Here is a 115,343-nt window from a genome sequence, read left to right as displayed (position 1 = left end):
CGCGTACGTCGTCGAGACCGAGCATGGCGAGGTCCGCGCGAAGCGCGCGACGAGCTGCCTGCTGGAGCCTGCCACCGGAGACCTGGTGCTCCTCACCGCCGTGAACGGCACGCATTACATCCTCGCCGTCCTCGAGCGGGAGGAGGGCGCGCCCTCACACCTCGTCTCCGAAGGCGATCTCCAGATTCGTTTGCGGCGCGGCTCGCTGGGCCTCTCGGCGCCCGACGGTGTACACGTGGCAGCCGGCAAGGACCTCTCGATGGCCGCGTCGACCTTCCGTGTCCAGGCCAAGGAGGGGCACGTCGCGCTGGAGCTGTTCTCGTTCCTCAGCAAGGTGGCTCGCGGCGAGGTCGACCGCGCCAAGCTGATCGGCCGGAGCCTCGACGCGACGCTCGAACGGCTGTCGCAGAGGGTGAAGCGCTCCTACCGCATCGTGGAAGAGGCGGACCATGTGCGCGCCGAGCGCATCGACTATGCGGCCAAGGGCAACCTCGCCATCCACAGCGAGAACGCCAAGATCACCGCGTGCCACGTCGTGAAAATCGATGCCGATCAGATCCAGGTAGGGTGACCGAACATGTTTGCAATCACGTCGAGCGGTGGAATGGACTTTGGCATGCCGGATGTCTGCCGTCTTCCGACGATGGTCCCCGTCCCATTTCCAAACTTTGCAGCGAAGCCCATGGGGACGTCCCCCGCGTACAAAGTGCGCATCGGGGTCGCTCCCGCCCATACCGTGACAACCACCATTCCGCTCACCTCCGGCGACAACCCTGGGCTCCTTGGTGGCGTGATCTCCGGTCGCAACATGGGCCCCGCGAGGCGTCTCCGATTCTCTCGCAACACGTTGTGGCAGGGAAAACCGGCGGTGGTGCTCTCCGCAAACGGCTTTGGGAACCAGATCAATACGAACTCGACGACCATTGTCCCGAGCCAGATCAAGGTCCTGGTTCTGAAGTGACGTCCACTCGGTCTTCCGCGAGAGCCGTCCGTGAGAGCCGTCCGCGAGAGCGCCCCGAGAGCCCGCCCTGTTCTGACCCCTGAGGGACACCCACGTGGCCATCGATGAAACTACCCGCATCCGCCTGGGGATCATTCAAAAGAAATACGGCGAGCGCCTGGCCCGGAGCACGAACGGCGCCAACACGCCGGATCGGCGCCAGGTTTTCATCGATGAATTCCGGCGGATCCTGGCCGACATCTTCATTCCCACGTTTGAATCCATCGGCGGGGAGCTCGCCTCGTCAGGCCACGCTTACCGGATCGAGCATGACGTGGGCGAGAAGACCCCCAGCATCGAGTTTCACCTCCTGCTCCGGGGCGTACCGGCGAACGCGAACAACCTGATCCGCCTCTTCTACAGCGCCGAGGCCGCTGGCGACGGAGAGGTGATCGCCGAGGTCAACGTGTACCAGACCCTGACCGAGCTCACGCGGTTCCGGGTGCTGTCTCGGGTCACCCGAGAGGTCGCGGAGCAGATGTGCGTGGACGCCATCGAGCACGTCTTCGCCTGCAACGCTCGCTGAGAGGCCCGCGCGATGCCTGCGGCGCGGCCGCAGGCTGCGAGCGTCGTCCTCCATCCTCCAGCAGGGCGACCCGGCGCTTCACGCTGCGCGCAGGATCCGGCGGTACGTCTCGAGGTACGCCGCCGTCGTGGTGGCCGCCGAGAAGCGCTCCTCAGCCGCGCGACAGCACGCCGCCGGATCGAGCCGGTCGACCCTCGCCATCGCGTCGGCCATCTCCACCGCGCCGTCCACGAGGAACCCCGTCCGGCCGTGCTCGACGATCTCCGGCAGCGCGCCGGCGCCCCGCAGCGCGATCACCGGCGTGCCCGAGGCCAGCGCCTCCAGGGCCACGAGCGAGCTGGTCTCCTGCACCAGGCTGGGGACGAGCAGGCACCGCGCCGCCGCGAGCAGGCGGCGCTTCCGGGCGAGGCCTACCGGGCCGATGAAGCGCCGCACGGGCCCGGGGCCGCGCAGCATCGGCAGCAGGACCTCCCGGAGATACCGCGTGTGCTCCTCGTACCCGAACGCCTGGCCGGCGATGACGAGCGGCACGGCGGCGCGGACCGAGGCCTCGACGGCGACGTGATAGCCCTTCTCCGGGCAGATCCGGCCCAGCGCCAGCGCGAAGCCGCGCTTGTACCGCCTCGGCCGGTAGTGCTCCAGCCGGACGCCGTTCGGGATGTCGGGCAGGAGCCGCGCCTCCGGCGGACAGGCGCGCCGCTGCGTCGCGGACACGCAGTGGAGGAATGTCCTCGGCCGCTCGAGACAGAACACCGCAGGCGAATAGAAGCTCGGCGGGAGATGGAGGGTCGCGAGCACCGACGCGCCCGGCTCGGGCAGATAGCGATCGAAATCGACGCCGTGCATGTGGACGAGGTCGATCGGATACCTGTCCAGGACCCGGGCGACGGCGCTCCGGTGATGGCTCCAGGCCCGCTCCCGCGCCGCCTCGTCGAGGGCCGCGCCAGGCGGGGGCGCCGGCGTGGCGACCAGCGTCCCGGCGCACGCGGAGCCCTCCGGGGCGACAACGATCGACCGGTGGCCGCCGCGCGAGAGCGCCTCGTCGAGCATCGAGAGCACCTGCTCGGCGCCGCCGACGGCGTCCGGACCCACGGGCGCGAGCGGATAACCGACGAGCAGGACCGTCAGAGGCACAGCTCACGCTCGAGGCCGAGCAGCGTGAGCGTCTTCGCCGCGAGCCGCCGCCAGCGCGCGCCGTCGATCGGGAAGCCGAGGCGCTCGTAATGGAGCGGGCCGTCGTGCGGGGGCCTGCGGAAATCGTACGCGGGCGCCGGCCGGAAGCGCTCGACCTCCGCGCCGAACGGGGCGAGCACCTCCCGCTGGCTGGCGAAGCAGGCCAGCATGGCGCGCTTCCGCGACGCCTCGATGTCCGAGAGCCGGAGGGCGATCTCGGGGACGCCGGCGTGCGCGATGAACTCGCCGGTGCGGAGGCGGCCGCGCGCGGCGTGGTACGACGCCGCCTCGAAGATCAGCGGCGAGGTGACGCCGTTCCAGAGGGCGAGCACCGCCGCCGCGTGGACGGCGAGCGCCGCCGCGTCGTGATCGGGGTGGCCGCCCTCGTAGGGGTGGGTGAACACCACCTCGGGCCGCGTCCGGGCGAACAGCTCGACGAGCCGCCGGGTGAGGCTCGGCGCCTCCTCGATCGCCTCCTGGTCGACAGCGCCGAGGCACCTGAGCCGCCCCGCAGGCACGTTGCCGGCCGACATGGCGCGGGTCACCTCCTCGCGCCGGAGCGCGGCGTAGCGCTCGCGCCCGATGCCGGCGAGGCCCGCCGGCACGAAGCGCTCGTCGCGGGGCGCGCCGTCGGTCACGTGGACCACCTCGATCGGGCTGAGCCGGCCGATCCGCGCGCCGAGCCCGATGGTCTCGTCGTCCGGATGGGCGAGCACGACGAGACAGCGCGGCGCCCGGCCCGACGAGAGCCACGAGAACGGCGGCCACGCGAGCTCCTGGGCGGAGGGGCCCTGACGGCGCAGCACGGCGAGGTTCACGACAGCACCTCCGCGCGCCTGCTGCGCAGCCCGGTGCGCGGCTCGGGTCGCCCCCCCGGGATGCCGCGGTGCTCCTCGGGTCTCCTCTTTCGCTTCGGCGTGCTCGCGACGTGGGACATGAGCCACCTGGAGTGCATGCGGTCAGGTCGTCCTGGCGAAAAACGCAGCGATCTCCACACTACCAAACGGCGACGCGGCGCGCCAGACGCGCGTAAAACGCGGACAGACGAGCAGGCGCCTACGCGCTCCTTTACGTACGCACGTACGGCGTTACGCATGGCGGCATCTCATGCGTAGCGCCGCGTCATCCGGGCGCAGAAGTCGGCGAACTCCTCGATCCGCTGCGGAGGGCTCGTGTGGTGGGGCCGGACGCCGGCGTGCTCGGGGGTGAAGCAGTAGGTCAGGGTCACCTCGAACGGCTCGAGCGCCTTCATCTGCCGGTCGAACCAGGCCTCCGCGCCGGGGCGGAAGCTGTCGGCCCAGCTGAGGCCCGTGCGGAGGTGACGCACCCCGAGATCCTTCAGCCACGCCACCGCGTCGTCGAGCCGGTGGTCCTCGAAGTGGAACCACTGGCACAGACCGAATTCAGGGGTGTACTCCGGGAAGAGCCGGAGCGCGCGCTTGGGCGTCCCGTCCTCGCGGAGCAGGCCCATGTAGAAATGCCTGTAATACGACGAGCCCTCGGCCTCCCGGTGCCGGGTCGTCGCCGGCCACGCGCGCGGCAGGTCATAGAGGCTGTACCAGTGGATCCGCTCGACCTTGCCGCGGAGCAGCTCGGCGCTCCGCCGGAGACCGAACTCCTGCACCTCCTCGGCGCCGAACGTGGAGACGCCGACCTCGGTGATCCAGAGAGGCCTGTCGGTCACCACGCGGATCTCCTCGAGCTTGGCGGGCCACTCGTGGATCTGCCAGTGATTCCAGTCGAGGGGGAAGCCGTGCACCGCGACCACGTCGACGTGCTCGAGCACGCCCTGCCGCCCCATGTTGGCGATGAACCCCGGATCGATCGGCGAGATGCCGCCCAGCACCCGCAGCAACCAGTGGCGCTCGCTCCGGATCGCGTCCGCTGCGAGCTTCACCATGGTTCCATACGTCGTCCACTCGGGATCGATCTCGAAATCCCAGTGCGACTTGTTGTTGGGCTCGTTCCAGAGCATCACCGCCTCGATCACGCCAGCTCTCCCTTCTCGAAGGCTCGCCTCGCCGGGTAGACGGCGCCGGGCGGACGACCACCGGCCCTCTCGCGCCGACGGCAGAGATAGACCTCGGGCTCGGGGTGGTTCACGATCTCGAAGCCGGCGCTCCGCAGCATCGCCTCGGCGCAAGCCCGGTTGGGCACCCACCAGTTGGTCGGGTCGTGCGCATAGCTGTGCTCCACGAAATGGAGCCGGGGATAACCCGCCTCGTCGAATATCTCCTCCTCGGAGAAGGGAAAATCTTCCTCCAGCGGCGCCACCTCCGCGCTGCCGCGCTGCATGCTCTGGAAAATGAGCGTGTGTCCGACCACGTGCTCGTGGAGCAGATCGAGCGCAAGGAGCGGGTGGCGGAGGTGGTACAGGACGCCCAGGAAGAGCACGAGATCGAAGCGCTCTCCGAGGCTGCCGACGTCGTACACGGAGAGGTTCCGGAACTCGATGTCCGCCCCGGAGACCTCCGCGGCGAAGCGCGCCTGCGCCAGGTAGTCCTCGTCGCTGTCGATCCCGAGGACGCGCGCCGCCCCGCGCCGCTTCATCTCGAGCGAGTAGAAGCCGGCGTTGCAGCCGATGTCGAGGACCGTCTTGCCCGTGAGATCCGCCGGGACGGCGTCGGCGAAGCCCCTCCATTTGAACGCGGGGTAATCGCCCAGGAAATGGTCGGGCGCCGTCTTCACCCCGCCGAGATCGAGGTTGTGGAACCACGGCCCGAGCCCCCGCACGCGCTCCTGGATCTGCTCCCGCGTCCACTTCGTCGCTCCCTCGACGCACCTCTCCATGGCCCCTCCCTTCACGCGGCAGCGCGGCTGAGGAGCTGGATGGCCTCGTGGTAGCCGTGCAGCGTCCCCACGTCGACATAGGCCTCTCCGGCCCGCACGGCGCGCGCGCTGCCGCCGCGGGCGAGGTACTCGTTCACCAGCGTCCCGATGTACGGGTCCTCCCGCCCGCGCTCGCACCAGAGGCCGTGGAGCTCTCGCATCACAGCCCCCGTGAGCCTGAAGGCGCCCCAGACCCACCGCGAGCGCGCGCTTCGCTGCTTGACCTGGATCTCGAGCACCCGGCCCTCCTCGTCGGTGACGACCGCGTCGAAGAGCTCCGGATGCTCGACAGGAAAGAGCAGGAACGAGAGCCCCCCGCCGCCGAGCGAGCAGAGCCCGTGCTCCGGGAACCACACCGTGTCGGGGAGCCCCACGAGCACGTCCTCCTCCGGCCGGATCCAGGGGAGCGACCGGAAGATGGCGTCGCAGAGCCCGGCGGCGGCCGGCTGCACCACATAACAGATGTGCGCCGGGCCGACGCTCGCGCCGTAGTACTCGACGATATCCGACTTGCCCGGCGAGATCACCATGCAGAGCCGGGTCGCCCCGGCGAGCACCATGCGATCGATGAGGTACTCGCTGACCGCGCGCGGCCGCTCCACGTCCCCGTCCCTGCGCGTCCCCACAGGGAGCAGCTCCTTCGAGAACGCGAGCGGCTGTATCCTGCTGCCCAGGCCCGCCGCCGGAATCACTCCCCACATCGCGTCGTCCCTCCGTTCCATGAGCCGACCTCGACTGCGTTCAATGAGCCGAGACCGACTCGAGAATGGTCACGAGCTCCGCCGCGCGGCGCGCCGCGCTGTGCTCCGCGAGCACCCGCTCCTGCGCCGCGCGGGCGATGGCCGCGATCTCGCCCGCCGGGAGCGAGAGCGCCGCGACCGCGTCGTCCGTCGTCGCCGCCACGAGGATCTCCCTCCCCGGCGTGAAGAACCGGTCGAGCCCCTCCCACCCGTCGCTCAGGATCGGCGTCCCGCAGGCGGCGGCCTCGAAGAGCCTGCCGGAAGGGCAGTACCCCATCGCCGCCATCGCCCCCCGCGTCACGTTGAGCGTCAGCCGCGACGAGCAATAGAACGCCGGGTGATCCGGCGGCGCCACGTGGCGCATGTAATAGACGTTCTGCGCCCACGGGAAGTCCCCCGGATAGAGCGAGCCCCCGATGACGAACCGCCTCTCGGGCAGCCTCCTCGCCGCCTCGAGGAAGAGGCGGGAGAGCGCCGCCTGCCGGTCGGCGGCGTACGTGCCGAGGTACGAGAGATCCCCGCGGAAGGCGTCCCGCGGCGGGACCGGGCGGTACACCGCCGGGTCCGCGCTGCCATAGAGCGGGAACACCCGCCGGGCGCCGAGCTTCGCCTGGAGCTGATCGAGCGCCGCGCCGCCGGTGTAGCTGAGCACGCAGTCGAAATCGACGAGGCCTCGAGGGCCGATGTAGCCGACCGGCTGTCCGGCCTGGATGCGATCCAGCGTCACAGGCGTGTCGAGATCGTAGAAGACCTTGAGCGCGCCGGACTCGAGGACCACGTCGGTCGCGGGGCCGCCGTCGGGGCAGTACGACGTGACCATCGCCGCGTCGGCCTCGCGGACGGCGCGCCTGGCCTCGGGGAGGACGTCCTCGAACGAGGTGTAGAGCCGGAGCGTGTTGCCGTGCGAGAGCGCGCTCAGATCCCGGTGCGCGGCGTAATACGGGACGTCGCGCTCGAAGAAGGTGACGCGGTGCCCGGCCCGCCCGAGGGCGGAGACGACGCCGCGCCACAGCGTGGCGTGGCCATTGCCCCAGGAAGAGCTGATCGTCAGACCGAAGATGACGAGCCTCATGGCGGCGCGGACCTCCTCTATGCCTGCATCTCCGGCGCCGACGCCGCCGGCCTGCCCGGCTCGCCGGGGATCATCGCTTCCACCTCGGGGCGGCAGCGGATCCGCGGCAGAAGCGCCCTTGCCTCGGGCCGGAGGCGGCGGAGCGTGTACGCCACCTTGGCGCGGGTGTGCTCGGGCCCGTAGCAGTCGAGGAACCCGGCGCTGTTCAGCGAGAAGAACGAGAGCGCGTCGGCGTCGTTGAGCAAGGCGAGCTCGGCGTCGCCTCCCGGCCGCTCGTGCGATGCCACCAGGGCGCCGATCCGGTCGAGGATCTCCGGCGCGAGCCCGACGCCGGCGAGCGCGGCGCGCGTCAGGGCCGCCCCGCGCCGCGCGTGCTCGTCCTTGAACGCCTGGTAGTCCGGGGCGCGGTGCTCACTCCGGACGTCCGCCTCGGAGACGAGCCGCTCCACGTCATGGAAGAGCGCCGCCGCCTGGACCGCGACGCCGGCCCGCGGTTCGAGGCGGAGCATCCATTGCCAGACGTCGACCGCATGATCGTGATCGGCGCGGACGAGCGGCCTGTCGAGATCGTGGAGCTCCCGGTGCCGCCCGAGGATCCGGGCGAAGACAGCGGTCGCGGAGGCAAGGTTCCTCCTGCGGATGAAGCGCTGGCACCGTGTGAGGACCTCGTAGGCGGCGCGCGCGGCGCCCGCTCGATCGAGCCCCTCGATCCGGAGGTCGAAGAGGCCGCCGGCGTCGAGCGCGTGCAGGCGGGTGTCGAGCGCCCACAGGTCGAGCGCCGACGAGCGCCACGCGCGGCCGTCGACGACGGCGTGGAGCGCACCCCCGGATGGGCCGGGCGCGCCGCTCTCCACCGCCACGCCAGGGAACTCCCTGGAGAGCGCCGCCGTGTCGGACGGGGAGAGGAGCGGCGTCCCGCAGATCGAGGGTCCATCGCTGCTCGAAGGGGGGCCGTCGATGAGGATCAGGCGCTTGAGCATGAGCGTGCGCTCTCCGGTCAGCCCGGCATGGAGCTCGACACAGCTGCCGCGCGCGGCTGCCGCGGACGAACAGGGATCGCAGGTGGGAACCTATCGCCGTGGTCCTCACCGCACCATCGCGGAAATTCCGTAGAGCACCGTCGGGAAAGAAATGAGCGCGAGACGTGGGATCGCCGTAGCCAAGCCCGTCGCGGCGATCTCCTCTCGGCGCTCCGCGCCCGGCGCTCCACCCCGAGCCCCGGCATCCGCTCCGCGGCCGCCCTGGCACAACAGCCGACCGGCTCCCATTGCGCGCCGCGGCCCGGTAAGCGAGGGTGACGCCGATGCAGCTTGCGCAGCGCTTGGCCGGGCTTGAGATGTCGGCCGTCCCCGTGTGGGTCCTCGACATGGACCGCTCTCGGGTCTGCTGGGTGAACGAGGCCGGCCTGGAGCTGTGGCGAGCGCAGGATCGCGACGAGCTGTTCGCGCGCGATTTCTCGAAGGTGCCTGCGCCGGTCCGGACGCGCATCCAGGCCCTCGCCGCGCAGGTACGCGAGCGGGGCGTCGTGCGCGAGAGCTGGACCTTCTACCCGCGCGGGGTGCCCGTGACGGTGACGCTCCACTCCTCGGGCGTCGAGCTCGATGATGGGCGATTCGCGATCTTGAGCCAGGCGCTTCCCCCGGATGGAGCCCCTGAGCCGGAGCTCCTCCGAGGCATCGAGGCGCTGCGCCACACCTCCGTGATGATCGCGTTCGTCGACCCGACCGGAGACCTCCTGATGCAGAACCCGGCGGCTCTGCGGGCGTTCGGCCGCACCAGGACGTGGAGCGCCTGGCTGGGCGAGCCCGGCGAGGCGGACGCGATGCTCAAGGCGGCGCTGGACGGCGACACCGTGGCGCGAGAGATGATCGTCCGCACCGTGGATGGAGAGCGCCTGCACGCGATCGAGGGGCGAGCGGTGCGTGATCCCGTGACGGGCGCCATGGGGATTCTGCTCCACCACACCGACGAAACGGCGCGGATAGGCGCGGAGCGCTCCGCCGAGGAGCGCGGCCGCCTTCTGGAGGAGCTGAACGCGACGCTGGCGCTCGTCGAGCAGCAGCGCGGTGAGATCCTCGCCCTCTCCGCGCCCATCCTGGACGTGGGCGAGCGCGCGCTGGCGCTGCCGATCATCGGGGCGCTGAGCCGAGAGCGGAGCACGGAGATAGCGGCGCGGCTCCTGCCTGCGATCGCCGGCTCCGGGGTCGACCGGGTGATCCTCGATATGACCGGCGCCGCGGCGCTCGACGAGGCCGGCGCCAGGCACCTGATCGAGATGGTACGAGCCATCCGGCTGCTCGGCGCGTCCGCCATGATCACGGGCATCCAGCCCGCGCTGGCCCGCACCCTGGTGGCATCGGGCTTTGACGGGACCGGCATCACCATCGTCGGCTCCATCGCCCAGGGACTCTCACGCTCCAGGAAGCGCTGAGTCGAAGCCGCCGTCGTGCTCCGGCCGGGCATCCGGCCTCGTCGTGCCACAGGCCTTCGACCACCTGGCACAGACCTGTCAAGGCCTAGCACAAAGCGGCACCACGATTCGTAACCTCTCAAGATTTCATCGCATTCAGGACGGCACAAAGCATGCTCCTCCGGGCCATCATGAACATCGAGATGGCAAGGCGAGCGGTTGGGGCCGGGGTGTTGCCCGACATCGCCGCGGCCCACCAGAGCTCTGCCAACGTGACCGTGCTGCTGGGCAACGGCGACGGCACCTTCCAGGCCCCCGTCGTTCATCCCGTCGGCGGCGGTTTTCTCCTCGACGTAGCGATCGCGGATCTCAGCGGCGATCTCAGGCCCGATATCGCCACGACGAGCTTTAACAACCGCGCGGTGGGCGTGCTGCTGGGCGACGGAGCCGGCGCCTTCCAGCCCGTCACCTTCGTCTCCACCGGCAACAACAGGCCTTACGGCCTGGCGGAGGTGGACCTCAACGGCGACGGCAAGCTCGACATCGCCACGACCAACTACTTCGAAAACAACGTGAGCGTGCTGATCAACCAGTCGTTCTAGCTGGGACGGCGTCGCCAATTGGACGCCGCGCAGCGCTTCACGAGCCTGCGCGGCGCTCCGTGCAGCGACCGTGCGTCGAGGCACGGTCGCCGTTCTACTCGGCACGACGTCCGTACCTGCCAATGGAGGAGCTTCCCAGAGTGCGCGAACGACGCGCGCCAGCGTATCCTCATCGAAATCCGAGGCGGCCCGCCAGCCCGAGCTGCGCGCGCTCTCGGCCATGGCGCACGGCGAGGGCTTCAGGGAACGACCATCGCGGCGGCGGTGCTGCCCGCGGTCGCCAGGCTCAGGGACGATCGAGCCAGGGTGTACGGCGATCTCGTCCTGAATTCGCTGAACGATGCGGCCCGGCGGGCGCTGGAGACGATGATAAAGGACAAGTGAGCGACGACAAGACGAAGCCGGCGGCTTCGCGATTGAACCACATCTCGCCGGGGCCTACAAGCCGTACCAAGGTACGGATGGTCGTCCCCACTTCGTAGCGCTAGCTTGCGCGCGGCACCTTCCACCGGAAAAGGAGTATCGCCGATGACGCGCGAGACACCGCTCGTCCGCATGTCCCTCTTCACGCTCCTGGGCGCGAAGTCCGTCACAATGCTCAGCGGGTGCACCTCCACGCCGGCAGAGGACGACCACCTCGGGAGCGCTGAGCAGGCGCTCACCGCCTCCGAGTGCAACTACTTCGCGGTGAACGGCAAGGTCCAGACCTGTGTGGACGGCGTGAACAGCTATACGTGTCAGTGCCCGGCTGGCTACAGCGGGACCAACTGCGAGACGCAGGCAACGGCCTGCCCGTGCTCGAGCCTGCCCGAGTGGCAGGCGGCGCTGGCCACCTCGCCTCTGCCTGCCGGTTCGTGCAGCGCCAGTTCTTGGCCGGGCCCCTGTGGTAGCGTCGCCAGCGTCGAGCCGGGGTCGAGCTTGGCCTACCTGAACGCCGGGGACGGGTCGGCGGCCTGGACACTCTACAGTGGGTCTCCTGGCGGCGGCAGCTCCTCCTTCTGCTGCATCTACGACATTCTGACCAACACCTACTGCTCCTTTTACGGTTACGGGCATCTTGAAATATCCCTCCCGGTGACCCCGGCGGAAAACTCGGCCTGCCAGGCGGAGATCCTGAGCTGGGCACAGCAGAAGGGGGCGACCTGCCACTGAGGACAGGCAACTGGATCTGGCCCGCCGCCATCGAGGGCGGCATCGCGCTCCCGGGCGCGGCGCCGTCTCCGGCGAGGCGCGCGAGGCGCTCGGCGAGCTGCGCGCGGCGGCCGTCGAGACGCTGAACGGGCTCGGTGGCGACCTCAGCCTCTGGGCAGCGTCACGGGTCGTCGCGACGAGGAGACGTAGGAGTGAAGCTATTCACGTGCCTTTTGCAGCAGGATCCCCAGCTCCACCGCGGACCTCGCCCCCAGCTTGGCCATCACGCGCGCACGGTGCTCCTTGACCGTCCGCTCGGTGATCCCGAGCGCCTCCGCGATCTGCTTGTTGAGCAGCCCCCGCGCGACGGCCTCGCAGACCTCGCGCTCTCGCGCGGAGAGGAGCGCCATCCGCGCCGCGAGGGTGGCAGGCTCGATGGCGGCCGAAGGCGCCGCGCACCGGCTCGTCTCGGCCTCGCCGGGCGCCGTTCCGGCGGCGAGGAGACCGCGCCGGCGAGTCTCTTCGGGGCGCTCTCCGAACGCGCGCACGTACGCCGACTCGAAGACCTCGCGCCGGGCGAAGCCGGCGGCGCGCGCGACGTGCAGCACGGCGAGGTGCGGCTCGGCGAGCAGCGCCCGCTGCGCGCGGACGAGGCGCCGATCGCGAAGGAACGTTCCGAGCGAGGTCCCGCGGTGCGCGCGGAACGCCGCCTCGACCGAGCGGGCGCTCGTCCCGGCAACGGCGGCGAGATCGACCGCGCTGATCGGCCCGGCGGCGTGCGCGTCCACGTACTCTTCGACCCGCCGGAGCACCGTCCGGCTCGACGGCGGCGTGGGCCGCTCCAGCAGGTGAGCGAGGTTGTGAGGCTGCCCCAGCAGCAGGGCGCGCGAGAGCGACTCGGTCAGCCCGGCGAACACCTGGGGGTGATCGATGTCCGTGCCCGCGTTGATCTCGGCGGCCATGAAGCGGCAGAGTCGCTCAACGTAGGATCCGCTTCCGGGGCGGGAGTCCAGCGAGAGCTGGAACTGGAAGTCCTCGCGGACGACCTCGCCGGTGATCGACTCGAGCTGGGAGCAGAGATAGCCTCGGTCGAAGCGCACCGTGATGACATCCATCGCGCCGTCGTAGTTCACCTTCGAGCGGCCGTGAGGCGAGAAGATGGCTGGGCCGCCGCCGTGTCCCAGGGTCGCGCGGTCGCGTCCCAGCGCCGCGCGTCCGCTGCCGCGGACGGGAATGACGAGCATCGGCGCGTCCACCTGGGCGTCCAGGTAGATCGCGTCGCTGGTATGGTCCTGGACGAAGAGGATGGGGCCGAAGTCCACGGCGTGGGCGCGCCACTCGAAACCGCGCGGGAGCGCGGGGTCGACTTCCCCGTAAAGCCCCTCCCATATGGATACGGCGGTGTGGTGGTCGCGGGTGTGGATCTCGAACCGGCGGGGCACGTCCTCGTGAGTCGCGCGGGGCATGGGGGGTTCGCCTCCAGGATCGATCGCGGATGGGACGGCATGAAACGTCAGCGCTGTCAGGAAAGCAAGCGCGCCCTAACGACGCAATCGTGGGATGACCTGCGGCGGGTACTCGGACTGGGGGCCGGTCTGTCATTGTCAGGGCGGCGCGTGGTCCTGCACGACGCCGGCCGCGTGTCAGCCCCTCGTGTGCCCCACGGACAGCGAGGCGCCGCCCATGCTGGACGGCACGGCGTGTCCGGAGCAGGTCGGCCTCGAGCGCCCCAAGGCGCCCGGCTGCACCTCCGCGCGCTGCACATGCGCGCTGAATCCGGATACGGGGACCGCCTTGTGGCAACGCATCAGGCCAGAGGGTGGATCAGAGGGGAGTACGCCGCTGAAGCTCCTGATGCGCCGCCTTTGGCGGACGTCTCGGACGTATCGTGCTCCTGAAATCAGCGAGCTATTTTTCCTTAGCATTATAAAACTATTATCCAGTACTATTTTCCATACCTACCAATGATTATGTATATTCGTTGGTAACTTTCCATCGAAAGGTGTCACCCATGCCGTTGGATCGAGACCTTCTCAAGCGCACTATCCTGCCGATTCCGGACCGGCCCTATGTCGGCCCGGTGATGTACAATGCCCAGGACCCAGCTTCCCACTTCCCTCCCATCAAGCCGATCGAACCGCTCAAGAACGCCCCCAACGTGCTCCTCATCCTGCTCGACGATGTCGGCTTCGGCGCCGCGGAGCCCTTCGGGGGGGTCATTCGTACCCCGACAGCCAAAAAGCTCGCCGAAAACGGACTCAGATTCACCCGTTTCCACACGACAGCCCTGTGCAGCCCGACGCGCGCCGCCTTGATGACTGGCCGCAACCCCCACTCCGTCGGCATGGGTTGCATCACCGAGTTGTATACCGACGCGCCTGGCTACACCTCGATGATCCCCAACACCGCCGCCTCGATCGCCAAGATCCTCAGGTACAACGGCTACTCGACGGCTCACTTCGGCAAGTGCCACGAGGTGCCCGTCTGGGAGACCGGCCCATCGGGGCCCTTCGACCACTGGCCCACCTACATGGGCTTCGAGAAGTTCTATGGCTTCGTGGCCGGCGAAACCAACCAGTTCTACCCTACCCTCTACGATGGAACGACCTACATCGAAACGCCTCACCACGGGGACTACCACCTGACCACAGATCTGGCAAACCAGACCATCAAGTGGATCGAGCAGCAGCATGCGATGGCGCCGGATAAGCCATTCTTCATCTATTTCGCTCCCGGCGCGACCCATGCGCCCCACCAGATCCCGGACGACTGCCTTGATTGGTATGAGAACAACGAGGATATCGCAGGTGGCTGGGACAAACTGCGCGAAACGATTTGCAAAAATCAAAAATCGCTTGGCGTCATTCCAGAGGACGCGGAGGCGGCGGTCAACGAAGACGTTCCAAAGTGGGACGATGAAATGTTCGACGACATGAGGGATTCCCTGCGCCGCGAGATGGAACTCTACGCCTCTTTCCTCCAACAGACGGACGAAGAGGTCGGCAGGGTGATCAAAACGCTCGAGGACCTCCACCTCATGGATAACACGCTGATCATCTACATCTTCGGCGACAACGGCGCTTCCGCCGAAGGCACCTTCATGGGCACCTTCAACGAGATGATCGGCTTCAATAACATCCAGAAACCGCTCGATGAGCAGAAGACGATCATCAAGGACAACATAGACAAGTTCGGTACCAAGGAAGCGTACAATCACTATGCCATCGGCTGGGCCCAGGCCATGTGCACGCCGTACAAGTGGACCAAGCAAGTTGCCAGCTACTTCGGCGGCACGCGCAACGGCATGATCGTCCATTGGCCAGGGAAAGACGGCGACGGGAACGACCACATCGTCCGGGGCGACAGGGGGCTGCGACACCAATTCACTTACGTGATCGATGTGCTTCCGACGATCCTCGAAGCGGCCGGATTGCCGGAGCCGTTGAGCGTCGACGGAGTGCTGCAGACGCCCATCGAGGGTACGAGCTTCCTCCAGACGTTCAAAAACCAGAAGGCGCCCGAGTTCCGCACGACCCAGTACTTCGAGATGTTTGGCAACCGTGGCATCTACCATGAAGGCTGGACCGCCGTCACCCTTCACTCGAAGCCCTGGGACTGGGAATCCAATCCGAACTACGAAAAGGATGTGTGGAAGCTCTACTACACGTACGACTATAAGCTTCCGGACGGGACGAAGCCGCCGTATGAGGGTGTGGACTATGATCAGGTGCACGTGGACTGGACCCAGCGAACCAACCTCGCCCCAAAGTACCCCAAAGTACTAGCGCAGCTGAAGAACCTTTTTGAGATCACTGCGGCCCGATATAACGTCTTTCCCCTCAACGACGAAAAGACAGAGCGCCTGGAACAGTCGCCCCCCCCGGTCGGCGCGACGCAGAGGTACGTCGACGGCAGTTTCGTCTCCGACCCGTGCGTGATCAACAACTTCAACCGCTCATTCATGATCACGGCAAAGATCGAGGGCCCCCTCGGGGAAGCGCCGAACGGCGTGATACTCGCCCGGGGCAACGATTTCGGCGGCTTTGGCCTCTATGTCAAAAACGGAAGGCTTACTTACGTATACAACTACCTTGGGCTCGAACGGTACTACGTCCAAGCCGAACCTCGGCTGCTGAATCTGGCCGAAGCGTACGAGGTCCGCATGAAGTTTACCTACACAGGCACGGATACGGGCCAGGGCGGCACGGTGGAGCTCCTCACGAAGGGGCCCAGGGAGAGCGACTTCAAGCCTCTCCCGCTCGCCGAGTCCCCGGACATCGGTGAGGACCCGCTCGACGAGACACCGGACAATGCGCCGGGCCATATCGTTAGGACCAATCCGATTATCTTCAACGTGGACGCCTTCCTGATGGTCGGCAAGAAGACTGGCGGCCCGTTGTGCCCCGACTTCGCAGGTAGCGGGGACAACCGCTTCCCCGGCAAGGTGCACTGGGCGGAGATCGAGCTGACGGGCAAACCCGCCGAGGTGAGCCCCGAACACAGATTGCACGCACTGGAGGCGATCCAGTGACACCTTGACCCGGCCAAAGGTTACGCGGTTCTCCAGCTTGCGCCCGCGATCGTGCAGGCAGCTGGCTGGCGTCAGGCGAGCAAGCTGACGGCCACGTTCAAGTGTCGGCTTCCACGTTCAGGTTGTGCCCCCTCGTACGCTGACGTGGAGAGCGGCGTGCGACAATGAAGCGAGCTCGTCGCGATCAACCCCCAATCGCCGCCGCCGAACCCCGGCAGCTCGACGAGGTGCGCGTCGAGGGCGAGGAGCTCCTCACCGATCCGCTGCTCGTCCTCGCGGGGTTTGCCGCGACGCACGGCGCGCGGCCCCCGCCGCTCGGGTCGGCCTCGTCGAAATCTTCCCCGAGGTCGGCGGGCCCAGACCGCGCTCGCGGCCGCGCCGGGCCGTAAGTCGAGTGCTAGCCACCCCGCCCCCGCCCGCCCCAGGGCCCCTCGCCGGGGCGCCCAGCAGCCCCGGCGGCGCCGAGGAGCGCCGCCGCGAGCTCGCGGCCCTCCTCGGCGGCTCCGCCCCCCTATTACCGCGCGCTCTCACTGATGCGGCAGCCCACCGCACCGAGCACGATGCTTGATGGTGAGGGGTTCCGCCCAACGAGGCTGGCCATCAAGGAGAATGCTCGCTCCGCGTACGCGACCCGAGAGGACGACTCCAGAGCGCCGCGGCGCACGACGCATTACATCCGGCCCCTCAAGATTCTCATCGCAGCCCCCCTCTGAGCACGGTTGCGTCGGCTCGGAGAAGCCCTTCCCGCGCGGGCGCTCCACTTCCGTCCATCGGTCGAAAATTACCACCCCTCGTCGCTCCCACGCCTGCCTCACGACGGGGTAGGTCCACCGCAGGAGCGGAGCAGCGGCGCGGTGCCGGCCACAAAATAGGTGACGAGGAGACCTGATCTTGGCGGACAGTCTCCTCGTCGTGCTCCGGTTCTTGTGCCCAGGAATCGAAGCGGTCGCAGTGTTATCCAGAGCGCCATCGACATCAAGCGCTGGCAGCAGCAGCCGCCCACGGTCGTCGAAGCGCGGCCTGCGCGCTGCCCCGTCTGCGGCGCTGCGAGCTGTCCGCTGGGCGGCGCCATCCGGCTCCAAGGCCACGGCAGGCGCGAGCGGCAGGTCTGGGGCCCCGCTACCCCAGACCATCCCCCCGAGGTGCTCTCGGTGACGGCCCGCCGCTACCGCTGCCTCGGTTGCCGCGCTGTGCTGCTCGTCGTTCCTCGCGGCGTGCTCGGCCTCCGCGTGTACAGCGCCGCCGCGATCGGCTTCGCCCTCGCGCTCTGGGGTCTGGCGCTCGCGACGGCGGCCGAGGTCCGTCGGCGCGTGGGCCCGGCGAAGATCCTCGGCGACAGCGCCGCCGCCGGCTGGGCCACGCTGCGCCGGTGGGCGCGCGACGTCGCGCAGCGACGTCTGTTTTCGGACGCCCCCGACCCAGGCCCGTCCGCCTCGCTCCGAAAGAGGGCAGCCGCCGTCGCGACATCGCTCGCGGCAAGCGCGGATCCGACGACCCGAGCGCTGCCGATCGAGCAGCGCGCCTTCTTCGGCGCCGCGCATGCGGCATGAGGGCCCCTGCCCCCGAGGAGCCCCGATCAACCAGCCCACCTGAGAGGATTCCTGCCGAAAACGCCGCCGATCCCGGACAAGGACCGCGCGCCAGCAAGGCGCAGAAAGGACCTGTCCGAATGGCCCTCGGCCCCGCCGACCACGCCGAGACCGTCGCGATCTATCGCGCCACGGTCATCGGCCCTCTCATGCACCGCGTGCTCACCCACGGCCAGCTCGCCGCCGCGCTGCGTGTGCTGAGCGAGCAGCGGTTTCGACCGCCGGGCGCACACAGCACGCGCACCTACTCGGTGCCCACGCTCGAGCGCTGGCTATATGCGTATCGCTCCGCTGGCCTCGACGGCCTGCGCCCACAGCCACGCAGCGATCGCGGCTTCGCGCAGGGCCTGTCGGAGGAGCTGCGCACGCTGCTGCTCGACATTCGGCGCGAGCATCCCGACGCCTCGGTGCCGCTCATCCTCAAGACGCTTGTCGACGAGGGGCGACTCGAGGCGACCCAGGTCTCCGAGCCCACCGTACGGCGACTGTACGCGGCGCACGGCCTTCGCCGCCGCGCCGCGCGTGCCGAGCAAGAGCCGAAGACGCGGCTGCGCTGGCAAGCCGAGCGCCCCGGCGCGCTCTGGCACGGCGACGTCTGCCACGTGACCGGTTGCACCGTCGGCGGCAAAGCGATGCCGCTCCGCATCCACGGGCTGCTTGACGACGCCTCTCGCTACGTCGTGGCGCTCGAGGCGCACACGACCGAGAAGGAGGTCGACATGCTCGCCATGACCGTCGACGCTCTGCGCCGCCACGGCAAACCCGACGCGCTCTATCTCGACAACGGCTCCACCTACCGCGGCGACGTCCTCAAAACCGCGTGCGCGCGGCTCGGCATCACGCTCCTGCACGCCAAGCCGTACGACCCAGAGGCGCGCGGGAAGATGGAGCGTTTCTGGCGCACGCTGCGCGAAGGGTGCCTTACCTACCTTGGCGCTGTGGCGTCGCTCGCCGACATCAACACGACGCTCCGCGCCTTCCTCGACAGGCGTTACCACACGGCGCCGCACGCGGGCCTGCTCGGCCAGACCCCGGCGAAGGTCTATGCGGCCCGCCCCGCCGCCGAAGGCGTCGTCGACGAAAAAGCGCTGCGCGTCGCGCTCACCGAGCGCACCCGACGCCGCGTCTCGGGCGACAACATCGTCTCTGTCGACGGTGTCGCCTGGCAGCTCGATCAGGGCTACCTCGCCGGCCAGATCGTCTCCGTCGCCCGGTGCTTCGTCGCGCCCGACGAGCCGCCGTGGGTCGAGCACGAGGGCAAGCGCCTGGTGCTGCATCCGGTCGACCCGCAGCGCAACGCGCGGCGCAAGCGGCTGCCGTGCGGCGGGCCTGTGGTGGACAAGCCGACACGACCCGTGGACTTCAACCCCGCGCGAACGCTCGGCCGCTCGCTGGGCACTGGCGCCGACACGAGCGAGCGCGGAGGTGAGACGTGAGCGAGTCCTACGTCCGCTTCTTCACCCTGTCCGCCGCCCCCTTCTCCAAGGAGATCCAGGACGGCGACCTGTGGCTGCCGCCCTCCAAAGAGCAGCTCGTCGAGGAGGTGTGCGAGGCCGTGCACGAGCACGCCCAAGTGCTGCTGGTCGGCGAGCCCGGCGCCGGCAAGACGTGTGTGCTGCGGGCAGTGCGTCATCGGTTGCCGCAGGCAGGCTTCCGGCTGACCTACTGCCACAACGCCACGCTGGGCCGCCGCGACTTCTATCGCCAGCTCTGCCATGCACTCGGCCTCAACCCCGCTGCGACCGCGGCGGCCGTCTTCTACGCTGTCAGCGCGCATATCGAGACCCTCGGCCGCGAGCGGATTCACCCGGTTTTCCTGCTGGACGAAGCGCACCTGCTCCACCAAGACACGCTTGATCATCTCCACATCTTGTTGAACTACGAATGGGATAGCCGCGCCCTGTTGTCGCTGATTCTGGTAGGGCTCTCCGACCTCCAAGACCGGCTTGAGCTGCGCAAAAATCGCTCGCTGTATTCGCGCATCGAGCGGCGTCTGTCGATCGGTGCGATGGTCCCCGACGATACTGGAGAGTACGTGCGGCTCCGGATGAGCCGCGCCGGCGCCGACCGCGACGTCTTCACCGCGGACGCTCTGATGCTGCTCCACGAGGCGGCTGGATCGAGCCTGCGCGAGATCGACCGCATGGCCACCGCCGCGCTGCGCGAGGCGGCGCGACGGAAAAAGAAACTCGTCGAGCGTGACGTGATGGCGCGCATTGTCGGCGACCTGGCAACGGACGGCAGCTGACGCTGACCGACACGACGGGCCCCCCTCGGCGCTGGCGAACGAACACCTCGCCGGCGCCGACGGCCACGAACCATGATGGCCATTGCGAGCCGCCCTGAGGCGCGCGTCCGAGCGATGGCCATCGCCCTCCTTCACCGCAACCGTGCACGCCCGCGATGGCCATCAAGCGGCTTGCTCGGCGGACCATCAGCCAGCCTGAGCGTCAACACCCCCCATTACCGACCGCCGCGGGGCCGCCGCGCCGTTCCCGCTCGAGCCGCTCCTCGGCGTCCGCTGCCCTGACCAGCCGCACCTGATACCGGAATGCCGCAGGGAGCGATGCAGGGAGAGGGGGTGCGGTGGCGCTCCCCGGGACCCGCCCCGACCCCTTGCGGCCCCCCCCGGAGCTGCGCCGGTCACGGTCACGGCACGGGAGGCGACGCTGTGCGCAAGCTCAGGCGTCAACGTGTCCCAGCTTACGCCTGCTGAGCATTGGCGCTGAGCTTTCGTTTTTCGTGAGAAAGCACGGCGCGAAAACGCAATGTCAGGTCACCGAAGCCCTTGCTTTCTGACCAGCTATTCCTGACTGCACGGATCGTATACAAAAGCAACGCCGTGCTGAATTGGGTCAGCACGGCGTAGGGTCCCCCTCGTTCGCGCCGAGTTGAACCGTGACCGGTTCTACACGAGTAATTTTCGCATCGCAAGTAGCAGCTTTATTAAGCCTCTCCCTCGCATCGCAAGTCCAGGCGGCGGCCCCTCCGCCGCGCTCGCCCGAATTGCAGGAGCTGTTCAGGCAGGCCGACGCAGCCATGAAGCGGATGGACGTGGCCCGCGCTCGCGAGATATGGGCTCGGATCAACTACCTTGAGCCAACGACAGCGGCTCTCTGCCAGCTTGGGCAATTGGATCTCCGTATCGGTCGCTGGGATGCTGCCGCAAACGAGCTATCCCTTTGTGTCGAGCAGATGCCCGCTCCGAAGGACGAGACGGAGCGCCGCTTCTTCGAGGTGAGGCACGCCGACTTTGCGGCCGCGCGGCGTCAGGTAGGCGAAATTCGTGTCCTGCCGCCGCCGCGGTCGACACGAAGCCTAGTGGACGGCAAGGAAGTAGACGCAACCAGGGGCGTCTATGTCGCTCCTGGTCAGCATGAGATCACCGCCACGGGTCCACAGGGAGAGGTCGCACGCGCGCTCGTGAATTACCAGCGAGTACGCGCCGGATGACTTCGGCATGATATATCTCATGGAATCCGATGGGGTCGTCCAGGATCCGCCTCAGAAGCCCAATGTCGTCGCTTTGCTCGGCGGATATTACTATGAGGGGATTTGCGAGGTCATATTCACCAAGACCAAGGAGCGGCCTTACGAGGCCGACGTTTTTTCGTCGGTATGCCGCGATCTGAGGGACAGAACCGACATTCCGGCCCGCCTCGAGTCCGGGGCTTTTCACATAACGTGCTGCCAGGATGATTGTTAGCGGGGCGACGCCCCCGAGCTCCGCCGCCGCGGAGCGGCCGCGCGGCCCCGTCAGGCCGCCCCTCGGCGTCCTGGTCGAGGTCGAGGGCGCCCCGGGCGAGCTCCTCGGCGTCCTGGTCGAGGTCGAGGGGCTCGCCGGGACCCCTAGCAGCCCCGCTGTCGCGCCGAGGAGCGCCGCCGCGAGCTTCGCGGCCGTCCTCGCCCCCGCGCCGTCGCCAGCGGCCGCCGGGGTGCCCTCGCCGGCGAGCTCCTCGGCGCCGGGTAGCTCCTCGCCGGGCAGCTCCTCGGCGTCCCGGTCGAGGTCGAGGGCGCCCACCCCGCCCCCACGGCGGCCGAGGTGCGGGCGCACCGTCCAGACCGCCGCGGAGGCTCCCATCCTGGCGCGTAGCCGCTCCGCGGAGCGCGTTCCGAAGCGTCCTTGTCGAGGACGGCCGAGTGCGTAGAGTCGCCTTGCGATGGCGAAGCGACGGAGCGCGGAGGCGGGCGCTTACGTCCCCAGCACGACGACGGGGGTGCTGGAGTTGTCAGCGCCGCACGTCGCATGGCCAGGAAGCGAGGGCGGCCCCGCCGGCGCGAAGGGACGCCCTCGTCGCGCGGTCGGGCAGCACGAGAGCGGGGGGCCGGACGAGGCCGCAGGCTTTCGGCGCCGCCGGCGCGTTGCCCAGCCGGCCATGGAGGCGGTGAGCGGACGCCTGTCGATCCCACGTGCCGACGCGCCGCGCGGAGGCGAAGCGAAACGAGGGCGACCCAAGCCGAGCCCGAAGCTGGCGGAGCGGCTACACCTCCACAGCGTCGAGCAGAGCAGCTGATTCTTGGAAGGCGCTCGCCGCCGAGGCGGGAGGAACCATGACCTCAGGTCGCGAGCCGTTCACGGCGACGCTTCCGCGGGCTCCTCGTCGGCCTCCTCCTCGTCGACTTCCTCCTCGTCGACTTCCTCCTCGTCGACCTCTTCCGTCGCCGCGGCCTTGACGACCCGCGACTGGAGCTTCGGAGTGACGTCCTCGAAGGCATCGCCGTGGAGGTAATAGCCAATCTTCCGCAGGTCCGCGTGCCGCCGGACCAGCAGCGTCCAGAGCCGGTCGCGCATCGCCTCGGCCTCGCCGCGCTGCTTCGCGGCGGGCCGGCGGGCGCCGTCGGGGGTGAGGTTGTCGAGCAGCCACTCGCTCGCTTCGCGCAGCAGCTCGAACTCCTCCCGCGTGAAGGGGTGTTTGCCGCGGAGCGCGTCCGCGTGCTCGTCGTACAGGTGAGCCAGCGCCATGCCGTCGCTGGCCATGTCGTATTTGCCGCTGCCGGCGCGGATCTCCGCCACGACGTCCCTCGGCAGGAGGCCTCGCCTGGCGAGGGTCTCGGCGAGCGAGAGCATCGGCTCCCGCAGCTCGGCCACGACCTTGAGCTTCGCCTCGACCTCGCGGCTGCTGGCCGGCCTGGCGGTGACGCGGGTCGAGGCGAACACGAGCGCCCGGCCGAGGTCCGGCAGCGCGAGCACGTCATCGAGCGGCAGCTCGGGCAGCGCCCTGCGGACCCGCGCCGGATCGGCGCAGGCCGCCGCGACGCCCTGCTTCACGTTGGCGAAGGCGATCCGGACGTCGGCGCGACAGAGCTCGACGTCCCGGTCCGGAAGCGCGAGGGCCTCCGGGGCGAAGCGCTTGTAGCAAGCGCGGTAGGAGTGCTTCCCCGCGGGAGGCAACGCAGGCGCCTTCCCCGTGTCTTTGTTGTTGGTCTTGGCTTTGGCCATTCTCACGTTGTACGCGCCGCCGAGCTCGGCCGTGAACCTCGGCGTGGACCGGCCGTCGCCGAAAGCAAGAAAGCAACGCAGGCGTGCTCGGCAGGAAGGCTCCGCACCTCCCAGATCAGGCGCGCAGGTTCACCAGGACCCCGCGCTGTGAACGCGTAGGGTCACGTAGTGTCATTTCGGATGCTCTCCTGTAAACGTCCGGGCACACGTAGTGTCATTTCGGATGCTCTCCTGTAAACGTCCGGGCACACGTAGTGTCATTTCGGATGCTCTCCTGTAAACGTCCGGGCACACGTAGTGTCACTCCGTCCGGTGCCGGGACGCCGCGGCCATGACAGGCGTTCCGGGCTTCGCGCCCGCCCTGGTTCGGCGCGTCCAGCGTCCCAAAGCCTTGGCGGGACTGTTCCGCGGCGCCAGGGTGCGATAGACGCGGAGTTCTACCTGGCTGGCACGTAAAATTTCGCATTCACTAAAATCTGTGCTCCCTTCTCCTCCAATGTCGGGTCGTGCGCCTCGCTCTGTCCAGACAAGCCATAAGGGTAAAGGGCCCTCGCGCGCCGCGCAGGCGCCGTGGGCGGGGATTGCGCGGGCTCAGCTTGTGTGCACCGGCGACGTCGGCGAGGCTCGGGAGGCCTTCCGCCGCGTTTACGTGGGCGCGACCCTCGAGCCCAAGCGCGGCACATCGTTCGGCTGTGCGATGGAGGTCGCCTCCTTCGGCACACTCCGTGTCGTGGCGGGCGACTGGCCCGGCGGAGGGCGGGCCTTCGTGCCGGCGGTCGGGGACCAGTACATCCTGTCTCTCTCGGCCGGCGGCGAGAGCGCCGGCGACCACGCGGGCGAGCCCTTCCGCGTCGTGCCGGGCCGGCGCGCCGCGCTGTTTTCACCAGGGCGATCCTGCTCGCTCGATGTCAGCGGGGCGTTTCACGGGCGAACCCTCGTGATCGACCGCGGTGCGCTCGACGCCCACTTCACCACGCTCACGGGCGCTGCGCTGCGCGGCCCGATCCGGTTCGGCACGGCGCTCGACATCGAGGACGGGCCGGGCCGCACGGTCCACGAGGTCGCGCAGCTCTTCCGCCGCCAGATCGAGCAGTCTTGGGCCTCGCCGATGCTGCTCGCCGAGCTGCGTGGAGCTCTCTTCACGAGCCTCCTGGTACACACCCGTCACAGCCTGTCGGAGATCCTCGATGCGCCGCAGCCGCGCGTGGCCCCGGCGTGCGTCCGCAAGGCTGAAGAGTATATGGCCGCGCACGCTGCGGAGCCCATCACGCTGGCCGACATCGTCGCCGCGGCGGGCGTGCCGGAGCGGTCTCTGCGAGCAGCCTTCGTGGCGAGCCGGGGATTGCCACCGATGGACTTCCTGCGGCAGCGCCGGTTCGAGCTCGCGCGCCGCCAGCTGGCCGAGCCCTCGGCCAGCACGTCGGTCGCGGGCGTCGTGGCCGCGCTCGGGCTCGGCAACCCGGGGCGGTTCAGCGTCGAATACAAGCGCCGGTTCGGCGAGAGCCCCTCCGAGACGCTGTCCGCGGGGCGCGCGGCCGCGGGCCTGCCACGCCTCCGGCCGCGGCGCCGGCCCTGAACGTCACGAGCGCTGGCACCCACGAGCAACGACTCCGGCGACAACGCCACCCCGAGCCAACCGCCCGCAGCTCACCACGGCGTACCGGTCGTCGGCTTCTACCTCGACGTATCGCGCAGATCACCATCGTTCGCGCGCGAACGATGTCGCCTGTCCAGAAACGGCAGCAAGCTGTCCACGAACGGCAAGACAAGCGCACGGACGAGCTCGTCGCTGTTGCATCCTCGCCTGGACCTATGGTGGAAGATCGCTCCGTCATCGAACTCGGCAGGGTCGCCGCGGTCGGTCACGGCGGTGCGTCGTGATCTCCGCAGGCGAGGCATTCAGGCAGCAGCAGGCGGCGACGCGACTGGACCTGGGCGACGGGAACCGGCGGCGCGCACACACCGAATGCCATGCAGGGGCCTGCGTCAACATCACCCCGAAAGCGCCGATTCGACACTGGCCTCAAGCTTGCACAGGCCGACCCGACCCTTCTCCAGCCAGCGCAAGTACAACATTGAAAGGATGACCACCCATGCGGTCTCTTGCAGGTTCACTTCTCCACCCTCTGGCGATCCCGGCTCTCTCCACCCTGCTGCTCGTGGGCTGTACCAGCGCCGGCCCCTCCGCGGCCGACGGCGATGAAAGCGGGGATGCCGTGGGCGAGGCGCATGACGCGCTCACCCCCGAGCAGTGCACCTATTTCGATCCCAGCGGGAAGGTCCAGATCTGCCACCACACCGGCTCCGCGAGGAACCCGTACACGATCCTTCGCATCAGCGACCAGGCATGTATCAACGCGCACAGCGCCCACGACGGTGACTACATCACCAGCACCGAGCCGAGCTCGCCGCTCTACGACCCGACCTGCAACGGCCAGGGATGCCTCCCCGTGAACGCGCCGTGCGACGCCACCGTCCCGTGCTGCGACGGCCTGCTGTGCCAGAACGGCACCTGCACCGACCCCTGCCCCTCGGCCCCCTGCCAGAACGGCGGCGCCTGCGCCGCGACCGAGGGCGGTTACACCTGCTCGTGCGCGCCCGGCTTCTCGGGGACGAACTGCGAGACCAACATCGACGAATGCGCGGCGAGCCCCTGCGTCCACGGCACGTGCAACGATCAGGTCAACGGGTACACCTGCTCGTGCGCGCCCGGCTTCTCGGGGACGAACTGCGAGACGCCCGTCTGCGTCCCCACCACCTGCGCCGCTCAGGGAGCGACCTGCGGCTCGATCGCCGATGGCTGCGGCGGGACGCTCGACTGCGGCTCGTGCGGGTCGGGCTCCACCTGCGAGAGCGGCACCTGCCAGCCCACGGCGCCGGCGTGCCCGTGTGATGGCATGCCCGGGTGGGGTCCCCCTCCCCCCCCCGTCCGGTGCATCAACTACTCGGGTACCATGGGCCCCGGCAGCATCTACTACTATCTGAAGAGTTTCAGCGGCCCCGAGGGCTCCTTCGTCGAGTTCGCTGCCACCGGCCAGTTCGGCCCGGAGCCCGACCAGTGCGGATACGTGTCGGCGGCCAACAGCCTCACCTCCATGCCGCTCACCAGCCAAGCTCAGGCGGACGCCTGCGTACAGAGCTTGCTGAGCTTCACCAGCAGCTGCCCCTGAGCTGGGCGACGGCCCAGGGCGGCGTCTGCTGAGGCTCGCCGTTGCCCCATGACGGCTCCGGCAAGACGGTGAATCAAGGAGAAACCAGGGGCTAGTACTACAGTTGCAGTTTGCTGCCTGGCGAACTGGCGCAACCATCTAAGCCTCGGGATGCTCGACGTCGGGCTCGGCGGGACGGTGGGCACCCGGGCTCTGCAGCTCGCACCAGGTTTGCGCGGAACCGCATTGGAACCGCATTGACGAGTCGTCCGGCCCGGAGCATGTGCAACTGTAGTACTAACCAGCGCGTGCAGCATGGATGTATGGTGGGACGGCCACTACCCGGGCTTGACTTTCGAATCGCGTTCGGATACCCCAGCCCCCCACCGTCGACGGCCGATGGGCCGACCTCCACGGTGCTGCAGGCTGTCTTCACTTCACAGCCTGCGGGGCACCGCAATGCGCCAATTTACATTAATTCAGTGCTTGCCATTCAGAGCGTGCCTCTTCGTCACAGGCGCGTTGCGCGCTCCATGCAATTCATAGCAAATCGAGTTGTGCGCTCCACGGTAGAGCGCACACAGTAGCCCTAACCTGGGAGGAATCGCAATGAACGCAAGACGCGCTGGCGCTTGCAAGTGGATCAGTCTGATGTTTGCCGTGGTGATTCTGGCATTGTCACCGAGCGCAAGGGCAGACATCTGCTGGAACTGGGCCTTCGATACCGAAGCGGGGACGTTTCTCACGACGGGAACCCTGAACGGAAGCGGCGGGGCAGATCCGGCCAACTACACGATCCTTGACATGACGGTGACGAATTCCACTGTTTCGGACAACATCGGCAGATCCCTTGCTGCGGGAACCCTCAACGAGCAGAATCAGCCGATCCAGGCGTTCCAGTGGAACGGAACGGCACCCACACAATGGTCGCGTGGTAACGGTGCCTACACCAATGGCTCGAACATCTTTGTGACCGGCACCGAGAGGCGCTACTTGTTCTATCCCGGACTCTATCGGGTTTCGTCGTCGGGGTCCGTGAGCGTCGTGGAGGCCACGTCCATAACGCTCGCGCCCAGCGGTTCGACCTGCACGACCGCCGCGTCCGGCGCGGGCGGCGGGGGTGGCATGGGCGTCGGCGGCGCCGGCGGCGATGGCGCCGGCGGCGATGGCGCCGGCGGCGATGGCACCGGCGGCATGGGCGTCAGCGGCGCCGGCGGCAATGGCACCGGCGGCATGGGCGCCGGCGGCACCGGTGGCAATGGCACCGGCGGCGATGGCACCGGCGGTATGGGCACCGGCGGCACCGGTGGCAATGGCACCGGCGGCACCGGCGGCGATGGCACCGGCGGTATGGGCACCGGCGGCGCCGGCGGCAATGGCAGCGGCGGTATGGGCACTGGCGGCGACACGACATCCGCGACTACGGCCGCCACGACCGGTACCGGCGGCGCGGCCGGCAGCGAGGATGACGGCGGTTGCGGCTGCCGCATGACCGGCGACGAGTCGCCGCGGAGCGCGTCCTACGCTTCACTCTTCACGATCGCGGCGGCCGCGCTCGGGGTGCGGCGCCGACGCTCGCGATCCCGCTAGACGGACACCAGCGGGGGAGACCTTTCAGAAAATCTCCCCGCCGACAGAGCTCGACGTCCCGGTCCGGAAGCGCGAGGGCCTCCGCGGCGAAGCGCTGTAGGCCGCCTGGGTCGTTCACGAGGCGATCGGTCGGCTGCTCGGGCTGGAGGAAGACGCCGCGCGCCGGAGCGAGCACGACCGGCTCGTACGGGGGGCGCCGGTGCGGACGTACCGGATGGGCTGAAACGGCGCGCTCGAGGTGGCGGGGGCATAGGCGGCCCCTCGCCTCGCATTCGCGAGCCCGTCGGCATCTCACGAAACTGACCGCGGCAGTGCTAGGGTGCGCCGCGTGCCGACGATCTTCACCAAGGGCGATCTCCTCAACACCCCGGATCTCCACGCGTACGCGCACGGCGTGAGCTGCGTGGGCAAGATGGACACGGGGATCTCCGTGGCCTTCAAGAAGCGCTGGCCGGGCCTGCTCCCGGCGTTCGAGCAGCGGAGCGCCGAGCGGAAGCTCCAGCTCGGGGAGGCCTTCGTCTGGAGCGAGGGCGGCGACACTGTGTACAGCCTCACGATCCAGGAGAACGCGACGAAGCGGCCCTCGCTCGCCGCGCTCGAGCGCTCGCTCGTTGCGATGGTGGCGCACGCCGCCGGGGCGGGGATCGCGCGGATCGGCGTACCGCGCGTGGGCGCCGGCAAGACCGGCCTCGAATGGCTGCGCGTCAAGAGCATCCTCGTCAAGGTCGCCAACGACAAGCCGGTCACGCTCGTGGTCTACGAGCAGTTCGTGCGCGCCCCGGGCGCCTGACTCCAGCGTTGGAGGAAGTGATGCGCACCCGCGGCATCAAGACCGGGGCCTGATCGTCCCGGGACGATGCTTGACCGAGCGGGGTGGCCGTCGGATACGGCAGCCAGGACATCATGATTCGTTCTGCGCGCTTATCGCGGTGATCACGACACCGCGTCGCTCCCGGATCCCGGTGCTCGGCGTGCGATCGAGCGGGCCGATCACGGGCTGGGCTTGGCTTTGTCCCGCAGGTAGAGAGCCTCCACCTGCTGCCGGGCCCACGGGGTCCGTCGCAGGAATTGCAGGCTCGATTTGATGCTGGGATCGTACTTGAAGCAGCGAATGTTGATCATGCGTCCGAGCTGCTCCCAGCCATGCTGCGCGACCAGGTGCTCGAGGATCATCTGGAGCGTGACACCGTGAAGAGGATTGTGGGGCTGGGGCTGAGTCAACTCGGTGCTCGGGGGGCGATCGCCCCGTAGGGCCAGCGTGAGCCCGCTGTGTAGCACGTCGCGCGGGGGCCGCCGCACCCACGCCGCCCGTTCGCGCCGAGGAGCGCTCGGTTTCATCGGCCCCGCCCCGTCGTCGCAGCGACCCTGGCGGGAAGATGCGGTATGCGCCTTCGCTGCGGCCAGGTGAGCTGGGAGCTGCTGCGCCGCCGCCGTGCTCGACCGCTTGCCGTCGTTCTGCGTCGGGTACACTGCCGGCGCACCAGCACCTCCACCTACTTCCACTTCTCCACGGAAAGCTCGCCCCCATGAAGCACGCGTTCCTCGCGGCGCTCTCGCTGGCCCTCAGCGCGTGCGCCGGACCGCTGGCGAAAGGGCCGTCGGTCGATCTCCGCCTGCGGCACGTCGTCCTGTACCAGAACGGCCTCGGTTACTTCGAGCGCACCGGCGTCATGTCGGGCGAGCGGCTCACGCTCCGGTTCCGGGAGCGCGAGGTCGACGACGTGCTGAAGAGCATGGTGGTCGTCGAGCAAAACCTCGGGCCGAACGAGACCCCCTCCACCGTGAGCGCGCTCTTGCCGCGCTCCGGGCAGGCGAGCGGGCCCGAGGAGCCCACCGAGCTCGAGCTCGTCTTCTCGCCGGCCGCGAGGAGGCCCGTGTCGATCGCGTACGCGGTGCCGACCGCCGCCTGGAAGGCGACCTACCGCGTGATCCTGCCGGCCAAGGGGCAGAAGGAGAAGCGGGCGCTCCTCCAGGCCTGGGCGCTCATCAGCAACATCGGCGACGAGGACTGGAGCGAGGTCGACGTGACGCTCGCGACGGGCGCGCCGCTCTCCTACGCCTCGAACCTGCGCGCGCCGGCGATGCTCGACAGGCCGGAGCTGAAGGGCGTCTACGACGGCGAGGGCGGCGCGCTCGCCCCCGTGCTCGCGGAGCGCTCGCCCGGGCCCGACATCGACCGCGACGGCGTGCTCGACCACGAGGACGCCTGCCCGCGCGAGCCCGGCTCGACGAGCCCGCAACCCGACCGGCACGGCTGCCCGCACGTGGTCCGCGTCGCCAGCAGCGAGGTCCAGATCCTGACCGCCGTGCCCTTCGACAAGGGCTCGGACGTCATCCCGCCGCGCGCGAGGCCGCTCATCGAGGAGCTCGCGCGCACGCTCAAGAGCGTCCCGCACCTCCGCGCGTTCGAGGTCGAGGGGCACGCGTCGTCCGACGAGGCCGGCGCGGCGGATCTCGCGGCCCGGCGCGCCGCGGCCGTGCGCGCGGCGCTCCTCCAGCTCGGGGTCACGGCCGAGCTCGTGACGCGCTCGCGCGGCGCCGAGGTGCCCCTCGTCGCCGGCGACACCGAGGAAGCCCGGCAGCGCAACCGCCGCGTCGCCCTGCGCGCCCTGGACGTCGGGCAGGCGCAGGCCCCCAGCCGGGGGCGCGAGGCGCCGGCCGTCACGCCCGAGGCGATGGAGAAGGTGCCGGAGGGCGCGGCGAGCGTGGACGCCGTGGCCGGGGCCTTCCGGTACGCGATCGCGAACCCGGTGACGCTCCCGAAGAAGTCGTCGGCGCTGATCACGCTCATCAACCGCCCGGTCGCGGGCGCGGACGTCCTCCTGTTCCGCCCCGATCCCGCGGCACCCGCGAGCGCGACCCACCCCTTCCGCGCCGCGCAGATCGAGAACCGGAGCGCGCTCGGTCTCCAGCCCGGATCCGTGTCGATCTTCTCCGGCGGGACCTTCGTGGGCGAGGGTGTGCTCACGCGCCTTTTGCCCGGGGAGAGCGCGACGATCCCGTACGCCATCGACAGCTCGACCGAGGTGCGCGCGACGAGCATGACCACGGATGTGCCGGTGCGGTTCGTGTCGCTGTCCCGCGGCGCGCTGCGCGTGGAGGACCGGTACCGGCGCGTGACGGTCTACGATGTGAGGCCCGGCCGGGACGTGCCGGAGACGTTGCTCATCCGCCACGAGAGGGCGACAGGGTTCGAGCCGCAGGGCCTCCCAGGGTGCACGGACGCGACGCCGGACGCCTGCCTCGTCGAGAAGAAGCTCGCGCCCGGCGCGCCCCAGAAGGTCGTGGTCGAGGAGACACGGCTGTCGCAGCGCGAAATCCCGCTCGTCCAGGCCGACAGCGAGCGGCTCTCGCTCTACCTGAAGGGCTCGAGCCTCCCGGCCGAGCTCCGCGCGAGGCTGGACCGCGCGCTCGCGCTCCGGCGCGCGCTCGACGCGGCGAACGACGAGCTCGACCCGCTGCGGCGGAGGCGCGCGGAGCTGATCGACCGGGCCGCCGAGCTGCGCGAGAGCCTGAGGACCATCGAGCGCACGCCCCAGGCCGGCAAGCTCCGCCAGACCATGCTCGACCGGCTCGCCGAGGTGGCCCGACAATCGGAGGAGATCGGCGCGAAGATCACCCAGCGCATCGAGGACGTGGCCATGGCGCGCGCCGAGCTCGACGACACGCTCCGCGATCTGGTCATCGAAGGTCGGTGAGCGCCGGCGACTCGCCCTCTCGACCCGGCGCGCCTCGCTGACGAAGCGCGCCAGAACGCCTCCGCCTCATTCGGTGGTGCAGTCGGGCGCCGAGCTCGGGTCGGCCACCCACGCCGCGAGGCGCGCGGTCCCGGCGTCGCCCCACGCGTCGTGAGCGAGCTGGTTGAGCCGGCACCACTCATGACGCGTCTGCTGGATCGCGAGCGATTTCGCCGCGAGATGCTGCTCGACGCGATCGGTCAAGGAGGTCTTGTCCTTGCTGAGCTCGTCGTGGGTCATCGCTACCGGGGGCGGACAGTGGTCGCCTGGCTCGTAGTCGACCGTGCCCGAGACAAGGCCGTAAGCGTTCGTCCGCCGCTGGCGGAAGGTCACGATCGCGTACTCCGGGTACGGCGCATCGTCGTCGCGGGTCACCGCCGTCCCGCTCGGCTTTTTGCCCTGCACGACGATGAAGCCCGTCGAAGGCACGGCGGAGTACGGCGTGAGCGCGGGAAACGCCGTGAGCGACTGGTCCACGGGGACGTCGCCGCCGAGCTCGACCCAGTTCGTGTGTGCGTAGAAGTCCTGCACCGCGTGAAGCGAACGGGAAAACGCCAGCAATGCCAGCGCATCGCCATCCAGCTGCGCGATGCCCGAGCCCAGCGCCGCCACCGCCTCGGCTTGCTTCTCGGCGATGAACGCGGCTCCTCCGCTGAAGTTGCAGTCGTCGAAGTGGGCAGCATTGCTGAAGTGGAACTCGGCGTCCGTCGACACATTGCCGATCTTCAGAGCGCTGATCACCGCAGGCTTCAGGAACGACAGCGCGGCGCTGGTGATCTCCTCGTGGTTCGGCTCACCCGGCGCCGTTGAAAACGCATCGGCGCTCTCCTCGATCGCCTCGGCTGTTCCAGGCTCGCCGGCGCAGCCGAGCGTCAGCGAGAACCCCATGACCCCCACGATGAACGCGGCGTGTCGATGTACGTCTTGCAGCATGTCTTGCGGCATGTCTTCCGTAATTGCAAAGCGCGATCCAGGCGTGCGGGCTGAGCGTTCGTCGAGAGAAACGCGCGGAAGGAGCTTGCGTGAACGCGCCTGCGCCCGATGAGCGCACCTCATCGCCTGTCATTCCCTTCCACGCCCGAACCGCGCGCGTGCCTCACTGCGGCGTTCCGCCACGCTTCTCCCGTACCGTCGCGTCGAGCTCTGCCAGGCTGACGAGGAGCAACATCGGGCGGAACCGCGGCCCCGCGTGTCGCCGCGTCACGCGCCGAGCGTGGATGGCTCGTAGCGCGTCACCCAGGTCTTGATTTCCAGCTCGCAGAAGATCAGGCGAGGCGCAATGAAGCCTGCCTGGGCCAGGAGCGCGAAGACCTCGGCGTCCGAGGCCGGCATCTTCAACGACGCCATGGCCTTCCGTCGTTGCTCCGCCGCCTCGGGCGGCCGCCCCTCCGCGAGGGCCCGCCGGTCCTCGACGGCCCTCAGCAGCGGATCGTCTCCGGTCCGACAGCCGATCACGAAGGGCGCCCCCGGCTTCAGGCGCCCTGCGACCTCCCGCAAGAGCTCGATGCGCGCCTCATCGCCCGGGACGTGGTGCAGGACGCCGATCATCTGGGCGCCGTCGAACAAGGGCCCGCGCGCGAGATCGCGCAGCTCGCAGGCATGCAGGCTCGTCCGCTCGAGGAGGCCTTCCGCCGCGAGCTTCTCTCTCGCGACGGCGAGCATTTCCGGCGAGGGATCGACGCCCGTGAAACGAACGCCGGCCCCCGCGTAGCGCGCGAAAGGCTTCAGCTCGCTCCCGGTCCCGATGCCGACGATCAGCAGCGACGCGGCCTCCTCGTCGGGGAGCGCAGCGACGATCACCTCGGCGATGACCTGCTGCATGACGCCATAACCCGCCCAGAAGCGGCGAACCTGGTCGTCGTAGCTCAATGCTCGCTCGCGCCCGAAGCTCACTGCGTGTTTCTCGTGCTCGTCCGTCTTCATCACGCCTTCTCCTCGGCGGACGGTCGCCCGGACCGCCTTCAGAAGAGGCGTATCACCCGTCGTGCAGCCTCGACATGGCGGGGATTTCGGTCCGACCGGCGGGGCTTTCTGTCGCGACCGCCGCGGGTGCAGGCGCAGTACGGCGATGGATGCGTCAGGTTCCACCTGGCACGAACCAGACGTAGCATGGACGGATGACGGACTCAGACGACCGCCGATCGCCCGCGACGCGCGACGGGACACGCGATGAAATCCCTGCGCCGCTGGCGTCCCGGCAAGAGCCGGCGAGCGACGGGGCGCGTGAGGTCGGCGGGACGCCGGCGTCGCTCGATCTCGTGCCCGCCATGATCGCGGCGACCCGCGCGATCACGTGCGCGACCGACGAGGCGTCCCTGTTCGCGGCGGCCGTCGAGAGCCTGTCCTGCCTGGGCCACGACGCCTTCTACCTCAGCAGGTTCTGCGACGACGCGAACAGCGTCCTGGAGATCGTGGGCGTCTGGAAGCGCGGCGGCGCGCCGCCCGTCCCGGCCGGCACGCGCCTGCAGCGCTCGGCCTACCCCGGCCTGGAGAAGATCGCCGCGGGCGACCCGATCCTGTACGAGGACTGCGCCACCGACCCGCGTCTCCACGAGACGACGCGGCGCCTCATGGTCGATAAGATGGGCATTCGCTCGATGGCGCTGTTCCCGCTCATGCACGGCGACCGGCTCCTCGGCTCCCTGTCGGCCAACTACGGCGCGCCTCACGTGTACTCGCCGGAGGAGCGGCAGCTCTTGACGCTCGTCGCCCAGCTCTCGGCCGTGACGCTGCTCGGCATCCGGAGCCGCAAGCAGATCGACGAGAAGGTCCGGCTGGTGGAGGCGCTCTACCGCGCCGGCGACGCCGTCGCCGTGATCTCCGAGGAGGCGCCGCTGCTCGACAGGACGGCAGAGCTCCTGGTGAACGAGGTCGGCTACGTGATCGGCTGGATCGGGCTCGTCGACAACGAGCGCGGCGTGCTCGCCTCCCGCGCCGGGCTCGGCAGGAACTTCGGAGTTGATCTCTCCATCGTGCACCCGCTGGACACCCCTCGGAGCGCGGCGGTCGCGGCGTTTCATCAGGGCCATCCGGTGGTGCGCCACGATCTCCACGAGCGCCGCGAGGCCGAAGCCTGGGGTGAGGCCGCCACGAGCGCCGGCCTGCGGACCGGGGTCTACGTGCCCCTCCGCGCGGGCGGAGAGGCGCTCGGGGTGCTGGGCGTCGGCAGCTCGGACGAGCGCATCACCGAGGACGAGGTCGCGCTCATCGCCGCGTTCGGGAACCAGCTCGCCGCCGCGATCCTCCGGGCGCGGAGGGACCGGGAGCGGACCGAGCAGCTCGCGCAGATCGAGCAAGCCTACGACCGCCAGGCGCGGCTGCTCGAGGTCGTGCGCGAGCTCTCGACGCCCGTCATCCCGGTCCACGACGGGATCCTTGTGCTGCCGCTCGTGGGCACGGTCGACTCGAACCGGAGCGCGCAGATCATGGGCTCGCTGCTCTCCGCGATCGAGCGCGAGCAGGCCTCGGTCGTCCTCATCGACGTCACCGGCGTCCCGATGGTGGACACGGGCGTCGCCGACCATCTGCTCCGGGCCGTCCGCGCGGCGGCGCTGCTCGGCGCCGAGGTCGTGCTCGTCGGCATCGCGCCCACCGTCGCGCAGACCATCGTGCAGCTCGGCGTGGACCTGAGCGGCGTCACCACCCGCGGTGATCTCCAGGCGGGCATCGCCCACGCCCTGCGGCGGCGGGGCCTGGAGATCCGCCCGCTCCAGACCGCCGCCGCGGCGCCGCCCGGCGCCGGCGGAGCCAGGCTCCGCAAGGTCCGGTGAAGCGCTCGCGAGAGGAGGAGGCCTCCACAACGCGGATCACGTGGACGCTGAGCGTGTTTCGTTGCCAGGGATCGAGCGCGGATACCGTGATCTCGACCTGGGTCGCCCGCGAGGCGCTTCGCCGCGACTTGCCCGCCTTTGCTAGACCTCAGGCAATCGGACCGCGCGCCTGGCGGATGCTCTCCGCCATCATCGCCGCGATGCGGCGAGCGAGCGCGTCCACGGCGTCGGCGCGCCCTTCCACCATGGTGTCGAGCGCGCGCTGGTGGTCGTGGAACAAGCGCACCGTCACGCGGATCGAGCCGTCAGCCGCACGGCGGTAACGCCCCGCCGGACGGAGCGAATCCGGCACCCCGGTGGCATCGACGAACACGAACGGCGGGGGCTGCCCCTCCGCCAGACCGCGTAGCGCCTCATCGACGTTCATGCCGAGCGCGAGCCCGTCGTCCATTTCCTCTTCATCCTGGAACGAGCTGCGCTCGACGAGCGGCAGAGGCACGGCGAGACGGAAGCTCCCGGGCCGCGCCGCGTCGACCGCTCCGATGACGAAGCTGGACCCTCCCGCGGGCACCGCCAGCAACGGGCGCTGTACGCCGCCGATCCCCTTGGCCAAGAGCGGCACCTGATCCACGACGTAGTTGTAGAGCTCGCCGACGCCGATGAGGTTGCCCCCGTGCAGCGCCGCTCCGCGCATGCCGGACAGCAGCGCGTAGGTGAGCAACCCCTGCGCATAACGGCTCGCCTCGTAGCTCACCGCGTCGGCCGCCGCCCCCGCGAGCAACCACAGCCCGGTTCGGTCTCTCATCCGCTCGAGCACGCGCTGGTAGCTCGACGGCACCTCGCGCTCCTCCGTCAGATCCTTGAGGAACCGCCCGGCGTGGCAGGTGTCGAGCAGCACCACCTGCTTGAGCGCCGGCACGCGCTTGATCCACTTTGTCAATTCCAGGCTAGAGAGCGCGCTGGCGCGCCAGACCACGGGATCGGCGTACGCTCGCTCCACCGCGTCCTGGGTCAGATAATGGAACTCGTCGTCCTTCCCCTCATTGACCTGCACGCCATGGCCCGACAGATAGACCACCAGGACGTCCTCCGACTTCGCACCTTCGGCCCACCTGAAGGCGGCCTCTATGTTCGCGCGCGTCGGCCACTCCGCGGTGTCGCCGGAATCCGTGCTCAGCACTTTGACCTTCACGCGGTCCTCGAACAACGGCTCGGCGACGAACCGCAGCGCCTTGCCGAAGTCCGCGGCGTCCTTACCAGCGTAGGTCAAGCGGAGACTGGGGCCTTGGTACCGCGAGATGCCGACGATGATGCCCCACAGCATGGGCGGCACGCGCCCCGGCGTACCGGCCGCCGCGAAGCGCGATTCGCTGCCGCGGCTCGCCAGCACGTCGTCAGCGTCCATCGCCACGACCGTGACTCGATTGCTGGCGTCGCCTTGGTGCAGGTAGGGGTGGCCGGCGAGCGAGAACTCGAACGACATCTCGCGAATGGCACCCGTCGCCTCGTCACGGAGCGCGTCGACCCGGATATCCTGACGGCGCCCTTCCGCCACCAGAAACGGCCGACCAGACTCGTCCTGTGCGAGGCGGCCGACGAGCGCCTCTTTGCCGTTGATGACGATCTGTATCGTTCCGAATCCGCCACCCTGGTCGCGCAGCTCCACGTACAGCGTCGGCCCCTTCTCTTCGTGCTCCAGGATCGTTCGGGCTCCGCTGCCCTGACCGCTCAGCTCCACGTGCACCGCCGGCCTCTTCGGCCCCCTCTCCAGGATGGTCGTCCTCACCAACGGAAACAGCTTTGGCGCGAGCTGCGTCACAGCGCGCACCGGCTCCGCGCGAAGCTGCATTTTCTTGGCGAGCAGCGCCGGATCGTAATAACGCAGCTTGAGCTGCGAGAGCGCGAGCGGCTCCAGATCGAGCAGCCAGTGGAGCCCCGCCGCCTCACCATCTTGCGACGTGTCGTAGCGACCCTCGTCGTCAGCGACCGCCCATCTCCTGTCGGCCAGCGAAAGCAGCGTGCACAGCCGCGCTGCGACGCCGATCCTCCACAGCTCCACGGTGCCGCTCGCCGTACCGCCGAGCACGAAGCGCCCGTCCGGTGAGAGCGCCGTCGTGGTCGCGTGCGCGATCATCGCGCCCCACTGGCACTCGGCGGTGAGCAGCCATTGTCCGGGGAGCCGCTTCTCGTCGAGCACGTTCACTTGGCCGTCCCGGTGCGTGAGCAGCCAGCGCCCCACCGAGCCCAATCGCTCCGCGCGGACCAGAGGATTATTCGGCATGCTCTCGCGCTCGTAATAGCCAATCTCCTCGCCGCTCTGCGCACTGCGAATCACCTGGCCAGGAAGGATGGCTTCGAGTTCCAGCGAGGGCGCCGGCGCCGTCGCGGGGCGCACCTCGGCGAGCCCGCCGGTTCCGGCGTCCCACACGTGCGCCATCCCGTCCTCGCGCGCCACTGTGAAACGGCGCCCATCAGCGGCGAATTCAATCCAGGTCGACGCGAGCCGCATCGCCTTGACCGACCACACCACGTCACCGCTTACCCAATCTATGGCGTAAAGCGAGCCGTCCGCCATGCCAACCACCAGCAACGTCAACAGCGCCGAAGGCGACAGATCCGCCGCCTGGATCGCTCCACCGATCATGGCGAGCGCCTGCGCGACCGAAGCGCGCGGCGCGGGCGGCCGGGCGTCGAGCTCCCACAGCTGCACCGCCGCTCCGGGCGACACCGTCAAGAGCAACCGTCCGTCGGTCGAGAGCGCGATCGAGGTCGGCGCGCTCGAGATCGCCAATTCGAGGAGCCGACCCGCGGTGTGCGCGTCCCATACGATCACGACACCCGCCGCGTCGAGCGTGGCGACGCGCGCGCCGTCAGCAGAGAAGGCGGCGGCCCGCACCGGCGCCGCATGCCCTGAAAGTGCCTGGAGCTGGGCCCCTGTCCTTGCATTCCAGAGAATAGCGTCGTGATTGGGTCCCTCCGTGAGCACGAGATCGCCGCGCGGCGAGAACGCCGCCACGGTCGCCGTCGCGTCGCTCCGCTCGCCGAACCGGCGCACGGCCTCGACCCTCCCCTCCTTGACGGCCCACACGATCGTCTCCGCGCCCGACGTGACGAGCCTCGCACCGTCCGACGAGAACGCAGCGAATCGCACCTTGCGCAGTCTGAACGGAGCGTGCAGAGATAGCCACTTCATCTCATCCAGCAGCGGATAACGGATCGCCGCCCCTTCGCCGCCCACGACGACCATTTGCCTTCCGTCAGGCGACAGGGCCACGCCGGCCGGATCGCCCATCCTCGCGGAATCAAGCCAGAAGGTGTATAGCTCGTCACCCGTCGCCGCGGCCCATGAGATGGCGCGCCCGTCGCCAGCTGCGGTGATCAGCCGCGAGCCGTCGGCGCTGAAAGAGATCAGGCGAATCACGCCGCTGTGTCCCGTCTGCGCCACCAGCTCTAGCTTCTTGCCGCCCACCAGCGCCACGCGCGACATCCCCGCCGTTGGGCCACCGAGCAGCGCTTTGATGAGCGCGCCACCCAACCATTTCGCGATCACGATGGCACGAAACAGCCGGTCCTCCTCGCGCGCGTCGCCGCCATCGCGCGCGGCCTTCATTCGCGCGGCCAGATCGATCACCGTGGCGAGATGCGCCGCCAATCGCTCGATTTTACGCTGCAGCTCCTCCCGGAGGAAGCGCTCGGTCAGGAGTCCTTTTTCCCCTTTTTTCCGTGCCTCTTCCATCTCGCGGATGGCCTCGTCGACGAATGCATCACGGACCGCACGTTCCGGCAAATCGACGAACACATGGAGAGCGCCGCACGGGAGGCCATACAGATCATGCCGAGATATCATGAGCTCCCTCTCCCGTGGCCACCCTTCACAGCCCCCGTCATCGACCCGAAGCTGCTCTACTTCGCCGTCATTCGCACCACCACGACGTCCGCGGTCCAACGCTCCGATGCGCCGCGCGCGTGCTCGCCCTTTTCCTCGACTCCGCTCGCTATCTCGGCGAAGGACGTATCTCGCCTGAGGTAATCGAGCGACGCTGTGTTGTTCGTCGTCGCGATTGCCACGAAGCGATCCACCCCGAGCGATTGCCCCGCCGCGAGCGTCGCGCACATCGGATCCCCGAGGACGCCGGAGGAAGACCAGAAGGTCGCGCGGCTCTTCCTTGCGATGAGGTAGCGGCTCGCGTAGATGCTCACGCGCCCCTCGCTGTCGCAATTGACGAGCGTGACCCACAGGTCGATGTCCGAGGGATTCTCGATCTGGATACAGTAGCAGTCTCCGAGCGTGATCCACCTGTCGTTCACCGTGTCGAAGCGGCCCGCCTTCACCTCGTAATTGGCCCGCCTGGCTGGCTGCAGCGCTGGCAGCGGCGGGTTCTGGGCCAGCTCCGGCGGCAGCACTCCGATCTGCGCGTTGCAATCGAGGAGCGTCATCTGGAGGCAATGCTCTAGATCGGCGCAGTTGCGCGCGATTCGCAGGGGCGCGGCGTAGAGGTAATAGTGCTCCACCAGAGCGACCGCGATGTCCCTGGCGTCGGCCGGCGGCGCGGTGTTCGCCAGGAAGGGCAGCGTCGGCAGGGGCGGCCCCGGCTCCTCCCCGGTCCCGTAGATGTCGTCGGTGATTGCCCAGGACTTGTCCGAGCGCTGCACCACCGTGATCTGGCCCTTGTCCCCCGCCTGCGCGATCTTCAGGAACGGCGAGGCGGCGAGCCGGTTCGCCATCGCCTCGTCGTGCGGCGCGAGCGCCACGACGAGCTTCGCTGCCTCGCCGGGCCGGATCAATCGACCGCGCATGAGCGCGCTCGGCGGCGGCGAAGGCGGGGGCATCGCAGGATCGGCCTTCGCAGACGACGTCGCGGGGGCGGTCGAAATCACGCGAACGAGGCCGATTCGCTCTCTCAAATCCTCTGGCGTGCCGACCGGCGGAAACACCGCCGTCGCGCCTGGCGTCCCTAGCTCCGGATAGAGCGCCACGACCGCGCCTTCGGTGACGCCCACCAGGGATCCCGCGTTGAGTCGATAGGTCGCGCTCGCCGCGTCGAAGGTCACGGAATAGCCGATGTCTCCCTCCTCCGGCGGCCCGCCGAACACCCGTCTCACCGGGGAGCTCGAGAGCCACGGGTGCTGATTCGCGTTCATCGCCTCCACCTTGGCGACCACCGTGCGCCAGATCTGGCCCCAGCGCAACTCCGACAGCGTGGTATCCTCGAGCGCGCTCAGCTGATCCACGAGCGCGCGCGTGAGCAGGCCATGCGTCTTTTGCTGCCGGCCCGGTGCGGGAGGCTCACCGCCGCTGCCGTCCGACTCGCGGGCCCGCTCGTCGTCGAGGCAGGCCGCTACCACCATGAAATCGCCCGCGCCGACGCCTAGCCTCCTCGCTGCACCTCGCTCCCCCGTCGCCGGGGGCGGCGCGACCTCGGGCGGAAGCGCGAACGGCCGCGGCGACTCGACGAACCGCGGGCGTACCCCCTTCTCCGGCACCTCCCGCGTCGCCCCCGCGGAGAAGCAACAATCGAGCACCACCGTCACGGCCGGCGTTCGCGCCGCGATCCTCCCGAGCAGCCTGTTCAGCTCCCAATCGAAGAGGAGCCTCTCCCCATCCGCCATATTGCTGTCCGTCGCCAGCAGCGCCTCGCGATAATAGCGACTGTTGTCCCTCGGATCGATCACCTCGCTGCGCGTGCCGTGACCGGAGTGATAGATGAACACCCGGTCGCCCGGCTGCACCTCATCCCCGAGCGCGGTGAGCGCCGCGATCAGGTTCGCCTGGGTCGGCGCCTGCGTCGGCACCGTCGTCGGCCGCGGCGGGCCGCCGCGCAGGGGGGCGGCGAACCGCTTTATCCGGTTCGCCGGCACGCCCAGCCGATTCAGCAGCAACTCCTGGATCTCGTCGATGTCATTGACGCAGCCGCGGAGCGGGGAGACTCCGCCGGAGTAAACGTCGATACCGATCAGCACCACGTGGAGGCTCGCCGCAGCGCGTTCCGCGTGCGGGGAGAGCGGGATCTCGGGCCGCCTCATTGCCCTGGGAGCGCGGGGAGCAGCTGGCTTGGTCTTCCTGGTCTTCATGGCGAACCTTCACAGTCGGGGACTACCGAGCGTCAATCCGCCACGCGCGACGGACGCGCGCGCGGCGGACGCCTGCGGCACCAGCGCTCGGCTCGGCTCAGCGCTAGGGCTTCGGATATTCGCGCGCGACGAAGGCGTAGTCGCTGTCGCTGATCGTCACTCCGCCGAGGATCGGTCTCCCGCTCTTCGTGCACTCGCCGGGGATCTGGTAGGCCATGATCGATTCCTCATCGGGCCTGGCCGTGCCGAAGATCGAGCTCTCCTCGAGCGGCGTCAGCACCTGGAAAATCACGTCTTCTCGGCTCCAGCCCTGGGTCCGCATGAAGTAGGCGATCGTCCTCTCGAAATCGAGGCGCTCGACGATCTGCGCGCGGAGGTGCTCGTGCGGGAACCCCAATGTGTGGCCGAACTCGTGCGGAACGACGCGTTCGAACTCGGAATCCGGCGTGCTCAGCGTGAACCCTTGGAGGTTCATCGTCTGCTGACCCGGGTGGTTGAGGATGTCGATGCCGAGCCACGACCAGTAGCCCCCTTCGCCACGCGCGAGGCGGACGTCCGCGCTCGCCGCGTAGGACCGCGTCTCGACGAATTGGATATTTCCAGTCCTGCTCCACATGTTCGCGTACGCGAGGATTTTGCGCCGCAGCGCGGGCTCCGGATTGTCGAGGAAGCCGACGGTGAGCCTCACCCCCGTCTTCGGCCACCGTAGCCTGATGACGAGCGCAAGCCTGCCGTGCTCGGTGGGATCGATGTCCTCGATATTGAAGCCCGGCGGCAGGTTGTCCGGGCGAACGGCCTTCGCCTGCACGGCCAGCTCCTTCCATTTTTCCGGCGGCGGAAGCTTGGGAATGCAGACCGGGACCTGACTTGCGAGCGACTTTCTCATGGCGACCCTCCGATACGACCCTGCTGGAACGCTCCTTTCTTAAGGCGAGCCGACCGCAAAGCACAGCTGCCCGGTGCTCACCGTCGCGTGTCGGCTCTCTTCGGTGCCGCGCTCCACTCCCGGAGAGCCGGTCAATGCGCAAAGGTGACTTCGAGAGAGAGCGGCGGCTATCCGCCAGGCAGGAAGGCATCGCGGAGAATGTGGGAGGAGATGCATCATCCGTCGTCGATCACGAGCAAGCTCGCGAGCGGGCCGCTGCGCAACCGCGCGACGGGCGCGGTCGATGTCGACGCCGGCCCGTCCGCAGTGGGCGACGCGACGGCTGCCGGCGGCGCGTTAGCCGCTCGGCGGTGAATCACTCAGAACAGAACGAAATTCATTGAGATGTCATCCGCGCCCGCCTCGCCGTCGCAGAATTCCTGTCGTGATTTCCGGCGCGCGATGCTAGCCGAGCGCCCCCGAGGCGGCCGCGGGGCGGAGGCCCTCGATCAGGGCCGCGCGATAGCGGTGCCGCGCCGCGGAGAGGCGCAGCGCCTCGCCTTCGTCCGGGAGCGACGCCGAGGCCATCGCGGCGTGACCCAGACGCAGGAGGGTGTAGGCGAGGAGATACGCCGGCAGGCGCCGCTCGGGATCATCGCCGGAGCGGCGCCGATATCGATCCAGGAAGGCGCGCCGGGCGCCTCGCGGCATCCGCCACTCGACGATGGCGCCGGCGAGATCCCAGGCGATGTCCGCGGGGCCAGGGAGGAAGTGATCATCGCCGTGCCCGCAGGCGTCCACCTTGACCAGCTCGCCCGAGGCGGATCTGCGCCACTCGTGGGGATCCATCCTGCCATCGACGATCACCGGACGCGCGAGCTCCAGGTGGAGCTCACCCGGGAGCTCCCTCCGCATCTCCAGCGAGAAATTGGTGCGTGCCATCGCAATGAGCTCGTCGGCCGCAGGGCTCGGCACAGGGAAGGCCGAGGCGCGAAAAGCGCAGTAGTCGGCCAGGCGCTTGAGCTCCGCGGCGGATAGCTCATCGGCCTGGAGCGGGCGGCCAGGGAGCCATGGATACGAGAAGAATCCCTGGCCCTCGTCGCGCGGCTCCAGCCCAAAGCCGGCCCGGAAGATGCCGTGTGCCCGCTCCAGACACTCGGCCCCGTAGCGGCCCATCCCTTCGAACTTGAGGATCCGGCGTTCGTCCGGGGAAAGGTATTTGAGGCGCTCCATGGATGTCCAGGAGGGCGGCCAGCGCGATTCGTCCTCGTAGCAGCGGCGGCGCCACGCCCCGGCGCCGATGGGCTCGCCCGCATCGCCGGGGAGCTGCGCACCGCCTTCGGCGCGCTCCGAGCGGAAGGACCGCCAGCGGCGGGCGCCGTCCGGCGCGACGAGCGCGTCGGGGTCGGGCGCGCGGGAGCCGAGGAAAACGATGCTCGCGCGCGGGACGCCCGCGCGAACCAGGGAGTCGCCGGCGGCGAGGAACGAGGAGCCGCTGAGGCCCGGCCCCTCGTCGACGACCCAGAACCGCGCTCCCTCGGCGATGCCGTCCTCGACCCAGCGGAGCTGCCCGGTGTCGAGCTCGACGCGGCGGTCATAGGGGTGACCTGATGGGCGCACGGTGATGCGCCCGGCCCGGATCCCCTGCCGACGAAGCGCCGCGGCCGTCACCGCGCTCAGGGTCGTGCCGATGCTGCGGATGCCGAGGACCCGGACCGGCGCCGGCGGAGACGCGAGCCGCTCGGCCAGCCGTGCGAAATCGAGCGGGTGGAGCGCGTAGAACGAGAACCCCTCGGGCGGCGAGGTCGAGACGGTCGCCGGGACCTCGACGGCCATGAGGGCCTCGGGCGTGGCCAGACGTCTGGCTGGTCGTGGCCAGACGTCTGGCTGTCCGTGGTCAGACGTCTCGCCGTCCGCGATCGCGAGCGCGCCCGCGTCGTTACCGTCGATCAGCGCGGCGGCGAGATCGTCGGTGAGCTGCGCCAGCGCCGAGGCGCCCTCCGCGCCGGCGTCGGTGAGGATGGACTCGAGCTCGCCAGCGCGGATCAAGGCGCGGAGCACGACGTCGCGAGGGCGCTCCGCGCCTCCGGGGCCGGCGATCGCCTGGAGGTCGACCGCGAGCTCGTCGACGAGCCGCCGCCCCGGGACGTCGCGGCGGCCGCTGCGGAACACGTACATGCGGTATCCGGAGCTGTCGTCCATGGCGGGCTCCACGCCTCCCCGCTGCGCGACGCGCGACCCGCGCCGCTCGCGGGCCTTCCCAGCGGTAACGTCATGGAACCGGCTCGTCAAGCCGCCGGCCTCGTGCGTGGAGGCGAGCGACGGGCCTGACTCGGTCGTGGGTGAGGGCCGGCAGAAGGAGCAGCGCGAGCGGCTCCGGCGCCATCACCCGTCGATGGCTTCGCTCAGCGCGGGCCGCCGGCCGCGAATGCAAAATCGATGTGCACGTGCTCGTCGTGCCGCCACCACACCGGGCCGCGTGGGATCGCCCCTGCGAGGGAGCCCAGCGTGCGGCCCGCGGGGCTCGCGAGCAGCAGCGGCACGTACTCAGGCGCGAGGAAAATCCGCTGGATCCGGAGCTTCCTTGGCCTGGCCTTCTCGTCCAGCGCCGACAGGAGCCGCGCGAGATCGTCGAAATCGATCATCAGCTCGCCCCACCGGCCCTGCGCGTCGAACTCGAGGCCATAACCGAGCTCGTTCCAGGGATAGGTCGACACGTCCGCGGGCCGCCCCGCGCCGTCGCGCAGCGGGACGAAGATATCGACGCTGAGCCCGTTCTGGTGCGTGCGGTGCGGCCAGAACCGGCCGCCATCGCGGTGGCCCGTCTCCCCGACGACGAAGCGCCGCCCTGGCCTGGCCGCCGCGCACGCGGCGAACGCCTCCTCCAGCGCGCCGCGAACGGCGCCGTGCACGTACTGGCGCCCGAGGCTGGCGCCCAGGTAGGAGTAGGTCACGTAGCCGGGCCCCGAGGGGCGGAGCGGGTGCCCGTGCAGCAGCCGGCCGCGCGCGGGGCTGCCAGAGCTCTCGGACGGCGTCGCGCCGTCGAACCATACGCGGCCGTGCGCCACGACGACGGGCGCGACGAGCAGGAGACCGGCGGCGACCGCGAGTCGCTTCCACGCCCGACGAGACGCGCTCGTCGCTCGCGGAGCCGCAGCGGGCGGCACGCCCCGAAGGACCTGGAGGAGCTTCACCCCGTTCGCCTTCTTAGAAGATCGCTCGCGTCGTTCAAGCGAGAAACGAACCATCAAGCGCGCCAAGAGGGGTTCTCTCTCTTGGCGTCCCTGGCGCCTCGACAGCTCACCATTCGGCGTCTTTCAGGCAGTTTCAACTCATTTGTGGGATCGGGAGGTCATCGCGCCAAAAAGAGACGCGACCGACCGACCGCGCGCCCCGGCCCTGTGCAAGACTGCGCGCCGATGCCGTACGACCATCTCCTCGGGCGCGTGGTGACCCTGCCGGTGCGGCGGTTCGGCCCGCCGGGCGCCTTCCTCTCGGCCGATCCGGGCGACCTTCGCCCGGACGCGCCGGTGCTCCTCTTGCCGCGCAGCGAGGTGCCCGAGGGCGCCAGGGAGGGAGACGAGCTCGATGTCTTCGTGTACCTCGACTCGGAGGATCGCCCCATCGCCACGACGCGCCGGCCGAAGGTCGCGCTCGGCGAGGTCGCCTTTCTGGCGGTCACCGACGTCGCGCCCTTCGGCGCCTTCGTCGACTGGGGCTTGCCCAAGGAGCTGCTCATCCCCCGCGCGGAGCAGACCCGCGACCCGCAGGTAGGCCAGCGGCACCCGGTGGGGCTGCTCGTGGACAGGACCGGGCGCCTCGCGGGGACGATGCGCGTGAGCGAGATGCTGCGTGACGAGGGCGAGTTCGATCTCGACGAGTGGGTCGAGGGCGAGGCGTGGCGCAACGAGCCTGGGATCGGCCTCTTCGTCATCGTCGAGCGCAGGTTCGTCGGCCTGGTCCCCGCCGACGAGCCGCACGCGCTCTCCCGCGGCCAGGCGGCGCGGTTCCGCGTGGCGAGCGTGCTGCCCGACGGGAGGATCGACCTCTCGCTCCGCGGTCACGCGCACGAGGAGGTCGAGAACGACGCGCAGGAGATCCTCGCGCGGCTCTCGCGCCCGGGCGCGCCGAGGGTCGGTGATCGCTCGAGCCCCGAGGAGATCCGGGCGCTCTTCGGCCTGAGCAAGAAGGCGTTCAAGCGGGCCGTCGGCCGCCTGCTGAAGGAGCGCGCGGTGGCGATCGACGGCGAGGGGTTCCTCGTCAAGAACGCGCGCTGAGCCGGGCGGAAGGATCGGGGAGTCGCGCGCAGACGAACGCGGCGCCGCGCCGCCCGCCGTCGCCGTGTCTGCACCGGAGAGCAGCGCGAGCGCTTCGGGCCGCGTCGCCGTGTCGCCCTATCGACGGCTTCGCTCGGTGAGGGGCCCTGGCCGTGAGCGCGACATCGATGTGCGCGTGCCCGCAGATGCGCAGCCGGAGTTGGCAGGCGTCATGTAGGCGGTTGGCGGCCGTGCACGCCGCCCATCAGCTCCCCGACGACGGAAGTGCGACCAGCGCACCTGGGCACCCTCATCTCAGCGCGCGCCGATCCCATGAACCCGGCGATACCGAGCGCGCATGCGCCTTCGGTGGCGAACAGCAGGAATACGACGGCATTCACCCGGGAAGCCGCCCCTGACCGCGCACTCCGGAACAAATCATTAAATTCCGTCAAACCGGGCTCAGGGACGAGCGCTACGGGCGCGGCGGAGTCACGGCCTGCTGCGGCCATCGCCGGCAGAGCGGCGTCCGCCATTGGCCGGCCACCATTGGCCGGCCACCATTGGCCGGCCACCACGACTGGCCGGCCACCATTGCGCCTGACCCGCCATCATCGCTGGCCGGCAACGGCGCTCACGAGCCATTTTTGTCAGTTTGGCGGAGACTGGCACTGGCCTGAAGCATTCAGCGAGCGCGCCGTACCCGAATGCCGCACAACCGCTCCAGGTCGATGGACCGCACTGCGCGCGCAACGATTGTTCACGAAAACGCAACAGTGTTTTCGCTTGACGCACCACGCCATCCTACAATACTAAGTGATGCCGACTACCTTGACTTGATAGGGCACGTACTCAGTCACCCATCGACCGAGCGCCCAGTCGGATAGCGGACATGCGATGTGCGTCGTGGGGATGGCGGGTCGTTCCGGCGCAAGTTCGTTGCCGGCCGGCTTCGGCGCTTATTGATCATCTAGCCTTCGTGGAATAGCGACATGAAAAGGACCGTGCACGGCATCGCTGGAATACTCGCGCTCTGTATCATTTCGATCTTCTTTTTATCCACGATGCTCGCTGAGCTCTCCGGGAATACCGAGACCATCGTCACCGTGAAGCGCACCATCCTCTACGGCCTCGCCCTGCTGATTCCGAGCATGGCGGCGGCGGGCGGCAGCGGGAACTCGCTGGCCAGCGCTCGCACCGGCAGGATCGTGGAGGGCAAGAAGCGGCGCATGAAGTTCATCGCGATGAACGGCATCCTCATCCTTGTGCCTTGCGCGTTCGTCCTTTACCGGCTCGCGAGCCGGGGGGAGTTCGGGCCGCTGTTCGTCGGCCTCCAGATCGTCGAGCTGGCGGCGGGAGCGACGAACATCTACCTGCTCATCAGGATGGCGCGCGATGGTTTCAGGCTGACAGGCCGCCTGGCGGTGGCCAAGGAGAGCGGCAAGGCGAGCTGAATCGGAGCGCGAGATCCTCGCGCTCCACCGAAGCCAGGGCGCCTCTCGAAGCCACACCACGAAGGCGATCGGCGCTGCGCGACGCAGCCGCCGAAGGGACACTATTGTCGATAGTCGACACAAGGAATGGACGGGGCGAATGAACTATTATCAGCACACGATCGAGGTAGCCGCTGATGTCGAAGACGCCTACGCGCTGTCGGCAGACGTGGAGAAATGGCCGCAGATCTTCCCGCCTTGCAAGGCGGCCAAGGTCATCGAGCGGAGCGAGAGGACGCAGCTCATCGAGATCACAGCGCTCGCCAACGGCAAGCTGATGACCTGGCGATCCATCAGGGAGTTCTTCCCCCAGCAGCGTGCCATCTCGTTCCGCCAGGTGCAGCCGTCGCCGCTGCTCAGCGCCATGGAGGGGTTCTGGCGCTTCTTCCCCCTGCAGACCGGGACGCTCATCGTTTTGGAGCACCGGTTCGAGATCAAGCCGGACGTGCGCGGGCTCATCGATGGCGTCTCGACGCCCGAGGAGGCGCAGAGCTTCATGTCGAAGTCGACCGACACGAACAGCAAACGCGAGCTCCAGGCGATCAAGCAAGTCCTCGAGTCGAAGACCATCCCGGGCCGGGACAACGAGCTCTATGGCGAGTTCGAAGAGGAGATGACGATCGCGGCCTCGCCCGAGGCCGTGTATCCGCTCCTCGCGCGCGCGCAGGACTGGCCGCAGGTGCTCCCTCACTGCCATGGCGTCGAGATGCGGTACGACGACGGTCAGGATCAGGAGTTCATCATGACCGTGGACGTGAAGGGGCAGATGGAGCGCATCCGGTCGATCCGGCACTGTACGCCGAACTCGAGCATCAGCTACTTCCAGCCGGAGCCGCCGCCGGTGCTGCGCCGGCACAGCGGCAAGTGGCTCATCGAGCGCGTGCCGGGCGGCGTCCGGGTCGTCTCGTGGCACGCCGTCGAGCTGAAGCCCGAGGGCATGAAGAAGATCTGGGGGGACATCAGCCCCAGCGACGCCTTGGCGCGGGTGACCAAGGCGATCAACGACAACAGTCGCGGGACGATGCTGGCTGTCAAGGCTCGTACCGAGACGCAGGCTTAGAGGAGTCTATCATGACGGATCAGAATCGGAAGGTCGCTCTCATCACTGGTGCCGGCCGCGGGATCGGCAAGGCGGCGGCCGTTCGGCTCGCGAAGGACGGGTTCAGCGTCGCGCTCCTCGCGCGCTCGAAGGAGCAGCTCGAGGAGACCAGCGCGGAGCTCCGCGCCCTGGGGAACCGCGTGATGATCGGGGTCTGCGACGTCTCGTCGCCGCAAGAGGTCGACGCGGCCGTCAAGGCTGTTGTCCAGGAGTTCGGGCACATTAACGTCCTCCTCAACAACGCAGGGCGCGGCGGCGGCGGGGCCACCGCGACCATGGACGACGCGCTGTGGCGGGAGATCATCGATACGAACCTGAACAGCGTATTTTATGTCACCAAGTCGGTCCTCAACAACACGCCCGAGGGCACGCTGAAGACGATCCTCAGCGTCGCGTCGACCGGCGGCAAGCAGGGCGTGATCTACGCCGCCGCGTACAGCGCGTCGAAGCACGGGATCATCGGCTTCACCAAGTCGCTCGCCCTTGAGCTGGCGCCGAAGGGCATCACGGTGAACGCCGTCTGCCCGGGGTTCGTGGAGACCGAGCTCGCGGAGAAGGCGCGAGGGGGCTACGCGAAGATCTGGGGCGTGAGCGTCGAGGACGCGAAGAAGCGCATCGAGCAGCGCGTCCCGATCGGTCGCTACATCGACCCGAGCGAGGTCGCGGCGATGGTGGCCTACCTGGCGTCGGACAGCGCTCGTGGGATCACCGGACAGGCACTCAACGTCTGCGGCGGGCTGGGCAACTATTGATGCCTCTTGTGGTCGGATAGGAACGTGGCGGGGGGGAGAGAAGGTTAAAAATTCGTGAAGTACGCTCAGAAGGGTAAGCGGCGTAGGGCAGTCATCACTGGACTCGGGATCATCGCGCCCAACGGCATCGGCGTCGAGCAGTTTTGGGCGGCAGCGATGGCCGGGCGCTCCGGGGTCCACGGGATCGACCAGTTCTCGGTAGACGGGTTCAAGTCGAAGATCGCCGGACAGGCGCGGAGCTTCGACCCGAGGGCCTGCGGCCTCAGGGAAGACCAAGTCCGGCGGCTGGACCGCTATGCGCAGTTCGCCGTCGCGGCGAGCAAGATGGCGATGGATGACGCGGCTTTCGGCGACGGCGCTCCGGGCCATGATCGGATCGGCGTCTGCATCGGCAACGCGATCGCCGGGACGAAGTTCATGGAAGAGGAGTTCCTGGTCCTGACGGAGCGAGGCACCGCGCCGTACAACCCGACGTGGGTGCAGCGCTCGCTCTACCAGGCGTCCACGTTCAACGTGGCCTCGGCCGAGGTCGCCAGCATCTACGGAGCTCGCGGGCCGTGCTCGACGCTCAGCACCGGGTGCACGGGCGGCCTGGACGCCATCGGGCTGGCGCTCGACAGCATCCGCATGGGCGACGCCGACGTGATGATCTGCGGCGCGTCGGAGGCGCCCATCACGCCGATCGCGTTCGCCGCGTTCGACATCCTCGGCGCGCTCTCGAGCAGGCGTAACGACGCCGCGCAGCGCGCCTCGCGGCCGTTCGACTCCCAGCGCGACGGCTTCGTGCTGGGCGAAGGAGCCGGGATCCTGATCCTCGAGGAGCGGGAGCACGCGCTGCGCCGCGGAGCGACGATCTACGCGGAGCTCGGCGGCTTCGCGTCGTGCAACAACGCATACCACATGACCGATCTCGCGCCGGACGGCATCGACCTGTCCCGCGCGATGAAGCTCGCGCTCGTCGACGCGGACATCGCGCCGAACCAGGTCGACTATGCGTGCGCGCACGGGAGCTCGACCAAGCAGAACGACACGAACGAGACGGCGGCGCTGAAGCTGGCGCTCGGGGATCACGCCTACAAGGTCCCGGTCAGCTCGCTGAAGTCCATGGTCGGGCACCCCCTGGCCGCCGCCAACGCGCTCGAGAGCGTCGCCTCGGTCCTCTCCATCCGTAACTCCGAGATCTTCCCCACCATCAACTATGAGAGCAAGGACAGCTCCTGCGATCTGAACTACGTCCCCAACGAGGGTATCCGGAGGAAGGTGGACGTCGTTCTGAAGGCCGCGAGCGGTTTCTCCGGAATTCACAGCGCTCTGGTGTTTTGCGCGCCGAGCTGAGCAGGAGCACAACAATGAATCGTCGCGTTGTCATCACCGGGATCGGCCTTCTCGCTCCGAACGGCATCGGCAGTGGAACGGTCTGGTCCAATATCCTGAACCGGAAGAGCGCGCTGCGCCAAATCACGAAGTTTGATACCAGCAGCTTCCCGACCTCCTTCGGCGGCGAACTACTCGACTTCGACCCGCTGGATTTCATGCCGGTCCGCCTGGCGCGCAAGCTGGACCCCTACACCCAGTACGCGATCGCCGCCTGCACGATGGCGATCAAGGACGCCGAGATGGACCTCGAGAAGGTCAACAAGCACGAGTTCGGCGTCTACGTGGGCAACTGCTTCGGCGGATGGACCGTGACCGATCGGGAGCTGCGGCACCTGCACACGACGGGTGCGAGGGACGTGAGCCCCCACCAGGCCACCGCCTGGTTCCCTGCCGCGCCGCAGGGGCAGGTCTCGATCCTCTTCGGGCTCCGCGGGCACAGCAAGACCATCGTATGCGATCGCGCCAGCGGCCTGGCCAGCATCGGCTATGCCGCGCGGACCATCGCGCAGGGAAGCTGCGAGATCATCCTCGCCGGCGGCACGGAGGCGGTGATGTCGCCGCTGCCCTACTCCGCATGCCTCACGGACGGCATCGTGAACCAGAACGCGGGCGCGTCGCCGGAGACGGCGTATCGCCCGTTCGACACGGCTCGGCGCGGGCTCGTCCCGGGCGAGGGGGCCGCGTTCCTCTTGCTGGAAGACAGGGAGCACGCGATCCGCCGGAACGCCAGGATCTACGGCGAAATCCGTGGCTTCGGCCTGTCCAACGATGCCTGCCACCCCGCGCCGCTCCCGAAGGAGGAGCGGGGCCTGAGCATCGCGATGCAGAAGACGCTCGACGACGCCGAGATCAAACCAAGCGACGTCTCCTTCATCATGGCGGACGGGATGGGCACCGTGGACGGAGACGCGCAGGAGGCCGCGGCCATCCACAAGGTGTTCGGCGAGCTGGGCAGCAAGGTCAAGGTTTCGGCGCCGAAGTCCATGATCGGACACCTGTATGGCGCCAGCGGCGCGATGGATGCCGCATTCGCCGCGATGGGGCTCTTTTACGAGACCGTCCCGCCCACGACGAACATCGACCATCCCGACGCGAATTGCAACCTTGCGGTGACCACCGAGGCGATCAAGGGCGGCGCGATGCGCTACGCCCAGATCAACAGCCGCGGATCCGGTGGCATGAACGTGTCGATGATCATCGGCAACGACCGATCCTGACCAATCTCGTACCCCACGCGACACATCAGACAAGACGATTTGCCAGTACAGGAGTATGTCATGCAGAGCGCTCAGACCGTCGAGACCCAGGTGAAGACGATCCTCTCCGAGTTCCTCGGAAGGCCCATGAACGACTTCTCGGATGCCGCCTCGCTCCAGGACGATATGGACGTGGACTCGACCGAGATGATCGAGATCGTTTGCGAGGTGGAGCGAGCCTTCCAGATCAAGCTCGGAGCCGGCGCGGAGAAGGAGATCAAGACGGTCTCTGACATCTTCAGCCTCGTCAACCGCGCCAAGGAATCCTGACCCCAGAGGCTCGCCCCCGAGCGTCGCCGCCAGCAAGCCCCCGGTGGCTCCGCTTCCTTGGCATCTTCCCTTCATGAAACATGCGTCGCGCGAGCGCGCTGCTCGGCGCTCCAGTGACGTGGAAGGCTGGCTGGATGATCATCGGTGTCGGCGTTGACCTTTGCGCGATCAGCCGCATCGCGGCGGCTATCGAGAGGCACGAGGGCCGGTTCGAGGAGCGGCTGTTCACCCCGGCAGAGCGCGAATACTGCCGCATGCGGAGCTCCCCTGCTCAGCACTTTGCGGCCCGGTTCGCCGCCAAGGAAGCGTGCGTCAAGGCCCTCGGCGCGCCGGCCGGGCTCGCATGGCACGAGCTCGAGGTGGTTCGCGTCGGGGACGGCCGCCCGAGGCTCATGCTCTCCGGCGCCTCGACGGAGATCGCGAGGGGGCTCGGGGTCGAGAGGCTACATCTCACCATGTCCCATCAGGCGAACTTCGCGGTCGCCGTCGTCGTGGCCGAGCGCGATGAAGGTGAGCGCGAACGTGCCTTCGGCGTACGGCGAGGGGGCCGCTGATGAACGCGGGTGAATCAGCGCGAACCGGCGCCGAGAGGCTCAGCACGAACCGAGGCGAGATACGCCTGGAGCACCCCGCTCAAGGCGTGCTCGTCATTCGATGCACCGGCCACGGGGAGGCCGCCTTCGTCGCGCCGCTGCTGAGCCGCTTCGAGGCGCTCGCCGCCTCCGGCGATCCAGCGGACCTCTTCGTGGACGCCGAGCGCCTCACGGACTTCGACCGCGAGTACCGCGCCGGGATGGTTGCCTGGATCACACAGAACAGGCCGCGCCTCCGCTGCGTCAGCGTGCTCGTCCGGTCCAGGATGGCGGCGATGGGCGTCTCGCTCGCGAGGCTCAGGCACAAGGGCCTCCTGGTCCCGTTCGTCAATCGCGACGACTTCGAGCGCGCCCTCCAGTCCGTTGTTGAGCAGAGGACCGCAGCTCGCCAGGAATTTTGAGCGGCGGAATCCGCCCAGGAGAGCAACAGATCACCATGAAAAACGAGCATGATATCATCATCATCGGAGCCGGGCACAACGGGCTGGCGACGGCGGCCTACCTCGCAAAGGCTGGCCTCGACGTCTGCGTCCTGGAGAAGAACCCCTGGATAGGCGGGGGATGCGTCACGCAGGAGCTCGCCGCTCCGGGGTTCAAGAACGACCCGGCGTCGACCTGCCACATCTTCATCCAGGCGAACCCTCTCCTGGTCAACGACGAGCTCGGGCTCAAGTCGAAATATGGCCTGAAGTTCCATTACCCCGATTCGCTCTATTCCGTGGTCTTTCCGGACGACTCCTCCTACACCTGCTACAGGGATGTAGAGAAGACGTGCGCGATGATAGAGAAGAGGTTCTCCGCGCGCGACGCCGACGCGTACCGCAAGTTCTACGACTGGGCATCCGCGGGCCTCGACATGCTCACGCCGGCCTTCTACGCGCCCTGTCCGCCGGCGGGCGACCTGTTCGCGATGCTCCAGCAGAGCGGCCCAGGCCGTGAGCTCATGCGCGCGTTGATGATGAGCAGCCTGCAGCTCCTCGACGACTGGTTCGAGAACGACTTCGTCAAGATCGCCATAGCCCGATTCACGACGGAAGTCATCATCTCGCCCCAGGAAGCCGGGACCGGCGTGATCTTGTACATGATGACCCCGTTCGTCCATCGTTATGGCATCGGCCTGCCCGAAGGCGGCAGCGGAGCGCTGACGGACAAGCTGGAGGCGTGCCTCAAGGATCTCGGGGCGACGATACGAACCCAGAGCGGCGTGAAGAGGATCACCGTGGCGGGCGGCGCAGCGAAGGGCGTCGTGCTCGAGTCCGGCGAGGAGATCCGCGCGCGAAAGGCCGTGGTGTCTGCGGTGCATGTGCAGCAGCTGGTCTTGCAGATGCTGCGGCCGGAGCAGCTCTCGCCCGACGTCACGACGATGGCTCGCCGCATCAAGATGAACCCGTTCAGCCTGTTCCATCAGGTGCTGGCGATGCACGAGGCTCCGCGCTACAAGGCCGGCGACGAGGTCGACAAGTCCTGTATCGTGGAGTTCGCTCCCGGTAATATGCCGGAGTTCCGGCAGCACTTCGAGGACTTCCATCACGGCCGGGTCCGTACGGATGGTCCGCTGATGATGACGCAAAGCCTCTTCGACCCGACCCGCGCCCCTGCCGGGAAGCACTCCGGTTACCTGCTCCACTATGCGCCCTATCACCTGAGAGAGGGCGCGGCGCACTGGGACCGGCTCAAGGACGACCTCGCGGCCGGCGTGCTCGCCCACTTGCAGCGCCGCACCACGAACATGGGAGAGGCCAATATCCTCGGCAGGAAGGTGTTCAGCCCGCTCGACTTCGAACGGTGGAACTCGTCCTTCGTCGAGGGCGACGGGACGCACATCGGGAACTACCTCTTCCAGTCGCTCAGCATGAGGCCGATGCCCGGGTGGGGGCATTATCGGACCCCGGTGGACAAACTCTATATGACCGGAGCGAGCACCCATCCGGGCGGAGGCATCAGCGCCGGGAGCGGGCGGGCTGCGGCTCAGGTCGTCTGCCAGGATCTGGGCATCAGCTTCGAGACCTTGGTCGCATAACACGAATCCACGAGGCCTCATGGCCGACCTGCCAGCGGGACGCAGGGCGCGCTCGCGAAGCTGCGATAAGGATGGAGGTACAGCGATGAGAAAGAGCAACGTTGCGGTGGTGACCGGGGCGTCACGCGGGATCGGGGCTGCCGTCGCGCGGCGGCTCGCGCGCGACGGCGCGGACGTGGTGGTCAACTATAGCGCGAACGAGGTGGCCGCATCGAGCGTGGTCGAGGAGATCAGGGGCATGGGGCGGCGCGCGATCGCCGTCCGCGCCAACGTCTCCGAGATCGAGGGGATCAAGCTGCTCTTCGCGCGCGTCGCGGCAGAGTTCGACCGAATAGACGTCCTGGTGAACAACGCCGCGACGTTCGAGGTGTGCGCCATGCAGGACGTGCAGCCGACCGCGTTCAACAAACTCTTCGATCTGAACGCACGCTCGGTGTTCTTCGCCTCGGAGGAGGCGGCGCGCCTCATGGGCAAGGGCGGAAGGATCATCAACATCTCCTCGGATCTCTCGTGCATGTCCATGCACGGGACGTCGCTCTATGCTGGCGCCAAGGCGGCGATCGAGGCGTTCACGCGCGTCCACGCGGCCGAGCTCGGGCCGCGCGGGATCACGGTGAACGCCGTCTCACCGGGGATCGTCGACACCGACGCGCTTCGCGCGAACATGCCGGACCAGATGATCCAGGGGATCGTCTCGATGACCCCGCTCGGCAGGGTCGGAGCCCCCGAGGACGTGGCCGATGTGGTGGCTTTCATCGCGTCCGATGACAGCCGGTGGATCACGGGCCAGGTCCTCCACGTGAACGGCGGCGTGTTGATGAGGTGAACGCTCCAGCGATCCCGGCCGGTCACCTCCGCGACGGTCGGGCGGACCGCCGAGGCCGGCGAAGGTGAGCGCTGGAGAGAGCGAGAGCACCAGCGGCCGACGGTCAGCGACGAATGGCTGACGGCCGATAAGGACGATGGTAATGCCTTTCTACTTCTACTCACTGGTGAAGCTGCTTCATCTCATCGCGATGGCGTTCTGGCTCGCCGCCGCGGTGTCCATGCCCGGCGACACCCGGCGCACGCTGCTCCTCGGCAGGCCGCACGTCGACGCCCTGGTCCCGCGTGCCCGGCGGTCCATCAGGATCGCGCTCGCCTCGGGCCTCTTGACGATCGCAACGGGTGGCGCCCTCGTGGCGGCGCACGGCGGGCTCGGAGGGGTCTCGATGCGAATTCAGATCGGGCTCGTGCTGACGCTCGTGCTGTTCGCCGTCAGCGCCGCGCTCGTGCTCCCGACCTGGCGCCGGCTCTCGAAGCTCATCGAGGGGGGTGGCGACCTCCAGCATGCCCTCGCGCTCTCCCGAAAGCTCACCATGTACACGGGGCTGGAGCACCTGTTCAGGTTCTCCGTCCTCACGCTCATGGTGTTCAGGTACTGAGGGCTGCGGTGCGCCGGAGCGCTCGCTCCAGCGCCGCCGGGCCTCACTCCGAAGACTGCTTGAGCGCTCCCCACCCTGCGAAGACCGCGGCCACCAGGCTCAGGCCCGTTCGACCCCACTGCCAGTTGGACCACGACGTGATCTGCGCGGGGACATCCTGGATATCGATCGTCTTCTCGATGAACCCCGAATTCGCGCGCGCGAAGTAGAGAGGCAGCAGGGCGAGCGTGCCGGCCATGCACGCGGTGGCCAAGCCCCAGGGTAGCGGGCTCTGCTTCCGCTTGATGGCGGCGAGCAGCGACAGCCCGCACAGCGCCGTTCCCCCGACCTCGAGCGGGAAGAGCGTCATCCCGATGCGCGGTCCGTAGACCGCGAACCAGTCCAGGAACTCGCCGGGACGCATGGATGAAAAGCTGGGAGCGACGGCGGTGGACACAAGCAGGCTGCCACCGGCGAAGGCGCTGGTGAGTACGACCGAAGCTATCTCTAGTGCTCGTGCCATCGCACGATCCTCCTCATGGCCACTGTAGATGCTGCTGCGCCCAGGGCGCGCCGCGGGGATCGGCGCACGGGCGTGGGATCGCCGCCGGAGCCGCGCCGCGCCCCTGTGGCGGCGGCGGGCCTCCATCGGTACCAGGCTCTCGGAGCAGAGGCGAGCGATAACGCGCCGGCTTCACCGCGGGCCCCGTGATGAAGGTCGGCCTGCCTGGCCGCGTGAGCAGGAGATTATCGTGCGCCGCGGGCCGCGAGGACAAAGCGGAGCACGCGCTCGGTCTGGGCCTCGTCGAACCCCGACTGCGGGCCCATCCGCTTCATGGTACCGGGCCACTGAGCCTCAGGGGTCGCCTCAAGCTCGGGGTATCCGTGGCAGCCGTTGCAGCCGGCGATGAAGAGATCGCGCCCGGCCGAGAGCGATTCGGCGGAGGAGTCAGGCCACTTCGCCTGCGCGACGCGCACGGCGGCGGGAGAGACCGGCCCCGGGGCTGCCCCCGTCTTGGGAAATCCGCACCCGGCGAGCACGGCGAGCACAACGAGCAGCCCGAGCCTGCCGCTGCTGATAAAATCCATATTCGGCATCATCGTATTTTCGGTCCTGGAGCAGCCCACCATCGATCATCCAACCCGCCAATGCCCGCGCGGACGCCGGCTCCCGTAAGGCAGTGTGACAGAGCGACCGAGCTTCAGCGTCATGCCCCCGAGCGCACACTGCCTGTAACGGGCTTGCAGCCTATCACCAGAACATCGACGAGCGCCGCAGCGGACAGCGACAGGACGAACTCGATCGCCCGGCTGATGTCTGTCGTTGCGATCATCTGATCCGGCCCCAGGCCCGATCCGGCCGACATGTCAGTGTCGACCACATCCGGACACAACGTCGTCACCTTGATCCCCTTGGGCAACAGCTCCCGTGCCAAGGACCGACTGTAGCCGACCAGCGCGTGCTTGCTGGTCGCGTATCCTCCGACGACGGCGAACGGCTCCACGCCGGTGATGGACGCGACGTTGAAGATATGGGCCGATCCCGACTCGATGAGCGAGTCCACGCAGGCCATGCACATGTTGTGCACCGCCTTGACGTTGGTCGACAGCATGGCGTCGAGGTCATCCACCGTCATGGCGCTGGTGCCAAAGCGAAAGATGCCAGCTGAATTCACCAGCACATCAAGGCGTCCCCGCCGCCGGATCTCCGCCTGGACGGCGCCGCGCGCCGCGTCAAAATCGCACAGATCCACCGCGACGACGCTGACCGTGCATCCATACTCTCGGCGCAGGGTCTCCGCGTTGTCGGCCAATTTCGCGGCGTCACGGGCCACGAGGATGAGATCGAAGCCGCGGCTGGCCAGCCAGCGCGAGATCTCTCGTCCGATTCCACGGCTCGCGCCGGTCACGAGCGCCACCTGAGACATGATCAGCTCCTTTCAAATTTGAGGCTGTGCGTCTGGGTGCACAGCGAAGGGTGGAGCCGGTATGTCATCGACTTTTCGCGATGGCGGTCGTACGCTTTGTCGCGAAGCGACTCCTTGAAGTCTTCAGCGCTGCGCCATTGCGATACGTTGAACAGCCCGTACCTCGTCGACGGGGCGGCGGAGCGGAACAGCCGGGCGTTCAGGAAGCCTGGGTGCGATGCCATGTGATCTTTCGCCTTGTCCCACATCTCGAGTACGCCTGGGATCTGGACCTCGCTGATCTCGAACGGGTTGATCAGCCAAGCGTGGCCAGGGAGCGTCTGGGTCAGCTCGGACAGCATGATGCCCAGGCGACACTTCGTGCCCTCGACGGCCCCAGCCGCCGCGTCGCTCGTCAGCCCCGCGCGCAGCGCCGCCTCGTCCACGTCATCGCTGTCAAAAGCGTAGACGGAGAGGAGCGTGTAATTCACGTCGCGGATCGGCTCGATCACCGTGAACAGCTCTGCGGTCCGGAGGCTGTGCCGCTCCCGGAGAGCCAGCGCGTGGTCCTGCCAGCGATCGGCGTAGCGCGGCGCGGCCGCCGCGTCGACAACGTCTATCCAGTAGATCATGCGCGCACCTCAGCGGGCCGGCGGAGCGACGAGCGCGACACGGCGGCTCAGATAGAGCGAGAAATCGGACTTGAACGCGTCGACGATCTCCATGAAGCGATCGCTGTGGACCCCGGCGAAGAAGAGCTCGGCGCTCTCCCACTCCGCCATGTTGATGAACTTCACCTCGTCGGCGAGGTTCTTGTTCACGAACAGGCTGGAGTTGACGTACCCGGTCAGCTGGCTCATATAGCGCGCCGCCTCGGCCCACATGGCGGCATAAGCCGTCATGCGCTCCTCGGGCAGGTAGATGACGTCGACCAGCACCATGTGGCCGGACGGCGGGCTGAAGAGGTACGGGGAGCCGTCGGCGAGGCTCATCTTGAACCCGGTGAACTTGGTGCCTGCCGCGCCCAGCACCGCGACGAGCTCTGCGTTTTGCCTGACGGCGGCGCGCGCGCTCTCCCAGTCCTCGGCCGAACGCCAGCGACACACGCTGGTCATCTCCCAGCTCGTACGTGGCTTGAGCGTCTGGAAGGTTTCGAGGAGCTGCCCCCCTTCGAAGCCTGGCTGCTCGGACAGGAAAGCGCACACGGCGCTCCACGCGCTCGTCGCTGCCGCGCGGTTGGACGTTTCCAGGAGATCGATGACCATGACCATGACTCAACCCTCTGCGCAGTGAGTGAAAGCCGACCGCGATGGCTTCACCCGGATTTCGTGATTTCCTCGGCGACGCGCGAGAAACATATCTGGAATGTTCCTTCGAAGGGGGCGACGAGGTCCTTGTAATCTTTGCCGGCGAACTGCGCCATGAACGCTTCTTCGTTCTCCCATTCGGCACGACTGACGAAGTAGTACGTGTCGGTCTCCGGATGGTAGCTCTGAAACAGCTCGGCGGCGATGAACCCGTGGCGCTTGCCCATGAGATCCTTCGTCGCGCCCCACATCTTCGCGTTCTCCGCCGCCTGCGGCTGCTTGATGCGATAGGGATTGGTGATGACGAGGTGCGACTCCCGGGCCGGCTGCTCCGTGTGCTCGCTTCGATCGACGATGCCGTACAGGTTGATGCCGCGATCCGCCGCCAAGGGCTGCGCCGGCCCGGACGCCTGGACAGCGTAGTAGGCGTTGATGTCGGTCCATCGGACGATGCTTACCAGGTCGTACCCGCGGGCGTTGATGCGCTTGTAGACGACATGAAGCCGCGCGCTCAGGAAGCCAGGGCGCGTGGCCAGCTCGCGCGCAGCACCCACCCACGAGCGCTGAAGCACTTGGGTGTTGTCTGCCTCTGCAATATCGATTCGAGCGATCATAGGTCTTTCACTCGGTCACGAGTTAGGTAGTTTGGCGAGCATGATCTGGCTTTTCGGCTGGAAGCCGCCGCTGATGATGTCCTTGAAGACGGGGCTCGCAAATGCGGACTTGAACGCGGGGATGCTGGTCCAACGCGCGATATTCACGAACCAGCCGGCGTGTTCGCCGGGCACGGCCTCGAACAGGCGGCTCGCGACGAATCCCTCTCGGGTTGTCATGAAGCCGGCCGCTCGCTCGAACTGCGCTAGGAACCGCGCGCGATCCTGCGGGCTGAGCGCGCACAACGTGATCAGCAGGACGCCGGCCGATGGCTCGGTCCGCGCTGGCGCGATCCCATCGCGACGACCGCGAGCCCGAACGACCGTGCGCGCGTCGAGCCTGAGCGAAGGAGGAGGCAAGGAGACGTCGACGCGCCCGTCCTGAAACAGCCGATCCGGCCCCGCCGAGGCCATCATGTGAACATACGAGGCAGTACCGTAACCGTCGCGGGCCAGATCGTCTCGCTCGATGGCAACGGAGAAGCCGGCGCGTCCGCCCCCCCGGCGCCGGAGCCGCTCGCTCAGGATGGTGAGGGGAGCGCCCGCCGAGGGCGGCGTAAAGAAGTCGAAACGGGTGATCATGCTCCAAATCTCCAGGTCTGGTCCGCCAGCAACGGGCTCAGCTCGGCGTCGTGCCAGGAAAAAGGCCCGACACCGTCAGGCGAGCCCGCGGCCGTCATGCGACCGCGATGCTCTCCGAGGCCAGGAGGCGGCGCCGGATGGAAACCCTCGATAGGATCCCGGGATGAATGCGATAGGTACGGATGCGATCCCCACGCGCACGACGCGCACTACCATGACACGCTCCAGGAACGACCCATCGATGCATGATGGGTGGACCTCCAGCGCGGCAACAGTCCAAAGCCAGCCTCGCGCCCTGGGCGCGCGCTGGCCGCAGCCAGCTATTGGTGGGTATACATATAGTGCCGCATTACTATGTCAAGTTACAATCTGACGCAGTGCAGGAATGGTCGTACTTTCGCTGTCGATGTGAAAATGGCCATCCGAGCGGTAGGTCACCGGGGCCTTGACCCCAATTTCCCGGGAGCGGCGCGGGCGCGAATGGGCATGCACGAGGTGAGGGAGGTGGGGTCTGACAGAGGTGTTGCGACCGCTGCGTGAACTTCGTGTTTCGATCTCATCGACGGAGGCGCGCGCCGCGGGACCATGGAGGCCTCCGCAGCGCAGATGTGGCGTGAGCGCGCGGGCCGGGCGCTAGGTCGGTGCTGGCTCTCCTCGCGGAGAATCGCGGAGGATATCGCGGAGGCGGGGATGTCGATTCGGCTTTGCGAAAGTTTAACCGCGGCGACACACCGTCGAGCGAGGTTGCTCGAAGCGCCGCCGCCCCGTCCGCTCGCGCGGGCGACGGCTACCGATCCCTCGCGCACCGGGCGCCAAGACCGTAGTAGCGCTCCGCGGCTTTGCCGGGGAGGCGATGGGATGTCGTGAGATTCTCGATGTCGTCGTCGAAGCACCCGCCGCGCATGACGCGCTCGGAGCCAGCGGTCAGGTTCGCGCAATTGTCGCAGAGGTCGCAGCGCTGCGATGAGATCGGGTAATCGTCGCTGTGCCCGTCCAGCGTCCACTCCCACAGGCTCCCTGCCAGGTCTGCCTGGCCCCACTTTCCATCCCCGGAGGTCGCCTCGTCACCGCTCGATCTCGATCCGACCGGCAGGAGATCGGCGATCGTGCAGGGGCTGCCTGACGCTTCGGTGTACCCGTAGCAGCCGAAGACCGCACGGTCCTCGTCGGCCGTATCGCCCCACGGATAGCTTCGCTCCTCGTCGCCGCCGACCGCTGCATAGCTCCACTCGGCCTCTGTCGGCAATCGCCCGCCGTCCCACGCACAGAAGGCCATTGCCTCGTGCCAGGTGATGCAGTTCATGGGGAGGCGCTCGTCGTCGTGGGATGCGACCTCGTCGGTCCACGTCGAGCAGCGCGCCCCGAGAGCGCTGCACGTGTCGCGATCGGGAGGGGTGCACTTCCTCAGCTCCGTCATCAGCGTCTCCGTGTCTGGCTGGAGGAACTCCACGAAGCTGTCCTTCCACCCGCTGTCAGGCAGCGCCGGGTGCTTTCCGGCGCCATCCTCGGGAGGGCTCTCTTGGGTTCCTCTCCCCGCCTTGATGAACTCACGGAACCGGCCAACCGTGATCTCGTAGGTATCCAGCCAGAAGTCGTTCACGATCGCCCGCCTCTGCTCGGCGGAGCCCGTCACGCCGTCATAGCTCCTCGTGTACACGCCGCCGTCCACGAGCCGGCTGTCGCAGCAGCTGATCCCGTCCGGTCCGCACTGCGTCGCCAGGGTCAGGCAGCTCGGGGCCATCGACGAGATTGGACCGCCCCCTGCGCCCGCGCCGCTGCCGCCTTCGCCGTTCAGCCCGCATCCCCCCGCCTCACCGCCGCTCCCGGCCGCCGCGCCCTCACCGCCGCTCCCGGCCGCCGCGCCCTCACCGCTGCTCCCGGCCGCCGCGCCCTCACCGCTGCTCCCGGCCGCCGCGCCGCCGCCGCTCCCGGCCGCCGTTCCCTCACCGTCGCCGGGAGTGTACCGCTCCCAGTCCGCGCCGATGAGGTCCGAGCATCCGGCGGCGACGAGCGCTCCCACCCCGCCGATCCAACCAGCTTTCGCCCAGGTTCCACCCATGACCCGACAGCGTCACCCCCTTCGTTCACCGCTGTCAAGCCGCTCCGGGCCGGCCGGCTGCATCGAGGGATCTCCTCTCCGCAGCTCGGCCGGCGGCCGCAACGCCGGGGCTACTCGAGCAGGCTGCGCAGCATCCAGGCGGTCTTCTCGTGGACCTGCAGGCGCTGGGTGATCAGATCGCAGGTGGGCTGATCGTTGGCGTTCTCGGCCACGGGGAAGAGCTCACGCGCCGTGCGCGCGACCGTCTCGTGGCCTTCGACGAGGCGCTTGATCATGTCCGTGGCCTTGGGGACGCCGTCGTCCTCCTTGATGGTCGAGAGCGCGACGAACTGCTTGTAGGTCCCCGGCGCGGGGAGGCCGAGGGCCCGGATGCGCTCGGCGACAAGGTCCACGGCGAGCGCCAGCTCGTTGTACTGCTGCTCGAACATGAGGTGGAGCGTCTGGAACATGGGCCCTGTGACGTTCCAGTGGAAATTGTGGGTCTTCAGATAGAGCGTGTACGTGTCCGCGAGGACGCGTCCCAGCCCGGCGCCGATCAGCTCGCGGTTCTTGGCGTCGATTCCGATATTGATCTCCATCATCGCTCCTCTCGTAGATCGTGTGCTCTTCGCTCGCTGGACCGAATCCGGCGCCGGGAGCGCCCTCCGTGCCCAGTCGTGACGGGCCGCCAACGTTCGTCCTCACGGTCGCCGCGTCAATCGGGTCATCCCCTGCTCTTTTCCCAGCTGTCCCCTTGCTCTCTTCCCATAGGAGGACGCCAGCGGGGCAGACCCGCACAGGAGACGGGCCCAGATCGGCGTTTTCGGCGCACAGGCGTACTCTTGTACGCCGAGCACCGAAAACGTCGAGATGGGCCCGTATCCGAAGCGGGTCTGCCCCTCACGCCTCGCCGATGCTGCGCATTGACATCACCTCGATGGGGCGCAGACCGAGCAGCGCATAGGCCTGCTCCCAGCGCTGGTCCGCCGCCACGTCGAACAGGATCCCCTCGTCGAGGGCCACGGGCAGCCACGCGCCCGCGGCGATCTCTCGCTCCAGCTGGCCGGGCCCCCAGCCGCTGTAACCGAGGAGCACCGTCCTGCGCCGCGGGTCCGCGGCGGCCGTGCCGCGCACCGCGTCGGCCGCGAGCGTGTCGAACGCGCTCCGGGACGACGTGACCCGCACCCGCGAGCCCACCGGGATCACGCCTGTCTCCTCGGCCCCGAGCGCCGGATCGAGGCACAGGATCCAGCCCGAGCTCGGCTGGACCGGCCCGCCGAGGTAAACCGGCGCCGGGTCCTTCAGGTCGTTGCCATAACCCGCGAACGACAGGAGCTCCCCCAGCGTCATCGGCGCTGGCCTGTTCACCACGAACCCCAGCGCCCCGCCCTCGCTGTGCACCGCCAAGAGCACGACCGTCCGGTCGAAGTTCGGATCGCCGAGCGGCGGCGACGCGATGAGGAACCCTGGGGCCAGCACGCTCGCTTCGCTGTTCATCGGCGATCCTCCCTGGCAACGGTCAACCGGTCACTGCGTCCCGCACGAACCCGTCCGCCGCGGCGGGGGCTGGATGGGGGGTCGCCCCCACCTTACTCCGGTGTGCCGTGACAGGCGATTGGGATCTCCCTCCAGCGCCGGTGCGGCGGGTATAGTGGACCCATGTACACCGTCGGCGTCCGCGATCACATCATGGTGGCCCACAGCCTCAAGGGCGTGCAGTTCGGCCCTGCGCAGCGCCTGCACGGCGCGACGTACACGGTCAGCGTGGAGGTGGAGCGCGAGGAGCTCTCGCCCCTCGGCCAGGTGGTCGAGACGAGCGCGCTGCGGGATAGCCTGCGCGCCGTGCTCGCCGAGATCGACTACCGGAACCTCGACGAGCACCCCGCGTTCGAGGGCAAGCGCTCGACGCCGGAGCTCATCGCGCGCTACATCCACCGCGAGCTCGGCCGCAAGCTCCCGGTGAGCGCCGGAAGCGCCCTCACGATCACGCTGCACGAGTCCCCCCTCGTCTGGGTGCGCTACCGCGCGCCGCTCCGGGGCGCCTCGGTCATGCCGACCGAGCTGGCCTGATCGCCGGCCATCTCCGCTTGGCACGCGGCCCTGCCCGCGGCAAAAGAGCGCGCCGATGACCGAGCCGGTCCGCACAGCGCCGATCGCCCTGAGCTTCCAGGGCGGCACCCTCCGCATCGAAGGCCTCGCCCCGCGCCCGGCGCTCGCGGCTGCGCCTGCGCTCGACAGCAGCGCGCTGCCATCAAACGCAGACGAGCGCGCGGACGAGCCCGGCGGCGGCGACGCGGGCGATCCCGCCGAGGGCGCGCCGCTCGACCCCGCGTGCCTGCCCGCGTCCTGCCGCTGGGACGCGCGCGAGCGGGTCTACCGCGTGCCGGCGATCGACTACGCCGAGCTCGTCCTGAGGCTCCGCGCCCGCGGCGTCCCGTTCACCGACGCCGCCCGCAAGTACGAGGCGCTCCCGCTCGCGCCGCTCGCCAAGCACGACCCGTTCCCCTACCAGCGCGAGGCGCTCGACGCCTGGGCCGGGCGGCGCAGCCGGGGCGTTGTCGTGCTCCCGACGGGCGCGGGCAAGACGTTCGTCGCGACGCTCGCGATCGCCGCCCGGCAGCGCAGCACGCTCGTGGTCGTCCCCACCCTGGATCTCCTGAACCAGTGGTACGACGGGCTCTCCGCCGCGTTCGGCGTCCCGATCGGCCTGCTCGGCGGCGGTTATCACGACGTCCTCGACCTGACGGTGACCACCTACGACTCCGCGCACGCCCACATGGACCGGCTCGGCGCCCGCTTCGGCCTCGTGATCTTCGACGAGTGCCACCACCTGCCGAGCCCGTCGTACGCGCTCGCCGCGAAGATGTGCCTCGCGCCCTTCCGCCTCGGCCTCACCGCCACGCCCGAGCGCGCCGACGGCCGGGGCTACGACGACCTCATCGGCCCGATCGTCTTCCGCCGGGAGATCACCGAGCTCTCCGGGCAGTACCTCGCGGCCTACGACGTCGTCCGGCTCGAGGTGCCGCTCTCGGACGACGAGCGCGCCGCGTACGAGGCGGCGCGCGCCGTGTACATCGGCTTTCTGCGCGCCAACGGCATCCGCATGCCCGAGGGGTGGGGCCAATTCATCCTGCTGAGCTCGCAGTCCGACGCCGGCCGCCGCGCCTTCGAGGCGTACCGCCGCCAGCGCAGCCTCGCGCTGTGCGCGCCCGGCAAGATCGACGTCCTCGCCCGGCTGCTCCACGCCCACCGCGCCGATCGCACCCTGGTCTTCACCGAGGACAACGCCACGGTCTACCAGATCTCGCGGCAGTTCCTGCTGCCGGCGATCACCCACCAGACCAAGGTGAAGGAGCGCAGCGCCATCCTCGACGCCTTCAACCGCGGCGCGCTGTCGGCGGTCGTCACCTCGAAGGTGCTGAACGAGGGGGTCAACGTGCCCGAGGCCAACGTGGCGATCGTCCTGTCGGGCAGCGGCTCGGTGCGGGAGCACGTCCAGCGGCTCGGCCGCATCCTGCGCCGGAGCGAGAACAAGACGGCGATCCTCTACGAGCTCGTGGCCCTCGGCACGAGCGAGCAGCGGGTGAGCGACAAGCGCCGGGAGCACATTGCTTACCAGTGACCTCGTCCGCGTCCGCCGCCGGGGCGGGATGGTCGTGCCGCAGTACCTCCGCGGGGCGGCCGCCGAGCGCCTGCTGCCGGTCGCGCGCGCGTACCTCGACATCCTCTCGCAGCGCGTCGGCGAGCGCCGCGACGACGTCGAGGCCGCGCTCGACGCCATCGAGGTGCCCGCGCGGGATCGCGTGGCCTCGCTCGGCCTGAGGAAGGTGCTCGAGGACGGCTGCGAGTACGAGGTGCAGGAGGGCGTCGATCCCGAGGCGCTCCGGCGCGAGCTGTTCCACGCGGCGGCGGCGGCGCACCGCGCCCTCGACGTCCGCGCCCGCTTCGATCGCGCCGCCGTGCTCGACGAGGTGGCCGCCCGGCTCGGCACGACGCCCGCCGCGATCGAGGCGGGCCTGTACGCCGACCTGCGCGGCGCCGAGATCCTCCGGCGCGCGGCCGCGGACGCGCCCGAGATCCTGCTGGATCGGTACAACCTGGCGCTGGCGCAGTCGATCCTCCTCCGGGCGACGCAGGTGACGATCCGCATCGAGGGGGAGAGCGCCCAGCGGTACCGGCGGATCTTCCGGGCGGCGCGCTTCCACGGGCTCATCCACGTGGTCCAGGGCGATCCGGTCTCCGGCTACACGATCGCGCTCGACGGCCCGTTCAGCCTGTTCGACGCGGTGCAGCGGTATGGATTGCGGCTCGCGATGTTCCTGCCGTCGGTGCTCTCGTGCGCCTCGTTCCGGCTGCGGGCCGACCTGCGCTGGGGGCGCGACAAGGAGCCGCTCGCCGTCGAGATCGGCCCGGCGGACGGCCTCCTGTACCATGGGCGCGAGCTCGCGGAGACGACACCCGAGCTGGACGCGTTCTGCGAGGGGTTCAGGAAGCTCGGGTCGCCCTGGACCGTGTCGCCGAACGAGCGGCTGTTCGCGCTGCCCGGAGAGGTGGTGTGCGTCCCTGACCTGGTGTTCCTGAACGCGGAGACCGGGGAGGAAGTGTACCTCGAGGCGTTCGGGTTCTGGAGCCGGGACGCGGTGTGGCGGCGCGTCGAGCTGATCCGGAAGGGGTTTCCGGCGAGGATCCTGCTCGCGGTCGGCAAGCAGCTCCGCGTGAGCGAGGAGGTGCTGGGCGACGACGAAGCCGGGGAGATCTATGTCTACCGGGCGACGATGTCGCCGCGGGCGGTGCTGGCCCGGCTGGACGGGAAGCGCGGGGGGGCGTGAGCCGCCGGGGAGGGCCATCCGACGCCAGCGACGCCCGCGACGCTTACGGCTCCACGGTCGCGTACGCCGGCGTCCACGCCCGCTTCCCGTCCGGCCGCGTGATCCGCGCCCGCACGTACCGCTCCCCGCCGCGGAGCCGGTACGTCGCCCGGCCCTCCGTGGGCTGCTGCCGCTCCAGCACGCGCCCGCCCCGCCCGACGAACTCGACGACAGCGCCCGCCGCCACCGGCCAGACCGAGAACGCGTCCCCGGCGATCGCGATCCTCCGCAGCCTCGCCCCGGACGACGCGTAGAGCCGTCCCCCGGCGAGCGCGCTGCAGATCGCGGCGCGCGACGCCTCCCGCGAGAACACCTCGATGAACCCGCGGCCGGGCCCCGCGGGCGGCGCGCCCGATCCGGCCATGAGCTGGTGCAGATCGTCCACCGCGACGCCGACGATCCCCCCTCCCGCCGCGCCGCGCACCGTCAGCACGGCGTCCCATAGCGCCTCGTGCGACGGGCGCGTCGCGTCGCCGTCCGTGTACACGTACGGGTGCCCGCTGTGGATCTCCAGGAGCTCCGCCGCGGGCGCCGCCAGGAGGTCGCCGGCCGATAAAGTCCAGTCGAAATTCGGGTGGTTGATGAGCGCCACACCCCCCTCCGCCCACACACGGCCGATCGCCCACTTCAGCGCCTCCCCCTTCGTCAGGAAAGCGCCCCCGCCGATCGTCGCGCGCGTACAGAGCGCGTTCACGTGCACGGGCTTCCCCTCTGCCCACATCGTGATCTCCTCGCCGGGGATCACGACGAAATTCGACGTCGACGAGGGATCCTGGAACATCGCAGGATCGACGCGCTGGTTGTGGTCTGTCAGCGCCACGAAGGAATACCCGTTCTCGCGGTACCAGCGGACGACGTCGCGCGGCTCGCTGTCCCCGTCGCTCAGGGACGTGTGCGTGTGGATGTTTCCGCGCTGGAACACCTCCACGTCGAGCGCCTTCTCGAAGTGCGGGTGGCCCGGCGGTCCGCGCCCTCCGGGAGCAGAACCCGAATCGTGCGAGGCGCGCTCCGCCCTGCCGGCAAGCGCGAGGAGCGCCGCCGCGCCGATGAACAGGAGAGCACTCCAGCGTCCGCGCACGTTCATTGCGATGACATGGAGAGTATACAGAACGCCAGGGCCGCGACCAATTCGCAGAGAACGCGCCCGCACCTCCGCCGCCGCGCGTCACCTCTCCCGCTTTCCGGCGCGCGCGCGCCCGTCTCCTCTTCAATTTTTAATTGCCCCGGTCCACCGGCGTCCGGCGGCATACTGCTCCCGTGACGCCCCCCCTCCTCGCGCTCGTCATGATCGTCAAGGACGAGGCCCCCTCCATCCGCGAGACCCTCGCCTCGGCCAGGCCCCACGTCGACCGATTCACCGTCCTCGACACCGGCTCCACCGACGGCACACAGGCCCTGGTGCGCTCCGCCATGGCCGGTGTCCCCGGCGACCTCATCGAGGAGCCCTTCATCGACTTCGGCACGACGCGCAGCCGCGCCCTCGATCTGGCCGGCGACGCGGCCGTGTTCACCCTCATGCTGAGCGGCGACGAGCGCCTCGTCGCGGGCGACGCGCTCCGTCGCTTCTGCGAGGAGCGCCGCGACGCGTCGGGCCCGGGGCACGGCGCCTACCACGTCCGCGTACGCTATGGCGATTCCGTCTATGACTCCGCCCGGCTCGCCCGCGCCTCGGCCGGGTGGCGCTACGTCGGTGCCACCCACGAGGTGCTCTCCAAGGAAGGCGAGCCGCCCCCCTCGATCCGCGTCCCCGACGCCCACATCGTCCACGACCTCTCTCGCCGCGACGCCGCCGCCCAGACCCGGAGATGGCAGCGCGACCTGGAGCTGCTCTCCGCCGCGCTGGCCCGATCCCCCCGCGACGCCCGCGCCGCCTTCTACCTCGCGCAGACGCTCGAGTGCCTCGGCCGGCACGCGGAGGCGTTCGAGGCCTACGAGCGGCGCGCCGCGCTAGGCGGCTGGCAGGAGGAGGTCTACGAATCGCTGTTCCGCATGGCGCGCACCGCCGCCGCGCTCGGGCGCCCCTGGCCCGAGGTGCAGCAGCGCTACCTCGACGCCCACGCCCACAGCCCGCACCGCGCCGAGCCGCTCTTCGCCGTCGCCTGGCACTGGTACGGGCAGCGGTGCTGGCCGCTGACGTACCTCTTCGCCTCCCGCGGCGCCGCCCTCCCCTTCCCCGCCCAGGCCACCCTCTTCGTGGACGCCGAGGTCTACGAGCACAAGCTGCTCGACCTCGTCGCCACCAGCGCGTTCCACGTCGGCGAGCTCGCCGCCGGCGAGGCGGCGCTGCGCAAGGCCCTCGCGCGCCGCCCCGGCGATCCGCGCCTGCTCAGGAACCTCGCGTTCTACGCGCCCGCGAAGAAGCGCTGACGCGCCGCGCTCGCCGCCGTTCAGGCGCCGTCGTCGTCCTTCCTGATCCAGCCCTTGCGGCGATAGTACGTGAGCAGCCCGACGACGCTCGCCAGCATCAGGAGCCATACGAACGGATAGCCGTAATACCAGTCGAGCTCCGGCATGTTGTACGGCGAGGTCTCGTGGTGGAAGTTCATCCCGTAGATGCCTGCAATGGCGGTGACCGGGAGGAAGATCGTCGAGATGATCGTGAGCACCTTCATGATCTCGTTCATCCGGTTCGATATCCCGGAGAGGTGGAGATCCATGAGGCCCGAGCTGAGCTCGCGGTAGGTCTCGACCATGTCCATCAGCTGCACCGCGTGATCGTACGTGTCGCGCAGGTAGAGCCGCGTGTCCTTGGCGATGATCGGGTTGTCCTCGCGGAGCAGCGCGTTGACGAGATCGCGCTGCGGCCAGATCGCGCGCCGGAGCGTGAGCAGATCCCGCTTCAGATCGTGGATCGGCTTCGACATCCGGCGCTTCGCGTCGATCACCTCGACCTCCAGGTCCTCGATGTGCTCGCCGAGCCGCTCGAGCACCGGGAAGAAGCCGTCGACCACCGCGTCGAGCAGCGCGTACGCCAGGTAATCGGCGCCCCGCTCCCGGATCGTGCCCCGGCCTGTGCGGATTCGCTCCCGCACGGCCTCCATGACGTCCCAGTCGGCCTCTTCCTGCACCGTCAGGACGAAGCTCTTGCCGACCAGGATGGCCAGCTGCTCGGTGCGCAGCACGCAGCGCTCGTTGACCTGCACCATCCGCGCGATGATGAGGACGTGCTCGCCGCCGTAGACGTCCGCCTTCGGCCGCTGGGGCACGTTGACCATGTCCTCCAGCGCGAGCGGGTGGACACGGAAGATCTCGCCCAGCCGCTCGAAGGTCCCCTTGTGCCCGAGCCCCCGGACATCGACCCACGTGATGGAGGGCCGGTCGTCCGTGAGGTAGGGGATGCACTCGTCGACGCGCTGGATCTCCTTCTCGGACACGACCTCGGCGTCGTAGTCGATGACGAAGATCTTCGGCCGCTGCGTTTCCTCGATGACGAGCGTTCCGGGCGGCGACGCCGGCGGCGGCTCGTGCACGAGCCGGTCGCGCCTGGGCCGAAGCGTCGTCCGGTCGAGGTCGGTCCTCTCCTGGACCCAGGAGGCGCGCGGCTGCGGCGCGCTGCTGCGCCGCGATTCGGGGGGTAGCGTGGAGCTCGTCACGGGGGCGTGATGGTAGACCAAGATCCCGGGGTATCGAGCGGGGATGACGCGTGGGATGACGCGCGGAGCGAGCGCGCTCTCGCGCTCGCTCCGCGGCGCCGGGTGGCGTATGCTTATGGGGCCGCGGAGGGGAGTTGCTGGTCGGGCCGCGGCGGGGAACGGGCGCTCGCAGGGCCGCCTCTTCCTCCCTGTCCCTGCTGGCCGGGGGAGCGCGCGACGCGCGCCGGCCTGCGCTGCGCGCCCTGTCCTTCCGGATGCCCATGGGAACGACCCTCGACATCGCGATCGGCCTCGTCAGCGTCTTCTTCCTGCTCAGCGTCCTCTGCTCGGCCATCCACGAGGCGCTCGCCGGCGTGCTCCGGCTGCGCGCGCTCAACCTGGCGCAGAGCATCGAGATCATGCTGGCCGATAGCGAGCTCGACGCGCACGTGAAGCGGTCGCCCGGCGCCGCCGATACCGCCGCCCCCAAGAGCCCCCCGCTGGAGCACGTCATGAAGCGCGTGGCGCGGGGCGCTGTCGTGTTCGTGCGCACCCGGGTGATGCCGGGACCGCACCCGAGCCCGCTCGCGGAGAGGCTCCGCGAGCACCCGCTGATCAAGGATCTCAAGTACGGCTGGGTAGGGCCGTCCTACATCCCGTCGCACGCGTTCGTGGCCGCGCTCATCGACACCCTGCGGCAGGTCCCCTGGCCCGACAGCGCCGCGGCGCCGCCCCCGCAGGCCGGCGCCGCCGCCACGCCTTCGCCGAGCGGCGCCGGCGCCGGCGCCGCGGCGTCGCCGACGAGCGACGCCGCTTCCGCGCCTCCGCAGCAGGCGAACGACGGCGTCCCGCCGCCGCAGGCGAGCGCCTCCGCGCCTCTGCCGGGCGAGATCGCGGCGGCGCCGAGCCGCGACGAGGACCCGCTCGACGAGCTGAAGCACATCCTCCGGAGCATGCCGCCGAAGAGCGATCTCCGGCGCGCCCTCACGACGATCGTCGACTCCACGGTCAAGGACATGCGCGAGGCCAACATCCGGCTGGAGCGCTGGTTCAATGACGCCATGGACCGGGCCGCCGGCCGGTACAAGCGCCGCGCGCAGCTGATCATCAGCGCGACGGCGCTCGTCCTCTGCGTCGGGTTCAACGCCGACAGCATCCGCCTCGCGGGCGCGCTCTCGCGCGACGCGGTGGTGCGCGCCCGGCTGATCGCGGCGGCGCAGGAGATAGCGAAGTCGCCGCCCCGCGCCGCGCCCCAGGCCGGCGGCGTCGATCAGAACGAGGACATCATGGCCGCGATCGCCGAGGCCAGCGGCGCTCGCTCCCGGCTCACCGGGCTCGACGTCGAGATCACCTGGGGCGTGAAGGCCCCCGAGCACACGAGCGTTCCGAAGCTCTGGAACGCGATCGCGGCGATCCTCGGCCAGGGCATCGTCGGCTGGATCCGCGGGGTGCTCGACAGGCTCCTGACCCCCGGCATCCTCATCACCGCGGCCGCTGCCTCCCTCGGCGCGCCGTTCTGGTTCGATCTGCTCAACAAGCTCGTGAACCTCAGGACGGTCGGCAAGAGCCCCGAGCCTTACGAGCCCCCCAAGGGCGCCGGGCCGGACAGCAGCGTGACCCGCTGACCCTGCGCGACGCTCGAGGGGACGACACGCCCGGTCGTCCTACCACGACGCTGGGTACTCATCGTGGGTCGGAAGCCCTCCGCTGGCGCACCCCCACGGCGCTCTGGATGCCCAGAAGATGTGATCCGTCGGCGAGATGGGCGGCGCCGTATCCAGCGAACCCGCCGGGACGACCATGATCTTGCCGCCGCGCCTCTGGCGCGGGACCGGACACCCGCAATGACTGCAAAACCACTTCCCGAAGCTCTTCGCCGTGGGCAGCTCATAGCGTGTGATGGCCTCTTCCCCTGACAGCCATCGGAGCTGGCCGGGATCGACGGCCAGATTCGTGCCGTGGCCCGCGCCCGTGCTTTTGCGACAGCGCGAGCAATGGCAATGGGCCATCAACAGGAACGGCGGATCGACCTCGAATGTCACCGCCCCGCAAAGGCAACCCCCGTGAATGCTGGACTCGCTCATCTGCTCTCTCCAGGCGCCTGACGCCGCGATTGAATGGGACGCACAGCCTATCCGATCTGGCCGGCGGGGATCGAGCTCGGTTCGCCCGGCGCGCCCGGAACACGACGCCGTGGCCACCCCGACACGCGCCACGGCCGATCCTTGGGCCAGCAGAGGCATTTCGCCCGTGCCTCCGAGCTGGTACGCAGGCTGCTGGATCCAGGGGACCGGACCATGAGAACATTGAGCGCTTGCTTTCTGCTGGGGATTCTCGTTGGCTGTCAGAAATCCGAGGAGGCCGGCCTGCCGGCGGCGAGCTCGGGACCGAGCGCCGGATCGAGCGCACCGGCGGCGGCCGCCGCGGAGACAGCGTCGCCGGCCGCTGCGGAGGTAGCCTCGTCGGCCGCCGCGCCCGCGGCTGCGGCGCCCACCGAGCCGGCTCCGCCGTCGGCTGCGCCGGCGCCTTCTGGTGCGCCGGCGTCCTTCAAGGACGGCCGGAGCGAGTCGATCGCAGCGGCCGTCGGCCTCGGTTGCGAAGCGAAGAGCCTCGATGGATGGCTCGAGCTGCTTTGCCGGAAGAAGAACGGGACCGGAGGGCACCCCGTCCGCGCGGTGCTCCACGATCCGAGCGCGGAGGCCGCAGCCGAAAAGCCGAGCGAGCCCGCGGCGGCCGCCGACGCCGGCGAGGATCCCGACGCGGGCCCGTCGAACGAGGTCCTCGCCGACGAGCGTGGCGAGTTCCGGCTCGTCGCGCCGTTCCGGGCCGAAGCCAAGCAGACGGTCACGCTGGAGTGGACCGACACGCGCTACGAGCTCCAGATCGACGGGACGACGGCGAAGCTCGACTGGGCCGGCTCCGTGGTGTCGCACCGGCGCGCTTGCCAGGAGCTCCTCGATCAGAACCGAGCGCGCATCTCCGACGCGCAGAAGCTCGAAGGGCCCGAGAAGGTCTCGACGGCCGAGGCGACGCGCCTGCCGAAATTCGGGGTCTGCCAGCCGGCGGGGCTCGGCTCCTGGGCGCTGTCGCTGACGCGATCCGCTGGCGCCGGCGAGGGCGCGGCGCGGGCGCTCGCCTTCGACATCGAGGTTGTGCGGATCGACCTCGAAGGCAAGCGCTCCGCGGCGCCGCTGGGAACGATCGAGGTCGCGCCCGGTGGACTCGCGATCTCCGCGTTGAACGTCTATGACTTCGACGACGACGGCAACGACGAGCTCATCGTCCCCTACGAGCTCAACGCGCTTGCCGCGGGCGCGAAGCCGGCGGCGCCGAGCCCGGTCTGGACGTTCTCGAACGGAGCGGTGTCCGCCTATGCGAAGGCCCCGAGCGTCTCCGGCGGCCTCGGCATCGAGCACCTCGATCACGACATGCGGCCGGACATCGGGAGCTACGGTCCCTTCGTCGCGTGGCTCGGCGCGGACTGCGGCGTGAAGAGCTGCCCGTCGCGTGTGACCGGGCCGAAGTTCTATTTCCACTCGGTGCAGGACGGCTCGTTTTCAGCGACCGACGCCAGCGCGACCGGGGCGCTCGGCCGCGCGTGCGGCAAGAAGCCCGCGGCGATCGTCGTGACGGCCGGCAGCGGCGTGAACGTCGCTCAGACGGCGAAGAACCTCGTCTGCGCGCGCGCGCTGGGAGCCACGCGGGAGGCGATCGAGGGCGAGCTCGCGGCCAAGCGCGCGGACCTCTGCGGCGGCGCGGCGACCTGCGCGCTGTCGAGCACGTTCGAGGCCTGGCTCGACGCGGCGCTCCCGGCTGAGCTGGGGAGCGCCGCGAAGCCGTGAAGGATGCAGGTCTTTCGAGGCCGCGGCGCACGGCGACCCGCGCCGTTATCTGCCGTCCTTCTCCGTGAAGCCGAGCACGTGCATGCCGAACGAAGCCGCGAGGAGGATCGCCGCCTCGAGCGGGATGCGGGCGCCCTTCACGTTGTTCTTCGCCGGATCGATGAACAGATCCTGGGATCGAGGAAACTGCGCGTTTCGAAGGTCGCAGTCCTCGAAGCGCGTCCCCGCGAAGCGGCACTCCTCGAACACAGCCCCGGCGAGGTCCGTCGCGGCGAACACCGACTCGGTGATCGCGCACCGCTCGAAGCGCGTCTTGCGCAGCGCGAGCGAATCCATGATGACATACCGCAAGTCGCAATCCTCGAACGACACGTCGGGGAATTTCGCGATGTTCGTCCAGTCGACGCCCATCAGCTTGCAGGAGTTGAACGCCACGCCGCGCAGCGAGAGCATGGTGAGGTCGGCCTTGGTCAGATCGCAGCTCTCGAAGACGCAGTTCTCGAGCCGAACGCGCGTCCAGCGGCTCTCGCCGAGCTTCGAACGCCGGAACACACAGCCGCAGAAATCTCGGTCGCTCAGGTCCGCTCGTTCCAGGGTGAGCCCATCGAACGTCTCACCGTCGAAGGAGTCCTTCCCCTCGAACGGATTTAGCTTTGCTGGAGAGATTTCTCCACCGCCGCCGGCGCTGGGCTTGGGCTTATCTCCCCTGATCGTTCGTCCTCGTCCGGCCATTCCCTGCTCCAGTCCACCAAACGATTTCAGACATGGTGTCATCGCTCGGTGGTGGGCGTCAAGGCGCTCCCCCGGCGCGTGACTCGGTCGCACGGTGGTTGAACGGCCGTCGCCGCCGAGCGCGTCGCCTGTGGCCACGCGCGCGCTCGGCGGGGACCCCGCGCGGCTCAGGAGAAGCCGTCGATGGCCGCGTTCAGCGTGGCGCTGGGCCGCATCGCGGCGAACGTCTTCTGATCGTCGAAATGGTAGTAGCCGCCGAGGTCGACGGGCTTGCCCTGCGCGCCGATCAGCTCGCCGTCGATCTTGGACTCGTTGTCCGTCAGGGTCTGGGCGAGCTTGCCGAACTTGGCCGCCAGCTCCTTGTCCTCGGTCTGCTTCGCGAGGGACTGCGCCCAGTAGAGCGCGAGGTAGAAGTGGCTGCCGCGGTTGTCGATCTCGCCGACCTTGCGCGCCGGGCTCTTGTTGTTCTCGAGGAACAGGCCGATCGCCGTGTCCAGCGCCTTGGCGAGCACCTTGGCCTTGGCGTTGTTGGTCTTGTTGGCGAGGTCCTCGATCGAGACCTGCAGCGCCAGGAACTCACCGAGCGAGTCCCAGCGCAGGTAGTTTTCTTTCTGCAGCTGCTGGACGTGCTTCGGCGCCGAGCCGCCGGCGCCGGTCTCGTACAGACCACCACCGGCCAGCAGCGGCACGATGGAGAGCATCTTGGCGCTGGTTCCGAGCTCCAGGATCGGGAACAGGTCCGTCAGGTAGTCGCGCAGCACGTTGCCGGTGACGCTGATGGTGTCCTTGCCCTCCTTCATGCGGGCAAGCGTGAACTTGATCGCCTCCACCGGGCTCTTGATCGGGAGCTCCAGGCCCTTGGTGTCGTGCTCGGGCAGGTAGGCTTTGACCTTGGCGATCAGGTTCTTGTCGTGGGCGCGGTTCTCGTCGAGCCAGAACACCGCCGGGGCGCCGGTGGCGCGCGCGCGGGAGACGGCCAGCTTGACCCAATCCTTGATCGCGATGTCCTTCGTCTGGCAAGCGCGGAAGACGTCGCCGGCCTCGACCTCCTGCTCCAGCAGGGCGTTGCCGGCGGCGTCGACGACGCGCACCGTGCCGCTCTCGGCGATCTTGAACGTCTTGTCGTGCGAGCCGTACTCCTCCGCGGCCTGCGCCATGAGCCCCACGTTCGGCGAGGTGCCCATCGTGCGCGGGTCGAACGCCCCGTGCTGCTTGTGGAACTCGATCGTGGCCTGGTAGATGCCGGCGTAGGAGCGATCGGGGATCGTGAACTTGGCGTCGTAGAGCTTGCCATCCGTGCCGTACATCTTGCCGCTGGAGCGGATGGCCGCCGGCATCGAGGCGTCGATGATCACGTCCGAGGGCACGTGCAGGTTGGTGATGCCGCGGTCGGAGTCGACCATGGCGAGCGTCGGGCGCTGCTCGTAGAGGGCCTTGATGTCCGCCTCGATCGCCGCCTTCTCGTCTGCCGGCAAGCTCTGGATCTTCGTGTACAGGTCGCCGATGCCGTTGTTCGGGTCGAAGCCGACCTTGGCCAGCGTGGCAGCGTGCTTCTCGAGCGCCTCGGCGTAAAACACGCTGACGGCGTGCCCGAAGAGGATCGGGTCGCTGACCTTCATCATCGTGGCCTTGAGGTGCAGGGAGAACAGCACTCCCTGCTTCTTCGCGTCCGCCACCTGCTCGGCGTAGAACGCGCGCAGGGCCTTGGCGCTCATCACGCTGGCGTCGACGACCTCGCCCGGCTGCACCTTGACGCTCGCCTTGAGCACGGTCGTCTTGCCGCCGGCGACGAGCTCGATCTTCAGCTCCTGCGCCTTGTCCACGACGACCGACTTCTCGCTGCCGTAGAAGTCGCCGCTCGACATGTGCGCGACGTGGCTCTTCGACTCACGGCTCCACGCGCCCATCGAGTGCGGGTGCTTCTTGGCGTAGTCCTTGACGGCCGGCGAGGCGCGGCGATCGCTGTTGCCCTCGCGCAGGACGGGGTTCACGGCGCTGCCGAGCACCTTGGCGTAACGCGCCTTGATCGCCTTCTCCTCCTCGGTCTTCGGCTCGGAGGGATAGTCCGGCACGGCGTAGCCCTGCTGCTGCAGCTCCTTGATGGCGGCCACGAGCTGCGGAATGGAGGCGCTGATGTTGGGTAGCTTGATGATGTTGGCGTCTGGCGTCTTGGCCAGCTCGCCGAGCTCCGCCAGGTGGTCGCCTAGCTTCTGGTTGTCCGTCAGGCGCTCGGGGAAGTTGGCGACGATGCGGCCCGCCAGGGAGATGTCGCGCGTCTCGACCCGGACCCCGGCGGCCTTCGTGAACGCCTCGACGATCGGGAGGAGCGAATAGGTGGCCAAGGCCGGCGCCTCGTCCGTCTTCGTGTAAATGATGGTAGAATTTTTCGTTTCCACTGTTTTCTCGAGGGTTGAACGGGTCGGGATTATCGGGAAGGTTTCGCCGGACGCCAAGGGCCCGTCGCACAGGCAGAATGCCCGGCATCGAAATTTGCGCAAGCTGCCCCTGGCTTCGGGCCGACTCGCCGCCGACCAGCCCCCGGATGCACGAGCGGCGGGCCGCGGGAGAGCGGAACGGGCCCCAGCGCGGTCCGCAGCCGCGGGAGAGGGAGCCGGACCCCGGCGCCGGCTCGCTCACGGCCATGCCGCAGCGCGCAAATACAAGAAGCCGAAGTGCCGAGCTCTCCGCGCAGGAATACGCTTCTCCCGCGAGCGGGTGCCGAGCGTCACCACGAACGGTGACAGTCGCGCGGCATCAGGCCAGCGCTCGCCGACGATCTCATCATTTCGCCTCTTTCGATTGGCCGAAGCTACACCCTACGGAGCCGATGAACGTCCACAGGTCCGCGCTCGGCCTCGACTCACCTCGCCCCGCCATGGATTCGCCCGGCCAACGTCGCCACGTGCGCCACCAGATCCGGCGGCTTCACCGGCTTGGCAAGGTGCATCTGGTATCCGGCCCTGAGCGCCCGCGCGCGGTCCTCGGCGCGCGCAAACGCGGTCAACGCCAGCGCCGGCACGCTCCCCCCACGCTCTTCCGGCAACTGCCGTACCTTCTGGATCAGCTCATACCCGCCCTCGTGCGGCATGCCGATGTCGCTCACAAGGACCATCGGCCGATCTCGCTCCAGCTCCGCCAGGGCCTCCACGACCGAGCCCGCCGTCCGCACCTCCGCCTGGCACTCCGCCAATATCCGCAGGAGCAGCTCTCGCGTGTCCGGCTCGTCATCCACCACAAGCACCCGCACCCCCTTCAAATTCAAGAGCTCCCCGCCACGATGCCGTGATGGCCGGCGCTGCGGCGTCGAGGGCGGCTCTCCTCCGGCCAGCGCCTCGGCGTGCTTGGCCTCCAGCGGCAGCTTCACCGTGAAGCTCGCCCCCTGGTCCTTCCCTGCGCTGGCCGCCTCCACCGTCCCCCCGTGCAGCTCCACCAGGTGCTGCACGATCGAGAGACCCAGACCCAGCCCGCCGTACTCGCGCGTGGTCGAGGCGTCTGCTTGCCGGAATTGCTCGAAGACGTACGGCAAAAACTCCGGCGCGATGCCGATCCCCGTGTCGCTCACCGCGAGGCGCGCGTACGACCCCTCGCGGCGCAGCGATACCCTCACCTGCCCGCCCTGCCGCGTGAACTTCATCGCGTTGCTGAGCAGGTTCCACACGATCTGCTGGAGGCGATTCGGGTCCCCGATGACCTGTTCTCCGGGCGACTCGACGCTGAGCTCCAGGCGGATCCCCTTCGCCTTCGCCGCCGGCTCGGTCGACTCCAGCAGCGTTTCGAGCATCTCGGTCAGATCGACCGGCTCCACGTCGAGGCTCAGCCGCCCGCCGATGATACGCGACATGTCCAGCAGATCGTCGATGAGCTTGGATTGCGCCCGCGCGTTCCGCTCGATCGTCCCGAGCGCCCGGCCCAGGATCTCGTCCGATGGGCCGCGCATACGGAGCAGCTGCGACCAGCCGAGGATCGCGGTGAGCGGCGTCCGCAGCTCGTGGCTCAGCAGCGCCAGGAACTCATCCTTCAGCCGCCCGGTGCGCTCGAGCTCCGCCCGCGCCGCCTGCTCGCGGGAGAGGAGCATCTCCCGCTCCGCCTCGGTCCGCTTTCGATCGCTGATGTCCGTGGAGATCCCGCAAACCGCGTACGGCCGGCCCGACTCGTCGAAGAGCGGACACTTGATCGCGATGTACGTGTGGAGCCCATCGTCCTGGGGCACGATCTCTTCCATCTCCAGCGGCCCCCCGGCCGCCACCACCTGCCGGTCGAAAGCGCGAAGCGCATCGGCACACTCCGCGGGGAACAGATCATAGTCGGTCTTGCCGGCGATCGACCGCGCGGTCACATGAAACAACTCTTCGTGGCGGCGGTTGATCATCAAATAGCGTCCTTCGAGGTCCTTGACGTAGATGACCGCCGTGGAGTTGTCGAAGATGGCCTGAAGCAGGTGTTGGCTCTCGCGCAAAGCAACTTCCGCGCGCCGGCGCTCGGCGTTCTCCGCCTCGAGGGCGGCGTTCGAGCTCGCCAGCTCGGCCGTGCGCTCTCGCACCCGCTGCTCCAGCTCCTGGTGGGCGCGCAGGAGCTGCGCGTTCTTCGCTTCGAGCTCCTTCTGCGCCTCGCGCAAGCTCAGGTGCGTCCTGATCCGCGCGAGCACCTCTTCAATCTCGAACGGCTTGGTGATGTAGTCGACGCCCCCCGCCTCGAACCCCACGAGCTTGTCCGCCACTTCTCCGAGGCAGGTCATGAAGATCACCGGGATGTCGCGGGTGCCCTCGGCCGCCTTCAAGCGCCGGCAGGTCTCGAACCCGTCGATCCCGGGCATCACCACGTCCAGCAGGATCAGGTCGGGTTTCATGAGGCTGGCCCGCTTCAGGGCCGCCTCCGCGTCCTCGGCGGCGAGCGCCTGATGACCTGCGGATTCGAGATGATCCACGAGCAGGGCCAGGTTGGCGGGCATGTCATCCACGACGAGGATCGTGCCCTCACGAGCACCGGGCGCGGAGGCTCTGCTCATGACAGTTGACCGTCGGCCACCGCCGCGCCGACCGCGGCATGCTCCTCGACGAACTCCTGCAGCTTCCGCATCTGGTACGTCCGCGCCAGCGTCTGGAGCTGCTCGAGCCAGGGGCCGAGCCGCGGCTCGCTTTGCTGCATCCGCTCCGCCTCCGCCAGCACCTTCCGGATACGGCCCGACGCCACCAGCCGCGATAGCAGCGATAGCTGTTCGGCCGAGGGCGGCACCAGCGCGCTATCCCCCTTCACCGCCGCGGGGGCCGTGGCGTTCACCGGTTCGTGCGTCCATTCCACGCGCAGGAAACGCGCGATCTTCTCGAAGAGCAGGTTGGCATGCACCGGCTTCGGCAAGAAGTCGTCCCAGCCGGCGTGGGCCCCCTTCGGCTGTTCGGCGGCGTTGACGTTCGCCGACGAGGCCAGGATCACCACCCCGTCGAGCTCGGGCATCTGCCGCAGGCGGCGCGTTGTCTCATAGCCGTCCAGGCCTGGCATGGCCAGGTCCATCAGGATCAGCGCAGGCCTGTGCTCCAGGGCCAGCCGCAGCGCGGATTCGCCGCCGTCGGCCTCGACGAGGTCGAAGCCTATGGGGACCAGCAGATCGCAGAACAGAGCGCGGTTGCCGGGGTTGTCGTCCACGACGAGGATCTTGCGGCGCTCGCCGCGATAACCGGTGATCGTGGCCCACGTCAGAGCCTCGTCGGCGGCCGCGGAAGAGAGCGCCTCGGCGAGCGTGAGCGTCACGGTGAACGCGCTGCCTTTGCCGAGCTCGCTCTCGACATAAATGGTCCCGCCCATATGCTCGATGATCCTCTTGCTGATGGCGAGGCCGAGCCCGGTGCCCTCGCTCTTCACCCTCTGGTCTCCCACCTGCTCGAAGGGCTCGAAGATGCGCGCGAGGTGCTCCGGGGCGATGCCCGTGCCCGTGTCCTCGATCCGGAAGCGCACGTCGCGCTGCCCGTCTCCGCCCTCGCCCAGGGCGTCGACGAGCAGGGTGACCGCGCCGCGCTCCGTGAACTTGATGGCGTTGCCGAGCAGGTTCAGGAGCACCTGCGTCAAGCGCTTCTCGTCGGCGTACACGGCGGCGAGCGCCGGGCCCCGCACCTCGTGGGTGAACGCGATGCCCCTCTGTTCGGCGCGCACGCTGCAGAGGTCCACCACGTTGTGCACGAAGGAGGGGAAGTCGAACCTCCGGGCGACGAGCTCCATCTTGCCGGCCTCGATCTTCGCGAGATCCAGGAGGTCGTTGAGCAACGCCAGGAGGTGCTCGCCCGATTTCTTCACGATCTGCACCCCTTCGCGGCTCTTCGGCGAGAGCTCGGGCGCTCGCATGAGGAACTGAGCGTAACCCAGGATGCCATTGAGGGGCGTGCGCAGCTCATGGCTCATGCTCGAGAGGAAATCGCTCTTCGCTCGATTGGCGCGGTCGGCCGCCTCCTTGGCGATCCGCAGCTGCGCCGTCCGCTCCTGGATCTTGACCTCCTGGTCCCGGTACAGCACCGCGTTCTCGACGGCGATCGCCGCCTGCGAGGCGAGCACTGACAGGAGCTCCACGCGCGCGGGAGGGAACGCCGACGGCACGTCGCGGTGCTCCAGGTACAGCACGCCCACCACGTGGCCCCGATGCGTCAAGGGCAGCGCCAGCAGCGAGAGCACCGCGTGCAACGCCAGGTACGGGTCGCCGGCGAAGCGCGCGTCGGACCTCGCGTCGCCTGTCACCACCGGCTCGCCCGTGCGGGCCGCGTATTGCACCACCGCGACGGGGACGTCGTGGCTCTGCCCGAGGGGCTCCGACAGCCCTGCCTCGATGCGGGTCCCCTCCACCCAGAGCCGAGCGACGACCGAGAGCGCGTCCCCTTCGCTGAGCACCAGGGCGCCGCGCTGCGCCCCCGCGTTCTCCAGCGTGAGCTCCATCAGCCGGCCCACCACGCGCCCCGGGTCGAGCTCGCCCGAGAGGGCCTGCGCCGCGCGCACCGCGGTCTTCACGTCGAAATGCGCGCCCGTGGACCTGCCCGTGGTCGTGGTGGTCGCCATCACGGTCGTACGCTCGGAGGCCGACTCGTGCAGGGACGCCTTCAGCACGGCGGGATACCTCGCGTTCAGATGGGCGACCACCGCGTCAGCGCCCCAGCGCGCGTAGGCGTCGCGCGCCTCGCGCAGGTACATCGCCCCGACGTGGGTCTTGCCCGCCTCCAGCCGAAACTCGGCGGCGAGCTGGGCTGCCAGGGCCTCGATGTGCAGGAAGCGGTGCTCGCGGGCCAGCTCGATGGCCTCGTCGTACCTGACCGCTGCCTCATCGGGCTTGCCCAGGACGCGGGCGTATTCGGCCTCGGCGAGGCGCAGCTTGTGGAGGAAATTGGCCTCGCAGCCTTCGGTGAAGTAGCGCAATCGCGCGAGGCTGTGCTCGATGTGCTGCCGCAGCCGCGCCTGCTCCTCGTCCGTGACGGCGACGGGCCAGCGCTTCGCTGCTGCGAGCGCGAGGAAGAGCGCGATGTCTGTCACCATCGGGATCCCGAGGAGGTCTGCCTGGAATTGCTCCGCCTCCCGCATCCTCGACAGCGCCCGCTCCCACTTGCCAACAGCGCAGAACAGATATCCTTCCAGCGTACGAGCGAACCCTCCGGTGTACCTATCCCCGTCGGCCAGGAGGGAGCGCGAACCTCGTGGCAATGGCTCCTCCTCCAGGAGGCGCTCGGCGCCGTCAGGAGACATCAAGACCTCGCAGAAGGACGCGACCAGCTCGAAATGGTGTCGCCCGACGGCGTCCCCTGCGCGCTGCACCAGCTCCCAGCGCGCCTTGTGCTGCGCGTCGACCTGGCCGAGCGGCAGGCCGCGCCACAGCCGGTAGTAGAGCAAGTCGCACAGGAGCCCCCAGCTCGTGCCTTGAAACGACCCGATCTTCAGGCCGGCAGCGATGGCTTGCTCGTAAACGGGGGACGCTTCATCGATGGGCCTCGAGTAGCCCAGGTAGATCCCCTTGAGCGCGAGGCACTCGGGGAGCATCGCGGAGCCGACGCGCTCTGCGGCGCGCACCCCGGGCGTGAGCCAGCGCATGGTACGGCGATACATGCCCGTCGCCACCGACCACGCGTTGGCGAAGCTGCAGATCATGAGGGTGGCAGCAGGCGTGAGCGCGTCCCGCCGTATCGCCTCGGACACGATGCGGGCGATGACGAGCGAATACAGCATCGGCCGGCCACCGTAGATCGCGCAGAGCTGCGCCTGCGTCATCAGGGCATCGATGAGCCGGTGCTCCAGCGACGGATCGACCTGCATTCGATCAAACCCGTCCGGGTCACGGTCCAGCCATTGATCCAGCTCGGTGGACTCTTGCAGGAGCGCGACCTGACACGCCTCATCCGTGTCGGGGAACGTGATGCCCTGCTTCGCGAGGGCGGCCATCCCGAGCCCGATTCCGCGCGCGTACTGGCCCGTGGCGACACAGCAGCGCGTGCGGATCTCCTGCGCCGACAGCCAGGCGACCTCCGGCAGAGGCCTGTCCAGCAAGGCGAGCGCCCGCGCCTCGACGTCGTCGAACTCCCGCAGCAGATAGGCGGCTTCCAGGCGCTCCAGCCCGATCTCCGCCGACAGCGCGCGCTCCTGCTCCCAGGCGCGTCCGCCGAGGAGCGCCTGCGCGCTGTCCAGCAAGTTGGCCATCAATCGGTAGGAGCTCGCCGCCTTCGCGCAGCGCGCGGCCTCCAGGTTCAGCCGCGCGAGCTCCTTGCGCTCCTCCACGGACTCGAGCCGCGCCGAGCCCAGGTTCAGGTGCCGCACGAGCTCCAGGAATTGCTGGACCGTGCCCCCTTCGGCGAGATGACGCGCCTGGAGCCGCCGGCCGATCTCCAGGTGCGCGAGCACCCGCTGCTCCGGCGAGATCCGCTCGTAGCTCGCCTGCTGCACGCGGTCGTGCAGGAACCGGTACGCCGCGTCCATCGCCGCCGCGCCAATGACGCCGAGCGCCTGCGCGGGGCGGTAAGCCCCGTCGACCGGCACCACCAGCTCTGCATCCAGCGCCGGCCATAACGCCCCCGTCACCGGGGCGCGCTCCCACCCGCTGAGCCGCTCCAGATCCTGCAGGTGGAATGTGTGGCCTGCGCAGGCCGCGAGCCCCAGGAGCTGCTGCGTCGGCTCGGGCATTTCACGCACCTTGTCTGTCAGGAGCGCCACCACGTTATCGGTGACGCCCGCCTTCTCGAGCGACGATTGATCCCACCGCCACGCCCCGCTCTCCGGATCCCTCACCACCTGCTTCTGCCGGTGCAGCGAGAGCAGCAGCTGCTCCAGGAAGAAGGGGTTTCCGCGGGTCTTGCGCGAGAGCACGCGCGCCAGCGGCTCCACCCGCGCGGGCTCGCTCTCCAGCGTCCGCGAGCACCACTTCTGCACCTGCTCTCCCGACAGCGGGCCCACCGTCATCCGCGACACCTTGGCATCGCTCTTCTCCACCGCCTCGACGAGCTTCCACAGCGGGTGCTCGGGCGGCGCCTCGTTGTCGCGGTACGCCGCGATCACCAGCAGCGATTTGCGCTCCACGTCCGTGAGCAGCGTCTGCAGGATGATCAGCGTGGCGCTGTCGGCCCATTGCATGTCGTCCAGGAACATCACGAGCGGCGGGTTCGGCGCCGTGACGGCTCGCACGAAATTCAGCCACGTCAGCTTCTGCCGGTTGAGCACCTGCTCGCCCTCGACCGGCGGCACCGGCGGCAGCTTGCCCATGACCAGGTCGAGCTCCGGCACCACGTCCGCGATGAGCCGCGCGTTGTCCCCGACCTCGCGCCGGATCCGCTCCTGCCAGGCCTCGAGCACCGCTTCCGAGCTGGAGAGCCATTGGCGCATCAGCGCCCCGAACGCTTGAGCCAGCGCCGCGTAAGGCGTCGACCGCGCGAGCTGATCGTGCTTGCCCGCGATCAGGAGCCCGCGCCCCGCCTGCGCGATATCCCTGTAGACCGTGCGGACCAGCGCCGTCTTGCCGATGCCCGAGGGGCCGCCGACGAGCAGGAGCTCCGTCGTGCCCTGCGCGGCGCGCGCAAAGGACTCGCCCACCCGCTCGACATCGCGCTCTCGTCCCACGAGCACCTGTGGCAACCGGAGCTTGCGCGAGAAGTCTTTTCTTCCCAGGCCGAACGGCTCCACCGTGCCCCGCTCGTCCCATCGACGGAGGGCCTCCTCCAGATCCTCTGCCGCGCCGCGGGCCGTCTGGTAGCGCCGCTCGGGATCCTTGGCCAGGAGCTTCGCCACGATGGCTGCCACGGTCCTTGGCACCTCCGGGGCGACGGAGTCGAGCGGAGGCGGGTCCTTGGCCAGGTGAGCGTGCACCAGCGAGAGAGGATCGCGCTCCGTGAACGGCAGCCGCCCCGACATCACCTCGAAGAGCGTCACCCCCAGCGAGTACAGGTCCGTGCGCGTATCGAGCGCGCGCGCTGTGCGCCCCGTCTGCTCCGGGGAAATATAGACAAGCGTCCCCTCCAGCGCCTCGGGGATGCTCGCCTCGGTGGCCTCCTGGGACAACAGCGAGGCGATGCCGAAGTCGAGCAGCGTGACCCTCTCGCACGCCTCGTCCACCAGCACGTTTTGCGGCTTGATGTCCTTGTGCATCACGCCAGCGGCGTGCACCCCCTCGAGCACCCGTGACAGGAGCCGGCCGAACCGCAGCGCGGCCCCGACCGGCACGCGCCCCTGCTTGGCGAGCAGGCGATCGAGCGAGCCGAGGCCAGGATCCTCCAGCACCAGCGCCGCCGTGCCGCCCCGCTGCTCCAGCGCCCGTGCGCGCGCCACCCCGGGCACCTGTGCGAGCTGCATGAGCACCTGGTGCTCGTGGATCAGCCGCCCCATCACACGCGGACTGGCCACCTCGGCCACGGGGATCTTGATTGCCACGCGCGCCCCCGAGGGGACATGGACCGCGCGCCATACCCGTGTCTCGTTGCCGTCGTAGATTACCTTTTCCAGCGTGTAATCCCGCAGCTCCATCATTGCCCCCCTCGCATCCTTCAGGGGCGCTGCTGTCGGATCGTCATCGTAGTGCCGAGAAGGACGGAATGCGACCGGCGATCCTCCCTCGGGGGAATTTTTCGGGCAATCTCTGCTGCATGAAGGGCCGTGATCGCCAGCGCGCTTCTCGGCGGCCGAGCGGGCTCCTTCGCGGGGTGCCCACCGCACCAGGCAGCTTGTCAGGCAATATCAGCGCCGAGCTAAATAGAACGGAGCCAGACGGCCGGGGGCATCGGTTTTCACCAAGCTCGTCCGGTTGCGCTCAGGCCACACGGCTACTCTCGCCGCAGTCCTCTTTTTTTCGTCATTCGCCTTGCGCGTGCGCTTCGCTCTTCGCTGGCGGGAGGCTCTGCGGTCGCCGCCACGCGCTTGCGGAACTCGGCGACGAGCATGTCGACGAACAACCGGACGCGCGGCGAGAGGTGGCGCTTGCTGGGGTAGACGACGCGCAGATCCTTGCGGTTGATCGACCAGTCGGCGAGCACGCGGACGAGGCGCCCCCTGCGCACGTCCTCGGCGCAGAGAATGCTGGGCACGGGCGCGATCCCGACACCGGTGCGAACGGCCTCGTGCAGCATGGCAAACGAGTTCATCGAGAGCGTTCCGCGGACGTCGGCGCGGCGCACCTCGCGCCCGCGCTCGAACGTCCAGCGCGTCACGCGCGATTCGCCGTAGACGATGCACGTGTGTTCGTCGAGATCGACAGGCGACTTCGGCCTGCCACGCGCCTCAAGGTAAGATGGGGTCGCGCACAGCCACAGGTCACCTCCCGTCAGCCGCTGCGCGATGAGGCTCGAGTCGTCGTCGGAAGCGAAGAGCATGATGGCCACGTCGAAGCCGTCTTCGATCGGGTTCACGGGGCGGTCCGAGGCGACGATCTCGATCTCCACGGCGGGATGGCGTTGCGTGAACGCCGCTGCCACGCTGGCGAGGAAAGATTGGCCGAACAGGAGCGGCGTCGCCACCCGCAACACGCCGCGTGGGGAGGACTCGAGGTCCTTCACCGCGGCGTTGGCCTCTTCCATCTCGGACAGGATGCGCGCGCAGCGCTCGTGATAAGCGGCGCCGGCGCTCGTCGGTCGCACCACGCGCGTCGTGCGCTCGAGGAGCCGCACGCCGAGCGAGGCTTCGAGGCGGGCCACACGCTCGCTGACCGTCGATCGCGGCAGCCGCAGCGCCTTCGCCGCCGCGCTGAAGCTCCCGAGCTGCGCCACCTCCACGAACGTCGCCATCGCGTCGAAGTCGAACATTGTGCAGCCTGGTCGAACAGGCTATTCGCCGGTCGCTGCCTGGTCAAGCGCAGCGGGAGAGCGTACCGTGGCTCTTGACATGGCCAGGGCTGGCAGCGAAGCAATGGAGAATTCCATGATCCTCATCTGACCGTGGAGGTGTGCCGCCTCGCGGGCCACAATGCGAGCACCTTCCTGGAGTTCGCGCGCGATTCGCGAGCCGAGCTCGGCTGACAGACGCTCTACTGGCTATTGCCATCCACGAGGTACAGCGATGCAAGACGAAACGCATGTCGAGGATTGGGGAGAGCTCTTCGTCACGCGCAAGTGCTGCGGCGCCGGCACGTGCCGGAACTACGCGCCGGAGCTCCTGGGCGAGGTGGCGCCGGCCAGCGACCTCCGGGAAGGCCGCCGCCTCTCGGTGCTGCCGGACTCCTACGAGGACGGCGCCTTCACGGGTGTGCTGCGGCAGCCGCGGAGCAAGGAAGATCTGATGGCGGCGCGGACGGCGATCGCGGCGTGCCCGTTCGGCGCCATCAAGCTCAAGCCGGGAGCGGCGCGGGCTCGTCGGGGCGATCTCGGGTCGCCTTGGGGCGGTTTCCCGCGGTCCATCGAGGATGACGTCTGGGTCATCGGACAGCCATCCATCAAGAACTTCGGCGCCCTGTCCTATTTCATCGAGCGGGACGGAGGCGGGGTGCTGATCGATCCCCCGAAGCCGAGCGAGGAGGTCTTCCGCTGGCTCGCGGAGCACGGCGGCGTGCGGTGGCTCTTTCTGACGCACCGGGATCATACGCACCACCACGCCGAGTTCGCCGGCCGCTTCCCGGGTTGCCGCCGCATCATCGGCGCCGCAGACGTGAACCTCCGTGAGAACAAGTACATGACCTCGACCGGCGACGTGGAGATCAAGCTCGGGAACGAGCTCGGCCCGCTCTCGCTCGAGGGGGAGTCGCTCTCGCGAGAGGCGGCCAAAGAGGCCGAGATCATGGTATTGCCGCAGCCCGGGCACACGCCGGGGTCGTTATGCCTCCTGTACCGAGGCCGCTTCCTGTTCACCGGCGATCACCTGAGCTACTCGCGCCTCCTGGGTCGACTCGTGGCGCATCGGCTGCAATGCTGGGAGGACTGGGAGCGCCAGATCCGCTCGGTGCGGTATCTGCTCGCGGCGGCCGAGGCCGGCTGGCTGAGGTTCGCGTGGGTGTTGCCGGGTCACGGGGAATGGGCCCGCCTGCCGGGCGAGGGGAGCGCGGCCGAGACGGCCGCCGAGCTCCGCCGCGTCATCACGTCCATGGAGCAGAAGCCGAAGGGGCATACGCCGCTGGGCCGCTGGATCCTGTACGTTCAGAGCCGGATGGCGCCCGAGAAGACGCTCGGCCGCGCGCTGCGCGCGATCGGCGGCGGGAGCGACGCCTGGGTATTGCCGCGCGGCGCGCGGAGCTCGCTCACCGATTTCGATCCCGACAAGACGCAGGTCGCCCTGCGCCGGCTCTATCTCCTCGGCGCCGCCGCGCTCTTGGCCGCCGGCGGGGCCGTGTGGCTCACCGCGCGCCGGGGCATGAGCGCCCCTTCTGGTCGCTCCTAGTACTACAGTTGCAGTTTGCTGCCTGGCGAACTGGCGCAACCATCTAAGCCTCGGGATGCTCGACGTCGGGCTCGGCGGGACGGTGGGCACCCGGGCTCTGCAGCTCGCACCAGGTTTGCGCGGAACCGCATTGGAACCGCATTGACGAGTCGTCCGGCCCGGAGCATGTGCAACTGTAGTACTAGGACGCTAATCCCACGGCTTCTCCCCGTCAGCGGTTGTCCGCGCGCGCATCCAACTTCATCGAGCCGGCGATCTGCCTCGTTGTCACGTTGAACCGATTGAAGAGGTTGACCAGCCCGATGTGCAGGGTCAGCGCCGCGAGCGCCGGCTCGTCGTAATGCCGCGCGGCCTCCTCCCAGACGGCGTCGGGCACCGGATCCGCGCGGTCGCTGAGCCTCGTCGCGGCCTCGGCGAGCGCCAGCGCGGCGCGCTCCGCGTCGGTGAAATAGGGCGCCTCGCGCCACGCCGCCACGGCGAACATGCGCTCGTCGGTCTCGCCCGTCTTCTTCATCTCGCGCGCGCCTATGTCGACGCAGAAGCCGCACCCGTTGATCTGGCTCACCCGCAGGTGGACGAGCTCGAGCGTCCGCGCCGGCACGCCGCTCTTCTTCACCGCGCCGATCAGGGCGTAGATCGGCTGCATGACGTCGGGGATGACCATGGCGGGGTTCTTCATCCGTGCTTTCAGCATGTTCGTGCTCCTCCCGAGGGGCTCGGGTGTGCTCGCCAACCGTGACAGGACGCAGAACGTCCGTTCGCGTCGTCACATCGGCTAGGGTTCGTCCGTCACAGCCATGACGAAGCACGACGAGGGAGTGTGACCGATGGATGAAAATAGTTGGCTGGCGGAGCGGTTCGAGGCCCACCGGGCCCACCTGCAGGCCGTGGCGTACCGGATGCTCGGCTCCCTGAGCGAGGCGGAGGACGCCGTGCAGGAGTCCTGGCTTCACCTGAGCCGCGCCGACACGAGCGGCGTCGAGAACCTGGGCGGGTGGCTGACGACGGTCGTGGCGCGGGTGTGCCTCGACATGCTGCGCTCGCGCAAGGCGCGGCGCGAGGACCCGATGGCCGCGCCCGACCCCGCCGTGGACCGCGAGGCCGGGACCGATCCCGAGCGCGAGGCGGTGCTGGCCGACTCCGTCGGCCTCGCGCTGCTCGTGGTGCTCGACACGCTGACCCCCGCCGAGCGGCTCGCGTTCGTGCTCCACGACCTGTTCGCGGTCCCCTTCGAGGAGATCGCCTCCATCGTGGGCCGCTCCCCGGCCGCGGCGAGGCAGCTCGCGAGCCGCGCCCGCCGCCGCGTGCAGGGCGCGCCCCCGTCTCCGGACGCCGACGTCGGCCGCCAGCGCGAGGTCGTCGACGCCTTCATCGCGGCCATGCGCGGCGGCGACTTCGACGCGCTCGTGGCGATCCTCGATCCGGACGTCGTGATCCACGCCGACGCCACGGCCGAGCCCCCGGCCGGGGGCGAGGTCCGCGGCGCGCGCGCCTGGGCCAAACAGGCGATCCCCGCCGCGCGCGGCGCCAAGTTTGCGCGCCCCGCCCTCGTGGACGGCACGGTGGGCATCGTCTTGGCCCCGAAGGGGCGGCTCTTCCGGGTGCTCCGCTTCACCCTCGCGCAGGGGAAAATCGCCCGGATCGACGTCGTGGGCGACCGCGAGCAGCTCCGCGATCTCGACCTGTTGGTCCTCGACGGCGGGCCGCAGCTGGAGATCTAGACGAGCCCTGTGGGAAGCGCGCTCGTCGGAAACATGCTCGCCGGTATCCTGCTCCCGATCGGAGCGCTCGCGCGCCTCAGCTGCGGGTAGCGCGGTACTTTGGCCGAAAGTGCGGTACGTTGGGAACCACCAAGCCGCCAAGGATGCCAAGAGATCTCAATAATTTGGCGTTCTTGGCGGTTCGACCCTCTCCAGCGCTCCCTGCGGTAAGCACCGCACCACCCGGCTGCGGCGGCTCGACGCCGCAGCCGTACACCGCGCCGAGTTCGCCGCCCACCCGATCAGCTCACCTGGGTCATCCGCGTCGCCGCGGGCGACGTGGTTTACACGGCTCCCTCACTCGGCATACCTTTGTTCAATGCATTCTCTTACCGATCTGCGGCCTCGTGGAGGGTGGTTCTGCGGCGTCTTCGCTGCTGCCATGGCTATCGTGGCGGCGTCGTGCGCCACGGACGGCCTCCCCGGGAGCTCTCCCGAGGCATCGGAGCGAGCGGAGCGCGAAGCGAAGGGTGCGCCGGCGGCGGGGTTCTCGTCGGCCACGACGCCCAAGGACCTGCGCGCGGCGCACATCGCCGCGGTACAGGGAGCGGCGTCGGCAGCATACGCCGCGATGGTCGTGCGGCCGGGGCGCCTTCTGGTGGAGAACGAGGCGCAGCGGTTCACGACGACGCTCGACCGCTCAGGGGCGTGGGTCGCGTCGGACGAGGCGCCGTGGTCGCTATCGATGCGCGCGGCGGGGCTCGGGTGCGAGGAGGCGGTGTCCGCGGTCTCCGAGGCCGAGCCCAAGGCGGAGGGCAACCGGGTCCTGTATCGCCACGAAGGGCTCCTGGCGTGGTACCTCAACGGCCCGCTGGGGCTCGAGCAGGGCTTCGTGATCGCCGAGACCCCCGCGTGCACCGGGGCGAAGGTCGTGACGATCGAGCTCGGCGGGGATCTCCGGGCGGAGCTCGACGACGCGAACGGCGACGGCCGCGGGGAGGCGATCCGGCTGGTCGACGCCGAGGGCCGGGCGGCGCTCTCGTATGCGGATCTGCTCGTGAAGGACGCGCAGGGAGACGCGCTGCAAGCGTGGCTCTCGGTGGAGGCGGGGCAGATATCGATTCACGTGGACGACGCGGGGGCGGCATATCCGGTGGAGATCGATCCGCTGATCACGACGCAGCAGGCGAAGCTCCTGGCGAGCGATGCCGCGGCGACCGACTTTTTCGGCGATTCGGTCGCGCTCTCGGGCGACACGGCGCTCGTCGGGGCCTACGGACACGACGACGCTGGGCCCGTCGCCGGCTCGGCCTACGTGTTCGTGCGCAGCGCCGGCGTCTGGACCCAGCAGGCGAAGCTCGTGGCGACCGACGCGGCGGCGGACAAATATTTCGGCACCTCGGTCGCGCTCTCGGGCGACACGGCGCTCGTGGGGGCGAGCGGAGACGCCGACCACGGTTTGAACGCCGGTGCGGCCTACGTGTTCGCGCGCAGCGCCGGCGTCTGGACCCAGCAGGCGAAGCTCGTGGCGACCGACGCGGCGGAGGGCGACTATTTCGGCATCTCGGTCGCGCTCTCGGGCGACACGGCGCTCCTGGGGACGCCAGGAGACGACGACAAGGGCTCGAGCTCCGGTGCGGCCTACGTGTTCGTGCGCAGCGCCGGCGTCTGGACCCAGCAGGCGAAGCTCGTGGCGACGAACGGCGCGGCGCTCGATTATCTCGGCAGCGCGGTCGCGCTCTCGGGCGACACGGCGCTCGTGGCGTCGCCCGGCGGCCATGGCTTTCAACCCGGCTCGGCCTACGTGTTCGTGCGCAGCGCCGGCGTCTGGACCCAGCAGGCGAGCCTGCATGCGCGCGACCCGGCGCGGGATGACACTTTCGGCAGCGCGGTCGCGCTCTCCGGCGACACGGCGCTCGTGGGGGCGCAAGGAGACGACGACGACGAAATCGTGGACTCCGGCTCGGCCTACGTGTTCGTGCGCAGCGCCGGCGTCTGGACCCAGCAGGCGAAGCTCATGGCGACCGACCGCGAGACGTGGGACTATTTTGGCAGCTCGGTCGCGCTCTCGGGCGACACGGCGCTCGTGGGGGCGCTGCTGTCCGACAACGCCGTTTGGGACGCCGGCGCGGCCTACGTGTTCCAACGTAGCGCCGGCGTCTGGACCCAGCAGGCGGCGCTCGTGGCGACCAACCCGAGGAAAGACGACGGTTTCGGTGATTCGGTTGCGCTGTCGGACGGCACGGCGCTCGTGGGGGTGCATGGAGACGACGCCAAAGGCAACTACGCCGGCTCCGCGTACGTGTACGTGATCCATAAGACAAGCGGCGAGCGGTGCGCCACCGGGACCGAGTGCGCGAGCGGGTTCTGCGTCGATGGCGTGTGCTGCGACACGGCCTGCGGCGGCGGCGTATCGAACGACTGCCAGGCGTGCAGTGCGGCCGCGGGGGCCGCGTTGAACGGGACATGCGGTGTGCTGGCAGCGAACACCGAATGCCGAGCGGCCGCGGGGGGCTGTGACGCGGCCGAGGTATGCGATGGGACGAGCGTTTCGTGCCCCGCGGATGCCAGGCTCGCGGCGGGGACGCAATGCCGCGCGCCGGCGGGCGTGTGTGACGTCGCGGAGGTCTGCGACGGCAGCACCGGTGCCTGCCCGGCAGACACCAAGGTCGCGACGGGGACGCAATGCCGCGCGTCGGCGGGCGTGTGTGACGTCGCGGAGGTCTGCGACGGCCGCACAAGCGCTTGCCCTCCGGACACCAAGGTCGCGGCGGGGACGCAATGCCGCGCGTCGGCGGGCGTGTGTGACGTTGCCGAGGCCTGCGACGGCCGCACAAGCGCTTGCCCTCCGGACGCCTTGGCCGCCGCGGGCACGCAATGCCGCGCTGCCACGGGGCCCTGTGACATCGCGGAGAGCTGCGACGGGGCCGACTCGGCGTGCCCGGCGGACGCCGTCGCCGGGGTGACGACGGATTGCCGACCTGCGGCGGGCCCCTGTGATATCGCGGAGCAGTGCGACGGCGCCAACAAGACCTGCACGCCCGATGTGCTGGCACCAGCGGGGTGGGTCTGCCGTGACGCCGTCGGCGAATGCAATGTCGCCGAGACGTGCAATGGCATTTCAGTGAATTGCCCAGCGGACGACATCGCGCCCGATGGCGCGATGTGCACCGACGGCGTGTGCGTCGGCGGCGCGTGCATGAGCGGCGGCGATTCTACCACCAGCAGCGGCTCCGGCGGCTCTGACGGCTCGGGCGGCGATTCCAGCATCAGCAGCAGCTCGAGCAGCGGCTCCGGCGGCTTGGGCGCCGGCGGTGGCTATGGCGGCAGCGGTGGATCCGGCTCTGGCGGCGATTCCACCAGCAACAGCAGCTCGAGCGGCGGCTCCGCTGGTGGGGAATCCAGGGACGACGGCGGTTGCGCGTGCCGCGCCGCGGGAGCTACATCGAGCGATCCGCGCCGGGGCGCCGGCGGCGCCGCGCTCGCCCTGCTCGGCCTCATGGCCCTCCGGCGCCGTCGCGCGGCGCGCGGCTGACCTGCTTTGCGCTGCGTCCCAGCACCGCGTGGACCCGATCCCATCTCTCGCGGTGGTCATTCACCACCTCATCCACTCAGTAAGGTGTTCCGTCCTTGTGCGTGTAGACGTACTCGCCGCCCACCTTGCGGAAGGCGAGATCCTCGTCGGGATACTCGACACTGTCTTCGGGATCGCGGTTGCTGATCTCGAGGTAACGCGCTGGCGCGGCGCTGCGGTTGACGAAGTGATGTCCGTTGCGCGCGCCGGCCGGAAAGCCCGCGCACTGACCCGCCGTGAGCACCTGCTCGCCGTCGTCCGTGCGCAGCACCACCTCGCCCTCCAGCACGAAGACGAGCTCGTCCTCGTGAGAGTGGTAGTGCCGCAGCGCCGACGCCTTGCCCGGGAAGAGCGTGGTGAGGTTGACGCCGATCTTCGTCAGGCCGAGGGCGCGCTTCTCGCGCGGCGTGACGCGCGCGGGAAACGGCTCGGGGTACGTCGAGCCGGTGCGGGGCTCGAGATCGCTGGGGTTCAAGGCAGGGCGTTCGAGGGGCATGATCATCTCCGAGCAAAGCGGCTGCGCTCAGCGGCCGCGCGGTGTGGGCACGAGCGTGGAGGCGAACGTCGCCGGGCTCAAGGGGATCGCGGCGGCTCACGACCAATCCCGCCCCCCGATCCTCTCCCGCAGGGAGAGGGAGGAGGCTCCCGGGAGCGCAGTCACACCGGTCGGGCGAGCGCGGCGCGCGCGGCCAGCAGCGCGGCGCGGCGCTCGGGAACCTGGAGCAGGGCGCGATCGCGGACGCGGGTGAGCACCTCGGCGGGCGCGGTCTCCGGGGAGCCGGCGTCGAAGGGGGGCTGCGGATCGTACTCGATGCCGAGCTGGATGGAACGAGCGACGTCCGCGCCGGCGATCTCCGCCACCAGGGTGAGCGCGAAGTCGATGCCGGCGGTGACGCCGCCGCCCGTGATCACGTTGCCGTCGCGCACGACGCGCGCCGCTTCGGTCTGGATGCCGACCTCGGCGAGCAGCGGCCGGAACGCCCAGTGGCAGGTGGCGCGTTTGCCCTCGAGCAGGCCCGCGGCGGCGAGCAGCAACGAGCCCGTGCACACCGACGTGACGTAGCGCGCGGCGCGGCCGAGGCGCTGGACATGCGCGACGAGCTCCCGATCCCCGAGGGCCGCCGTGAGGCCGTAGCCCCCGGGCACGCAGATCGCGTCCGCTTCCGTGATGTCGGACAGGCGGGCGAGCCCGCTGAAGGTGAGGCCGCTGTCGGCGGACAGCGAGCCGCCCTCGCGGGAGGCCACCACGAGGCGCGCGCCGGGCAGGCGCTGCAACACCTCGAACGGGCCCGTGAAGTCGAGCTGCGTGAGCCGGGGATACAGGATGAAGACGATCGTGAACGGTCTTTCCATGGCGCGCCTCTCTGCCGGAGTTGACCGAACCATCACACAATACCACCTTGGCAGAAAGGACAAATGGTCCTCATTTCCTGCCAAGCCACGTGCCCACGCGATCAGCGCATCGGCGCTGAGCGCCGCTGTCCGTCGCTTCATTCACAGGGATGTTTAGCAGCCCCCCGTGCCAGCACAGATCCGTCCCGCAGGCCTATCCGTTCACACCACACGGCCGCCACCAACTCAGAATCTGGCCCCCGCCGCGACACGGACCGTCGCGAGCTTTCCCTGCTCCAGACCGAACCCGAGCGGCTCGTCCAGCGCCACGAGCAGCCCGGCCCGGAAGTACAGGCCCGACGTGGGCGGCTCCACCCCGACGAAGGGCTCGGCCGCGAGCTGCAGCTTGTCGGTCTGTGTGAGCGGGAACGCAGCCTGGAGCCGCGCGCCGACCCCGAACCCGCCCACGCTGCGCAGCTCCGCCTCGTTGCTCTGCTCGATGAAGAACTCCGTGTCCCCGCCGCCCGTGGGGATGGCGAACATCGCCACGAGATCGCTCCGCACATAGAGCGCCTCGATCGGGCGCAGCTCGATGCCGCCCCGGGCCCGCAGCGGGACGTGCTCCAGGAGCGCCCGCTGCGTGTCGAAGTACCCCCGCACGGCCAGCGCCGCCGCCGCGGCCGCCTTCGTGTCGTCGGACGGATCCTGCGTGATGGGGATGGAGGCCGAGAGCCCACCGACGAGCATCATCATGGGGGTAATGTTCCCGGCGTAGTGAAGTCCTATCGAGGGATTGCCGAAGAAGAACCCCTCGAGCTCCGGCGCGACGGTCGCCGCGTCGCCCTCCGCCGCGTCGCCCTGCCCCGGGCCGGGCGCGCTCGCGTGGCTGCTCCCGTACGCAAAAGGCAGCTCGGCGTCGAGGTGGAGCCCCCCGATCAGCCTGATCTGGGCGACCGCCGCGAAGGACGCCACGAAGGAGTTCCCCTCCCACGCGCCGCTCGTCCCGTCGCTGCTCACGGTTTCCCAGTCGGGGAGGTTCGCCTCGATGGTGCTGGTGAGCACGTCCGCCTCCACGCCGAGGCGGAAGCCATAGGACTTCGCCCACTGCCCTTCCGTGACGGTCTCCTCGGCGAGCGCCGGCGGGGTGAACGAGAGCAGGAGCGAGAGGGCGGCGAAGGGCGAAGCAAGCTGGCGCATGCGGACAGGGTATCTATTTTTCCGGACCGAGGCCATCCAGCCGCCTCGCCGAGCGGACCTCGGGCCGCGCGCTCCGGGCGAGCGCTACAGGCAACCGCTGGGCACGCTGCCCCAGTGGCTCTTGGCGACGACGAACCCGTCCGGACCCGACGTCGAATGCGAGCCGCACAGGCCGTCGGCGTCGGAGATCACGGAGTCGATGCCGATGCCATACTCCCAGTATTTGACCTCGAGGCTCGAATCGTGGGTCGAGCCGCTCCGCTCCGGAATGGAGGGGACGAGAATGCCGCTCGAATCGTAGAACTCGAAGCCCGCGATGGAAATCGAGAGCGACACGTTTCGTACCTGGCCGACGCAGGTCGTCCTGCACGTGGGGTAGCCGACGGAGCTCTCTTTCGTGAAGCCCGAAGGGCAGCCGGCCGAATAGCTGCAGTAGCCGTTGCACGTGACGGGCAGGGGCCCCGGCAGGTCGACGCACTCGTACTCCCCGGTGCCCTGGATCGTCTTGCGCTGGGTCTCGAACCCCCCTGACGTCACCGAGGTTCGGCTGCCGAGCTCTCGGTACACGTAGTAATCGTTCTTGAACGACTCTTCCTGCGTACAAAGGCCGCCGTTGCAGTGCGTCGCCGCGGCCATCACGATGGGCTCCTGGCCTTGCAGGAGAAAGCGCTCCCCCGCGATCTCGACCGTATGGCGTTCGCCCCCCAGCTCGCCTATCAATTGCGCCTTCGTCAGGGCGAGCTCGTCGGGCGAGCCGATCGACACGCCGGCCACCCTGGTGATCCGGCCGTCCTCGTCCCGTTCGACCGTCGTGGTGCCCATGTCGAGCTCTTCGGCCCGCCTGGCGACCCAGCCGAGGGCGTCATGCTCGCTCGCGAAGCGCAGCCCGTCGGCAGCCGCGGCCCGCTCGAGCGGGGCGGCGTCCTCCGCTTCGATCGCTTCGGCGCTGCAGCCCATCATGAACGCCGCGGCGAGCAGCGATGCGGCGCCGTAGGTTCGGCGAGAATTGTTGGTGAGGTGCCGGTGCATTCTGTCGGTCATGGTGCGATCCTCTGTGGCCCTGAGTAATCACACTCCGTGCCACGCCTCGCGTCGAGGGCCCATGACCTGGCCAGGTGCTTCGCGGACGCGATGCCGAGGAGCGCGAGCGCGGGCTGGTCCTGCGCAAGTTGCGCAGGAATCTGCGCAACTTGGGCGGCGCTGCGCGCAAGGTCAGTAAGCGAGCGTGCAGGTGTTTCCGGCTCCGCACTCCTTGGAGGTGACCGCCGCGACGACCTGGGACGCCGGCATCGGCGTGTAGCGGTACGGGATCTCGAAGACGGTGCCCCTCGAGGCGTTCAAGTCGTCGCCGGTCCCCTGGTTGCCGATCCCCTTCCAGCCTCTTGGACTGCCCATGTCCGTCCAGATCGACCTGTTCTCATCATAGACGCAGTTCTCGGCGATGAGCGCCATGTCCTTGCCCACGCCGTGGATCTGCCCGCCGCCGGTCTTGTGATAGTTGTTGAGCATGTGGACGTTGCCGTACCGCCCGCGAGGCTGGCGTGAATCGACGCGCTCGCCCCAGTGGCTGTTCATGTACGTGATGCGCAGCTTGCCCACGCTGGCCGGCTCGTCGTCGCTGCCGGCGATCAGGTTCGAGAACCGGTGCTCCTTGTCGTACGTGTAATAGAAGCGCGACCAGGAGACGGTGACGTAGTCGGCGCCCTGGGTGATGTCGCAGTTGCCGTCCTGGCCGTCGGAGATATCCAGATGGTCCAGCCAGACGTGGTGGGCGCCGTTCCCCGTGTAAACGGCGTCTGCGCCGCCCTTGCACTCGTCGTAGCTGGCGCAACGCGCGCCCCGCACGGCGAGGTTGCGGATGATGATGTTGTGCACGTCGGCGCCGCTCATCCGGATGTTGCCCGCGATGGTCACCCCGGGGCCGATGCCGATGATCGTCTTGTTGGCGCCCGGCGCGAGCGTCCCGCTGTAGTTCCCGGGCTTCACGAGGATGATCGCCGGGGTCGCGCCCTTCGCCGCGTCCTGGAGCTCGCTCATCGAGTCCACCGTGATGGCCGAGCTCAGGTCCGTGCCACCGCCGGTCGTGCCGCCGGCGACGCTCGCGAAGCCCGGAACCGGATCCGTGATGTGGAGGTCCCCGACCGGGGTCGACCCGCCGGTGCCCTCACCACCGGCGCCCGCGCCACCCGTATCCCCGCCACCAGCGCCCGCTCCACCCGTGTCCGCTCCACCCGTGTCCGCTCCACCCGTGTCCGCTCCACCCGTGCCGGCCGCGCCCCCGGTGACGCCGCCCGTTGCGCCGGTGGAGGCTCCGGCGCCGCCTGTGCCGGCCGTGGTGGTACCGGAACCGCCCGTGGCCGTCGTGCCACCGCCGCTGATCGCCCCAGCCGCGTCGGGGGTTCCTCCAGAGCCCGCGCCGGGGCCGGACGAGACATCGGGATCTGTCGAGCTGCAAGCGATCAGCAAGCCGAGAATCGAGAAGGAGGCGAGTCGATACGAGTGGGTCATGGTTCCTCTGCGGTGATGGAAGCCAAGCTTCTTTCCCTCAGGTTGCGCGGCGCCCCCGCCAGCCGTCACAAATCGCCGGGACGCTCCCGAACCGCGATCCGCGTCGAATCCTTGAGAGCGCCGAACAAGATCGGACCGAGCCAGGCGGATGAGGGCATCGGTATTCACCAAGCTCGTTCGGTCGCGCTCAGGGCACGACGCCCTCCCCCACCATCGCTCACCGTCATGGTCGTGGTCGTGGTCGTGGTCGTGGTCGTGGTCGTGGTCGTCGACGGCTCGTTCGTGAACGTAAACGTCTTCCGGGAAGTGGCATCTATCCCTCCGCTATGTTGAGCGGAACGGAAAGCGGCGCTCGATGTGGCCAGTCAGCCGGAGGCGGCGACAAGCGCCGATCGAGGGTTCGACAGAACGTTTACGTCCACGGTCGTGTCGTCGACGACCACGACCACGACCACGACCACGACTACGACTGCGACTACGACCGCGTTGGTGACCGAGGGGGCGGGGGCTGGCCTTATGCCCTCCCGCGCGCCCCGACTCCCCTCACCGCTCGACGCGGTCGAGCCAGGCGCGCGCGTCCTTCTCCAGCAGCGGATCCCCGAGCCGCACCGACAGCTCCAGGAGATCCTCGAACTCCCGCCGCGCGAGCGCGTCGTTGCGCGCGTTCTTCAGCAGCATCGCCGCCGCCCAGCGCCCCTGCAGCACGTCGTGCCAGTAGCCCTGCTCCTCCGCCCGCGCGATGAGCCCCTGCAGCCGCTCCCGCGCGTCCCCCGCCCCCGCCACCCCATCCAGGTACGCGAGGTACATCCGGTTCGAGGCGGCCACCCGGTCGTACCCCGCCTCGTCCGCACGCTCCAGCGACTCCGCGAAGAGCGACCGCGCCCGCTCGTGCTCGCCCAGCCGCACGCACGCGTAGGCCAGGTTGTGAAGGTTCACAACCCCGTCGAACCGCAGCCCGAGCGTCCGGTCCAGCTCGATGGCGCGCTCGCACGCCTTCGCCGCGGCCCGGAAATCCCCCGCGTAGAGCTCGATCGTCACGAGCAGCTTCGCCCGCACCGCCTCCGCGACCCGATCGCCCGGGGCAGCCGCCTCCCAGCGCGACATCGCCTCCAGCGCCCCGGGCCGATCCCCCGAGGTCGCCCGCGCCAGGGCGACCGACTGGAGCGCCCGCGGGTCGTCCGTCGGTCCGAGCGCGGCGAGGTCGAGCGCCGCCCGCCGCGCGCGCGCGAGCTGCCCCTGAAGGCAGGAGACCTCCACGTCCACCGTCAGCGCCTCCTGCAGGAGCTCGCGGCGACCTACCGCCATCTCGACAACGTCGTCGAGCAGGTCGTGCGACAGCCGGAACAGGTTGGTCGCCCCGAGCGCGCGGGCGAGCTCGATGCGCAGCTTCACCCGGAGCTCCAGCGAGCCGACCGCATCGACGCGCGCAAGGATGCGGTCCGACGCCGCCGGCAGCGACGGCGCGCGGCGCGCGTGGCCGGCCGCCTTCGAGAGGATCTCCACCCACCGGCCGAGCTCGTCGGGATCACGCCGCGCGACGTCCGAGAGCTCGAACGCCCGCGTCATCGCGCCGATCGCCGCGTCGAACTCGCCCCGGCGCACGCGGACCCCCGCCGCGCGCGCCAGGTGCCCCGCCGCGCCGTCCGCGTTCCCGAGCGAGAGCGCCCCGTCCGCCGCGCGGCCGAAGTGGCAGTCGACAAGCGCGAGCACCGCCGGATCGTCCCCGCCCACGCGCTCGATCCACTCGGCCGCGAGCCAGTGGCCGAGCGCCCGATCCGCGTCCGTCAGCATCTCGTAGGCCGCGTCCCGCACGAGCGCGTGACGGAACGCGAACTCCGGCTCGCCGCGGAGCATCGACTCCGGCCGCGGCTCGAGCAGCTCGCGCTTCTCGAGCGTCAGGAGCCACGACTCGAGCTGCGGCACCTGCCCGCCCCCGCCGAGCATCGCCTCAAGACCCCCCCGCCAGAACACCTCGCCCATCACCGCCCCGGCCCGGAGCACCCGGCGCGCCTCGGGCTCGAGCGCCGCGATCCGCGACTGCATCATCGCGAGCACCGTCTCCGGCACCTCCCCTGCCCGCCTGTCCGCCGTCGCGCGCACGAGCTCCTCGAGGAAGAACGCGTTCCCCGCCGACCGGTCGATGAGCGCCGCGAGCTCGGCCTCCGGCGGCGCGTCGCCGAGGACCTCCCGCACGATCCGCTCGCACGCGCGGCGCGACAGCTCCCCGAGCCGCATCTCCGTCGCCTCGCGATCCTCCCACAGGCCCGGGAACGCCTCGCGCACCCCGGGGCGCGCCAGCGCCAGCACCATGAGCGGCTGGTGCCGCAGGAACCGGAGCGCCGCGTCGAGCGTGTCCACGGTGGCGCGATCGCAGAAGTGCAGGTCGTCCAGCACGATCAGCACCGGCTGCGCGTCGCACTCGGCCCGCAGGAAATCGAGCCACGCCCGCCGCGCCTGCTCCTCCATCACCGCGCGGTCCTGCCGCGCCGCGCGCAGCGCCGGGCTCTCCGGGAACGGCGCCCCGACGAGCTCGCCGAGCAGCTCCGTCACCCGCTCCCGCGAGGCCTCGCCGACGTGCCGCGCGACCCGCGCCGCGAGCTTCTCCCGCCGCGCCTCGACGGGCTCGTCGTCGAGCAGGCCCGCCGCGCGCCGCACCGTCTGCGCGAGCAGCCCGAGCGGCGCCGCGCCCCGCATCGGATCGCCGTGCGCGCGCCACACCGTGACCGGCTCGCTGCGCGCCTCGACCCGCCGGACCAGCTCGTGCGCGAGGCGCGACTTGCCGACGCCCGCCCCCGCCGTGACCAGCACCACGCGCGCCACCCCCTCGGTGGCGCACTCGTCGAGCACGTCCTCGAGCGCGCGGAGCTCCCGCTCGCGCCCCACGCAGGTCGTGGGCTTGCCGAGCACCTTGCGCCCGCCGTCCTGCGGCTCGCGCGCGCCGAGCAGCGTCGGGCCCTGGCTGCCCGCCGCGATCTCGAAGCGGTCGCCGAGCAGCGCGGCCGTCATCTGGTCGATGAGCACCGGCCGGCCCGAGGACGGATCCTCCGCGGCGTGGCGGACCCGCGCGTCGAGCAGCGCGCCCGCGCGGTCGATGACCTGCCCCACCGCCTGCGTCCCGGCGATGACGTCCCAGCCCGTCGCCAGCGCCACCCAGGCCCCGGGCAGGAGCGCGTGGATCGAGAGCGCGCAGCGGGCGGCGTTGCCGGCGAGGTCGGTCGGCGAGCCCGCGCCCGCGACGACCGCCGCGACCGAGCCGTCGGCGAGCACCTCGAGGACCGCGCCGTGCGCCTGCGCGGCCTGCCGGACCTCGTGGAACGGCGTTGTCGGCGGCGGCGCGGGCCGGGGCTTCGCCGGCGGCGCCGGCGCGAGCAGGCCCTCGGGCAGCGCCTCCTTGCTGCCGGAGACGACGGTCGCGTGGTGCCCCGACAGCATCGTGTCGCTCGCCCGCTGGGGGCCCGCGATCGCCTGCGGGCGAGCGGACGGGGGGCCGCGCCTGCCGGCGCTCATCTCAGCCGCGAGGACGACGCTGACGAGCCGCCGCTCGCTCTTCGTCAGCGCGGGCGTCGGCAGGCCGTTGCCGGTGGACATGTTGCCCTCCACAACGCTCAGCATCCGGAGCTCGGCGGCGACCTCGCCCGCGTCCGCGGGGCGCTCCGCGGGGTTCTTCGCGAGCAGCCGGGCCACGAGCAGGTCGAGCGGCGGCGGGATGTTCGGGCAGAAGGTGCTCGGGCGCGGCGCGGCCTCGAAGAGCACCTTGGCGAGGACGGACAGCGGGTGCTGGGCGACGAACGGCGACCGCCCGGTGAGGCACTCGAACAGGAGGCACCCGATCGAGTAGAGGTCGGCGCGCGCGTCGACGTCGACGTCGCCGCGGACGCGCTCCGGCGCCATGTAAGCGGGCGTGCCGATCGCCGAGCCGGTGAGGGTGAGCTCGTACGTCGCGTCGGCCTGGCGCGCGATGCCGAAGTCGATGAGCTTCGCGCTCCCGATGTCGCCGCCGGGCAGGAACACGTTGGTCGGCTTGAGGTCGCGGTGCACGATGCCGCGCGCGTGGACGGCGGCGAGCGCCTCGGCGACGCGGCCGACGAGCATCAGGCTGTGCTCGATCCCGAGCGGCCCGCGCGACAGCCGCGCGCCGAGGTCCTCGCCCTCGAGCCACTCCATGGCGAGGTAGTAGAGGCCGTCCGCCGTGACGCCGTGGTCGATGTAGCGGGCGACGACGGGGTGCTCGAGCTCGGCGAGCAGGCGCGCCTCCCGCTGGAAGCGCACGACGTGCTCCCTGCCCTGGTTGAAGATCACCTTGAGCGCGACCGCGTGGCCGCTCTGCCGGTCGAGCGCCCGCCACACCGCGCCCATCCCGCCGGAGCCCGCGAGGCGTTCCAGCTGGAAGCGGTTGGCGAGGACGTGACCTGAATGCATGGCGCAAGTATCGGTGTGCAGACCTCCGCGGTCCAGGCGGCCGGGCGCGCGTGGACCGCGAACCGTGGGCCCACCGCCCACGCGGAGCGCGAGGATACTCGTCCCGCGGCGCGGCTACGAGCCTCGAAGGCCCACGGGCGCCGCCGCCGGCCCGACGGGAGCCCCCCCTCGCCGGCCGAGGGCGCCGCCCACGCCCACGCGAGCGCGCCTGTCGCGCTCGCATGGGCACGCGCGGGGCCCCGCGCCGCCCGCGCCGCCGCGGCGGAGACGTCAGCTGGCGAGGCGCTCGAGCCGCGCGTCGACCTCGCGCTCGGCGTTCAGCCAGTCTTCAACGGGGTTGTTCCGGAAGCCGGCCCTCTCGGCATATCCATAGGCCACCTTGGCGATCAGGCCGTGGCGCTCCTCGCGCGACAGCCGCGGGCGCGGAGGCGCGGCCTTCGGGGCATCGACGCTCGCGCGCTCGGCGGCGAGCTTCACGGCCGCAGAGGGCCTCTCGGCGGCGGCGGGGGCAGAGACCGCGCTCTCGGGCTGCGCCGAGGCGACCGGGGCGGCGACCAGGCTCTGGGCCCGGGTGGTCTTCGTGCGGGCCGGGGTCTTGCGCTTCGAGCTCATCTCGTCGTCTCTCCTTTCGGGTACACGGGTCGACTAACCCAGGTCCGCGCGTACGCACAAATTTTGAGCACGTAGTTCCTCGGCGCCCGGCCGCCGCCGGTCGGGATCTCCCTTCCAAGAGACCCTGGTTCGCGGTAGAGTGGATGTCGCTGACCGGGTGAGATCATCCGGCATGTGTCAGCCATCATCCCTCGTTGTTCGTCGCCGCCTCGTGGCCGACGTTCATCCGCCATCGTTCATCTATCGTCCAGCCATCGTTCCCATCTTCGTTCACGGCGGCCCATCCCCGGTCGCCGCCTGCGCTGAGGACAGCTCGGTAATCCAGAAAACGGCAGGCGCGTCGCTCGCCGTCTGCCCATGAATCGAGGAGATGCGATGTGGAAGAAAGCGCGGCCCCTTCCCGGCGCACGGAACACCCCTGCTCGTCCGGCGGCGGGATGACGCGCGTCGTTTGGGTCGAGGACGACAGCGAGGTGCGGCTCATCGGCGCCTCGGAGCGCTGGGCGCGCGCGATGGAGCAGCTGCGCCGGCTGGCGGAGCACGAGCGCGCGCCGCTGCTCATCACGGGCGAGCCTGGCACGGGCAAAGAGCTCTGCGCGCGGCTCCTTCACGCGGCGAGCCCGCGCGCGGGCGGTCCCTTCGTCGCGCTGAGCGCGGCGCGGCTGCCGGCCGAGCGCCTCCGGGAGGAGCTCTTCGGCGTGGCGGCCGGGGCCGACGGGCGGCCCGCTGCGCGCCCCGGGCTGCTCGAGCTCGCGCGGGGGGGCACGCTGTTCCTCGACGAGATCGGCGCGCTCCCGCTCGAGCTCCAGCCGCGGCTCCTGGCCGTCCTCGACGGGGAGCCGCTCTGCCGGATCGGCGGCGGAGAGGCGCTGGTCGCGGACGTGCGGGTCATCGCCGCGACGAGCCAGGATCTCGCCGCGCGCGTCCTCGAGCGGTCGTTCCACGAGGCGCTCCACCGGCGCGTCGGCGGGCTCGCGCTCTCGCTCCCCCCGCTGCGCGAGCGCGACGGCGACGTGCGCAGGCTGGTCGAGCACTTCCTCCAGCGCCAGAGCGGCGCGACGGGGCTCGTGAGCGCCGGGCTCTCCCCGCGCGCGCTCGCGCAGCTCGAAGCGTATCCCTGGCCGGGGAACGTCCGCGAGCTCCGGAGCGTCGTCGAGCGCGCGTTCCTCCGGGCGCACGGCGCGCCGCTCGATCTGGAGCACCTGCCGCCGGAGATCGGCGCGGCGACGCGTCCCTCGGCGCCGCCGCGCTCGGGCCCGCCGGGCGCGCTGCGGCCGTCGCCGCCCGCGCGCGGCAGCGCGTCGCTCGGCGAGGCCGTGCGCCGCCACATCCTCGCGGTCTACGCGGCCCAGGGCGGCAACGTGACCCACACGGCGAGCGCGCTCGGGATCACGCGGGTCTCCCTCCGCCGGCACCTGCGCCAGTACCTCGCCGCGGACGCGCGCGACAAGGAGCCGCTGAGCGATCGCTAGGGCCGCGCGCCAGGAATCCCGCCAGAGACACCGGTCGATGACGAGCGGTCGCTGAAACAGTAGCGATTCTCATGGCTTCCGCCTGTTTCGCCGTCGAGGGCGGCTCTGGTGTGGCCCAACGGGGCGCCCTCGGCCGTCGCGTCGCCCGCGGTGAAGGGCTGCACTCCTACGCGCCTCGCGAACCGGCACGCGCTCGCTGCCGACCCGGACGCGTGGGCCGCCTTCGACATCCTCGGGACCCACCAATATGACACTCAGGTCGCCTACCCCTGGCCGGACGATGTCCCGCCTCGGGGCGACAAGGAAGTCTGGCAGACCGAGATGTCCGGCGTGAAGTGGTGGCCGGAACAGGGACCGAGCAACACCATCGAGAACGGCGTGGTCATCGCCCGTTGGGTGCACAGCGCGCTCGTGGTCGGCGAAGCCAACGCCTGGCTCTGGTGGTGGTACTCGGGCAACACCACGAACGAAGGCTTGATTCAGCAGTCAGGCAGCGTCACCACCAAGCGCTACTACACGTTCGGAAACTTCACCCGCTACATTCGCCCCGGCTACCACCGCGTCGCCGTCACCGGCGTCTTCCCGGAAAAGGTCCTCGTCAGCGCCTACACAAACGACAGCGGCAAAGTCGTCGTCGTCGCCATCAACGAGACAACCTCCGCCCAGACCGTTCCCCTCGCCTTCGCAGGCGGCACCGCGCCAAGCGCGATGGTCCCCTTCGTGACCGCCGCTTCGAAGAACTGGGCCGAAGGAACTCCCGTCACCGTAACGGACGCCACGCTCCCGATGGCCCTCGAAGCCATGAGCGTGACGACGTTCGTGAGTCAGTGAAGCCTAGCCAGATCGGCCCCGTCGCTCAGGGGACCTTCATCAGGGCGTTCTGCTCTGCTTGCGCGCGGCCATCGGTGCAGAACTTGCAGTTGTCGCCGTAGAAGAAGTTCCTGTTCGCTGTGTCATCCATCAGATGAACGCGGAACCAGGCCGCGGCCGACGACAGGGACACGCCATTTGCGCCCTGATAGACCCAGCTACCGTGATCCGCTTTGAGCTCGTTGAGGAAAAACGCGGGCTGATCGGTGACCGTCTTGAAGACATCGTGGACCCCGCTGCATTTCACCGTGGAGTCGTTCCCCCCGCAGAAGAACAACATGGGGGTGTGCACTCCCTTGAGGGCAGTGGTGCCGCAAATCGTGCCGAGGGCCGAGAAACGGGGATCGGAGGCCGTCTTGCAAGTCGACATGCCCCCATAGGAATGGCCAAGCTGGCCGATCTTCGTGGTGTCGAGGGCGTGATAGTACGGGCTGCTCGCATCCTCGGCTTGTTCCAAGATCCAATCGAGGCCCGCGGTCGTGGGAAGAGGATCGCCTTCGGCGGTCGCGGTGCTGAGAGAAGCCACCACGACGAAACCGTGGGACGCGAGATGGTTGACGATCGGTCCGTATTGTCCGCACCACTGATTGCTGCCGGAGTTGACGACGCATTTCGGCGGCTTCTGCTCCGGATTGTCCTTGTAGCCATTGGCCCAGATCAGGATCGGATGGCAGTGGCCGCTGGTTGCGATATTGCTCGGGCGGTACACGTTGAAGCGCTGTTGCTCGTCCCCATAGATCGGATCGGGAACGACGCCGGCGAGGGGGCCGACGTTCTTGTCTGCGGTGACCGAGAAGGGGCCCGTCTTGGTAGGATCGGCCGTGGGGAACGGGTCGCCGACGCAGCTACTGACCGAGCCGCCGCTACCGGTCGTGCCGCCGCTTCCGGCATCTCCTTGGCCGCCGCTGCCCGCTTGCCCGCCCGAAGCCGCGCCACCCGTGGCCCCACTCGAGCCGCCCGACCCCGAGCCGCCAGCCCCACCACTGGATGCGCCGCCGCTGGATGCGCCGCCGCTTTCGGCCGTTCCCCCAGAGCCCGTCGCACCACCGGAGGCCGTGCCCCCGCTGCCCGTCCCACCGCTGTCCGTGCCAACCGCGCCCCCGCTCGCGGCAGCGTCCCCATTCGATCCGTTACCACACGCCGCGGTGGAAACGCACACGCCCAAAGCCAGTAGCCAACGCCTCATGGTGACTCTGTCCTCGCCCAGCCGCTCAGCGTCGTCAAGCGCTTTGGCGGATAGGACAAGCAAACGCGTTCCGCAAAGTCAAGATTCTCGGAGCCGTTCCTGGCTCGTGCAGTCCGACTGTACGAGCTTATCGACAGAACGGGCCTTATGCGATCAGACAGGCCTTCCACTCGTGAAACGCCTGCGATTACCGCGACGTCGCACCAAGCGGAAGGCATCCTACCGTATAGCTGTACACTACTGGCACCAAGCGGAAGGCATCCTACCGTATAGCTGTACACTACTGAGCTCGTCCAAACGGCCGCCGTCGCGGTTCGCGGCGCGTCGTGATGGCCGGCGCACGCACCTCAGGGCAGACCTCCCCCCGGCCACGTCGTCGAGCAGCGTCCCTCCCCTTTCAGTTTCGTCACGCGGGGTCCGCCGGGTACCGCGCGCGGCACTCCAGCGGCTCGGCGAACAGACCGAGGTGGCTCAAGATCTTCCTCGCCGTCGCCTTGTCCGTGATCGCGGCCATGAGTCGCATCCGCCCGCTGCATCGCGGGCACGCGAGAACATCTACTGCGTAAGTCCGCCGCAAAAGCTTCGCCCATTCGACGCGAGGCGACGTCGCCAGAAGGAGCCCATCCAGCAGCCGATCAAGATGCCGGACCGAGATCCCCTCCGACACGAATCCAACATCAGCCCACGGCAGTACAGCGCCCAGCGCAGTCGACACCCGCTCGCGCTCGACCGCGCCATGCACCATCGTCAGCAGCGCCCCAACCGCCACGTCCCGAGCGCCTCGCTCCGACACTGCCGACGGCGCCGCCTCGCTTCGCTCGTCTCCTCTGCGCGACGGCGTCTCCATGCCTCTCGCCGGCCCCTTCGGCGCCTGCCTCGCCGGCAAGGGCGTGATCGTCGTCGTCTTCTTCTTGTCATCGCTGCCCGCGCTATCAGCTCCGGCGCGCTGCTCGCCCTTACGCGCCTTCCCCGTCGCCTTCGGCACCACGAGGCTGCGTTGCTTCGCATGCGGCGCGAGCACACCGTGGTAGCGCACCAGCGGATGGCGCGGCGGCGGCACCAGCGCGGCGAGCCTCGCGAAAAACACAATCGGCGTCATCACCCGATGCGTTCCTTTTCGCCGCGGGTATTTCACCTGATAGGCCACCCGACCGTCGCGGAGGATGCTGAGCCGCTCCAAAGCGAAGCAGGGACGCGCGCAATACCGGACGAGCCGCTCGGCGCGTAGGTAAAAGAAGCCGGATCGCAGCGCGAAGCAGTGTAGCGCGTAGGTAAAAGAAGCCGGATCGCAGCGCGAAGCAGTGTAGCGCAGCAAACCGAAAGGGTGGGACCGCGAGCGTCGTGATGGCTCGGTCCTGGGCCGAAAGAGCGTGGTCCGGGCGGCGCCGAGCGCGCTACGGGGCGCATCGACGTGCCGTGGGCCCACGTGTCCGTCCGGGCGTTGGTCTGGCCCGGGAGGCGCGTCGCGAGACGCTATGCGGCGTCACCGGGCGCCTTGCGGCGCAGAACGGTGCTCTTCCAGTACGGCGGCCCTCGGTTGGGAGAGCGAGCTGGGACGTCGGTCGGCTCGCCGAGCGCGGAGAGGAAGCGGGCGATGTTCCTTGGCTCGGTCACCATGGCGACGAGCTTCATCCGCCCCTTGCAAGCTGGGCACTCGAGGACATCGATCGCACATGTGCGGCGCAAGAGCTCGGCGCGGTTTGTCGACCGCCCGATAGCCGCCACGCTTGCGTTTCGGAGCGGCGTCATCGTCCGCCTTCGTAGGCTCTTGTGGCTTCGCAGGGCGCGGTCCGATGCGCTTGCGCGCCAACGTGGGCGACTTGCCGAGGCGAGCACGCCAGCGTACTTGACGGTGTGAAAGCGCGGCGGCGGGACGCTGGCCGCGAGGCGGCACAGGAGCGAGAGCGGATCCATGTCCACAAGGGCAGTCCCGTCGGCGAAGGCGCGCTTGAGCGAGAGCCGCACCAGGCCGTCCTGCTGCGGCTCGATGCGCTCCTTTGCGATCGGGGGTCGCAGCACGTAACGCAGCGGCGCCTCCCTCGCCGCGGCATGGTGCGCACCGGCGCGCGTCGCTGCGTGCAAGGTGAAGCCATCGAGCGCAGCGCACAGCGGCTTGTCGTACGCGAGCGCGCTCGGACAAGACGGCGAGAGCCCGCGGAGCCATTGCGGGGCGACGACGTATGGCGCGGCTCTCGTCCCGAGACGGCGGAGGCACAGAGCGCGGCCTCGGGCTCGTCGTCCTCCTCGACGTCGTGCTCGCTCTCGCGATGCCCGTGCCGCCGGAGGTAACGGAGCATCCGCCCGACGGCGGGCTCTATGACCTGACCGACCTCGCGCGTTCGCAGGTGACCGAGCTCGTTCCACACGAGCTCGGTGCCATCTTCGTGATAAGCCCCGTCGAGGAAGACCACGTGCAGATGCGGATTGAGCCGCATGTCGCCGGACGTGCGTTGCACGACGGTCACCGCGCCGCTCTTGACCGCGCCGCACGCGCCTCGGCGCGCGGCGCCACCGGCAGCCCGAGCAGCCGACCGATCGCTTCGTGAACGACCCGGGCAGCCACCTCATCCCCGAGGGCGACGGCGTGGCTCAGGGTGCTGGCGAGCGAGGCGATCACCGCAGCCCGACGTGACGCCTCGGTCACGGCGAGCTCCCCAAGCCCGGGGCTTGGCCCTTGGGCCCGGGTTGGGCCCATCCCTCCCGAGGCGGTGCGATCCGTCGATTGCGGTAGGGACGGCCCTTCACCTTGTGGGCTCGGGCCGCCCCCCGCGCGGATCCCAGCGAGCGGCACTACCGCACTGGGCTCTTGCCTCGGGTTCTGACGCGGAAGCGCTCGTCCGGCCAGGGATGCAGAATGCGTACAGGGGGGATCCAGCGCTGACCGAGTCGCTGCATTCGTGCCCAGGTGGTGCGGTCACGCTGACTTCGGCGGCGGAGCGCGCGATGCCAGTGACGGGTCACCTGGGTACGGAACCACTGCAACGATTGCCCGTTGGACGGAACGGCGTAATACAAGAAATGTCCTTGCACTACACTTCGCAGCCATTTCCCCTGCTCGGGGATGAGGAGATGTCGGCGCCGCTGCAACTCGGCCTTGACCTCGTGCAGCTTCTTCCGCATCCGCTCCCGCATGGTTCGCCGTACGACGAGAAATTTCCCCATCCAAGTCTTTCCGCAAATATGCGTGAAACCCAGGAAGTTGAAGCTCTCCGGCTTTCCCTGACCTTTCTCCTGTCGATTGGACGCCGCGAAGCGTCCAAATTCGAGGATGCGGGTCTTGTCGGGGTGTAACTCCAGCGCGAATTTCCGCAATCTCTCGCGTAGATCTTGCAGGAACCGCTCGGCGTCCGTGCGGTACTGGAATCCAACGACGAAGTCGTCCGCAAAACGCGTGATGATGACGCTCCCGCGCGCATGCCGATTCCTCCATTGCTGGACCCATAGGTCGAGTACATAGTGGAGATAGATGTTCGCCAGCAAGGGTGAAACCGTTGCTCCTTGCGGAGTGCCATCCTCCCCCCTCGTCCACTCCTCACCCTCTATCACTCCTGCGTTCAACCACTTCTGAAGGAGACGCAGCATCCTCTTGTCCGCGATTCGGTGCTCGAGGAATTTCACCATCCACCCGTGATCGATGGCATCGAAACAACCACGGATGTCGGCATCGAGCACCCAGCTCACCTTACATCGACGAATCCCGACGGCGAGAGCATCCAGCGCATGGTGCTGGTTGCGCCGCGGCCGAAATCCGTACGAGAAGCCGAGAAAATCCGCTTCGTAGATGGTATTCAGCACTTCGACGACGGCTCGCTGGACGATCTTGTCCTCCAACGAGGCTATGCCGAGCGGCCGCTGCCGCCCGTCTGCCTTCGGAATGTACACCCTCCGCGACGGTTTTGCTCGATACGCCCCACTGCGCAATCGAGCGTGCAGATCCAGGAGGTTGTCCTCCAGGTTGCCCGCGTATTGCTCCCACGTCACCCCGTCGACTCCGGGTGCCGCATTCCGTTGCAGGGCAATGAATGCGGCTCGTAGTCGGTCGATGGTGAGATGGTGGAAGAGCGCCGTGAACTTCGTTTTCCTGTCCCGTCTTGCGACTTCCCGTACGCGATCCAGCGCACTGGGCACGCTTGTCCGGCGCTGCGTCCGGGGCGTGTTTTGCTGGTTCGCGTTCCCCTTGGCCAGACCCCTTCCCTCCACGGCCTCCGCGTCCGGTTGCCCGGCCTTGTTCGGCAGCTTCGTCGGTACTATGGGCCTGTCTGACCTCCCCTGGCCGTTCATCATCGGCTCACGGCCTTGGCCTTTCCTTTGCGTCCCACCTCGCCATCGAGGGCGGGAGGCCAGGGGATCTCCCGGTTCTCGCACACGGAGAGTCCGCACATGCTCGGGGTCTTCGACCGCGCGGGGTCGCCCAGGAGCTCGCGCTGGCGCTCCTGGTCGTGTGGCCTTCCGCTTGCGTGAACAGCGTCGGCACCCCGATCGAGGGTATTTCGCGGCTCAGTGTCCCTGCCTGCGCGTACCCCTGCCAACGCTTCGCCGACCTCCTCACGGATGCCTGCGCATGACTCGGGGCCATCATGGCTCGCTACGCCTTTGATGTAGGTCTCTTGCATACCCATCTCCGTGCCGGTTTATCCCGGCGCACTCACGCCCTCCCCAAATCCCCGGGGATGCGACGGATCGCGACGGTTCGCCACCGCGGAACAGTCCCGCCAGAAACACCGGTCGATGAGGAGCGGTCGCCGAAGCAGTCGCGATTTTCGTAGTTTCCGCCTGCTTCGCCGCCGAGGGCGGCTCCGGTGTGGCCCAACGGGGCGCTCTGCGCCGCCGCGTCGCCCGCGGTGAAGGGCTCGCGGCATCACCGGTCCCACCGTACAGCAACCCATAGATGGGCCTTTTGCGGCACCTTGTGAGCCGACTTCTTGCTGCCATCCGGAGCCTGGAACCCCCTCCGGTGGCATCCGTATGCCCATCACCCGGGGCGCCACCCAGCGGGCGCACGCAGGGCGGACCAAGGGCGCGTAGCGGCGACCGGCAGGTGGCGCACCCTTGACGCGCCCGAGTACGCCCGCACCATCGCGTCCGTGGTGGGCGTGCAGCCGCGCAATGATGGCCATCATCCAAGCGGTCTTCATGGCCATCAATGAGCTGGCTCGGCAACACCGCGCTCACCAGTGAGGCCACACCTCCACCGGGACCCCGACGGACGATCCTACATCGTGGTAGCCGAGCTGCCCGCTGTCGTTGTCGCCCCAGGCCCAGCGGGTCCCGTCGGCGCGCAGCGCCAGCGCGTACATGTCGCCCGCGGCGATGGCGGTGATCTGGTCGAGGAGCACGGGCACCGGGGTGGGATGCGGCTGCGACCACGAATAGCCCGGGTTGCCGAGCTGCCCGCTGCCGTTGCTCCCCCAGGCCCGGGCGGTGCCGTCCGAGCGCAGCGCCAGCGAGTGCCCCATCCCCGCGGCGATCGCGGTCACCGCGTCGAGCCCCGCGACGGGCACCGGCACCGCGCTGTCGGCCGCCACACCCTGCCCGAGCTGGCCCTCGGACCCCTCGCCCCAGGCCCGCACGGTGCCGTCCGAGCGCAGCGCCAGCGAGTGCCAGGTCCCCGCGGCCACCGCGATCGCCCCGTCGAGCCCCGAGACCTGCACTGGGACCGCGCTGTCGGCCGACGCGCCGTCGCCGAGCTGCCCCTGCGATCCCTCGCCCCAGGCCCACACCGTGCCGTCGGCGAGCACGGCCAGCGCGTGGATGTCGCCCGCCGCGATGGCGACGACGTTGCTCAGGCCGGGCACGGGCGCCGGGGTCGCGCGCCAGCCGACGGTGCCGTCCCCGAGCTGGCCGGAGGAGCTATCGCCCCAGGTCCAGACCGTGCCGTCCGACCGCAGCGCCATCGAGTGATATCGCCCCGCCGCCACGTCGATCACCTGGTCGAGGCCGGGCACCACGACGAGATCGGGGATGGTCGTGGTGGTCCCGAGCTGGCCGCCGTAGTTGGTGCCCCAGGCCCGGACGGTGCCGTCCGCGAGCAGGGCCAGCGAGTGCCCGTAACCCGCGGCGACGTCGGTCACGCCGCTCAGCTCCTGGACGAAGAACGGATCTCCATAGACCCCGGCGTTCTGGTAGACGCTGACCTGGTAATCGCCGTTGTCGCCCCAGCCCCAGATCGTGCCGTCGGAGCGCACCGCGAGCGAGTGCGCGCTCCCCGCCGCCAGCGTCACCGGCGCGCAGGCGGGGTTCACCAGCCCGTCGCAGTTCTCGTCCTGGGGGCTCGCGCACCACTCCACCTCGTCGGGCACCCTCTGGCCGGTGCACCAGCCATAGCCCGTGCCCTGCGCGTTGCAGGTGCGCACGCCCGCGTGGCAGACGCCCACGCCCTCGGTCCCCGCGGGGCCCTGGTAGCACGGCACGGTCGACCCCGGGA

General features: G+C 69.2%; 90 protein-coding genes and 2 pseudogenes (2 of these 92 only partly in view). 41 read left to right on the top strand and 51 right to left on the bottom strand.

The features are described from left to right. The 3 genes from WMF19_RS42000 to WMF19_RS41990 all read left to right on the top strand — a co-directional run. Positions 1 to 571 carry the 3' portion of a DUF3540 domain-containing protein gene (locus WMF19_RS42000; protein WP_437895507.1) on the top strand. 80 nt of this gene lie to the left of the window's left edge, so only the last 571 of its 651 coding nucleotides appear in the window; the start codon falls outside the window, past its left edge; it ends in the stop codon at positions 569 to 571. A 6-nt stretch (positions 572 to 577) separates the two neighbouring features. Further along, positions 578 to 961 (top strand): DUF4150 domain-containing protein, encoded by a 384-nt coding sequence (locus tag WMF19_RS41995; RefSeq protein ID WP_272095763.1) that lies wholly within the window; start codon positions 578 to 580, stop codon positions 959 to 961. 94 nt (positions 962 to 1,055) lie between these two features. Then, a complete protein-coding gene (locus WMF19_RS41990) occupies positions 1,056 to 1,526 on the top strand; it encodes a hypothetical protein (protein ID WP_437895506.1) in 471 nt (156 codons plus the stop codon). A 78-nt stretch (positions 1,527 to 1,604) separates the two neighbouring features. Here the strand turns inward: WMF19_RS41990 and WMF19_RS41985 are convergent, their stop codons facing one another. From WMF19_RS41985 to WMF19_RS41955, 7 genes are all read right to left on the bottom strand, one after another. Continuing rightward, entirely contained in the window at positions 1,605 to 2,660 is a 1,056-nt protein-coding gene (locus WMF19_RS41985) for a glycosyltransferase family 4 protein (protein WP_437895505.1), read from the bottom strand. Continuing rightward, complete coding sequence (locus WMF19_RS41980; protein ID WP_272095767.1) at positions 2,651 to 3,517, bottom strand: PIG-L deacetylase family protein; 867 nt, start codon at positions 3,515 to 3,517, stop codon at positions 2,651 to 2,653. Before WMF19_RS41980 ends, WMF19_RS41985 begins: the two co-directional genes overlap by 10 nt. 287 nt (positions 3,518 to 3,804) lie before the next feature. Beyond that, complete coding sequence (locus tag WMF19_RS41975; protein WP_437324653.1) at positions 3,805 to 4,689, bottom strand: beta-xylosidase; 885 nt, start codon at positions 4,687 to 4,689, stop codon at positions 3,805 to 3,807. Continuing rightward, on the bottom strand, positions 4,686 to 5,489 hold the full coding sequence (locus WMF19_RS41970) for a TIGR04290 family methyltransferase (protein ID WP_437793810.1): 804 nt from the start codon (positions 5,487 to 5,489) through the stop codon (positions 4,686 to 4,688). The genes WMF19_RS41975 and WMF19_RS41970 overlap by 4 nt, the downstream gene beginning before the upstream one ends. A gap of 11 nt (positions 5,490 to 5,500) precedes the next feature. Beyond that, a complete protein-coding gene (locus WMF19_RS41965) occupies positions 5,501 to 6,229 on the bottom strand; it encodes a sugar phosphate nucleotidyltransferase (protein WP_437901728.1) in 729 nt (242 codons plus the stop codon). A 40-nt stretch (positions 6,230 to 6,269) separates the two neighbouring features. After that, complete coding sequence (locus WMF19_RS41960; RefSeq protein ID WP_437895504.1) at positions 6,270 to 7,340, bottom strand: CgeB family protein; 1,071 nt, start codon at positions 7,338 to 7,340, stop codon at positions 6,270 to 6,272. 17 nt (positions 7,341 to 7,357) lie between these two features. Then, a complete protein-coding gene (locus WMF19_RS41955; protein ID WP_437895503.1) occupies positions 7,358 to 8,320 on the bottom strand; it encodes a DUF4202 family protein in 963 nt (320 codons plus the stop codon). A gap of 323 nt (positions 8,321 to 8,643) precedes the next feature. On the opposite strand from WMF19_RS41955, the gene WMF19_RS41950 reads away from it, so the two are divergent. The 3 genes from WMF19_RS41950 (at position 8,644) to WMF19_RS41940 (ending at position 11,504) form a co-directional block, all read left to right on the top strand. Beyond that, positions 8,644 to 9,771 carry an STAS domain-containing protein gene (locus WMF19_RS41950; RefSeq protein ID WP_437895502.1) on the top strand — a complete coding sequence of 376 codons (1,128 nt, stop codon included), beginning with the start codon at positions 8,644 to 8,646 and terminating at the stop codon, positions 9,769 to 9,771. A 170-nt stretch (positions 9,772 to 9,941) separates the two neighbouring features. Continuing rightward, entirely contained in the window at positions 9,942 to 10,352 is a 411-nt protein-coding gene (locus WMF19_RS41945) for an FG-GAP repeat domain-containing protein (protein ID WP_437895501.1), read from the top strand. Positions 10,353 to 10,880: 528 nt separating this feature from the next. Next, positions 10,881 to 11,504, top strand: a complete 624-nt coding sequence (locus tag WMF19_RS41940) for a calcium-binding EGF-like domain-containing protein (protein WP_437895500.1) — start codon at positions 10,881 to 10,883, stop codon at positions 11,502 to 11,504. Positions 11,505 to 11,701: 197 nt separating this feature from the next. Here WMF19_RS41940 and WMF19_RS41935 read toward each other — a convergent pair whose 3' ends face one another. After that, positions 11,702 to 12,949: a LuxR C-terminal-related transcriptional regulator gene (locus WMF19_RS41935; RefSeq protein ID WP_437895499.1), complete on the bottom strand. Its 1,248-nt coding sequence runs from the start codon at positions 12,947 to 12,949 to the stop codon at positions 11,702 to 11,704. Positions 12,950 to 13,494: 545 nt separating this feature from the next. Here WMF19_RS41935 and WMF19_RS41930 point away from each other — a divergent pair. From WMF19_RS41930 to WMF19_RS41915, 4 genes are all read left to right on the top strand, one after another. Continuing rightward, the gene (locus WMF19_RS41930; protein ID WP_437895498.1) at positions 13,495 to 16,014 is read left to right on the top strand and encodes an arylsulfatase; all 2,520 of its coding nucleotides are present in this window, start codon (positions 13,495 to 13,497) and stop codon (positions 16,012 to 16,014) included. 926 nt (positions 16,015 to 16,940) lie between these two features. Beyond that, positions 16,941 to 17,564: a hypothetical protein gene (locus tag WMF19_RS41925; RefSeq protein ID WP_437894230.1), complete on the top strand. Its 624-nt coding sequence runs from the start codon at positions 16,941 to 16,943 to the stop codon at positions 17,562 to 17,564. Positions 17,565 to 17,683: 119 nt separating this feature from the next. Next, positions 17,684 to 19,039 carry a DDE-type integrase/transposase/recombinase gene (locus tag WMF19_RS41920; RefSeq protein ID WP_437894231.1) on the top strand — a complete coding sequence of 452 codons (1,356 nt, stop codon included), beginning with the start codon at positions 17,684 to 17,686 and terminating at the stop codon, positions 19,037 to 19,039. Then, entirely contained in the window at positions 19,036 to 19,851 is an 816-nt protein-coding gene (locus WMF19_RS41915; RefSeq protein ID WP_437894233.1) for an ExeA family protein, read from the top strand. The genes WMF19_RS41920 and WMF19_RS41915 overlap by 4 nt, the downstream gene beginning before the upstream one ends. Positions 19,852 to 20,306: 455 nt before the next feature. On the opposite strand, the gene WMF19_RS41910 is transcribed toward WMF19_RS41915, so the two are convergent. The 3 genes from WMF19_RS41910 to WMF19_RS41900 all read right to left on the bottom strand — a co-directional run bounded on the left by WMF19_RS41910 (position 20,307) and on the right by WMF19_RS41900 (position 23,043). Next, positions 20,307 to 20,465, bottom strand: a complete 159-nt coding sequence (locus WMF19_RS41910; protein WP_437895497.1) for a hypothetical protein — start codon at positions 20,463 to 20,465, stop codon at positions 20,307 to 20,309. Between the two features lie 456 nt (positions 20,466 to 20,921). Continuing rightward, entirely contained in the window at positions 20,922 to 21,065 is a 144-nt protein-coding gene (locus WMF19_RS41905; RefSeq protein ID WP_437895496.1) for a hypothetical protein, read from the bottom strand. A gap of 1,111 nt (positions 21,066 to 22,176) precedes the next feature. Continuing rightward, positions 22,177 to 23,043 carry a hypothetical protein gene (locus WMF19_RS41900; protein ID WP_437895495.1) on the bottom strand — a complete coding sequence of 289 codons (867 nt, stop codon included), beginning with the start codon at positions 23,041 to 23,043 and terminating at the stop codon, positions 22,177 to 22,179. Between the two features lie 496 nt (positions 23,044 to 23,539). On the opposite strand from WMF19_RS41900, the gene WMF19_RS41895 reads away from it, so the two are divergent. The 4 genes from WMF19_RS41895 to WMF19_RS41880 all read left to right on the top strand — a co-directional run bounded on the left by WMF19_RS41895 (position 23,540) and on the right by WMF19_RS41880 (position 28,572). Beyond that, positions 23,540 to 24,619 (top strand): helix-turn-helix domain-containing protein, encoded by a 1,080-nt coding sequence (locus WMF19_RS41895; protein ID WP_437895494.1) that lies wholly within the window; start codon positions 23,540 to 23,542, stop codon positions 24,617 to 24,619. A 517-nt stretch (positions 24,620 to 25,136) separates the two neighbouring features. After that, on the top strand, positions 25,137 to 26,213 hold the full coding sequence (locus WMF19_RS41890; RefSeq protein ID WP_437895493.1) for a calcium-binding EGF-like domain-containing protein: 1,077 nt from the start codon (positions 25,137 to 25,139) through the stop codon (positions 26,211 to 26,213). Positions 26,214 to 26,843: 630 nt separating this feature from the next. Then, positions 26,844 to 27,782, top strand: a complete 939-nt coding sequence (locus WMF19_RS41885) for an MYXO-CTERM sorting domain-containing protein (RefSeq protein ID WP_437895492.1) — start codon at positions 26,844 to 26,846, stop codon at positions 27,780 to 27,782. A 328-nt stretch (positions 27,783 to 28,110) separates the two neighbouring features. Further along, the gene (locus WMF19_RS41880; RefSeq protein ID WP_437895491.1) at positions 28,111 to 28,572 is read left to right on the top strand and encodes a macro domain-containing protein; all 462 of its coding nucleotides are present in this window, start codon (positions 28,111 to 28,113) and stop codon (positions 28,570 to 28,572) included. A 200-nt stretch (positions 28,573 to 28,772) separates the two neighbouring features. On the opposite strand, the gene WMF19_RS41875 is transcribed toward WMF19_RS41880, so the two are convergent. After that, on the bottom strand, positions 28,773 to 29,003 hold the full coding sequence (locus WMF19_RS41875) for a VF530 family protein (protein ID WP_272095787.1): 231 nt from the start codon (positions 29,001 to 29,003) through the stop codon (positions 28,773 to 28,775). Positions 29,004 to 29,308: 305 nt separating this feature from the next. Between WMF19_RS41875 and WMF19_RS41870 the strand changes: the two genes are divergently transcribed. Next, a complete protein-coding gene (locus tag WMF19_RS41870) occupies positions 29,309 to 31,480 on the top strand; it encodes an OmpA family protein (protein WP_437895490.1) in 2,172 nt (723 codons plus the stop codon). Between the two features lie 66 nt (positions 31,481 to 31,546). Here WMF19_RS41870 and WMF19_RS41865 read toward each other — a convergent pair whose 3' ends face one another. Next, positions 31,547 to 32,452 carry a hypothetical protein gene (locus WMF19_RS41865; RefSeq protein WP_437895489.1) on the bottom strand — a complete coding sequence of 302 codons (906 nt, stop codon included), beginning with the start codon at positions 32,450 to 32,452 and terminating at the stop codon, positions 31,547 to 31,549. Between the two features lie 267 nt (positions 32,453 to 32,719). Continuing rightward, a complete protein-coding gene (locus WMF19_RS41860) occupies positions 32,720 to 33,442 on the bottom strand; it encodes an SAM-dependent methyltransferase (RefSeq protein WP_437895488.1) in 723 nt (240 codons plus the stop codon). 194 nt (positions 33,443 to 33,636) lie between these two features. On the opposite strand from WMF19_RS41860, the gene WMF19_RS41855 reads away from it, so the two are divergent. After that, positions 33,637 to 35,289 carry a GAF domain-containing protein gene (locus tag WMF19_RS41855; RefSeq protein ID WP_437895487.1) on the top strand — a complete coding sequence of 551 codons (1,653 nt, stop codon included), beginning with the start codon at positions 33,637 to 33,639 and terminating at the stop codon, positions 35,287 to 35,289. Positions 35,290 to 35,437: 148 nt separating this feature from the next. On the opposite strand, the gene WMF19_RS41850 is transcribed toward WMF19_RS41855, so the two are convergent. The 3 genes from WMF19_RS41850 to WMF19_RS41840 form a co-directional block, all read right to left on the bottom strand. Beyond that, positions 35,438 to 39,088, bottom strand: a complete 3,651-nt coding sequence (locus WMF19_RS41850; RefSeq protein ID WP_437895486.1) for a caspase family protein — start codon at positions 39,086 to 39,088, stop codon at positions 35,438 to 35,440. Positions 39,089 to 39,192: 104 nt separating this feature from the next. Then, positions 39,193 to 41,361 carry a caspase family protein gene (locus WMF19_RS41845; protein ID WP_437895485.1) on the bottom strand — a complete coding sequence of 723 codons (2,169 nt, stop codon included), beginning with the start codon at positions 41,359 to 41,361 and terminating at the stop codon, positions 39,193 to 39,195. Positions 41,362 to 41,464: 103 nt separating this feature from the next. Then, positions 41,465 to 42,247 carry a M12 family metallopeptidase gene (locus WMF19_RS41840; protein ID WP_437895484.1) on the bottom strand — a complete coding sequence of 261 codons (783 nt, stop codon included), beginning with the start codon at positions 42,245 to 42,247 and terminating at the stop codon, positions 41,465 to 41,467. Between the two features lie 210 nt (positions 42,248 to 42,457). On the opposite strand from WMF19_RS41840, the gene WMF19_RS41835 reads away from it, so the two are divergent. Continuing rightward, positions 42,458 to 42,601, top strand: a complete 144-nt coding sequence (locus WMF19_RS41835; protein ID WP_437895483.1) for a hypothetical protein — start codon at positions 42,458 to 42,460, stop codon at positions 42,599 to 42,601. A gap of 90 nt (positions 42,602 to 42,691) precedes the next feature. On the opposite strand, the gene WMF19_RS41830 is transcribed toward WMF19_RS41835, so the two are convergent. Next, positions 42,692 to 44,428: a hypothetical protein gene (locus WMF19_RS41830; protein ID WP_437895482.1), complete on the bottom strand. Its 1,737-nt coding sequence runs from the start codon at positions 44,426 to 44,428 to the stop codon at positions 42,692 to 42,694. A 203-nt stretch (positions 44,429 to 44,631) separates the two neighbouring features. Continuing rightward, entirely contained in the window at positions 44,632 to 45,420 is a 789-nt protein-coding gene (locus tag WMF19_RS41825; RefSeq protein WP_437895481.1) for a penicillin-insensitive murein endopeptidase, read from the bottom strand. A gap of 225 nt (positions 45,421 to 45,645) precedes the next feature. Between WMF19_RS41825 and WMF19_RS41820 the strand changes: the two genes are divergently transcribed. From WMF19_RS41820 to WMF19_RS41765, 12 genes are all read left to right on the top strand, one after another. Then, positions 45,646 to 46,503 (top strand): CvfB family protein, encoded by an 858-nt coding sequence (locus WMF19_RS41820; RefSeq protein ID WP_437895480.1) that lies wholly within the window; start codon positions 45,646 to 45,648, stop codon positions 46,501 to 46,503. A gap of 971 nt (positions 46,504 to 47,474) precedes the next feature. After that, positions 47,475 to 47,936, top strand: coding sequence for a hypothetical protein (locus tag WMF19_RS41815; protein WP_437895479.1), 462 nt, complete (start codon positions 47,475 to 47,477; stop codon positions 47,934 to 47,936). A gap of 139 nt (positions 47,937 to 48,075) precedes the next feature. Continuing rightward, a complete protein-coding gene (locus WMF19_RS41810; protein ID WP_437895478.1) occupies positions 48,076 to 49,035 on the top strand; it encodes an aromatase/cyclase in 960 nt (319 codons plus the stop codon). A gap of 11 nt (positions 49,036 to 49,046) precedes the next feature. Then, positions 49,047 to 49,826, top strand: a complete 780-nt coding sequence (locus WMF19_RS41805; protein WP_437895477.1) for an SDR family NAD(P)-dependent oxidoreductase — start codon at positions 49,047 to 49,049, stop codon at positions 49,824 to 49,826. A 54-nt stretch (positions 49,827 to 49,880) separates the two neighbouring features. Further along, on the top strand, positions 49,881 to 51,161 hold the full coding sequence (locus tag WMF19_RS41800) for a beta-ketoacyl-[acyl-carrier-protein] synthase family protein (RefSeq protein WP_437895476.1): 1,281 nt from the start codon (positions 49,881 to 49,883) through the stop codon (positions 51,159 to 51,161). Positions 51,162 to 51,175: 14 nt separating this feature from the next. Then, entirely contained in the window at positions 51,176 to 52,420 is a 1,245-nt protein-coding gene (locus tag WMF19_RS41795) for a beta-ketoacyl-[acyl-carrier-protein] synthase family protein (RefSeq protein ID WP_437895475.1), read from the top strand. Positions 52,421 to 52,480: 60 nt separating this feature from the next. Continuing rightward, the gene (locus tag WMF19_RS41790; RefSeq protein ID WP_437895474.1) at positions 52,481 to 52,729 is read left to right on the top strand and encodes an acyl carrier protein; all 249 of its coding nucleotides are present in this window, start codon (positions 52,481 to 52,483) and stop codon (positions 52,727 to 52,729) included. A gap of 134 nt (positions 52,730 to 52,863) precedes the next feature. Beyond that, positions 52,864 to 53,283, top strand: a complete 420-nt coding sequence (locus WMF19_RS41785; protein WP_437895473.1) for a holo-ACP synthase — start codon at positions 52,864 to 52,866, stop codon at positions 53,281 to 53,283. Positions 53,284 to 53,369: 86 nt separating this feature from the next. Beyond that, complete coding sequence (locus WMF19_RS41780) at positions 53,370 to 53,723, top strand: hypothetical protein (RefSeq protein ID WP_437895472.1); 354 nt, start codon at positions 53,370 to 53,372, stop codon at positions 53,721 to 53,723. 35 nt (positions 53,724 to 53,758) lie between these two features. After that, positions 53,759 to 55,342 (top strand): phytoene desaturase family protein, encoded by a 1,584-nt coding sequence (locus WMF19_RS41775; RefSeq protein ID WP_437895471.1) that lies wholly within the window; start codon positions 53,759 to 53,761, stop codon positions 55,340 to 55,342. Between the two features lie 85 nt (positions 55,343 to 55,427). Beyond that, positions 55,428 to 56,168: an SDR family oxidoreductase gene (locus WMF19_RS41770; protein ID WP_437895470.1), complete on the top strand. Its 741-nt coding sequence runs from the start codon at positions 55,428 to 55,430 to the stop codon at positions 56,166 to 56,168. A 136-nt stretch (positions 56,169 to 56,304) separates the two neighbouring features. Next, positions 56,305 to 56,766 carry a hypothetical protein gene (locus tag WMF19_RS41765; protein WP_437895469.1) on the top strand — a complete coding sequence of 154 codons (462 nt, stop codon included), beginning with the start codon at positions 56,305 to 56,307 and terminating at the stop codon, positions 56,764 to 56,766. A 43-nt stretch (positions 56,767 to 56,809) separates the two neighbouring features. Here WMF19_RS41765 and WMF19_RS41760 read toward each other — a convergent pair whose 3' ends face one another. The 10 genes from WMF19_RS41760 to WMF19_RS41715 form a co-directional block, all read right to left on the bottom strand. Beyond that, the gene (locus tag WMF19_RS41760; protein ID WP_437895468.1) at positions 56,810 to 57,268 is read right to left on the bottom strand and encodes a hypothetical protein; all 459 of its coding nucleotides are present in this window, start codon (positions 57,266 to 57,268) and stop codon (positions 56,810 to 56,812) included. A gap of 224 nt (positions 57,269 to 57,492) precedes the next feature. Beyond that, complete coding sequence (locus WMF19_RS41755) at positions 57,493 to 57,834, bottom strand: hypothetical protein (protein WP_437895467.1); 342 nt, start codon at positions 57,832 to 57,834, stop codon at positions 57,493 to 57,495. A 119-nt stretch (positions 57,835 to 57,953) separates the two neighbouring features. Next, a complete protein-coding gene (locus WMF19_RS41750) occupies positions 57,954 to 58,673 on the bottom strand; it encodes an SDR family NAD(P)-dependent oxidoreductase (RefSeq protein ID WP_437895466.1) in 720 nt (239 codons plus the stop codon). A gap of 2 nt (positions 58,674 to 58,675) precedes the next feature. Next, entirely contained in the window at positions 58,676 to 59,164 is a 489-nt protein-coding gene (locus tag WMF19_RS41745; protein WP_437895465.1) for an antibiotic biosynthesis monooxygenase family protein, read from the bottom strand. A gap of 129 nt (positions 59,165 to 59,293) precedes the next feature. Beyond that, positions 59,294 to 59,923 (bottom strand): hypothetical protein, encoded by a 630-nt coding sequence (locus WMF19_RS41740; RefSeq protein WP_437895464.1) that lies wholly within the window; start codon positions 59,921 to 59,923, stop codon positions 59,294 to 59,296. A gap of 44 nt (positions 59,924 to 59,967) precedes the next feature. Beyond that, on the bottom strand, positions 59,968 to 60,573 hold the full coding sequence (locus tag WMF19_RS41735) for an antibiotic biosynthesis monooxygenase family protein (protein WP_437895463.1): 606 nt from the start codon (positions 60,571 to 60,573) through the stop codon (positions 59,968 to 59,970). A gap of 15 nt (positions 60,574 to 60,588) precedes the next feature. After that, positions 60,589 to 61,194 carry an antibiotic biosynthesis monooxygenase family protein gene (locus tag WMF19_RS41730; RefSeq protein WP_437895462.1) on the bottom strand — a complete coding sequence of 202 codons (606 nt, stop codon included), beginning with the start codon at positions 61,192 to 61,194 and terminating at the stop codon, positions 60,589 to 60,591. A gap of 787 nt (positions 61,195 to 61,981) precedes the next feature. Further along, complete coding sequence (locus WMF19_RS41725; protein WP_437895461.1) at positions 61,982 to 63,214, bottom strand: formylglycine-generating enzyme family protein; 1,233 nt, start codon at positions 63,212 to 63,214, stop codon at positions 61,982 to 61,984. Between the two features lie 149 nt (positions 63,215 to 63,363). Next, a complete protein-coding gene (locus WMF19_RS41720) occupies positions 63,364 to 63,834 on the bottom strand; it encodes a Dps family protein (protein ID WP_012239415.1) in 471 nt (156 codons plus the stop codon). A gap of 298 nt (positions 63,835 to 64,132) precedes the next feature. Beyond that, on the bottom strand, positions 64,133 to 64,729 hold the full coding sequence (locus tag WMF19_RS41715; protein ID WP_437294584.1) for a YqgE/AlgH family protein: 597 nt from the start codon (positions 64,727 to 64,729) through the stop codon (positions 64,133 to 64,135). 162 nt (positions 64,730 to 64,891) lie between these two features. Between WMF19_RS41715 and WMF19_RS41710 the strand changes: the two genes are divergently transcribed. Genes WMF19_RS41710 through WMF19_RS41700 form a run of 3 tightly spaced genes read left to right on the top strand, consistent with a single transcriptional unit; the run spans position 64,892 to position 68,061 of the window. Then, positions 64,892 to 65,302: a 6-pyruvoyl trahydropterin synthase family protein gene (locus WMF19_RS41710; RefSeq protein WP_437524937.1), complete on the top strand. Its 411-nt coding sequence runs from the start codon at positions 64,892 to 64,894 to the stop codon at positions 65,300 to 65,302. A gap of 55 nt (positions 65,303 to 65,357) precedes the next feature. Further along, a complete protein-coding gene (locus WMF19_RS41705; protein WP_437895460.1) occupies positions 65,358 to 66,854 on the top strand; it encodes a DEAD/DEAH box helicase in 1,497 nt (498 codons plus the stop codon). Beyond that, positions 66,841 to 68,061, top strand: coding sequence for a DUF790 family protein (locus WMF19_RS41700; protein ID WP_272095807.1), 1,221 nt, complete (start codon positions 66,841 to 66,843; stop codon positions 68,059 to 68,061). Before WMF19_RS41705 ends, WMF19_RS41700 begins: the two co-directional genes overlap by 14 nt. 43 nt (positions 68,062 to 68,104) lie before the next feature. On the opposite strand, the gene WMF19_RS41695 is transcribed toward WMF19_RS41700, so the two are convergent. Next, positions 68,105 to 69,184, bottom strand: a complete 1,080-nt coding sequence (locus tag WMF19_RS41695; protein WP_437895459.1) for a PHP domain-containing protein — start codon at positions 69,182 to 69,184, stop codon at positions 68,105 to 68,107. Between the two features lie 173 nt (positions 69,185 to 69,357). Here WMF19_RS41695 and WMF19_RS41690 point away from each other — a divergent pair, with 173 nt between their 5' ends. Further along, positions 69,358 to 70,467, top strand: a complete 1,110-nt coding sequence (locus WMF19_RS41690; RefSeq protein ID WP_437895458.1) for a glycosyl transferase — start codon at positions 69,358 to 69,360, stop codon at positions 70,465 to 70,467. 20 nt (positions 70,468 to 70,487) lie between these two features. On the opposite strand, the gene corA is transcribed toward WMF19_RS41690, so the two are convergent. Beyond that, on the bottom strand, positions 70,488 to 71,693 hold the full coding sequence (gene corA, locus WMF19_RS41685) for a magnesium/cobalt transporter CorA (RefSeq protein WP_437895457.1): 1,206 nt from the start codon (positions 71,691 to 71,693) through the stop codon (positions 70,488 to 70,490). 260 nt (positions 71,694 to 71,953) lie between these two features. Here corA and WMF19_RS41680 point away from each other — a divergent pair, with 260 nt between their 5' ends. Beyond that, positions 71,954 to 73,297 carry a hypothetical protein gene (locus WMF19_RS41680; protein ID WP_437895456.1) on the top strand — a complete coding sequence of 448 codons (1,344 nt, stop codon included), beginning with the start codon at positions 71,954 to 71,956 and terminating at the stop codon, positions 73,295 to 73,297. Between the two features lie 39 nt (positions 73,298 to 73,336). On the opposite strand, the gene WMF19_RS41675 is transcribed toward WMF19_RS41680, so the two are convergent. Continuing rightward, positions 73,337 to 73,756: a GFA family protein gene (locus tag WMF19_RS41675; RefSeq protein ID WP_437895455.1), complete on the bottom strand. Its 420-nt coding sequence runs from the start codon at positions 73,754 to 73,756 to the stop codon at positions 73,337 to 73,339. Between the two features lie 213 nt (positions 73,757 to 73,969). Here WMF19_RS41675 and WMF19_RS41670 point away from each other — a divergent pair, with 213 nt between their 5' ends. After that, complete coding sequence (locus tag WMF19_RS41670; protein WP_437895454.1) at positions 73,970 to 75,514, top strand: hypothetical protein; 1,545 nt, start codon at positions 73,970 to 73,972, stop codon at positions 75,512 to 75,514. 45 nt (positions 75,515 to 75,559) lie between these two features. On the opposite strand, the gene WMF19_RS41665 is transcribed toward WMF19_RS41670, so the two are convergent. From WMF19_RS41665 to WMF19_RS41645, 5 genes are all read right to left on the bottom strand, one after another. Next, the gene (locus WMF19_RS41665) at positions 75,560 to 76,066 is read right to left on the bottom strand and encodes a pentapeptide repeat-containing protein (protein WP_437895453.1); all 507 of its coding nucleotides are present in this window, start codon (positions 76,064 to 76,066) and stop codon (positions 75,560 to 75,562) included. A 347-nt stretch (positions 76,067 to 76,413) separates the two neighbouring features. Further along, complete coding sequence (locus WMF19_RS41660; RefSeq protein ID WP_437895452.1) at positions 76,414 to 78,642, bottom strand: NADP-dependent isocitrate dehydrogenase; 2,229 nt, start codon at positions 78,640 to 78,642, stop codon at positions 76,414 to 76,416. Positions 78,643 to 79,106: 464 nt separating this feature from the next. Then, positions 79,107 to 81,251 (bottom strand): response regulator, encoded by a 2,145-nt coding sequence (locus tag WMF19_RS41655; protein ID WP_437895451.1) that lies wholly within the window; start codon positions 81,249 to 81,251, stop codon positions 79,107 to 79,109. After that, positions 81,248 to 87,217 (bottom strand): AAA family ATPase, encoded by a 5,970-nt coding sequence (locus WMF19_RS41650; protein WP_437895450.1) that lies wholly within the window; start codon positions 87,215 to 87,217, stop codon positions 81,248 to 81,250. The genes WMF19_RS41655 and WMF19_RS41650 overlap by 4 nt, the downstream gene beginning before the upstream one ends. Before the next feature lie 293 nt (positions 87,218 to 87,510). Further along, complete coding sequence (locus WMF19_RS41645) at positions 87,511 to 88,485, bottom strand: LysR substrate-binding domain-containing protein (protein ID WP_437895449.1); 975 nt, start codon at positions 88,483 to 88,485, stop codon at positions 87,511 to 87,513. A gap of 253 nt (positions 88,486 to 88,738) precedes the next feature. Between WMF19_RS41645 and WMF19_RS41640 the strand changes: the two genes are divergently transcribed. Further along, positions 88,739 to 90,049 carry an MBL fold metallo-hydrolase gene (locus WMF19_RS41640; protein ID WP_437895448.1) on the top strand — a complete coding sequence of 437 codons (1,311 nt, stop codon included), beginning with the start codon at positions 88,739 to 88,741 and terminating at the stop codon, positions 90,047 to 90,049. Between the two features lie 211 nt (positions 90,050 to 90,260). Here WMF19_RS41640 and WMF19_RS41635 read toward each other — a convergent pair whose 3' ends face one another. Then, complete coding sequence (locus WMF19_RS41635; protein WP_373372202.1) at positions 90,261 to 90,740, bottom strand: carboxymuconolactone decarboxylase family protein; 480 nt, start codon at positions 90,738 to 90,740, stop codon at positions 90,261 to 90,263. Positions 90,741 to 90,876: 136 nt separating this feature from the next. Between WMF19_RS41635 and WMF19_RS41630 the strand changes: the two genes are divergently transcribed. Beyond that, on the top strand, positions 90,877 to 91,770 hold the full coding sequence (locus WMF19_RS41630; RefSeq protein WP_437895447.1) for a sigma-70 family RNA polymerase sigma factor: 894 nt from the start codon (positions 90,877 to 90,879) through the stop codon (positions 91,768 to 91,770). Positions 91,771 to 92,191: 421 nt separating this feature from the next. Beyond that, complete coding sequence (locus tag WMF19_RS41625; RefSeq protein ID WP_437895446.1) at positions 92,192 to 95,284, top strand: MYXO-CTERM sorting domain-containing protein; 3,093 nt, start codon at positions 92,192 to 92,194, stop codon at positions 95,282 to 95,284. Positions 95,285 to 95,360: 76 nt separating this feature from the next. On the opposite strand, the gene WMF19_RS41620 is transcribed toward WMF19_RS41625, so the two are convergent. The 5 genes from WMF19_RS41620 to WMF19_RS41600 all read right to left on the bottom strand — a co-directional run bounded on the left by WMF19_RS41620 (position 95,361) and on the right by WMF19_RS41600 (position 100,360). Beyond that, positions 95,361 to 95,819: a cupin domain-containing protein gene (locus WMF19_RS41620; RefSeq protein WP_437895445.1), complete on the bottom strand. Its 459-nt coding sequence runs from the start codon at positions 95,817 to 95,819 to the stop codon at positions 95,361 to 95,363. 161 nt (positions 95,820 to 95,980) lie between these two features. Then, positions 95,981 to 96,676: a DJ-1/PfpI family protein gene (locus tag WMF19_RS41615; RefSeq protein ID WP_437895444.1), complete on the bottom strand. Its 696-nt coding sequence runs from the start codon at positions 96,674 to 96,676 to the stop codon at positions 95,981 to 95,983. Between the two features lie 225 nt (positions 96,677 to 96,901). Continuing rightward, positions 96,902 to 97,852 carry a hypothetical protein gene (locus WMF19_RS41610; protein ID WP_437895443.1) on the bottom strand — a complete coding sequence of 317 codons (951 nt, stop codon included), beginning with the start codon at positions 97,850 to 97,852 and terminating at the stop codon, positions 96,902 to 96,904. 84 nt (positions 97,853 to 97,936) lie between these two features. Beyond that, positions 97,937 to 98,893, bottom strand: a complete 957-nt coding sequence (locus tag WMF19_RS41605; protein WP_437895442.1) for a hypothetical protein — start codon at positions 98,891 to 98,893, stop codon at positions 97,937 to 97,939. 171 nt (positions 98,894 to 99,064) lie between these two features. Next, positions 99,065 to 100,360: a pectate lyase family protein gene (locus tag WMF19_RS41600; RefSeq protein ID WP_437895441.1), complete on the bottom strand. Its 1,296-nt coding sequence runs from the start codon at positions 100,358 to 100,360 to the stop codon at positions 99,065 to 99,067. A gap of 12 nt (positions 100,361 to 100,372) precedes the next feature. On the opposite strand from WMF19_RS41600, the gene WMF19_RS41595 reads away from it, so the two are divergent. Further along, positions 100,373 to 100,693 carry a hypothetical protein gene (locus WMF19_RS41595; protein WP_437895440.1) on the top strand — a complete coding sequence of 107 codons (321 nt, stop codon included), beginning with the start codon at positions 100,373 to 100,375 and terminating at the stop codon, positions 100,691 to 100,693. Positions 100,694 to 100,903: 210 nt separating this feature from the next. Here WMF19_RS41595 and WMF19_RS41590 read toward each other — a convergent pair whose 3' ends face one another. Further along, positions 100,904 to 104,779, bottom strand: a complete 3,876-nt coding sequence (locus WMF19_RS41590; RefSeq protein ID WP_437895439.1) for a protein kinase domain-containing protein — start codon at positions 104,777 to 104,779, stop codon at positions 100,904 to 100,906. A 270-nt stretch (positions 104,780 to 105,049) separates the two neighbouring features. Beyond that, positions 105,050 to 105,391 (bottom strand): DUF2934 domain-containing protein, encoded by a 342-nt coding sequence (locus tag WMF19_RS41585; protein WP_437324692.1) that lies wholly within the window; start codon positions 105,389 to 105,391, stop codon positions 105,050 to 105,052. A 437-nt stretch (positions 105,392 to 105,828) separates the two neighbouring features. On the opposite strand from WMF19_RS41585, the gene WMF19_RS41580 reads away from it, so the two are divergent. Together WMF19_RS41580 and WMF19_RS41575 are read left to right on the top strand one after the other, a co-directional pair. After that, on the top strand, positions 105,829 to 106,863 hold the full coding sequence (locus WMF19_RS41580) for a sigma 54-interacting transcriptional regulator (protein WP_437895438.1): 1,035 nt from the start codon (positions 105,829 to 105,831) through the stop codon (positions 106,861 to 106,863). 150 nt (positions 106,864 to 107,013) lie between these two features. Further along, positions 107,014 to 107,694, top strand: a complete 681-nt coding sequence (locus tag WMF19_RS41575) for a glycoside hydrolase family 30 beta sandwich domain-containing protein (RefSeq protein ID WP_437895437.1) — start codon at positions 107,014 to 107,016, stop codon at positions 107,692 to 107,694. A 25-nt stretch (positions 107,695 to 107,719) separates the two neighbouring features. Here WMF19_RS41575 and WMF19_RS41570 read toward each other — a convergent pair whose 3' ends face one another. The 6 genes and pseudogenes from WMF19_RS41570 to WMF19_RS41545 all read right to left on the bottom strand — a co-directional run. Continuing rightward, positions 107,720 to 108,919 (bottom strand): poly(ethylene terephthalate) hydrolase family protein, encoded by a 1,200-nt coding sequence (locus WMF19_RS41570; protein ID WP_437895436.1) that lies wholly within the window; start codon positions 108,917 to 108,919, stop codon positions 107,720 to 107,722. A 406-nt stretch (positions 108,920 to 109,325) separates the two neighbouring features. Further along, positions 109,326 to 110,234 (bottom strand): transposase, encoded by a 909-nt coding sequence (locus WMF19_RS41565; protein WP_437895435.1) that lies wholly within the window; start codon positions 110,232 to 110,234, stop codon positions 109,326 to 109,328. 158 nt (positions 110,235 to 110,392) lie between these two features. Beyond that, entirely contained in the window at positions 110,393 to 110,551 is a 159-nt protein-coding gene (locus WMF19_RS41560; RefSeq protein WP_020740231.1) for a hypothetical protein, read from the bottom strand. Positions 110,552 to 110,800: 249 nt separating this feature from the next. Then, a pseudogene (locus WMF19_RS41555) lies at positions 110,801 to 111,354 on the bottom strand (transposase); the annotation flags it as partial. A 359-nt stretch (positions 111,355 to 111,713) separates the two neighbouring features. After that, a pseudogene (gene ltrA / locus WMF19_RS41550) lies at positions 111,714 to 113,203 on the bottom strand (group II intron reverse transcriptase/maturase); the annotation flags it as partial. A gap of 884 nt (positions 113,204 to 114,087) precedes the next feature. Then, a protein-coding gene (locus WMF19_RS41545; protein WP_437895434.1) for an RCC1 domain-containing protein crosses the window boundary here: on the bottom strand, positions 114,088 to 115,343 show its 3' portion. The gene runs 724 nt beyond the window's last position; only the last 1,256 of its 1,980 coding nucleotides appear in the window; its start codon lies off the right edge, out of view; its stop codon occupies positions 114,088 to 114,090.

The sequence above is a fragment of the Sorangium sp. So ce124 genome (assembly GCF_051525235.1).
GTDB lineage: Bacteria > Myxococcota_A > Polyangia > Polyangiales > Polyangiaceae > Sorangium > Sorangium atrum.
The sequence above is the reverse complement of the archived record's forward strand: the minus strand, read 5'-3'. Positions and strand labels throughout refer to the sequence as shown.

Excerpts from the sequence above, each read along its gene's own strand:
- WMF19_RS41995 (WP_272095763.1), top strand. The coding sequence starts at position 578 with ATGTTTGCAATCACGTCGAGCGGTGGAATGGACTTTGGCATGCCGGAT.
- WMF19_RS41970 (WP_437793810.1), bottom strand. The coding sequence starts at position 5,489 with ATGGAGAGGTGCGTCGAGGGAGCGACGAAGTGGACGCGGGAGCAGATC.
- WMF19_RS41965 (WP_437901728.1), bottom strand. The coding sequence starts at position 6,229 with ATGTGGGGAGTGATTCCGGCGGCGGGCCTGGGCAGCAGGATACAGCCG.
- WMF19_RS41960 (WP_437895504.1), bottom strand. The coding sequence starts at position 7,340 with ATGAGGCTCGTCATCTTCGGTCTGACGATCAGCTCTTCCTGGGGCAAT.
- WMF19_RS41955 (WP_437895503.1), bottom strand. The coding sequence starts at position 8,320 with ATGCTCAAGCGCCTGATCCTCATCGACGGCCCCCCTTCGAGCAGCGAT.
- WMF19_RS41950 (WP_437895502.1), top strand. The coding sequence starts at position 8,644 with ATGCAGCTTGCGCAGCGCTTGGCCGGGCTTGAGATGTCGGCCGTCCCC.
- WMF19_RS41945 (WP_437895501.1), top strand. The coding sequence starts at position 9,942 with ATGAACATCGAGATGGCAAGGCGAGCGGTTGGGGCCGGGGTGTTGCCC.
- WMF19_RS41940 (WP_437895500.1), top strand. The coding sequence starts at position 10,881 with ATGACGCGCGAGACACCGCTCGTCCGCATGTCCCTCTTCACGCTCCTG.
- WMF19_RS41935 (WP_437895499.1), bottom strand. The coding sequence starts at position 12,949 with ATGCCCCGCGCGACTCACGAGGACGTGCCCCGCCGGTTCGAGATCCAC.
- WMF19_RS41930 (WP_437895498.1), top strand. The coding sequence starts at position 13,495 with ATGCCGTTGGATCGAGACCTTCTCAAGCGCACTATCCTGCCGATTCCG.
- WMF19_RS41920 (WP_437894231.1), top strand. The coding sequence starts at position 17,684 with ATGGCCCTCGGCCCCGCCGACCACGCCGAGACCGTCGCGATCTATCGC.
- WMF19_RS41905 (WP_437895496.1), bottom strand. The coding sequence starts at position 21,065 with ATGCCGAAGTCATCCGGCGCGTACTCGCTGGTAATTCACGAGCGCGCG.
- WMF19_RS41900 (WP_437895495.1), bottom strand. The coding sequence starts at position 23,043 with ATGGCCAAAGCCAAGACCAACAACAAAGACACGGGGAAGGCGCCTGCG.
- WMF19_RS41895 (WP_437895494.1), top strand. The coding sequence starts at position 23,540 with ATGTCGGGTCGTGCGCCTCGCTCTGTCCAGACAAGCCATAAGGGTAAA.
- WMF19_RS41890 (WP_437895493.1), top strand. The coding sequence starts at position 25,137 with ATGCGGTCTCTTGCAGGTTCACTTCTCCACCCTCTGGCGATCCCGGCT.
- WMF19_RS41885 (WP_437895492.1), top strand. The coding sequence starts at position 26,844 with ATGTTTGCCGTGGTGATTCTGGCATTGTCACCGAGCGCAAGGGCAGAC.
- WMF19_RS41870 (WP_437895490.1), top strand. The coding sequence starts at position 29,309 with ATGAAGCACGCGTTCCTCGCGGCGCTCTCGCTGGCCCTCAGCGCGTGC.
- WMF19_RS41865 (WP_437895489.1), bottom strand. The coding sequence starts at position 32,452 with ATGCTGCAAGACGTACATCGACACGCCGCGTTCATCGTGGGGGTCATG.
- WMF19_RS41860 (WP_437895488.1), bottom strand. The coding sequence starts at position 33,442 with ATGAAGACGGACGAGCACGAGAAACACGCAGTGAGCTTCGGGCGCGAG.
- WMF19_RS41855 (WP_437895487.1), top strand. The coding sequence starts at position 33,637 with ATGACGGACTCAGACGACCGCCGATCGCCCGCGACGCGCGACGGGACA.
- WMF19_RS41845 (WP_437895485.1), bottom strand. The coding sequence starts at position 41,361 with ATGAAGACCAGGAAGACCAAGCCAGCTGCTCCCCGCGCTCCCAGGGCA.
- WMF19_RS41840 (WP_437895484.1), bottom strand. The coding sequence starts at position 42,247 with ATGAGAAAGTCGCTCGCAAGTCAGGTCCCGGTCTGCATTCCCAAGCTT.
- WMF19_RS41835 (WP_437895483.1), top strand. The coding sequence starts at position 42,458 with ATGCATCATCCGTCGTCGATCACGAGCAAGCTCGCGAGCGGGCCGCTG.
- WMF19_RS41830 (WP_437895482.1), bottom strand. The coding sequence starts at position 44,428 with ATGGACGACAGCTCCGGATACCGCATGTACGTGTTCCGCAGCGGCCGC.
- WMF19_RS41820 (WP_437895480.1), top strand. The coding sequence starts at position 45,646 with ATGCCGTACGACCATCTCCTCGGGCGCGTGGTGACCCTGCCGGTGCGG.
- WMF19_RS41815 (WP_437895479.1), top strand. The coding sequence starts at position 47,475 with ATGAAAAGGACCGTGCACGGCATCGCTGGAATACTCGCGCTCTGTATC.
- WMF19_RS41810 (WP_437895478.1), top strand. The coding sequence starts at position 48,076 with ATGAACTATTATCAGCACACGATCGAGGTAGCCGCTGATGTCGAAGAC.
- WMF19_RS41805 (WP_437895477.1), top strand. The coding sequence starts at position 49,047 with ATGACGGATCAGAATCGGAAGGTCGCTCTCATCACTGGTGCCGGCCGC.
- WMF19_RS41795 (WP_437895475.1), top strand. The coding sequence starts at position 51,176 with ATGAATCGTCGCGTTGTCATCACCGGGATCGGCCTTCTCGCTCCGAAC.
- WMF19_RS41790 (WP_437895474.1), top strand. The coding sequence starts at position 52,481 with ATGCAGAGCGCTCAGACCGTCGAGACCCAGGTGAAGACGATCCTCTCC.
- WMF19_RS41785 (WP_437895473.1), top strand. The coding sequence starts at position 52,864 with ATGATCATCGGTGTCGGCGTTGACCTTTGCGCGATCAGCCGCATCGCG.
- WMF19_RS41775 (WP_437895471.1), top strand. The coding sequence starts at position 53,759 with ATGAAAAACGAGCATGATATCATCATCATCGGAGCCGGGCACAACGGG.
- WMF19_RS41770 (WP_437895470.1), top strand. The coding sequence starts at position 55,428 with ATGAGAAAGAGCAACGTTGCGGTGGTGACCGGGGCGTCACGCGGGATC.
- WMF19_RS41765 (WP_437895469.1), top strand. The coding sequence starts at position 56,305 with ATGGTAATGCCTTTCTACTTCTACTCACTGGTGAAGCTGCTTCATCTC.
- WMF19_RS41760 (WP_437895468.1), bottom strand. The coding sequence starts at position 57,268 with ATGGCACGAGCACTAGAGATAGCTTCGGTCGTACTCACCAGCGCCTTC.
- WMF19_RS41755 (WP_437895467.1), bottom strand. The coding sequence starts at position 57,834 with ATGGATTTTATCAGCAGCGGCAGGCTCGGGCTGCTCGTTGTGCTCGCC.
- WMF19_RS41750 (WP_437895466.1), bottom strand. The coding sequence starts at position 58,673 with ATGTCTCAGGTGGCGCTCGTGACCGGCGCGAGCCGTGGAATCGGACGA.
- WMF19_RS41740 (WP_437895464.1), bottom strand. The coding sequence starts at position 59,923 with ATGGTCATGGTCATCGATCTCCTGGAAACGTCCAACCGCGCGGCAGCG.
- WMF19_RS41735 (WP_437895463.1), bottom strand. The coding sequence starts at position 60,573 with ATGATCGCTCGAATCGATATTGCAGAGGCAGACAACACCCAAGTGCTT.
- WMF19_RS41730 (WP_437895462.1), bottom strand. The coding sequence starts at position 61,194 with ATGATCACCCGTTTCGACTTCTTTACGCCGCCCTCGGCGGGCGCTCCC.
- WMF19_RS41720 (WP_012239415.1), bottom strand. The coding sequence starts at position 63,834 with ATGATGGAGATCAATATCGGAATCGACGCCAAGAACCGCGAGCTGATC.
- WMF19_RS41715 (WP_437294584.1), bottom strand. The coding sequence starts at position 64,729 with ATGAACAGCGAAGCGAGCGTGCTGGCCCCAGGGTTCCTCATCGCGTCG.
- WMF19_RS41710 (WP_437524937.1), top strand. The coding sequence starts at position 64,892 with ATGTACACCGTCGGCGTCCGCGATCACATCATGGTGGCCCACAGCCTC.
- WMF19_RS41705 (WP_437895460.1), top strand. The coding sequence starts at position 65,358 with ATGACCGAGCCGGTCCGCACAGCGCCGATCGCCCTGAGCTTCCAGGGC.
- WMF19_RS41695 (WP_437895459.1), bottom strand. The coding sequence starts at position 69,184 with ATGAACGTGCGCGGACGCTGGAGTGCTCTCCTGTTCATCGGCGCGGCG.
- WMF19_RS41680 (WP_437895456.1), top strand. The coding sequence starts at position 71,954 with ATGGGAACGACCCTCGACATCGCGATCGGCCTCGTCAGCGTCTTCTTC.
- WMF19_RS41675 (WP_437895455.1), bottom strand. The coding sequence starts at position 73,756 with ATGAGCGAGTCCAGCATTCACGGGGGTTGCCTTTGCGGGGCGGTGACA.
- WMF19_RS41670 (WP_437895454.1), top strand. The coding sequence starts at position 73,970 with ATGAGAACATTGAGCGCTTGCTTTCTGCTGGGGATTCTCGTTGGCTGT.
- WMF19_RS41655 (WP_437895451.1), bottom strand. The coding sequence starts at position 81,251 with ATGAGCAGAGCCTCCGCGCCCGGTGCTCGTGAGGGCACGATCCTCGTC.
- WMF19_RS41650 (WP_437895450.1), bottom strand. The coding sequence starts at position 87,217 with ATGATGGAGCTGCGGGATTACACGCTGGAAAAGGTAATCTACGACGGC.
- WMF19_RS41645 (WP_437895449.1), bottom strand. The coding sequence starts at position 88,485 with ATGTTCGACTTCGACGCGATGGCGACGTTCGTGGAGGTGGCGCAGCTC.
- WMF19_RS41640 (WP_437895448.1), top strand. The coding sequence starts at position 88,739 with ATGCAAGACGAAACGCATGTCGAGGATTGGGGAGAGCTCTTCGTCACG.
- WMF19_RS41630 (WP_437895447.1), top strand. The coding sequence starts at position 90,877 with ATGGATGAAAATAGTTGGCTGGCGGAGCGGTTCGAGGCCCACCGGGCC.
- WMF19_RS41625 (WP_437895446.1), top strand. The coding sequence starts at position 92,192 with ATGGCTATCGTGGCGGCGTCGTGCGCCACGGACGGCCTCCCCGGGAGC.
- WMF19_RS41620 (WP_437895445.1), bottom strand. The coding sequence starts at position 95,819 with ATGCCCCTCGAACGCCCTGCCTTGAACCCCAGCGATCTCGAGCCCCGC.
- WMF19_RS41615 (WP_437895444.1), bottom strand. The coding sequence starts at position 96,676 with ATGGAAAGACCGTTCACGATCGTCTTCATCCTGTATCCCCGGCTCACG.
- WMF19_RS41610 (WP_437895443.1), bottom strand. The coding sequence starts at position 97,852 with ATGCGCCAGCTTGCTTCGCCCTTCGCCGCCCTCTCGCTCCTGCTCTCG.
- WMF19_RS41605 (WP_437895442.1), bottom strand. The coding sequence starts at position 98,893 with ATGACCGACAGAATGCACCGGCACCTCACCAACAATTCTCGCCGAACC.
- WMF19_RS41600 (WP_437895441.1), bottom strand. The coding sequence starts at position 100,360 with ATGACCCACTCGTATCGACTCGCCTCCTTCTCGATTCTCGGCTTGCTG.
- WMF19_RS41590 (WP_437895439.1), bottom strand. The coding sequence starts at position 104,779 with ATGCATTCAGGTCACGTCCTCGCCAACCGCTTCCAGCTGGAACGCCTC.
- WMF19_RS41585 (WP_437324692.1), bottom strand. The coding sequence starts at position 105,391 with ATGAGCTCGAAGCGCAAGACCCCGGCCCGCACGAAGACCACCCGGGCC.
- WMF19_RS41580 (WP_437895438.1), top strand. The coding sequence starts at position 105,829 with ATGACGCGCGTCGTTTGGGTCGAGGACGACAGCGAGGTGCGGCTCATC.
- WMF19_RS41570 (WP_437895436.1), bottom strand. The coding sequence starts at position 108,919 with ATGAGGCGTTGGCTACTGGCTTTGGGCGTGTGCGTTTCCACCGCGGCG.
- WMF19_RS41560 (WP_020740231.1), bottom strand. The coding sequence starts at position 110,551 with ATGAAGCTCGTCGCCATGGTGACCGAGCCAAGGAACATCGCCCGCTTC.